Source organism: Paraburkholderia sp. MM6662-R1 (genome assembly GCF_050436245.1).
Taxonomy (GTDB): domain Bacteria; phylum Pseudomonadota; class Gammaproteobacteria; order Burkholderiales; family Burkholderiaceae; genus Paraburkholderia; species Paraburkholderia tuberum.
In genome coordinates, this window is sequence record NZ_JBNDLV010000002.1 from 114,603 (window position 1) to 227,629 (window position 113,027).

Consider the following 113,027-nt stretch of genomic DNA (forward strand, 5'->3'; position numbering starts at 1 on the left):
GGGAGTGGCGGCAGTTCGCCATAGATGCCCGCAATGATGTACTGATCGGTCGGCGAGACCGGCACGGCTTCCATGTCGATAATCCACTCATCGGCTGCCAATGGGCCGAATTCTGGCTGCTCGACCAGCTTGATCACGTTTTTGGGGTCGCCGTAAGCGGTGAGTTGAAGTGCTTTCACCGGAAAATTCCTTTCATGTAGTGGCGCGCCATGAGCGCTGTCGCTGAAGGTGTCGCGTCGGAAGCGCGCGGGGGCGCCTCCGAACGCTTCGGGCTAGTGGCCGGCAGTGCGACCGCCGTCGACATAGTGGATTTCGCCAGTGACGTAGTCGGCATCTTCGAGGTAGTTCATCGCGCGAACGACGTCTTCGATCTTGCCGTTACGGTTCAAAGGAGAGAACGACTTCAGGTCCTCCGGATTTGATCCATCGTGAAGCGGCGTGATCACGATGCCGAGCGAGATTCCGTTCACGCGGATGTTGCTCGAGGCCAACTCCATGGCCAGACCACGCGTAGCAGCAACGCAGGCACCCTTTGAGAGTGAAGCAACAACCGCCGGAACTGTTTGCAGGGCATGCTCGACGAGGCTGGTCGAAATCTGGACGATATGGCCACCTCCTTGCTTCTTCATCGCCGGGACTGCAGCTTGCGTTGCGAAAAACACGCTGTCGAGATTAGTCCGCATTACTTCGCGGTAAGTCTCTTCCGAGATATCTTCGATTCTTCCCGGACGCCAGATTCCTGCGTTGTTGATTAAGGTATCCACGCGACCGAAGCGGTCGAGCGCGGTATGGATGACTTTCCGTGCAATTTCAGGATTGCCGATATCACCAGGGACGGTGATGTAGTCAGGATCATTCGATTCGGCTATGGTGCGTGCATTCCCAACGACTCGCCACCACACGCTCGCGATAAGCGTTCACAAACGCCGCACCGATCCCGTGGGATGATCCCGTCACAACTACAACTTTCTGGATATCACTCATAGTTCTTTATTCCTCAGGTTGGTTGAAGCGGACTTGCCCACAGAGCCGCCCGCCACAAGCGCAAAGCTAAGCGGCTGTCGCAGCAGCCTTCATCTTGTTCACAGCTTCCTCAGTCGTCCAGAGACCGTTCGCCATGAAGCGCCAATTGACCATGGCAGCCACATAGCCGTCGCCTTCCTCGTTCTTCGGTCCCGCTACCGCGTCCCGTACCATTGCAACCTCGAAACCAGCTTCGATGAGGTCACGCATGTGAGATTCCAGGCAGATATTCGCCGCCGGGCCAGCCATGATGACTTTCTCCACTTTGCGCATCCGGAGCTGCTTGACCATGTCATTCGCCATCGTTCCAAAGTGCTTGTGCGGTGATGTGTTGCAGGTGTGTCCGTCCATCAGATACTTCTTGAACGGCTCGTAATAGTCCGCCCGCGAGTGAGCAAAGCCCTCCAGGTCCACCGGGTCCTTGCGCCCGCAGAAACCAATCCCTCCGAGGTAATGCGCGATAGCGCCACCGGGAACCACCCATTGAAGATCTGTTGGGTAGTACCAGTGGGGGGAGTGAAGGATGTAGTAGCCCAACTCTTGTGCAGTTTTGAGAAGCTGTTCCGTGTGTGAGATCACGTTCCGTTCTTTCAGCGAGTCCGCGATCAGCTCGTAGTAGGTCCCGGTCTTTTCTTCAAAAAACTCGTTTTGCATGTCGACCAGCACGAGCGCCGTGCGCTTGTGGTCAAGTTCCATCTCGGGGTTGCGATGCGTGAACAACATATCTGAGCCTCCCTAATGGGGTCATAGCGCCTTAGTATTCAGGCATACCAATTAAGTATTGCAGATTCCAAAGGGGAACACTCTGACAAAAACAGGGCAGATTCTGCCGCCCAACCAAGACTGCCGGAGCAGTCGAAGCGCTCCGCGACGACCACGATCTAGTCTGGAACCGAAGTCGAGGTTCATCTTCAGCTTTTATGCGCTAGTGAAGGAAGTACCTCGTTCAATTGACCGCTTTGGAATCTCAAAGTGGCAGAGTTCGCACTCTATTTGTCAGATCAAATTGATCGGCATTTCAACCAGTTGTGAAGATGCTGGCCGGGAAGCGCTTTACCAGTTCTGCCATTCGCCACAATTCGATCGGGAACTCCTCGTCTGTCTCAAAATGAGCAGCAATAACGTGACCGATGAGGAAAACAACAGCGCAAGCCGTTTGCGGTAGCTCAGGGCAGGAGGCCGGAGCACAGTAGCGCAATCTCCATCGAATGGCCGGACTCGGCAGTGCTCCGGTCATTCGAAGCTGCATGGTCGGTGTCTCTTGATGGCCGCGTGCTGCCTCATGCAGTTAGCATGCAATGCCTGAACCATCGGGAGGCTTCGATCGGTAGCACGCGACCCTGAGCGGCCCTATGCGGCGCCGAAAGGTCTACGTCTCTTGAAAAACTGGAGCGGCCGTTCGGTGCGACGGGATTGCGGACCGGTCGTCGGCATCAGATGGTCGGGAATCGAGGGTTTCGGGGTACGCAGATGGCATCACCAGGGCTGCGGCTGAGCAGTTCTATTCGTTTCGCATGTAAGCAATCCTCCACATACGCCGTGTTATCCACCTGGGATTTGGCATCGCGACAAAGGCCTTGGAAATTATGAGAAGCGCAGTAGACTCTAAATGGAATCAGGCACAGCGAAGCCAGAACAGCATTGCTGTTTGAGTCGAGATGTCGCCTCGGTTACTCCGCCAAATGCATCAGCGTTGTTGCATTAATCAGGCGTAGAGACAACATGCCCTCTGTGATGCCGATCTCAGGCGATACGGACGGACTGCGGGCGTTCGATGGCCGCCATGCGGTTGAGCACGCCTGCACGAATCGAGACTTCGGTTGCCTGGGAGCCAATCTCGCGAGCCCACAGGCAGGAGCCCGTGAGGATCTTGAGCCGGTACATCAGGGCCTCTGCCAGCGAGCGACGATGGTAGCCACTCGCCTGCTTCCATTCACGTCTGCTGCTTGCCGCGATCGCGTCGATGGCAGCATTGCGCCAGGCCGCGCCGGGCGTGCTCGCTGGCCACGGCGTCGCGCCCTCACGTGGCGGAATCGAAGGGACCGCTGCGCGCGCAGCAATTCGCGCATGGCATACCTTGGTGTCGTAGGCGCCGTCGCCGCCGATGGTATCGATTGCCACATCAGCAGGAATCTGGTCGAGCAAATCGGGCAGAACTTCGCCATCGCCTTCGTCTTGATGGGTCATAAGCGCGGCGCAGATCTGGCCCGTGTTCGCATCCATCGCCAAGTGCACCTTGCGCCACGTGCGACGTTTGGACCAGCCGTGCTTGCGTACCTTCCACTCGCCTTCGCCGTAGACCTTCAGGCCGGTGCTGTCGACCACCAGGTGCAAGGGCTCGTTGGCGCGCCGCGTTGGCAGTACAACCTTCAGTGTCTGTGCGCGGCGGCTCAAGGTCGTGTAGTTCGGCACCGGCAAGCCCGGGTAGGCGAGTTTGCGCAGACTGAGCACGAAGCCCTGCACAGCGCGCAGCGGCAGATGAAAAACCTGCTTGAGGCCGAGCAGCATCTGGATCGCCGCATCGCTGTAGATGCGCGGTCGGCCGCGCCTGGTCAAGCCAGCTTCGGATAGCTGCGTCAGTACGCTTTCACCAATCCACATGGTCACATCGCCTCTCGCAATCAAGCCCGCGTTGTATTCACGCCAGTTCTTGACGCGGTATGCACCTTTGGGCTCGCTTGCCTTGCGTTCGTCCTTGCGCATCTTCTTGGCGAAAAAATCGAGAATCTACGCAGTTCGAAGTGAAGTTAACATCCTGGTCAACCCGAGCGTTGCGCGTAAACGTCACTGCCAAGCGCCGTGATTTTTGCAACAACGCCAATGCATCACGCGATTTTGTCGTCGATGTGGTTATGTGGCAAATGACCAGCTCTGCCGATCCTATGAGCCAGCAGGGAAATTCCACGAGACATACCGCCTCGGGGATGGCATTAACCGACACGGGCTCCAGCAATTGGCCCGAAGCCGGAGAAGATAACCTCCACGGAGTATGTGATGGCAATCAAACCACATTGGCGAACGCCACTTTTCATGATTCTGCTTTCGCTTTCCATGATGGGCAATGTCGCGCGCGCGGAAGGCATTCCAATTGTCACCGGCCAACAATGGATGGCGTCGTCGGAGGCGGAGAAGAAAGCGTATCTCGTGGGTATCGCCAACCTGTTGGACGTCGAACGCGCCTATGGCGGTGCTACGTCGAACCGCAACGACATCCCACAGCGATTTGGCAAAGGCATGCAGGGCCAGACGCTCGACAGCGTACGTCAGGGGCTGGATAACTACTACGCAGCCAATCCAACGATGGTCCAGCATCCGGTGATTGAGACCCTCTGGTTTCAGATGGTCGTGCCCGGGCTGAACAAGAACCAGTAAGGAAGACGGTCATGAAGCGACTTGGATGGTTCGTTAGCATCGGTACCCTGGTCGCCGCGATCGGCTGCACGGACATGACTCCGCGGCAGCAGGGCACGGTGAGCGGCGGGGCGATAGGGGCGGCGGGCGGCGCGGGTATCGCGGCAATCGCAGGCGGTGATGCGTGGACCGGTGCGATTATCGGCGGCGCGGCGGGTGCTGTGGCCGGCAATATGCGGGGTGGTCATCAATAGGCCTGCCTGTACAGGTTGTTGACCAGGTGAAGGCGAATCATGCCGGCGGAGAGCTGGAGCAGCGTAGCGTGAATATCGAGCCAACGTTCGCGGTGACAACCAGAGGAAGAGGCACCGATATGAGCGATGGTGACGGATTCAAGGAGTTGTACGTGCGCGCGGCGAAGAGGAACTCCATCTCCGCGGTGCCGTCGCTCACTTCACGGATTGAGCCTCGTAATCCGTTGGCCGTGTACGCCAAGCCCGGCCATCAATCCTTGCTGACCAAAGATAAATGCGTAGACGTCAGCCTGCAGTGTTGTGGTGTTCATCGATCTGGCTGCGCCCGCATCCACGACTACAACGGTCGGGCCTACGCCAACGGCCCAACCACTACTATCGAAGGGTTGGCGCGCGGCTGCGTCGGTCATCAGAAACAACGCCTCCGAGAGCGTCTGCGCACCAGCCTGCAGGCCCCACGAAACCCCAGTGTTTCTGAAGTAGCCTAGGACTTTGCCGTCGGAACCGAACAGTACGCCTCTTCCGCCTTGCGCGCCGACCCCGAGGCCCGCCCTGACGATGTTCGGAAACACGAGAACTGCCTTCGCCCGATCATGAAGGTCCCTGGCTCTGGGCGCCGTGTCAAACAGTTGCTGCAGCGCCGCGCGCGCTTGCGCCTCCAGTTCTGGATCACCCGTTCCTGGCGACGAAGTCCCTTGCGTTGAACAGGCTGCCGTGAGCAGCAAAAGCGGGACCACGAGAAAAAGCCACAGACACTTGCTCATGACACGCGCTCCATGCGAAAGGCGACCTGGCGATATGAAACGAACTCCCGCATCGGGATCTTCTCCGACCATATGAATAGTGGCACCTGCTTGCCGTCAAGACAACTGGACCTTGGTCTCATAGCGACGTGGCAGGCCCCCGGCAGCCATCCCGGTCCCGCAATCCTGCGGAGTCGGCTTGCTCGCCGCGCGACGAGCTTTTCGTCAAGGCGTGCGTTCCGCAATCGACAAGCGCTACGTGGTCCGCTGACCGGACGAAGGTCCGGACAATGACTTGACGGGCATGTTTTGGACCTGACGGTCCGGTATCCGTAAAGGAGCCGCCCCTCGAATGTCGGTGCGAGAGCGCGGGCCAATGACCGTAGATGGCCGGCGACCGCTCGCTAACCGGCCTGACAATCTACACCTCCGTCTGCTCGGCGATTTCGAGTGCATCATCTACCTCGATGCCGAGGTATCGCACTGTACTTTCAAGTTTCGTGTGGCCGAGTAACAACTGGACAGCCCTGAGGTTCTTAGTGCGACGATAGATCAACGACGCCTTGGTCCGCCGCATCGTGTGGGTGCCGTAGGCCGTGTCGTCAAGGCCGATTGACGCGATCCATCGATGAACCAGCCGGGCATATTGCCGTGTCGACAAGTGCGGAGAGCCGTGAATTCTGCTCGGGAACAGGAAGTCGGTTCCGTGCAGCTCCGCATGCCTTATCCATGCTGCCACACTCTCACGAGTCTGTTCGGTAATCTCGAACTGAACCGGCCGTTGCGTCTTCTGCTGCATGATCATCGCGCGGCTGGCAACGTGCTCCCCGTGACAAACATCGCGAACGCGCAGCTTCGTCAAATCACAAGCGCGAAGCTTGCTGTCGATGCCGAGATTGAACATTGCCAGATCTCGCACGCGGGACGAGAGCTGCAGCCGCACGCGTATCGCCCAGATTTCCTTCAGCTTCAGCGGTGGCTTCTGACCGGTTAATCTCCCTTTGTTCCACGGGACCCGCGTCGGGACCGAGTCGTTTGATGTGCTCATGACAATCTCCTTTCAGTTGAAGGAGATCCAGTTTGCGTCTGGCGCAATGGGCGCTACCCGACCCACAACTGCCCTTCGATCCCACGTACCCTTAACGGCGGCTTCCAAGGGTACAACGGCCGTTTGAGCAATTATGTCAGCCGGAGGGTCCTCGGCCGTATGGAAAGCTTCGCATGATGCCGAGCAGCTGCCGACCGTCGCCATCCTCTCCCCCAAGCGACGCGCGTTTCGGGATCTTTGCCGTGATAAGCGCGGGAAAAGTGACGGCTTCACGAGAGATGCCCGCGCGGCCGCCTGCCGGCGCCCGTCGACCAACCAATTCCGCCATCTGACACATCGGCGCAATTCAGTAGTAAGCTTGGGCGTCAGCCGATTGGAGTCCAACGTCGTGGCACTACCCCTGATCGTGGAATGCGGCGACGGCGCCGCTCAGGCAACCGACCTTTGCTCTTGGCTTCATGATGGTCGCCTCGCCGGCGTCCAGAAAGTCAGTCAGCAAGAGGAGCCCGCAAAGTCCGGAGAGCAGGGGCCGTTGCTGCTGCCCTTGCTGACCGTTATTCTCGCTTCGCCAGCCGTCGTCGCGGTGGTTAAAAGCGTGCACCGGTATATTCAGGCGCGCACGCCACAGACGACGATTACGCTCAAGCAGGGATCAAAATCCCTGACCATTGTTTGCGTAAACCCGCCGCCGATTGCCGAGCTCGTTGAACAGGCAAAAACGCTGTTTGAAGAGTGAATCATGAAGTACCCGCCCGATCTCTCGTACGAGTCAGAGTCGCGTGTGATCTTCATTGGCACCACCAGGTGCCACGAGGATATGGAACGGTTGCCGCCGCTCCCCCAGGTCGAAAACAATATCGCCGATCTACGCAAACTGTTCGGCCATCCCCACGTCGTTGGCCTGCCGCCCGCTTGTATCACCACTCTGATCGACGTCGAAGAGGCGGGCACTGTGGTTCGATCGGTAGCGAGGTACGCCCTCGAAGCAACGGATACACTGCTTATTTACTATTCCGGACATGGTCTTTATGGGGACAGGAAGTGCCCCCTTTATCTCGCTGCCGGGACAACTACTAGCGACATGAAGCGGTCAAGCGCTATCCGGGTTACCGATATAAAAGATGCGATGCGGGACTCTCCCGCACGTAAGCGAATCCTTATTTTGGATTGCTGCTATGCCGGCCGCGCACTCGATGGTGAAATGAGCGGCGGCGATGACGTCGGTGATGCAATAGATATAAGCGGCACCTATGGAATCGGCGCCGTACCCGGTGATTACAAAGCGCTGGCGCCGCCAGGCGAAAGGCTCACATCATTTACCAAGGCGCTCGTAAACGTACTCGATGGTGGAATTGCCACAGCCGGAGCAGTGCTCACGGTCGATCAGGTATTCCAGGCGGTTAAGCGACAGGTCGGCAGAGAAAGTGATATGCCCCTTCCGCAGAGGAATAATTCGAATGACGGCGGCCTGTTTAAAATTGCCCGAAACCGCGCATTGGAGTCGCCGCGGGAAGATGTTTTGAGCGAGCCAATTTTTTGGCGTGCGATGTTCAGGAAGAGACAGGTCTTCTTGGTGGGCCACATCGCCGTCCGGGTCTTCCTGACGGATGCGCAAGGAAAGGTCATGAAGACAATTGGCCCGGAAGACTCGTTTACCCGATTGGTTATCGAACTCCAAAACATATTGCCGTATCGGGTAGAGGTCATGGCCGATGCGACATGCGAAGCATTGTCTCAAGTTGGAGGCGAATCGTTTCATTACCAACAAGTAATCGACCTTGCACCGGCCAGCACCCAAATCAGCGAGAGCCCCGTGCGCCTCCGTCCGGGGAGCCTGAGTGTTGTTGGGAAACTGACGCTGGCCACCCGCACCTCGCGAATGACGTCATGGCGGCAAGAGCCTAAGGCAGTCGCTTTCAGCGTTCAGGTACGGAATACCTCGTAACGATCGGCTTGATAACGTCCCGCGTCTGAAGGACTTAAGGCCGCGGGCGTTGCGCAAATCCAGTTGCGGCTTCCACCAGAGAGCGAGTGTTCACGTTTATGAAACAACGCTGTCACTGTTCCGGACTACGAGACGAAGCCTGGCTCCCGTTCGCCCTGAGGTAGACACCTGAATGTTTCGCTCATGCGCGTACCTGTGTCATACCGAAAGCATGACGTTAAGCGCAACACTGTAAGAAACGATGGTCGCTGTATCGCGCGGAGCAGACGCTCTATTGGCCGCGTGACGGACAATGTGAAGGCCAGCAATTGGCCGACTGCTGCCCGACGCGGTCGGCTGAACACGACCCGTTACAGACATTGTTCCCCTCAGTCTGATCGCTGAAAAGGGGTCATTCAAATTAACCAGATTGCCTGTCAACTCAGTCGTTGCGCGCGTGCTTAGACCGCCGTGAGACGGCCGTTCCGCCCCGCCCTTTGCAAACCCGCCTCACCCGGCGACCAACGCCCTAAGGATCTCGCGCACCCAGCGATGGCCGGTGTGTCCGTGACTGCGCTCATGCCACAGCATGCCCACCTCGAAGCCCGGAACGGAAATCGGGCATTCTACGATCCGCAATGCATCGGTGTGATCGCGCACAAGCCGTTGCGGCACTAGAGCAACGAGGTCGGAGCGGGACACGATATCCAGCACAAACAGGAAGGAGGCCGCGGACAGCACCACGTTGCGCCGAAGGCCTAGGGCCGCCAACGCGTCGTCCACGGGCGTGACGAAGTCGCCGCCGCGTAGCGACACGATGACATGCTCAAGCTGCGCGAACTGCAAAACCGTGAGCTTTCGTCGCAGCTTGGGATGGTCGCGGCGGCCTATCATCACGTAGCGTTCGTTAAACAGGTGGCGGCTGCGCAGGCCAGTCGGGGCGTCACTGGGCGTCATAAACGCGAGGTCGACCTCGCCGTGAGCCATTTGCGTTGGCAGTTGCGGAACGTCCAGCATACGCAACGCTATCCGCACACCAGGCGCCTGTTGTCGAAGCTCCAGGAGTAGCGGCTGCACAAGCGCAGCCTGTAGATAGTCGGTGCAGGCGATAGCCATAGTTAGTTGCGCCCGCGCGGGATCGAAATGGCCATGCTGGATCACCGTTGCACGCAATTGATCAAGCGCATTGCACAAGGGCGCCAGCAGTTCGTCGGCTTTCGCCGTGGGAGTCATGCCGCGTTGCGCCGGGATCAGCAACGGGTCACCAAACAGGTCGCGCAAGCGTGCGAGCTGCGCACTTACCGCTGGTTGGCTAAGGTGTAGGCGGCGGGCAGCGCGCGTCACGTTTTGCTCTGCGAGCAAGGCTTCGAGGGTGACCAACAGGTTCAGGTCTATGCGTTTGGTATCCATGGCATGGATAGTAGAGCAAGAGATTGACGATTTCACTCTATAGCATTTTTTGTCCAGACTGCACATGTCGGCGCGCGTGTTGCGTGCCTGTATGGAGAGTCTCATGACGCCTTTTGCACCATTGCCCTTGATCACCGTCGCTGGCGCCTCCAGCAAGCAAGGCCGCAGCGTGGCCTGCGCCCTGCTGGATAGCGGTCGCTACCGCGTGCGCGCTCTCGCACGAAGTGCAGATAGCGCACCCATGCGCGAACTGGCCCAGCGCGGCGCCGAGATCGTCATCGCGCCGTTGGAGGCGGGTCGCCAAGCCGAGCTTGCCGCGGCTATGCGCGGCTCGTACGGTGCCTTCCTGATGACACCGCCAATAGCGCCCGTGCCGCCGCCGGGCCGCCCCGAATTGGCGCTGGGGCTCGAGTTGGCTGATGCGGCGCTCGCCGCGGGCGTGGAGCATATTGTCTGGAGCAGCCTCGAAAACGTTGAGGCTCGCACGGGGGGCACCCTGTGGGCGCCACACTTCACCGAAAAGGCCTTGGTGGAGGCATACTTGCGCACGCTGCCGCTGCGCAGCTCCTTCATCCAGCTCGCTTTTTTCTACAGCAACTTCCTTGAGTACTACGTACCACGGCCGGAAACCGACGACAGCCTCAGCTTCGCCGTCTATCTGCCGCCAGATACGCCCGTGCCATTTGTCGATCCGCTGACCGCAACCGGTCCCGCGGTTCTGGCGCAATTTGACGAGCCGGAGTCTTATTCCGGCCAAACCCTGCCGGTGATCGGTGAGGTCCTGACCGCGCGCGAGATTGTGGACACCTTCGTCCGCGTAACAGGCCGGCGTGCGCACTACGCCTCAGCGTATACGCGCGAGGAATTACTACGTCACTTTCCCGCGTTCGGTGCCGATGAGTGGCTGGTGCGCGAACTTGTGGGAATGGTTACCTATGCGGTCGAATACGGGTACTACGCGCCAGAACGAGACTTGACGTGGAGCCGGCGAAACGATCCCGACGCACTGACATGGGAAGGTTTTCTGCGGCGCAGTGGTTGGCGTGGAGAACTCACCAGCTTCCGGGTTGCAACGGGTTTATAGACGATTACGCACGCGGTCGACTAAAAGGCCGTCTGGCTCGGAGGGCTTATCAACATACGCCCTTCCGAGGTAAAGCTCGACCGGTATTTCTTATCGCAAAAAATGCTCCACGGCTCCGGCGGCGAAATGGGCCGCGGTGCAGGAAGTTGACATCTGGCCGGCGTCCTTCCGGGTTCCTGTAAAGCGAGCAGGAACCCCGAAAGCGGTCAACTATGACCGACCGCTGTTGGCCCAGACTGTGTCAAAACGCCATTTTGACAGGTTAAAATGGCTCATCCGATAGCGGAGGATGGGCGAGATGAAGCGGTTCGTTCAAGGCGACAGTCGTACACAAAGCTTTCTCCTCCCTGAAGCACTTGACGACTACGTGACGGACACCAATCCCGTGCGTGTAGTCGATGTTTTTGTAGATGAGCTTGATCTTCAGAAGCTTGGGTTTGAAGGTGTTGAGCCAGCGCTGACAGGGCGGCCTTCGTATCATCCGGAGGTGATGCTCAAGATCTACATCTACGGTTACTTGAACCGTATTCAATCCAGCCGTCGCCTTGAACGCGAGGCTCAGCGCAACGTCGAACTGATGTGGCTCACGGGCCGCTTGGCGCCGGACTTCAAGACCATTGCGCGGTTCCGTAAAGACAACGGCAAAGCAATCCGCAGCGTCTGTCGTCAGTTCGTCATGCTATGCCAGCGTCTGGACCTTTTCGCTGAAGCGTTCGTTGCGATCGACGGCAGCAAGTTCAAGGCGGTGAACCATCGTGATCGCAACTTCACAAGCGCCAAGCTCGAACGACGCATGCGCGACATCGAGTCAAGTATCGCTCGCTATCTCGAGGCGATGGACACAGCCGATCGTCAGGAGCCTGCAATCGCGAAGGCCAGAACAGAGCGACTGCAAGACAAGATCGCGGCCTTGAAGGAACAGATGCGAAGCCTCAAGGAAATCGAGGTTAAACTGAACGAAGCACCGGACCGACAGGTGTCGCTCACGGATCCCGATGCCCGTTCGATGAAGACACGAGGAACGGGAGTCGTCGGCTACAACGTCCAGACGGCGGTTGACACGAAGCACCATCTGATCGTCGCGCACGTCGTTACGAATGATGGCATTGATCGTGATCAGTTGACGTCGATGGCGAAGCTGGCGCGTGAGGAGATGGCCGTCGACAAGCTCACCGCAGTTGCGGATCGCGGCTACTACAAGAGCGAGGAGCTACTCGCATGTCATGAGGCTGGAATAAGCGTGTTTGTTCCGAAGACGGTGACATCGAGCGCAACGGCTCATGGCCGCTTCGGCAAGGAAGATTTCATTTACAACGCAAAGATGAACGAATATCGGTGCCCAGCAGGCGAGCGGCTCATCTGGCGATTCTCGACCGTTGAGCGCGGCCTGAAGATCAGTAAGTATTGGAGTTCGAATTGCCAGCAATGTTCGCTAAAAGGGGACTGCACGCCGGGTCCTCAACGTCGCGTGACCCGCTGGGAACACGAAGCTGTTCTTGATGAGATGCAGGCGCGACTTGATCATGCGCCTGAGATGATGCGCATCCGGCGACAGACTGTCGAGCACCCGTTCGGCACGATCAAGGCATGGATGGGCGCCACTCATTTCCTGACACGGACCATCGGGCGGGTGAGTACGGAGATGAGCTTGCACGTGCTGGCGTACAACATGAAGCGGGTGATCAAGCTACTCGGTTCAGAAGCGGTTATGAAGGCGATGCGGGCATGATGCCCGTACGGGGCTGTTGAGCCTTTGCGATATGTTCGACTGTGATTTGCGTTCAGATTGCTGCAAACGACAAGCCGCGACGTGCGCCGGAACAGGTTTCGTCAATTCCCAGTGGCCACGCGTTTTGACACAGTCTGGGCCGACTACTGCCTGTCGGCAAGTTGGCACCCGAGAAAACCCGTAGAGAACGATCTTTTTTGGCCCGACGGTGCGAGAGATGCACGGATTGGAGTCGGCCCTGTCAGCTAGATAAGGGACGGTTGATCGCCCTGGTCCGGGGCAGGCGCGGTCCGTGCGCGTGGCGGAAGCGGGTATGGCTCCGCCTTCAAGGCATCGGCTGTCAGCAACCGCAGGAAAGATCTGGCTTCGTCAGTGCTTCGGCACGAAAGCCAGTCGACGTGCTCGGATTGCGGAAGCACGACGACGCCGCGCTTCTCGACGCCGGGCTTGTGAAATCGCTTCATCAACGGATGCTCGTCGGCATTGACAGTCAACATGGTCATGGACAAGCGCTGCGAGCCGTCCAGGTTGTCCCACGCGCGCCATAGGCCCGCTATGGCACATGCGCTGCCGTCAGCCAGCCCGATGCGCCAACGTACAGCCTTCCCAGTCTCATACGATGGCTCATAGAACCTGTGACACGGGATAAGGGCGAGTTGCAGCCGGTTCCACGCTCCGCTGAAGCTGCGCTTCTGACCAACAGTCTCGGCCCGCGCGTTCATCGTGTCAAAGACCTTCACCCCGGGCGGAATCCGCTCGCGTGGGACCATTCCAAAGGTTGCAGCGTCGGTCGATAGCTGACCGTCGATGTGGCGGAAAATCGGGGCAGCGTAATCCTTGTAGATCTCGCGGCGGTATTCAAATGAGGGTTTGGGGAACAGGCTGAACGCTTCGAATTCCATCTGTCCGGGCGCTTCGTAGCTGGTACACATGACCTTTTCCTCCGTCAGTCGATGGGAGCAGGAATGGGGGAGCGCTCGGGTCCTTGCAGGAAGGCGAGCAGGCGCCGCTCGGCACCCTCGTACTGATGCAGCGGGGCGGTGCGTAGCTGGGCGTCGTGCAGGGCGAGAAGCGCGGTGAACGTGGAAACGCAGTCTTCGTCGAGTAACCAGCCGTCCTGCCTACCGCTCTCGTGCGCTTTCATCAACGTGATTTCTCCGACACACTCAGCGGCCTTGAACAGTTCGACGGGTTCGCCGCCATACCCGGCGCACTGAAGAAACCACGCCATGTAAGTCGCCCGGGTAAGTTCGTTGACGATGCGACCATTGCCGTGGCCGCGACGCCAGCAGTCCAGCGCGACGTGATAGGACAGTGACCGCTCGCGCGCCAGTGCGGCGCTCATCGGCAACAGCTTCGTTTTGGTAAGTGGCCTGCGCGCCATCTTTTTCTCGCCTGCGCGCTTCCGGCTTGACGCCATCTTGTCCATCGCTCCGTTGGATCGCCCGCCATCATTGAACGGGCTTCACGAAATGGTAACAGCATGGGGCATGGTGCCCCGGCGGACTACCGGCTATCCGCTACTGCATTCGCGGGCGGCGCAATCGCAAAGGCCGCACGGGCTTTGCCCGCCATCCAGCCGGGCGCGCGTCCACGTCCACTCCAGGTGGCTCCGCTGGACGGGTCTCTGTACTTCGGCTCCTGAGCGCCGGTCTGCCTGACCCTGGGTCGACGACGGCCCGGCGCCTCCTGAAGGTCGTGCAGCGGGATATGCCACTCCTCCATCCTGGCCTGGATCTCGCGAATGGCTCCGGCCTTTTCCTTGGCGAGCGCAATGTCGATTTCGCGGTCTAGCGTCGCGAGCTCTGTCTTGAGCTTAAGGTAAGTCGACATGTAATTCTCCTATGCTTTCGTGTGCAGGCGGTGCTGGGCCTGAGCCGCGTCGAGGCTATCGAAGTTGCCCCGGTGGTCGCGACCCTCCCACAGCATGAAGCGCGGTACGCCAGCGACGACGTATCGCCCGATGGTCCAGCCGCTAGGGTGCGACCAGCCATAGGGCGAATCCTGCTTCCATTCGGTCTGTGAGGCTACATCAGACATGGGGTGTCTCGTGGACTGAGCGCGTTGACTGGCTAATTTATCCGCGAGTCGCGAGAGCGCGCTCGATCTTCTTGTCAGTCTTGTACTGGCTCAACGCATAGACCGACCAGATCGCGGCCGGAATCCAGCCGATCAGCGTGAACTGCAGCAGCAGGCAGATGATTCCTGCAAAGGGACGTCCGATCGTGAAAAACTGAAGCCATGGGAAAACGATGGCAAGCAACAAACGCATAATGATCCTTTGTGGTTGAGAGTCGTCAAGAAAGGCGCCAGCGACTGGCTGGCGATTGGGGCGGGTTTTCGCCGCAATCTGGTTATGAAAAGTTCGCGCGTCAACTCAGGGCATCGCGCCTTCGTCATCGCGCATGCAACGGAAATAACGGGGGTCATTTTTTTCAAGACGTTCCAGTTTCCCTGTGGCCGCAAGCACGGCCTGCAATGGCACCTGATGCATTATCCGGTCGTACTCGTTGACGATCGCTATCAGGTCGTCGCTCAATACGGCGGGTACGGTCCATTGCTCCCGGTCCTTGCCTCCTTCGATCAGATGTACGACCTGCCGGCCTGTTTCGCGGATCATGTCCAACGGCAAGGCGGCGCGCCCTTCGGCCGTCAGCATTTCCGTGAGCAGCACCACCGACTGCAGGTTAAGCAGCGCTGTCTCGTCGTTGTGACCAGAGCGGATCGCTTCAAGGCCAACGCGGATATGCAGGACGATCCGGTCTGCCTCGGCGCGTGCGAGCGGTGACGTTAGTAGCCGTTTCTTTGTGGCCTGCTCCGCGCTTGCATTGGCCAGCTTTCTGCGTTTCTTTGATACAGGCATTGATGTCTTGCGTGAAATTGCTAGATGCTGTTTTCGCATGTGCCCGCTGCCGGAACCGGCGAGGCAAGCGTTGCGATAAGCGTATAGCCCGGGTACTGCCGACGCGTGGTTTGCGAGAAAGCCGACACCGCTGCTTCGCTATCGTCCGCCGTGACGATGCCGTGAACCGGCTTGATCACGTCCGATGTGCCGTCCTGCCGCAATACACCGGAGACGATGAAGCGCGTCGGCTGATGAACTTTCCAGCCGATGTGTGCGCCTCGTTCGGTTGCCACGGCGGGTGCGGATGCTGCAAGGCCGGTAACGGCAATGGCGAGCGCGGGTATGAGCGCCTTGAGAGCGGCGACCTTTTCACGTAAGGCTGTGCTCAGCGGAACTTCCGATTTTTTAGAGTGTGGTGCCATAAATTCCTCAGTGAGTCCGGTTGATTTTATGGCTCACAGAGCATTGTCAAGTGCTGGCGCGTTGCGCGAGTCAGGCATAAAGACCCGGCGCATAATGGGCGGTGGCCCGACACGGCTTCGAGATTGAAATACATCGGTCGGCCGAAAGGTTGCAGCTTTCTCACTAACGGCACGACGTCGAGAAACTTTAAAGTAGCGCGCCAGGAATCGTCTAGTCCGGCCGCCCGTTAGCGGGGTGGTGGGCTTCGGTACAGAACGTGCTGTGCGACTATTGCCGAATGTCAGCCAGCGCACCTGCGCGTTCCAATCAACCGCCCGGGTTTCAGGAGACACGATGACGCGCGAACAATTTGTCAGCCAGCTTGGAATGATGCTCCGTGACGTGCCGGTGGGCACAGCAGCGGACCTAAGCGACTGTATGGTCGCGTACTGGGACGGGGACGCCGTCGTTTTTGCCTTCCTGTGTGAGCGTGGGACTGGAGCTATCGACGAAGAATTCGACATGGAAGACTACGTGTGGGAGGAATGGCAGCCAACGTTTGAAAACTGGCTTTCTGCTCCCGCGCTCAGCATCCGTCCCGAACTTATCGAGTGGCTCAGAGACGCGCCACCGCGCGAGGCGGGCGTGTGACATGGGGCGCTGGAGCCGGCTCCTCAGCCTTCTCAGCCCGCTTGACGGTCTTGCGCGGCTTGGCGGGGAGTTCCGCGACGGGCGCCGCTGGCCGCGCACGCGAAGGCGCGGGGGTGCGTTTCGCGTTCCATGCAACTGGCCCGCGAGCAGTGGAAGCGACACAGGCTATAACTCCGCAGGGGACGCGTGCATTGCGGCCCGTGGCAGAATGATTGTCCCCGCATCTCAACGGAGACTGCCATGTCGATTCTGGTAGGGACCGCCTCGTGGACTGATAAAACGCTGATCGAGTCGGGCGCCTTCTACCCTCCCGACTGCAGCAGCGCAGAGGCGCGCCTGCGGTACTACGCCAGCGTGTTCCCGCTGGTCGAAGTCGATTCTTCGTACTATGCGATGCCGAGCGCTGCCAACAGCGCCTTGTGGGTCGAGAGGACGCCAGCCAAATTCGTTTTCGACGTAAAGGCCTTTCGCCTGTTCACCGGCCACCAGACCGAGCCGCGATTTTTCCCGAAGGACCTGCAGGCCGACTTGCCAAGCACCGGCAAGAAGAACCTGTACTACAAGGACATTCCGGCGCCGGTGGTCGAGGAACTGTGGGCGCGCTTCTTCGAGGCGCTGCGGCCGCTGCATCAGGCTGGCAAGCTGGGTTCAGTGCTTTTCCAGTTCCCTCACTGGATCACCGCCGTACCGAAGGCCAGGGAGCATGTTGAACATTGTGCCGAACGCATGCACCCGTTCCTCACCGCGTTTGAATTCCGGCACGAGAGTTGGTTCAGCGAAAGGCACCGTGAGTCGACGCTGGCTATGGAGCGGGAACGTGGAATTGTGCACGTTATTGTCGATGCGCCAGAAGGGGTGACGAAGCGCGCACACACCGTCTGGGAGGCGACCTCGCCGGAGCTCGCGATCGTGCGGCTGCATGGCCGCAACGCTGACACCTGGACCGGCGCAGAGTCGGCGGCCGACCGGTTCAACTATGAGTACTCCGAGGACGAGCTGCGCGCCCTCGCGCCGGGCATCCAGGCAATCGCGAAGAACGTCGGGCGCACGCACGTCTTGTTCAACAACTGTTATAGGGATGTCGCACAGCGCAACGCGGGAATGATGACGCGGCTGCTCAACGCCGAGCGGATTGGTTAGATCCTTTGTACGGCAGACCGACCTGATGTCAAGGAGGGGTCGCCGCGAGTCCCGAAGGTTCAACCCGCAAGGTTGGGGCTCCCTATCAGTGAACCTGTCGCCAGGCGCGGTCAATGGCGGCGAAGACGATCGGCAGGAAGTCATGGCCTTCAAACGACGCAGGCCGGTCGTCGTTTGGGTATGACAGGACGGCGGGCGCGCAGATCATCTGTAGCAGCCGGTCGCTGAACTGTCCGTTGGAAGAGATTTCAGCCAGCACTTCCTCCTCCATCTGATGAAGCAGCTTCCAGGTCAGAACACCCTTGGAGCGGTGTCGCGCAACAACGCGCGGCACGACTTCCTCAGCGGCGGCCTGGGCATCAAACAGGATGTTGTAGTTGGGCATCGACAGTACTCCTCGTTGAATTCAGTGAAAATTGCGGCTCGCTGTCGGTAGCTCGCCAAGCAGGTGCGACACGTCGACGAGCCGCAGCGCGACCAGATGCTTCACATCGCCTTCGCGCTGCCATACCCCATAAACAGCCAGAAGCGACGAGCTCAACGCCTCGCGCCGTTGCCGCTCGAGGACCGACTGCCAGACGATGACATTGACCGACCCGGTCTCGTCCTCCAGCGTCATGAACATCACGCCGTTTGCGGTACCGGGGCGCTGCCGCACGGTCACGATCCCGCAGCCACGCGCGAGCTGCCCATTGCGATAGCACATCAGCGCTTCGGCGGGCATCAGCCGCATGGCCAGCAGTTTTTCCCGTAAGAGCGCGAGCGGGTGTCGGCCGAGCGTCAGGCCGGTCGAGCGGTAGTCCGCGATCAGGTCCTGGCCTTCCGTTGGGGCGGCAAGCGCTGGCGCTTCTTCCTCGCGCGAGGTGGCTCGCAACAGATCCTTGTCCGGCACCGCGGCGACCGCTGCCCATAGCGCCTGGCGCCGGTCGCCGGCGAGAGGCTTCAGAGCATTGGCGGCCGCGAGTACCTGAAGGTCGTGGCGATCCAGTTGCGCGCGGTTCGCGAGATCCGCGACGTCGCGGAACTGCCTGACTGCGCGGGCCGCTTCGATGCGCCGGGCGGTTTCCTCGCGCATGCCGCGGGCGACGGACATGCCCAGGCGGACGGGCGCCATACTGCCATCGCCTTCCATCGTTGAATCCCAGCCACTGATGGTCACATCAACGGGAAGTACGCCCACGCCGTGACGCTTCGCGTCCTGCACAAGCTGCGAGGGCGAATAGAAGCCCATCGGCTGGCTGTTGAGCATCGCGCACAGGAACGCGGTGGGTTCGTGGCGTTTGAGCCAGCAGCTTGCGTAGACCAGCAGCGCGAAGCTTGCCGCGTGGCTCTCGGGGAAGCCGTATTCGCCAAAGCCCTGGATCTGCGCAAAAATCGACTCTGCGAACTCCCGGTCGTAGCCGCGCTGCAGCATGCCTTCAACGATGCGATCGTGGTAGTGCTGCAGTCCGCCCTTGCGTTTCCATGCGGCCATCGCGCGGCGTAGCTGATCCGCCTCGCCGGCGCTGAAGCCTGCCGCGAGCATCGCGACCTGCATCACCTGCTCCTGGAAGATCGGCACGCCAAGCGTGCGCTTCAGTGCCTGCTCGACGTCGGGGCTAGGGTAGGAGACCGGCTCGATGCCTTGCCGCCGGCGCAGGTATGGATGAACCATCCCGCCCTGAACCGGGCCCGGCCGCACGATCGCGACCTCAATCACGAGGTCGTAGAATTCGCGCGGTTTCAGCCGCGGCAGCATGCTCATCTGCGCGCGGGACTCGATCTGGAACACGCCGACGGTGTCGGCCGCGCAGATCATGTCATACGTGGCTTCGTCTTCGGGTGGGATGTCTTGCATCTCGAACGGCTCGCCTCGCTGTTGTGACACAAGGTCGAGCGTGCGGCGAATCGCCGACAGCATGCCGAGTGCGAGCACGTCGATTTTCAGGAGGCCGAGCGCTTCCAGATCGTCCTTGTCCCACTGGATGACGGTGCGATCCGGCATGGACGCGTTCTCCACCGGCACCAGTCGGGACAGCTTGCCACGCGCGATCACGAAGCCGCCGGTGTGCTGTGACAGGTGGCGCGGAAAACCGAGTAGCTGAGCCGCGAGCGTGGCCCACTGCTGGATCATTGGCGTCTCGGGGTCGAGCCCGCTGTCCACGAATCGACGGATCAGGTCCGCACTCGAGTCGAACCAGTGATGCTCTTTCGCCACCCGATCGACAATGACCGGGTCGATGCCAAGTGCCTTGCCGGAATCGCGGATCGCCGAGCGCGGGCGGTACGTCGTCACGGCGGCCGCAAGTGCCGCGCGTGTGCGGGAGTACTTCCGGTAGATGTACTGGATAACCTCTTCCCGGCGCTGGTGCTCAAAGTCCACGTCGATGTCTGGGGGTTCCCCGCGTTCCTTCGAGATAAACCGCTCGAACAGCATGCTGCTGCGTGCCGGGTCGACCTCGGTCACACCCAGGCAATAGCACACGGCTGAATTCGCCGCGGAGCCGCGACCCTGACAGAGGATGCCCTCGTTGCGCGCGAAGCGAACGATGTCGTAGACCGTAAGGAAATACGGCTCGTACTTCAGGTCTGCGATCAGCGACAGTTCGTGCTCGATCTGCACCTGAACGTTGTGCGGGATACCGCGCGGATATCGTCGTTGCGCGCCCAGATAGGTTTCGCCGCGCAGGTACGCGGTGGGCGTGGTGCCCGGTGGCACGAGTTCATCCGGGTACTCGTAGCGCAGCTCGTCCAGCATGAAAGAACAGTGCGAGGCGATGTTCAGCGTTTGCGCCAATGCCTCCACCGAATAGACGTTGGCCAGACGCAGCCGCGAGCGCAGATGCTGTTCCGCATTCGGCGCGAGCTCAAAGCCGCATTCCGTAACGGGCCGGTTCAGGCGTATCGCAGTGAGCGTGTCCTGCAACGGCTTGCGCGATCTCACATGCATGAGCACCTGCCCGGTCGCAACTACGTTCAGGCCGTGCCGTTCCGCTACATCGAGCACAACATTGCGATGCACGTCATCAAGCGCGCGGGCGTGCAAGGTCAGGCCCATCCAGCAGCGGGTCTCTCCAAACGTGCGCGCTGCCCATTCGGCCTGTGCGTCAACACGCGCCTCTTTTGCCGGAAAGTCCGGCGTCAGGATAATCAGGCAGTCGGGCAGCGCGCGCAGGTGGGCGCACGGCGGATCGGGATGATCGAGGTCATGCGGATAGAGAAGGTAGCTGCCCTTGGCCGTGCGGGTGCGCGCAAGTGTGATGAGTTCCGACAGGTTGCCGTATCCGTCGCGGTTCTGCGCAATCGCCGTGAAGGCGAGCGCCGGCGAGCCGTCAGCATTCGTCAACCGGAAGTGCGCGCCGATCAGCAGCTTGATGCCTGCTTCCTTCGCCGCGACGTGTGCGCGCACGATCCCGGCGAGCGAGCACTCGTCGGTAATGGCGATCGCCTCATAGCCCAGTTGCGCCGCGCGTGCAGCAAGCTCCTCCGCGTGCGACGCGCCCTGCAGGAACGTGAAGTTGGAGGCGCACTGCAACTCGGCATAGCCGGGCAGGCCGAAAGAACCCGGCGCCATGGCTTACCCGAAAAGTCCGTGCAGATACCAGCGCGGCTCGTCGTCATCGACGGCGCCGATCCGCTCGCGAAAGATCCAGTAGCAGATGTGATCGTCGGCTTCCGCAACGAAATAATCGCGTGTCACCGGCTCGCCCTGAAACCAGCCTGCCTCGACGCGCTCGCCGGACGAGACGGTGCGTAGCGGGCTTCCGTAAAACGGCCTTTCCCCACGCATCAGCAGCTTGATCGGCGCTTCGAGCAGCCACGTGGGGCGCGGCGTGTCCGTCGCCGGCGCGACGTACTTCGTCTTGTCCGTTACGGACACCCAGCGCGCGGCAACCTCGGGCCGATGGTCAGCGACCGGCGCGGGCCGCAGCACGTTTTCCGCGCCCAGCCGCGCTACCAGCAGTTCGAGCAGGCGAGCGTGGTCGGACGCGGTGCCGCCAGGCTCGGGAAACAGCGAGTCCGATGCGGCCTCGGCCTCCCTGACCTCCTGCACAACCAGTTGCAGCGCAATGACAGCGGCCGCCAGTTCGACCCGCGTGAGCCGTTCTTTCAGCAAACGCACAAGGTGATCCTCCCGCCACGTCGGCTCGGCGAGCGACACTTCGATCGCGGTCGGCGCAATCGCGTCCCGTCCCCGTTCATGCTCGAGCAGCAGGACAACGCGTGTCACGGCAAGCTGCTTTTGCGACAGCCAGCCGGTCAACTGCACAACGAGCCGGCGCGCCGCAAAGAGACAGGCTTCCGCGTGCTCGATGCGATCCGGCAGTTCCACGCGGGCGTGGAAGGTCGGCGGCGTCTCAAACCATTCATACACTTCAGGTGCATCTCCACTGGCGCGGTCGAGCAGATCGAGCAATGCTGTTCCGCAGCGCTTCTTGAGTCCAGCGCGCGGCAGGCGCATGAGTTGTCCTACCGTCTCGCATCCGATGCCGGTCAGCCAGTCCAGATGGCGACGCGCGGGCCCAGGCAGACTCACCGGCAGGGCGGCCAGGACCCGTGCGAGAGAGTCGTGAGAAAGGGTTGCGCCGCCGCGATAGCGCGCAAGCAGCCATGCCGCCTGCCCCGTCGGAGCCACGCTGATGATGGCTGTCACGCCGATGGCGTCTGCGACGCGGCGCGCCATGCGACGTAGCGACCGGATGCCGCCGAAAAGCCGCAGGCTTGCCGACACGTCGACCAGCACCGTGCTTTCTTCCGCGATGATGACCTGCGGTGACAGGTTCAGCAGACCTGTGGCGACCTCGCGCACCGCGTTGACTTCCGCCGCGCTGTCGCGTTCCTGCATCTGGGTGGCCGAGGCGAGCGTCAGCACACCACCCCGGCGCATGCCGATGCACACGCCTGCGGCGCGCGCAGCCGTATCCGCGGCAATGACGCGCTCCTTTTCGAGCACAGCAAGGCCTTTGGATGCGTCGAGCGCTTTATGCGACCACTTCGGCCGGAACACTTCGAGGCACAACAACGGGAGATGGACGCCTATCCACAGTTGCATTGCGTTTTACGTTCAGAATCGGAGAGGGCGTCAATGCCACGAACAGCGGTTCGTCGCGCGCAGGGCCGCGGCGTTTTAGGAACTGGATATCAACACCGTCCTTCGCGGCGCGGATCGCAAGCCTCAATGGTGCGGGCGATGCATCGCGCGTCGTTGCGAGTGGCCGCACCATGAAAAAGAGCGACTCGGACGCCTGAGCGGCCAGGTGCAACCGGCGCAACGACTCGGGCCGTACATGGTTCTGCCAGAAAAGCAGCGCGCCGCATGTGCCGGCTCGCAAAATCTGCTCCGCAGCCCATAGTGCGTCGGCCGTTCTCGGCGCCTTCACCGTCATGAGGTTCGTCGCATCAAGTCCCCACCAGGCGAAAGCGGTCGGCTGAAGATCGTGGTGCGGCTGAAGCATGACGACGGGCTTCGATGTGAGCTGCTCGAATGCAGGACGAAGGAGGCGCAGTTCGCCACAACCGTTCTGCTGTACAAGCAGATCGGTCAGTGCGCCGCGGGGCCATCCGCCGCCCGGCAGTTCCTGGGCGAGATTTGCGTCGCCACATTCAACGACGCGTGATCGGGCGCGCGCAAGCTGGTTGCCTCGCCATAAATCGGGATGGATCGTTTCGGGCAGCATAACCGCGCTCATGGGCCCCTCCAGAAAATACTGTATAAAAACACAGTATAGCCTGGAGGCTCGCAAAATCGTGGGCTTCGTAGAAGGCTGTGACGCCGGATGTCGGGAGGCGAGGCGTGGGCACGTGCATTGCTGCACCGCACCGCACATTGAAACGAAAACACGACGTCTTAAACCGGCGCCTGACAGTGCATCACCACAAGTTAGAAAGCGAGCTAAAGCACCTGGAAATGGTTCTGCCTCACGGCCGGCCGACGCCCATTCCCGCATTCCTACTGGAAAGACCGGGTCACCGCACTTGCGTCCTTCGACTCAAATCGCGTCTATCGCTCCCGCGTTGAACGCATGAAGAATATTCTCGCGCAGATTGAAAAGCCCGCATGCCCGCCAACGTCTACGTCACCGGCATCGCCTGTCAGCTGCATTCCGTCCGCGTGCTATTACTGACGGCGATGCGGCGTTCCTTGGTCCCAAGCCGGGAGAGCAGTTTTTCAGGCCGCGAGCGCAGTGACGGTTCACAACTCCGTCTGCCCCGTCATCGCGAGCTGGCGATGCAGACAGGCTCGCATGTCGTACGCTGCTTCGGCGGCCGTCGTGGCGTAGCCCTCGCTGATGATGACCGTTTCGGCCCTGACCTCCAGCAACTCGCCGGCGGCATCGCGCGGGCGCCTGATGACTGTTCTGGAGAGCCGCCAGACCCACTCATCGAGCCCAATCTTGTCGGGGGACGGGTACATGGCGCCGAACATGTCGCCGAGGGTGAAGGTGAACACGTCGCCGTTGGCCACCGCGAACTGCAGTGGGGTATCGCTGGATGTCAATTCCTGCCCTCGTTGAAGGTTAATCGCGCGCTTCGCGGCCGGCAATTCTCGCGCAAATCGAGCCGGTTCGCCCGTTCTCGCATTTGATCGGCGCGGCGAAGCGCATCCAACGGTCTGCCGTGGGCAACGTCAAGCCGCCAAACGACCTTACGGCTCGTCCTCATCGTCGGTCAGCGCCGGGATGCGCGGCCACGGCCACGGGTAGAGCGCCCAATGCGGCGGCTCATCCATCACCTGAAAGCCATACTCATGCGGCGTGTCAAAGATGTCGCCGAACATCTCGTCCAGCTCCTGCTGCATGCACTCAAGGTCGCCCAATGCTCATGTAGCGCCATTCCTTGCAGAACCGCTGCTCCCCGGCGATCACTTTTCGGGCCGGGAGGTCGATGAGTATCCGATGTGACATGTACGGCTGGCTCGCCCACAGGGACCCCCAGCGACCGACGGCATACCGGCGAAGCGTCGCACTCATCGAAGCATCCCCGCGATGCCGGCGCTGACAGGCTTGCCGCCCTCGCGATCGACGTAGAAGGCGACCGAACCGCCGACGACGTCCAGCGAGCGGATATGAATTGGCTGATCAGCCGTGGGCGCCCGCCGCTTCTCTGGATTGCCGGGCCGCGCCAGATCCAGCGCGTTGAAGATGATGGGGTACTCGGTCATCTGCGCATCAACCTGAACGACCAGCCGGAGGCAGTCGTGGCGCACGCCGACCAGTTCTGCATCAATGATCCGGTTCAGCACGACGTCGAGCTCGGTGTCGATGTCGGTGGACTGTGGTTGCGTGGGCGCGTTGGCTACAAGATGAACGATCGCGCGAACCAGCCTGGAATGCTTCGTCAGCACTATGCGGTATCGCGTGACGCGTGGCTCCCGGCTTTGCGCCGGGTAGATGATGTCCTTGAACGCACTTTTATAGATCATGGCTGAGCCCGGGAAGTGTGGCCGTACCCCGCGTACGGTTCACACACCAGGCTACGCGGCGGTGACCGAAGTCAAGGAAGCCCCTGGCACGGATGGACTTACGCGGCGCTTCCAGCCTCACCCTTTGGATGCTGACCGTCCAACTCACCGGCGTTGTAAATCGTCTCGCGCAATCGCGTAGCTGTCCTGTGACTGGACAGGCCCATCAGGTTACTCACCTGTTCGTTGGTCTTCCCTTCCATCAGATGCCTGCGACCGTACGTGTTACGCAGCAACCGGGGGCTCTCGTCAGCGGCCGCAGCGCCGGCAGCGCGTAACGCACTCCGGACGCACTGCCCAAGCGTGACGGGCTTCATGGGCTTTCCGTCTGCGGTTGCCATGAAAAGGAGGGTGTCCGACGCCGGCATCGCTGCACGCGCTGTCGCGTACTTCCGCACGATCTCAAGCGCGAACGCGTCGACGGGCACGCGGCGCGCGATGCGCGGCCCGCGCTTTCTGACGAAGACGCTGACTCTTGATCCTCCTGTGTCGAGATCGTCCACGCTCAGCGCGCTGAGTTCGGCCGCCGTGATGCCGGTGCCGAGCAGGAGCGCCACGATCGCCCGATTACGCAGTTCCTTGAACGACTCAAACGTCACAGTGCGGCAGACGTCCTGAAGCCGCGCGTCTTCGTCCGGCCAGAGAAAGACGGGCACCGGCTCGTCGTCCGGCCAATGTTCACGAGGCAGGAGAGAGGCGGCGGGGTTGTCGGTGCGCAGACCGAGCAAAGCGAGGTGGCGCGAGAGCCGGTCCATCAGTTTCAGATAGCGCAGGCGCGTCGATGTACCCGGCTCGCAGTCGCGAGCGAGGTCAGCAAAGAAGCCGTCGATGTGGTCAGTGCCGAAGTCCGTCACCGTAATGCCGCGGCCCTCGAGATATCGATGGAAGCGGGCAAACATCGAGCGGTGCTGAACGATGGAGCGCTCTGCAAACGCGCGCCTGTCTGCACCGGTCGCCTCAGCGCGTTGCCATTCGGCATAAGCCGTTTGAGGGTCCGACAGCCAGAGTTCGGAATCCATAAATGTATATACTGAAAGTGCGCTTACCCCAATCATAGCGAGGCTCGCGCTTCGCCATAACCCTGCCAACAGAAGGAAGGGGTGCCTGAGAGGTCGAGGGAAGGGCGGGGTGTCGGTTCATCGGTAGGGCGGTGGGGCGCGGCGGAAGGTCTTACGCCTATCGTACCTATCGCCGACCCATGTCAAGGCGCGGCGAATGTCAACGAGACGGGGAGTCTCATGACCGAGCTATCGCACCAGTGTCGAACGCTGCTTTACCGGATGATGTGGCAGACGCCCGATGGCGTCGTTGACGCGTTTGCGCTCTGCGCCACGCGGGAAGAGGCGAAGCGGCTTTTCTACTCCGCGATATCGCTACTGTCAGGTATTCACCAGGACGAACTCGAACTGTTTAACCTCGAGTCGTTCGACGATCTCGTGAACGCTGGCGTCAGCAATGATGAGGACGTGCGCATATTCGAGACGCAGTGGAACGGCGCGCATGTCGTCGGGTGGACGACAAGGCCACTCTTTCTGATGCCTGATCCGACGTTGCTCGCCAGATGGGCAAACCTGCGCGCGGATCTCGCTGCGGCACAGGTCAATTCGGTCATCTCGCGCGTCAGCGGGCGCGGATACTGATCGATAAAAAACGCAGCGGACGCGTCAGCCGCCGAAGAGATCGGGCGTCGAGCCGGCCTGCAGCAACTCAGGCACTTTGCCCTGACGGATCTTCGCGACAGTCGCCTCTGGTAGCCACGCTTCTTCCATCGCGCCGATGCCTTGCTCGATGATCTGCTGCAGAAAGAACGACTGTTTCCGTCCGGTTGTCTCCGCGAGCAGCCGCAGTCGGTGCTCGATCTGCGGATCGATGCGGACGGCCACCACTTTCAGCTTGTTGTCGGCACTTCTTTTCATTCAGGCTCCCGCCATTTCCAACGACAGTGCGCTCGCAACTAAACTTTTTTCGGAGCGACCTTCCATCCGTCGTCGGTCAGGATCAAAAACGTCTCGCCGTTGAACTGGTTGTTCGTTGTTGCCGCCAGTTCGATGTGACCGACCAGAACCGATTCGTCATCCCAGGCCGGCCGGTCAAGGAGCTGTGCCACGTAATGCACATACACCTGATCCCCCGCCTTCGCCTTTACGCCCGCTGAAGGCGCGTCAATGTCCATCAGTTTCGCTTTTCCGCCGCAGAACCGGTTGCCGAGGCCCGACACTACACCTCTCGACGCCTTCTTTCCGGTGTCCGTCAGCGTGTACCGGGCACCAGGCAGGCTTTGACCGAAGTCACGCACCGTCGCCGGCTCCTTCGCCAGCAGCCCCACCTTCACAAGCTGGTCTGCCTGCTGCTGCTGCCAGGCGCGAACGTTCGCATATTCAAACGGTGCAGGCGCCGCGCTCCAGACGCAGACAGCGTCCGTGGCATCGAGGTACTGTTGCACAGCCTTCGCATAGTTTTCTTTTGTCGTAGCCGACTTGCTGTCACACGCGACGAGGATGATGGTCAGCAGCATGGCGGCAGAGACCCGCGCAATTTCCGACGATTTCATTGTGCCGTTTTCTAAAGATGGGGTTGACAAGAGCGCGCGCCACGATCAGTCCACGTCGGGCAGCATGCTCCGCTGTTCAGGCGCCCCGTTGGAAGCCTTCGCGCGGCGGTGAGGCGACGCGCGCTGTGCGACTCTCGCGATGCCAATAGTCCCGACATCGAAGCCGATTTCTCCGGCGGCTCTCACCGCCGCATCGAGCGTCTTGAACTGGCGGACCTTGCGGGTGTCGAGCTCGCGAGCGGTGCGCAACTGGATCTGCATCTGCCTGCCCTGACGACCAACGACAAGCAGGGTGAGCACCCATAGATCGCCACCGACGTTCCTGACGAGAAAATCGTCCACCATCCCGGCGCGGAAAAACGCTTTTGCCTGAGCCGGCGTCCACGTCTCGAATTCCTGCTCGAACAATTCGCCTGATGCCGCCATGCAATCGTCTCCGTCGATCGAGGCGGCAGTGTACCAGGACGTTTCTGGAAAATGTCGGACCGCAATGTAAAAATGTTGCGCGAGCCCCGCCGCACGCTTGCAGAGAGGGGCACCAACTAGTCCGGCAAGTTCCCGGGCACATGGCCAACGTCTAAAATAGCACGCACGTTCTATTCAGGTCCCCCTCGCGTGCGGCTACCGTTTCCCCGGGGAAACGCAATGATGAAACCGGCCACCTATGTCACAGTGTGACATGTTGCGCCTTGGCGGCCGGCGCGACGGGCCGCCGTCTCCTGGCCGCGGTAACACAGGGTTGTGCCGGTTTTTCCGAGGAAGTTCGGCGCTACGCGGGTTACACTAGAAAGGAGCGCCAAAAGGTTTCTCTCTCGTAACAAGCTCGATTTTCGAGCGCATTACGAGATACGGAAGCATGGAACCCAAACACGCCAAGACCCTCACACCGGCGAAATTCCGCCACCTCCTGCGCGTCACCGAAGCGACCAGTCGCGTTCCTGAACGCGACACCCTGATTCTCTTGCTTGGCATCACATGCGGTATGCGCGTGACCGAGGTTGCGCGTCTAGAAGTGCATCATGTGCTCTCAAAGTCAGGCACGAGAAAGGAAGAAATCGCCTTGCCCGGTTCGATCACCAAAGGCTGCCGGCCGCGCTGCGTGTTTCTCTCGCACGCGAAGACCGTCGAGGCATTCGAACGCTACGTCGAGTGGCGATATCGCCGTGGACATGGTGTGTCGCTGGATCGTCGCGAGTACCGTGGCCTGATGCCGCGCACGAGGTTGATCCTCACGCAAAAGGGTGGCGCGTTCGAGCTGAGCGTGAAGCGGCGCCTCGATTCCGAGGGCGAATCGATCGAGTATCTGGCAGCCGATAGCCTCCAGAGCTACGTGACCAGCTTGTATCGTGCCGCAGGGCTCAGGGCCGGTTACAGCAGCCACACTGGCAGACGGACGTTCGCTAGCCGCCTGATGGCGAACGGGCACTCGCTCGAAACGGTGCAAATTCTTTTGGGCCACGCGCATCTCGATCACGTCTCCCCATATTTGGACGTGTCCAAACGCGATCAGCGCGAGGCTGTCGCCGCGATTGATCTCGGCGAGTGACGCATGACCATCCGGGTGTAGTCAGTCGTGTGGCACTCCCGCTGGTGCTCTTGCTTTTCCATACTCCTTACTTTAAAGTAAGGAGTATGGAGGTGTCACCATGACAGCAGCAACTCTCACTTCAAAGGGCCAGGTCACTATCCCGGTGGACGTCCGTAACCAGCTTGGCTTGCAGTCCGGCGACCGGATCGAATTCAGCTTCAACGAGGCGACGGGCCGGTATGAGGTCTATCCGGCCACGCGGTCGCTTGCGTCCCTCAAAGGCGTCGTGAAGAAGCCGGCGAAACCAGTGTCGATCGAGGACATGAACCGGGCGATAGCCGAGCAGGGGGCATCCGCGCGATGATCGGACTGGATACGAACGTGCTGGTCCGCTATTTCGCGCAGGACGACGCCGTGCAATCGAAGAAAGCGACGGCGCTGATGGATTCCCTGTCGGCAGAACGACCGGGCTACGTTTCGCAGGTCGCGCTGGTCGAGGTCGTGTGGGTGCTAGGGCGGTGCTACGGTGTCGAGCGCGAGCAGATGAAGGACATTGTCGACTCGATGATCGGCACCAAGGAACTGGTCGTTGAAGGTGCAGACACGGTGCGCAAGGCACTTCGCGTTTTCGCCGCATCCACGAAGGCGGATTTCGCGGACTGCCTGATCGAGCGTTCGGGACACGTCGCAGAGTGCGAGTATACGGCCACTTTCGACGTGGCGGCCTCGAAGGTGGTCGGGATGCAGTTGATCAAGTAATGACGGCGCCGGCCGATAACAGGAAAGCGGACAGAGGTTAATCCGTGCGCTCGCCGCAGGGGGACGAAACCGCTCGCGCGGTAATGGGGCTCCGATTGAGCTCGGGTGGCAGGTGAGAGGAAACCGGCTCTGTTTCCATGTTGGGTACGAGGCAATCCGCCTCGTTCCTCAACAGGAGCAGAGCCATGACTCACACCAGCCAGGATATCAGTCCGCTGCGCCAGCGCCTGATCGACGACATGCGCATGCGCAAGCTCGCACCGAAGACGCAAGCCGGTTATGTCCGCGTGGTCCGTCAGTTCGCCGCTTTTCTCGGGCGCCGGCCCGACACCGCCACGGTCGAGGACCTGCGGCGCTACCAGCTGCATCTGATCGACCACGGCATCTCGCCCGTGTCGCTGAATGCCGCCATCACCGGACTGAAGTTCTTCTTCGACATCACGCTCAACCAGCCCCAGCTGATGGCGAGGATGCAGCCGGTGCGCGTGCCCCGCACGCTACCGGTCGTGCTCAGCCCTGACGAAGTGGCCCGGCTGATCGCCGCCGCCGGCAACCTGAAGCATCAGACGGCGCTGTCAGTCGCCTACGGTGCCGGGCTGCGTGCCAGCGAAGTGGTGGCACTGAAGGTCGGAGACGTCGACAGCCACCGCATGACGCTGCGCATCGAGCAGGGCAAGGGCCGCCGCGACCGCTACGCCATGCTCTCGCCGGTCCTGCTCGAGCGCCTGCGTGTCTGGTGGCGGGTGGCCCACGCGCAGGGCCGCATGCTCGAGGGCGGATGGCTGTTTCCCGGCCTCAATCCGGTGGACCCACTGAGCACGCGGCAACTGAACCGCGCCATCCATGCCGCCGCAGAAGAGGCACACCTCGGCAAGCGCGTATCCATGCATACGCTGCGCCATAGTTTCGCGACTCACCTGCTGGAACAGAAGGAGGATATCCGCGTGATCCAGGTCCTGCTCGGGCACCGGCAGCTTGAGACCACCTCACTCTATACCCAGGTGGCCACCGACCTGCTGCGCAAGGTGATCAGCCCGCTGGACCGCCTGCCTGCCGGGTAGGCCAGCACCGCGCGGAGCGTCCCGTGCTCGAGGTCGCGGACATCTTCCGCGTCCACGGGCCAGCGTGGCGACAGACTGTACGGCTGAGCCTGGGACAGCTGAAGGTCATGTCGGCCATCGAACAGTGCCGCACCGCGGCGCTGGGTGGACATGTGTTGCGCTGTTCCGGCTGCGCAAAGCTGGAGATCTCCTATGACTCGTGTCGCAACCGGCATTGCCCAAAGTGCCAGGCGAGCGCCGCACACCGGTGGCTCGAGGCACGTCAGGCCGACCTGCTGCCCGTCGAGTATTACCACGTGGTCTTCACGCTGCCCGCCACGATCAGCGCGATCGCCTGGTACAACAAGGCGGTACTCTACGGCCTGCTGTTCGATGTTGCCGCCGAGACCCTGCGTACCATCGCCGCCGATCCGAAGCATCTGGGCGCGCAGATTGGCGCGACGCTGGTGCTCCATACGTGGGGCTCGTCACTCACACACCATCCCCACGTCCACGGCATCGTCCCCGGTGGAGGCCTGTCACCCGACGGTGAGCGATGGGTCGCCTGCCGGCCCGGTTTCTTCCTGCCGGTGCGTGTGCTCTCGCGGCTGTTCCGGCGCCGTTTCCTGGAAGAACTCGCAGCAGTGTATCGTCGTGGCCAGTTGCGGTTCTTCGGCGAGTACGCCGCGCTCGCCGACCCCGCTGTCTTCGCCCGGTGGCTCGCGCCGCTACGCGCCTGTGAATGGGTCGTGTATGCGAAGCGCCCGTTCGCGGGACCCGAGGCGGTGCTCGCCTACCTGTCACGCTACACGCATCGCGTGGCCATCTCCAACCAGCGGCTCGTTGCGCTCGATGAGCGCGGCGTCACCTTCCGCTGGAAGGACTATCGCGCGAAGGGGCGCACCCGCTACAAGACCATGACCCTGGGCCCTCACGAGTTCATGCGCCGCTTTCTGCTGCATGTGCTGCCCGGCGGCTTCCACCGCATCCGCCACTATGGCCTGCTGGCCAATCCCGTGCGCCGGGAGAATCTCGCGAAGGTGCGTGGGCTGTTGCACGTCGTGCCCGCAGCCAGCACGCAACCCGACGACACCGGTCCCGCTCTGCGTCCTGCCTTCATCTGCCGGCACTGCGGCGCGCCGATGATCGTCATCGAGGTCCTCCAGCGCAGCGCACCGATCCGCGCACCACCCGTACAGCGAGCCGCAGCATGAGCACAGGTGTTTCGAGACGTTCAAGGCGATCGTCGGCTCTCCGGCAACGGGACCCGATAGCGGACGCTTGCGTCTCTTACACGGACCACGCGGCTGTGCGCCCGGCCTCCCGTCACCAACGCGCGCCGGACAGCCTCCCCAACGTGCATCCCGTCGACATCAACCCGCTTTGCCCCAGCGCCGCGTCAGTCCAACACCGCACGCGACCTCTTCAATCCCCATAGCGCTAAAGGTTCCGGCCGCGCCGGAACACTCCGCGGTTTCCTCCCTCGGGGTTTGTACGACGCCTGCCCGCATGCGCCTGTGGCGTGCGCTCATATCCGTGGGTCAAGGGCAGGCATCCTACAAACCTAAACAGAAGCAGCCTGGCGCGAACAGAGAGGGCACGGCCTCTTTCGAAGGAAAACAGGACGAAGGCCATGAACTCGCCGAATCGCTTAAGTATCGCCGCATGCTTGGCGTTCGCGGCGATACAACCGGTGTCCGCCTCGCCGACAGGCGAGGAACTTCTGCGCGCATGCAATGCGGTCGTGAAGCAACTGGATGGGGCTGAGCTTTCTCAGGAGGATATGGCGAGCGGGCTGTGGTGTACAGGGTATCTTTCCGGTTTTGTCGATGCGGTCGCCCTAACTCCGCCGGTTGTATTGGGACAGCGCGCCGTCTGTTTGCCGACCGATGGCGTTTCGGGCGGCCAGCTTGCCCGAATCGTGACGAAATGGCTACGCGAGCACCCGGAACACCTTCACGAGAGCGGGCGAACGGAAACGCTGCTTGCTCTCTCGTGGGCGTTTCCCTGTCAGTAAGAAACCAACGGAAAACACAGACATGGTTATCGCTCGATTGAAGGCACTGGAGCCGTCAGAAAAGCTGTTTTACGGCATCGCAGCCGCGCTGCTGGTCGTGGGCGTGTGTCTGTATCTGCTGACGCATCAAAAGACAGTCGATCTGGCCGCAGGGGCGGCGACGTGCTCGGTGGATGCCGGCCACACGAAGGCGAACGCCGATGGCTCCGTTACGATCCTCAAAGGCGCGATCGTCGAGTGCGACCGCGACGTGCCCGCCGCATCGTCGGCGCGATTCACGCTTAAACAGCCGAGTTGAGCGCGAACACACTGGAAAACAATATGGCTACTGATGGGAATAATGGCAGGCCGACGAATAACCGCCGTCCGGGCGCGGGCCGTTCCCCCCGCCCCATTTTGCCGTTCTGGATCGGGGCGGTCCTCACACTTCTGGCGCCGCCATCGATTGTGCTGAGCACTGCGAACACGCAAGCCGCGTGGATTACCGCAGTGTGCTGTCTGGCCTTTACGTTACTGACCAGGGCAGAGGACCTTGCTGAACTTTCATTGGGCCCGCTTAAGGCAAAGATGCGAGAACAGGTTCGCGAAGCTGCCGCCACAGTTGCCGAACTCAAGGCGGTCGCCGCGTCCGCCGCGGCTGCGAACCTGACCATTCTAATGTCCGGGAACTTCATGGGCGGCGCAAGTCTGCGAAGCCGTTTGGAGTTGTTTGACCGGATCGTATCGTCGCTTCGTGAGGTTGGCTTTACTGAGGATGAACTGCACGCGATCACCTCTGATTGGCGAAAAGGAATGGGGCTCATCTACCACCGAGCAATCAGCACCTGTGTGCTTGGTCGCACAAGCGCCAGCGACCACTCTAATGCCGCATCGCCGGAGCAACGTCGGATCGCAGACGCGTTCCAAGAGCTTTGCATATTCGAACGTTGGGAAGTGCCGAGCCCCGAGGAAATGAGACGATTCCTGGCAGAGCGCCGAGTCATCGGCGACGCGGTTAATGCTTGGATCGACGACTATCGGCACTATCTCGACACGGGTGAGATAAGACGCAGAGATGTGTTCGTCCTTCAGTGACGGTCACGAATAGGAAAACGCCATGATCGCACTTACCGATTTGATTGCAGCGCAGTCGGACGAAACCTACGAAGAACTGCGCAAGCAGTTTCGCGAGGAGCGGGCGATCGCCAAGACCGATGCAGATGTTCTCACCGACGAGCTGCGCAAGTGCACCGATCCGTCCGGCCATCCGCTGCTGCGTGCCGACGAATACGCTGACCTCGCGGCAGGCCACCAGCGGGTCCGGAAGCTTAACTAACGCAACGGAAAATTCACGGCTACTCTTGAAATAACCGCATACGAGGGCATCCCCGGTGATGTTGTCAACATCGACATCCATATCTACCATAGCATCAGGAGTTCACGATGAGATCCGCCTTGCTGGCTCTTTGTACCCTCTGGCTATTTTCTACATCAGCGGATGCGGCGTCTATTCACATGGTTTGGAGAGGCACCTGTACGCGTCCGGGCAAGCCTGACGCGAATGGTGTTGTTTTGACGGTGGATTACGTGCTACCGAAAGGACCATCCACGGGAACGTTGGGCGCCCATGATCCAGACAGCGGGGAGTTAGTCACAAATGCTTTGTCACGCGTCATTTTGGGAACAGATAACGTTTTGACGTTTGATGCCCCAGGAATCTTTCGGAAGCAAGACGTCACCCGACACTACGTCGCGATCACGAACGACAAAGGTGTGACCATGCACGGTGCTTTGTCGCAGGACGGCACGCAAGAACCGGCGGAATGTCACTTTAACCGTGACCAGCTTATTCTGGTTCCTTAGGCGCGATATAGCTAGGAGTTGGCCGACTCGAAACGGCCACTCCAACGCCTGAATTGAAACGGAAAACGGCATGCTAGAACACCGCACACTTTTGAGCTTGGCCTGCGATCTCGTATTCCTTTGGGGATGGTTCGCTGTCTACGAGCGTGTCGTACCGAATAGCGGTGTACGTCGGATCGCGGGCATCGCTGGCTGGCTCTCGGCGTTGGTCGGATATGTCGAACTGAGCGCGAGCATTTTCACCCGATGGGAAGCGTCTTACCATTTCGACGCGTGGGCGATGCCGCTCGATCTGTTCGAGAAGTTCGGCGTGCTCGCCGTCATCGCTGCCACCGCGCTCATGGTTATCGCGAATCGTGGAAATGGACGCCATGCGGCCACGGTCAATTGACGGCCAAACTCAACGGAAAACGGGAAAAATCCCGCTGCCGTTCATCGTATGCCAACGATGCAGCGAACGGCAACGGGTAGCAGGCAGCAGGGGAATGCGCCGGCCGAAAGGATCATGATGCAACTGCGGCCCACGACCTTCAATCCGATAATTCGGAAAACAATGGACAGCACGACGAACACACCCGCGCTCGATCTGACAGCGGGCCTCACCGACAAGCAGTTGGCGCTGCATCCTATTTGTGGAGCATGCGGCTGGCGGAAGGGGGTATCGACTCTTGGAGCGGCGGCGCTTGCAAGTGCGGCCACAGCGCACCGACGTTTCGTGATTTACTCAAGACGCAATGATCGCTGACGACAAGGAAAACAGGGAAATCCCCTCATGACGCCAATTGATTTGCTGATTACGAAGCATGGCTATGCCTTGCAGTGCTGGTACGACCGCTATGGTCGCGGTGTTTGGGCGTTGATCGGGCCTGTTTCCGCACACCTCGACGTGATTCGAGATACCACGGAAGGCGGCGACGCCGAGAGCGTATCGATCGGCGAATATTTCGGTGACGCTGGCGCTTGGTTGCCTGTCGTCACCGCGTCGACCTGGACGGCGGCTATCCAAGCACTGGATCAAAAACTGTCTGGCGTGCCTGAAGACCAGTTGGGGCGCGATACTGAGTGGGGCGACGCGGTATTCCGCGCATTTGAGCGCGTGGTTGAGATTGGTCCAGGAAACTTGGGCTTGAACGATGACGCGCGCGACGATGAAGCCCTGCGCGCACCTCAAGTCGCATAAAGCTCGAACCTGTCGGAAAACTGAATCGTGACCAAACGAGTCGTGCATCAGATCATGATAGGCGGTCAGTCGGGCGATTCCGGATCGCTGCTGGAGAAGCTGAACGCGGACGAGCGCAGGGCGCTAACCGAATGGTCCGGTGCGCAGCCTCGCAGGAACGGCGCTGTCGATCTTATGCGCTGGCCTGGTTGGAACGACGCGGCACTGCGAATACAATCGGACACGCAGACGGCGTGGGGGCAGGCGCTCGACGTAATCGACCGCGTGAAGTCACGCGGTCATGAATGACCCGGAAAACTGCCACCCCTCAAGGGTGTACCTCATGCTGAAACGTCTCGTGAAGTTCCTTGGTGAGAGGAAATTTGCCATCCAGCAGGTGAAAGTCGTATCCGTTGGAATCGAACATGGCAAGAGTGTCGGCACCGTGATTGGTTCGCACACAATGGCGATGCGCTTGGAAGACGCGCCTTTCACGCCAAACCAAGGGGCGCCGCTGTGCGGGTACATCTACGGCTTTGCAGACGTTGTTTGTCAGCACGTGGGGTTGGAGCGCGGCGGCCTCGCTTCGGTAAATGCGGCGATTACAGCAGTGAACATGGCTGTCCCCAACGAAAAGGCACGCCAGATGATCGAACTGTTCTTCGTGAATGGCGAGCAAAAATCGGAATTCGAGCGCGGCATGCAGTTGGGAGCAGCCGGTGCAAACGGCTTCTTGAACAAGGAGCGTTGGTCCGACGGACTTCGAGCCGTAGTGCGGCCCCTTGTTGGCGAACGCTGAATCGAAAACTATCGGAAAACTATGAACCAGCAAATCAAAACGTCGGTGGTGCCAGAAGAGGGAGACTATCAAGTCCGGCACGAAAATGGGTCGATTTTCGACAACTTCCCATCTGCCGACGATGCGGAGGCTGAGGCGATCGCGGCCGCCGGCAAGATTGGCGGTGCGTCGATCTGGCGCTTCGATGGGATCGATAAGGAATGGCAGCGCGTTCTATGAGCGGGACGGAAATTGGCACATGGAGATCAAGTGGCGGCATTGCGCGTCGTATAACGACGCCAGAGACTACTCCGGAGTAATTTACCTTCACGAGTGGATGGTAAGCCTTTCTACTGGGGTAAGGCGCACAACAGCTTCTTCGGCGGTCACAAGCGGACACGGAACGGCCTAACAGCGACAGGGCGATACGCGAATGGCTACCGCCACTGGATAGAGGGGTGCTTGCGGCACGGAGCGCGTCTCTATATCGGTGTTCTAGACAGGGATATCATCGAACGTATCGATGAAATTGAGCAACACCTTGTTTCGACTTACCCGAGCGAAATGAACCGCAGGGTGACGTCTGGCAATTGCGTTGTGCTTGTGCACACAGGAGACGTACCACTCTGCCTCGGGCACGTCGACCCGCGCTCTTAACAGGAAAACGACTGTGACAATGATCGATGAGGCGCGTCGCTATCGCGAGCAGGAAGCGCTTGTTGGCAAAGGCGGCGTCGTGGTGTTTTTCCAAGGTGACGTTCAAGGCTGGGTGAACCAACTGCGCAACCCTGAGCATTGGCAACCCGGCTGCATCGCGGTCGATGAGCAAGGTCGCATGTGGACGACTATCGCGGGTAGCGAGCGCGACGGCGCGCTGATGTGGCTCGCGAATCACGAACTGTAGGAAAACATCATGACGCCCTTCCACACAGCATACTGTTGGCGGCAGGAAAATGGATACGTCGGTCGCGGTGGTGTCGTCGTGCTCTTCGACGGCCAGGTGCAGAGTTGGGTGAACAAGCTCCGCAATCCCGAGCACTGGCAACCGGGGTGCATCGCGGTCGATGAGGACGGCCACATGTGGACGACCATCGCAGGCAATGAGCGTGACGGCGCGCTGATGTGGCTCGCCAGTGACGAACTATAGGAAAACACCCGGCGCGAGCGGCGCGCCCCGCATCGGCCGGTTGCCAGCCTGAGGATGCACTGTGACGAACGAAGAAGCGCTAACAATGTTGATCGACGGCGCGCTCGCGGCGATCGATGGCAAGCAGAAAATCGATCGTGCCGTCGAATTCTTGCAGCGGCAGCTCGCTACCGAGCGGTTCAACACAGATCGCGCGGTCGAAGTGTTCAAGGTCGCCGTAGACAATGCAGTCTGGGATGTGATTAGGAATTTGCCAGCGCGAGCGGCTATGCGTCGCGATTACATCAAGAGCGGTCTTGGAAAGGCGTACGCGCTGAAGCTGACAAAGGAGTTCAAGGAGCAAACAGGCGCAAAGGATCAACGCCCGGCCCGGAAGTATCTTAGATTTCTTCTCGGTGCATAAGTGGTTCGGCCTGGTCGGCTGGACGCTCTCAATCAACCGAAAGCGCCCCGGACTACCCGGCGCAACGGGCGTGGCGCGATCGCGGCGAGAACGGTATCGCTCCGTAGGAAAACGGGGAACAGCTGGCCGGCGCTGGCGTTGAGGAAACTGGAACTATGGACACTAAAGGCTATATCGAGTTGATCGCCGCAGCGACAATCCCGCTGGGATTTGCGTTGGTGATGTGGCATCGTTTCGTTGCGAACAAAGCGATTGGCGCACGCGTCATACAGTTGGTCGCCGTGGTGATGTTGATCCCAGTAATATTGATTCTGGCACTCGAAAGAATCCTTGACGGTGCGACGCTCGGCACGTTGATCGGCGGTATCGTCGGCTATCTGCTCTCCGGCATCTCGGAATTTGATCGTAGCCGTAACAACGAAGGGCAGTAGAGAGAAGTCGTAAAAGCCGCGTGCGCGGCGCAATGTACAAAAGGACGCAGAATGATTATCAGGATTGAGGTTTCAGACGCAGACCTTGAAGCGATGGAATGTGATTCCCTCGAAGAGTTCGAGGAACAGATTCGCAATCAACTCGATAACGGCGTCGTAACAAGCGACGGCGGCGCTGGAGCCGACTGGATGGCTGAGTACGATCTCGAGATTATCAAGGTCGATTGAGACCCATCGGAAAACGCGATGCAAATCACGCTCGACACGGCTAAGACGATCTATCGCAACGCAATCGATCCGCGCACAAGCGACGGCGAAGGCGCGGCATGGTGGGATGAGGTTGCAGATGAAGTCTGCGCTGTAATCGCAGCACGCTCGTTGCGCGAGGCGGCCGCAGTGATCGAATGGTGGCATCACGACTGGACAGAGGTATCCGACGCGCCGCGCGATGCGGCTAAACGGATTCGAGAGGCCGGCCGAGCGCTGCGCCGCGACGCATAGGAAGTCTGACGTGACAATGATCGATGAGGCGCGTCGCTATCGCGAGCAGGAAGCTCTTGTTGGCAAGGGTGGCGTCGTAGTTTTGTTTCAAGGTGAGGTTCAAGGCTGGGTGAACCAACTGCGCAACCCCGAGCATTGGCAACCCGGCTGCGTAGCGGTCGATGGGCAAGGTCGCATGTGGACGACTATCGCCGGCAGCGAACGCAACGGCGCGCTGACGTGGCTCGCGAGTCACGAACTGTAGGAAAACGACGGCAAGCCGTCTTGGGAGAGCGACAATGAAGACAGTGCTGTGAACGAACAATAGAGTCCGACACAAAACAATAGACTCTGACACGAGACAATAGTGTTCGACACAACCAGGCGGCGTCTTGCATCCGACGGCGAACGCGGCCGTCGTCTGTCACGACGGTGGGATAATCGACGCAAAATCATACTTGTCAGGCGCATACATGCCCCATCCTGATGCTGTTGGCTATCTTTCTGACCTCGCCAAGGAAATCAAAGTCGCATGGTTTGACATGATCTGCGACCTCGCGGCGGGCGGTGGCGCCGACCTGACTGATCAAGACGTCGATGTCCTGTTCGCCATTTTCATCGGGAAAGCGAGCTACGTGCATCCCGTCGGGGCGCCCAGCGGGGCGACAGATCCCTCAGCGAGCGGTCCAGCAGACTTCCTCGAAATGCTCGCCGAATTTTCGAACTTTAAGCTGATCGGCGACGCCCTCCGTTTGGATCTCAAGAAACGTATCACGCTCGTTTTCGGAGCGAACGGAAGCGGCAAGTCTAGCCTTTGCGAAAGCCTGCGAGTACTCGCAAGCCCCGAGGCGCCGACCCGACCGCTCCAAAACGTCCGGAGCGATAGCAAAAATGCTTCAACCTTCAAATTCAAGTTCCGCAGCGATGCAAGCGCCATCAAGTGGCTGCCAACAGTCGGGTACGGGGCGAGGCAGGCAACGGTCAAGTATTTCGATACGGCAATCGCCGCCAAGAACATCAAGAGGGCCGTCGATCCTAGCCGCGTAATCGAAGTGGCACCCTTCAAGTTGTACGTCTTTGAACGAACAGCAGCTCTTACGAGCCGCTTCCGGCAACTACTACAGGAGCGTCAACGCGACAACTCCGAGGCCCTCGCCGAGGCCCTAGAAACCATTCGTGGCGTCTTTACGGATTTCGAGGGTCGTCCACTTGCCACCGTCAACGAGAAAACGCTCGGCCTTCTTGGCGGGGCGATTAAGACAGGCGAAGCATTTGTGGCTGCGGATGATTTGGCGGCCAAACGCGCAGCGGCAGCCGAAATGGAGAAGGCGACGTCTGAAGACGGGTTGAAACTGCTGAAGTCCGAGGAGCGTGAACTGTCGACTCTTTTAGATTCACTCTCCGCGCTCACAACGCTCGCGACTGCCCTCAGGCAGCTCGATCCGTTGACCAAAGCGAAGACCGTTGCGGCGAAGCAGCAGGCGCAAGGGGTCCTCGCCGGCGCCTTGGTCCCCGCTGGGGCCACGCTGGATGCGGTCATTGCCCTTGCCAAGGCTGCGGCCCCCCTCTGTCATCTCGACGCGGCGATGGGAGAGTCGTGCCCTCTGTGCAGGCGCGACCTCGGCGATGCTGAGGCCCGCTTGTTCAAGCAATATAGCGATCTGGTCATTGGCGAACTCGAGCGCGATATCGCAGCGCTGAAGGCGGATCTCTCGAAAGCAGAGAGCTTGGTGGAGCGGATTGGCCAAACGGCGTTTGCGGAATGGGAAAAGAACGTCACTATTGCGCCTGAATTCCTTACCGATGCCATCCGCCTCAGCGGCGACATCATTGGCGGCAGCAGCATGACTGGCGGCGTAGCACCCTCCGCACTGATAGCGCTGGACGACATAGCCACGCTTATCGCCAGCGGGAACCAAGTGCTGGACGCCAAGACGAAGGCAATCGAAGCTGCCGCCGGCGGTCGGAATGAGCTTTTGGCCAAGTTAGCCGCTCTGAAGAAAGAAATCGAGCCGCTGGCTTACGCCGAGGCCATCCAGAAATCCTCGACACACATCGAGGACACTCGCAGGCTCGCCGAGCGTTCGGCTTTCTTCGCAACCGAACTGGCCACTTTTCAGGCGTTGCTCAAACGAATCACCAATGCCTCCAAAAAAGCTCACGAGGATCTGGTCGTAGCGGACTTCGAGGCACGCCTGAACGCCGAATATCAAAGCCTTACCGAACGTGACATGACCACCTTCGGCGTTACGCTCACACGCAGAGGTGCTGACGCGTCGGTAACCGTGTTGCCCCAAGTCGGCGGAAAAGATATAGAGGGCGTCCTGAGCGAAGGCGAGCAACGTGTCCATGCGCTGGCACTGTTCTTCGCGGAACTGGAGACTTGCCCGCAGTCGGTCATCGTGTTCGACGATCCGGCATCGAGTTTCGACTACAACTTCATCGGGAACTACTGCGTGCGCCTTCGCGATTTCGCCAAGGCGCATCCAGAGCGGCAGATTGTTGTGCTAACGCACAACTGGGAATTCTTCGTCCATCTGCAGACCATGCTGAACACAGCCAAGCTGAGCAACGACATGTCAGTTCAGGTTCTTGAAAACTGCGCTACGGTTGACGAATACAGCGAGGACGTAACGGTACTCAAGACGGAAATCGAAGCCATCTTGTCCAAGGTCGGTGAGCCCTCACGATTCGAGAAGGAAGGAATGGCGGGTAACATGCGTATTCTCATCGAGGCCATTGTCAATACCCACGTCTTCGCAAAGCAGCGGCATCAATACAAGCAGAAGAGCCAGCCGGTCTCTAATTTCGACGATTACACGAAGCTCGTGCCACTGTTGCCCGCCGAGGCGGTAGCGTTGCGCGACCTGTATGCGAAGCTGAGCGTCAGCGAACATCACGACCCGAGGAACGCCTATGTCAATACGGACAAGGCGACGTTCCATTCGCGCTATGACGAAATCAACTCCATCGAAGCGGCCATTGTCGCTCGCAAGTAGATGCTGGAGTTGTCGGCAAATCGTATGGGTTGTGCCGTCAAAATTGGTTACCGACGAGTTTGGCCAAACAGTAGACGTCCGGCTTTACCAGCCGGTATGACCGAAGAGGGACGGCCCGAAAATTTGTGTCGAACTTTGTTGTTGCAAGATCTCTGATTCGATCAAGTTTCGTAGTGTTTGTGTCAAACTCTATTTCGTTGGGGCGCAATCGCGTGCCTCGCTAGACATCGGATTTCATTGGGTACGTTGGGCGTTGTTGCAAAACCCGAGGCGCTTCGCGAGGGCTTGACGTTTACGCGCAACGATCGGGTTATCCAGGATGTTAACTTCGCATCGAACTGCGTAGATTCTCGATTTTTTCCCCGAGAAGATGCGCAAGGACGAACGCAAAGCAAGTGAGCCCAAAGGGGTGTACCGCGTCAGGAACTGGCGGGAATACAACGCCGGTTTGATCGCGAGAGGTGACGTGACCATGTGGATCGACGAAAGCGTACTGGTTCAGGTTTCCGGGGCTGGCCCGGCCAGGTGCGGTCGGCCGCGTGTCTACAGCGATGCAGTGATCCAGATGCTTCTCGGGCTCAAACAGGTTTTTCATCTGCCGCTGCGCGCTCTGCAAGGCTTCGCGCTCAGTCTGCACAAACTCGCCTACCCGGGCTTGCCGGTGCCGAACTACACGACCCTGAGCCGTCGCGCACAGACCCTGAAGGTCGTACTGCCAACGCAGCGCCCCGATGAACCCTTGCACCTGGTGATCGACAGTACTGGCCTGAAGGTGTACGGCGAGGGTGAGTGGAAAGTGCGCAAGCACGGCTATTCGAAACGCCGGACATGGCGAAAGGTCCATCTTGCGATGGACACGAACACCGGCCAGATCTGTGCTGCGCTGATGACCCATCAGGACGAAGGTGATGGCGAAGTGTTGCCGGATCTGCTCGACCAGATTCCGGCTGATGTGGTGATCGATACCATCGGCGGCGATGGTGCCTACGACACCAGGCCGTGCCACGCGCAGATTGCCGCGCGTAGCGCGACCCCATCGATTCCGCCGCGCGAGGGAGCGAAGCCCTGGCCAGATAGCACGCCCGGCGCCGCCTGGCGCAATGCAGCTATCGACGCTATCGGGAGAAGCAGTAGGCGCGAATGGAAACTGGCGACTGGCTACCACCGACGCTCGCTTGCCGAGACCTTGATGTACCGGCTCAAGGTACTCACGGGTGCCTGCCTGTGGGCTCGTGAAACTGGATCGCAGGCGACCGAAGTATCGATTCGTGCGGGCGTGCTCAACCGCATGACGGCACTCGCGCGCCCGCAGTCCGTCCGCATTGCCTGAGATCGAAGACATGGAAGTCATTTCGTTCTTACGCTATTTATGCAACAAGGCCGGTACGTTGTGTCAAAGTCTATTGTTCGTTCACACGAGATGTTGGATCGACATTGCCACCACAATCAACGACGTTGATGTAACAGGTTCGTATAGCCTCGACAACGACGGCTGGATGACAGTGAGGATGAACGGAGGTGCGCCAAAGCTCGCTCACGGCGGTCCTGCCGCCGAAGGCGTTGCTCGGATGATTCTCCGCGAGTTGTATGGCGAAGCTAATCGGGCGACAGAATAGGAGAGCCGGGGACATGATGCGGGTGTATCGAATAGCAGATCAAGGCACAATGCGAAAGTCGGTAACGAAGGTGCTCCTATCGAGCACAGTCCTTGTCGTCTCGTCCTTGACGCTTGCAGGCCAACAGACACTGCCGCAGTTCGATTCATCCACTGAACGTATCAAAACTGCGAGCGCTCAGCAGGACCAGCAGAGTCGCTTGGTCGTTGTTTTCGGGACCGCTTTTTTTTACAACGATTCCGGAGACATGTTCACCAACCGCCATGTCATAGACAACTGCGATCCGAAAACGATAAAGGTCAGGATAGAGAACGGCAGGCTTCTTCCTGCGAACGTTATTGCAAAAAGTGATCGGTACGACTTGGCAGCGCTCTCCACAAAGTATCACACAGACGTCTTCGGCGCGATCAGAGTCACGGGGGACGGGCACACCTTGATCCCGGACGGAATCGAAGACATTTTCTCAGCAGGATTTTCGTCGCCACTCGAACGAGAGTTTAAGATCACCGCGACGTGGGGACAGATCGAGCCTTGGTTGAAGCCAAACGAGCCCCCGTACCTGCAGCGGATGAGGATGGATGCATATCCCGGTGCGTCGGGGTCTGCGGTGCTCGACTATGCTGGCCTTGTTGTCGGCATCCTATTCGCCGGATCTAAAACTATGGTCGCCGATCCGGAAAAGCTGCGAAGCATCGGATACGGCGACAGATGGATTTATCTGTACGATAGCAACGCCATCGTTTCATTCGCGAATGAACGGAAGCTCCGACTTAGCGCATGGAGTCACTGGCAAAGACAAGATCCGGGTTTCATTATGAGCCATGCGAAAGCGATTTCCGGACTTGTCATATGCGAAGGACACGAAAGCGGTCGCTCGGTCGACGATCGGGCGACCGACCAATGAAGATTGAAGACAGCGGAAAACGTGTGTATGACCTCTACAAAGGAAGCGGCGCGGTCGGACGACGATGAGCGCACGACGGCAACCGGTTTGGCACGCTACGCCTACGAATACATCGACGCGGCGCGACTTGTCGACACGCACCACGGCAAGAGACCGGGATTTGAGTTTGTATCGCCCATACCAGCATATTTTCTTGCGGCGCATGGTATCGAGCTGACACTAAAAGCCTATCTTCGGCATAGGGGCATTGGCGTTCGAGACCTTTCGAGACGGTACGGGCATGATCTGCACGCGTGCTATCGCAAAGCGAAGGAACTCCGCCTCCTAGATCACTTCGCGGAGGATGAGAGGGATACACGGGCGTTGGGGATGTTAGTCGAACTCAATCGAGGGCACGAACTGAGATATATCCGGACGGGGTACAAACAGTTTCCCTCGTGGGCAATCGTCGAGGCGCTTGCAGTCCGACTACACCAAGCGGTCGCCCCGATCGTCGGCTATCACTCGTTCACGGTGCGCTTCGGCGACTACAAGTGAACGACAAGCAACACCAAGGAAAAGCGAATGCAGGGCGAAAAGTTATCGGTGATCCTCGGTGCTTGGGGCGCAGTCCTTTCAACTTTGCTTGCTGGCATCAAGCTATGGGAGATCTGGAGAGACCGGCATCGAATCGAGATCGGCTATAACTTTACGACCGATGAGAGCATCGGCAACAGTATTTCAATTCGAAACCTCTCTGGCCGCGCTTTCATACTTTCCTATTGGGAATTGTTATATGGCACCGGGTGTTGGCCGGTCAGAAAGTTCACCGAGTTGCGGTCGCCAGATTTCGACGTGAGGGACACAAGAATTGAACCATACTCAACTTACACGTTGTGCTTTTGCGACCAAGACTATTTCGGTTCGAGCCCGAAATCCCTGAAAGGCAGAAAAATTTACATTCGGATGCACGTTGCCGGCCGCAGACCAATGGTGAGGCTCGTGTACCCCACGGACAGGTAGGAAAACGCACGATGCGGGACTTCCTTGAAAAGTGTTTGGTCTTCGGCGGAATCGCGCTCGCCTTCTGGCTCCTGACTTTCGACCGACGCAGCCCGAAGCAAAGACGCAAAGAGGACGCGCGACAGCGCGCCTACGACGACGAACGGCGACGCAACGATGACGCAGCCGCGGCTTATCAGGCACAGCATAACCGCCACGATCACCACCGATAGGAAAACGCCGGACGCCCGACCTTTGCCGCTAGCGGCGGCAACCGTGAGTCGTCCGACTCAGTAGCAGCTACACCGAAGGGCTAGAAATGAAAGAGATCGTATTTGTCGTGTTGTCTGCACTTGCCGCTATCGCCGCTCACGCGGAGACGGTTACAGCAAACTCGTCCGCTTCCGCTCACCTAGGATCATCGATGCATCAACAGGCGGCCGAGAAGGTTTATGGCAATCTCCAAAGCAACAGCCTGAAGCCAATCGAACAAGTGAACAGTTCCGCGGACTCGAGGGCGCATCAGGACCCGCTGACGCGTCAACAAGCGATCGAGAAAGTCTATGGGAACCTCCATAGCAACAGTCTAAAGCCAATCAGCCGGTGAAAGTTGGCTGTGACCAGTAGCGTGCCAAAAAGAGCAGGAAAACGCGCTGTGATTTTCGCGGCCGCGAAACAAGGAAACGGTGGGCCGATGCTGATGGCGTCGCCGCCGCCCACACCGTTGAAGGAATAAGGCGAAAATCGTGCAGGAAAACCCGTTCTATGAAGACGCATCTTACGAAACTGTCCGTGATGCGCTCCTGGCTTCCGAGCGAAAGCTTACTGACATTTTCGCACTCCCATCCAACACCACCCTAACCTACGCAAGCCTTTACGGAATGGGCGTTGGTCGGCGCGCCTTGGCTCTGTCATCCGGTTTTCGTGCGATGGTCGAACAACGCAACTCACTTTGCGCCATGCCGATGGTCCGGATGCAACTCGATACCGCCATTCGTTTCTACGCCGGTTTCTTCGTCAGCGACCATCAGCAGTTCTGTCGGGACGTTTTACAGGGGAAGCAAATCGACAAGATGAAGAGCGATGAAGGCGAACAGATGCGCGACCGCTATCTTGTCGAGCGACTCGCAAGGCGCAACCCTTGGATGAAGGACGTATACAAAGCCAGTTCAGGCTACATTCATTTTTCACATCGCCATATCCAGGAAGCCTTCCGAAGCGGCGATGGACCAAATGTCCAGATGGTTATCGGGCCGACCGATTTCGACAGAGAACCGGAGCATTTCCGGGAACCGATGCGTTGCATGCATCACCTGAATCTGATTATAGAATTCGCCTTGCAGGACTGGTTCAAACGGATGTGCGACCCGAACGGTGTCACCGTCTCGGCAAAGGAGCTATGGACAGAGCCTGACGATGAGGCTTCAGACTGAAGCATTGGCCACGCTAGGAACAGCAGCCGTTTAGGCAGAGTGATCGATCGGCAGGGGCTTCAATGGGGTGGCGCATGGGGTTCAGGGCAGTGGCGCTCATTGCTCGCATCATTGCAATCGCATCGGTTTCTCGACAGGCGGTCCCGCGCGGCTGACCATGTGACGAAGCAACACAATTGATCGGAAAACGGAGCGGGTGATGAGACTATCGTGGCGTACAGGCGTGCTTGTGATCGGGTGTCAGGGCGTGCTTGCTGCGCCCGCATCGGCGCAATGGAACGGTCATCTCGCCACGCTCAGCGAGGCGCAACTCGTTTGCCGCAACTTCGATAGTTCGTCGTGCATTCCGTTTCTGGCAGAAGCCGTAGCAGTCAGCGATGTCCTCACATCTCAAGCCGATGTTCATGGCGACCGAAGCAGCGTGTACCTGCCGGGCCCAAACGGGTCGAGTGTGAAGTGTGGCGACGGTTTCTCCCTTACTGATTTGAACGGCGAAGCGCTTACCCATGCGGCGTTGACTCGCGACCCAGCTGTGAATTTCTATTGGAGTAACGCGGTATTTGTCGCGGCATTGGACTTGTGTCGGAGACCGGCACGTTAGAGCGATGGGATCGGTTTGGCGGCAACGCAGGCCGCTTGATTCAACGGAAAATATGAGCCAAGATCAAGACGCGGGCCAACTGCCCGGATGGACATTGCTGCTGCCGCTGGCCGGGTGCTTTGCTGCTTTAGCGATTTTGTGGGCGTGCCGAGACGTGGGCTTGTCGTGGTGGATCGGCGTGTCGGCCGCTATTCCAGTGGTCGTCGGCGGAGTCCTTTTGGAGCGCGCAATCGAGCGCAAGTACCTGCCGTCGCGGCGTCGAAGCTGACAACGCAAAACGGGGAAGACGCTATGGAGCGAGCGATGCCCGACAACAAACTGACAATCGCAGTTCAGCGTTCCCATACTTGGATGGTTGCGTGCGCCGACCTCGTCGACGGCGTTGTGTTCAACACGACGCTGCGCGCGCGCGTGGCCGTCGCGCTTCATCATCTCTGCATTGAGCACCATCAAGCCGGACATGTTTTGGTAGATAACGACGTCCGGGGTTCAGCATTCGCATTGTACCGGCCGCAGTTTGAAGCGTACGTACGGGCAAACTGGTACTACGACTGCGCGACCGACGCAGAGCTCGAGAAGTTTGTTCAGGGTGGCGAGCCACCTAAGATGCACGATCTCGCGAACGACCTTGAGGGAGCACTGGGCCAACCAGGTGAAATCATCCGTCGTGTCAAGGATCAAGCGTGGCGCTCCATGTGTGCCTTTACACACGGAGGGGCAGTGCAGGTCAAGGCGCGTGCTGTTAAGGACGAGATCCGGCAGAGCTTCACAGACGGGCATGTGAGCCAGTTGATCGATTCAATGGCGGTGCTTTCATATCTCGGCGCCCTTGGCATTGCCAAGGTGGCTGATGACGGACAGTTAGCACAGCGATTGAATGAACGGCACCAAGAGATCTATGCGGCCTTGTATGACCGCACTTGATGCCGGAGTTGGTGTAGGCGTAGCGGTGATAGAAAAACCGAGCAAGGAGTAAATCATGGCGATCATCAATGTGCGTGTGCGACGCGGCCCCTTCTCCGGGAAGGCCGAAGACGGTTCGCGGCTCAACATTGTCGCGGGCGTCTATCAAGCCGATCACGCGGGCGATTCGCTCGTGTTCGCCGGTGCCGACAAGCGCACCGGCGGAACCATCACCGTCGATCTTCGCGATTACCCTGAGATCGGCTCATTCCCGGATTCGATCGAACCGAATTCGCAGATCGAGCTGGCGTAACCACGGAAAATACGGCCATGACGGTCACGTTGCACTGTGCTTCTTGTGGACGTCTCGATGGACCCCGGCCGGAAGGGGCGGAATCGGTCGTTGCCGCTGACGGAAAGCGATATTGTTCGTGGTGCGCCGCAGTCCATCAAATCCCGTCTGGTCACCCATACGTTGAAATTCCCAGTCCGGGGCACATGATCGACAGCGATTTTGACGATCCGCTGATGGCATGGAACGACTGCTACGAAACAAAGCCGAAGAAGCGGATATTAAAACGGGCCGCGAAAATAGAGATTAAACGAGCTTGGGCAAACTGGAACGGCGACAAGACGGCTACAGGGGCTGAGTTAAAGTTCTATTCATGGCTTTGGCGGCACCGCCCATACTTCCTCACGTATCGCAAGAATTGTGATCGCTGGCAAGACGTGAAAATTTGGATCATTCAGTACGAGGATGAATGTGCTGCACGGCGCGGTTCACTGCGCTGGGAAAAGCATGGAGCCGGCATGAAGGGAAAGAGCACTTTTTCGCAAGCCGACGCGGCGCGCATTCGGGATCTGTTGCGTCAGGTGCGCACGGCTGCTACCGATGAGCAGAAGAAGTTCCGCGACCGCCTTCGAATCGATGTCGGCTTCTACATCTCCGACTTTACCAAGTCGAACGTCGGTTTCACGGCGGAGGACTTCGACGGCCTGGTGGAGCGAGGGACGATCAAAATCGTATGACACGGAAAACAGATGGGCATGCCGAGATTGAGGGCGTACGCGGTGGAGTTGCACGGGTTACACGTCCTCACGGTCGCGGCGCGCAGCAAGAAAGCGGCGGCAGATTTGCTCGGGACAACGCCGTACATGATGATGCAATGGGAAGGCGGCATGAACGAGTCGGACGAGGCGATTGCTTTGGCTGAGCCTGAGCAACCGTTCCGCAAGCGGCTGACTGGCGACCATACGTGGCAACGAATCGAAGCAGTCAAACGCAACGCTTAACACAACGGAAAACGCCGGCGCGGCCGGCACGAGGACAAGTAAATGGACCACGGGGATTTCGTATTCGACGCCGGAATCGCGGCTGGGTGCAACGGTAACGCGTCAGGCGACAAACCTTATATCCGGTGGTTTTGCCGGGAGGCAGTTGCTCGTGCAGAGCATGCGGCGGCGCAAATTCGCAATGTCGCGACCTTGCGAGAGTGGGGCGACATCGAGACGGTCAAATGGCGTCTGGAGTCATCGTGGGCGTTGCTGAGGGCGCTGCAAGACACCCTCTCCGAGCTGGCTTGCGCCGCGCGGCTTAAGCCTGACGTTAGCGCTCCATTTTCTGAGGCTGCGGAGCGCGTTTCCAGCGAATTCAGCCGCGTTGAGCGCGATTATGCGCGCGCGAGTGCGTGGTTTAACGCAAGGACGTAAGGGAAAGCGGGGAAAAGAACATGAGAGCAACGATCGCGCTCGGGCGCATCGACGATGGCATTGGGGAAACATTGCGTGGCGAGATCCGCACGCTGGTTGATGCGAAATACCTGGTCGACGCACTCGCGCACGAACGGGCCGGGCAACGTCTGACCGGCGCCTTTCATGACGGCCCGAGGGGGCCGCGGCACGGAGGCGAGATCTTTCGCGCCATCCTTCCGTTCGCGGGCATCGAGCACGACGGCGAGGCATTCAGTGCACTCGTGCCGACGGCGCAGACCATCGGAGCCAGTTGGCGGTGGCACACAGGATCAGTTTCGGAGAACGAGCGTGAAGACCTCCTCGCGTTTTTCCAGTCGCCGGAACGCGCGACGCCGCGCGCACGGGAGCGTGCCGAGTACTTCTGGATCAAGCCGCTGGGCCTCTTTCTCGCCGACGAAGGCAAGAACCGCGTGGGCTTCCTGCGGGACATGAAGGTCGATTGGATTCCGGCGCGCGTGTTTCCATGCGGCTACGTTGCGCCCGAACGGCTGACGCTCTATAGGCTTGGTCCGCTCGAGCGGCCGTCCTGGTGGGCGGTGCTCGATGGGACATGGCTTGAGCCCCTGATGCATCCTGCCTGGGCGCTGCCGATACTGCGGGCCTACGGTGTACGCGAAACATCCGACTGGCCAACCGCCTTTCCGTCGATCCAGGTCACCAGGGCCGCGCTGCGGGAGCGCTCGCCTGACCAGGTTTCGTCCTTCATGCCGGCGCTCAATCTTCAGTTGGTACTCGAGAAGCACGCCTACCAGAATGAAGTGATTTCCAGCAGCCTGTTTGGCATCGACGGAATCACGGTGCAGTGGCGTTTCGTGGTCGGGATGATGGTCTGCAGCATCGCTGCGGTGGTGTTGATAGGCGCCGTGCCGTCCACGTGGGACAGCTTCCGTATCGCCGCAAGCATGGCGGCTGGCGCCGGAATCGGCCCGATGCTCGCGTCCATGCTAAGTATCTGGAAGCTGCCGCGCCAGGTGGTGGATCCCTTCGCGGTCCACCGGAAATTCGGCCCCCTGGAGCGTGTGCAGAGGCGGCGGACGCACAGCGCGTGAGAGTGCCGCAGATGTTGAATTTTCAGATGCAGGCATCTGGACGATGGGCGGGTGGTGCTCGACACAGAGTGCCAGTTTCAGCCCCTCTAACGACTCGGAAAACGGGACCAGAAAAATGAAAAGCCCGATACTCGCGTCACTGTTGCTAGCGATGAGTGCCCTGATCAGTGGCTGCGTGACGGGGCAAAAGATGAGCGACATCCACGAGGGCATGACGAAAAGTGAAGTCGAGGCAGTCCTCGGAAACGCCGACGGATATCAACGCAGTGGCCAGTATGAGGCACTGCGTTACACCGACCGCCTGATTAGCGGGTGGTCATGGAACCGCGCGGACTACACGGTCGTGTTGCAAAACGGCCGTGTCACCGAATATGGCCCCGCTCAGGTCCGGCAGGAAGGGGCAGGCGTCCTGGTGCTCGTCCCGGTCAGATAGGAAAACTGCCATGAAGCGAGTCGAATACGGGTATGAACAAGGTCCGGTCTTATGCGCTGCAGAGGATAAGTGCTTACCTTGTTCATCCCCAACAACGGCCGAATTGAACGTCACATAAAAAAAGCCGCTCATTGCGAGCGGCTTTCCTTGAACGGGCCCGGTTACAAAGGGCAACTTCACGAGGCTGCCTTCACGCCTCGCTTGACGCCCACACGCAGTTTTCCTCGATAGGTCACCGTTGCCGGCTTGCGCGTCTTCCCCTCTGTCACCGCGGCGTCAACGCGTTCGAACAGACGTACCGCGCCCTGCTTTTGCAGCGCTACGACAAGCGGGTAACGCTTTCTACTGACGTTGGTAGCCATAAAAGCCTCCTGAATCGGGGTCGGGCCGGGTCACGCATTCAAAGGTCACGCCGAATCGGCCTCGGATGAAACTCCTTGACATCCTATCATACAGGGTCGCCAGTCCTTCGTTTTCAGGCAGATAGAAGTACTGTTGCACCTGCCCCTCATCGCCAGCATGCTGGACCATCGCGGCCGCAAGCACTTCGAGAAACTGCCAGATCTGCCTCGGGTCGCGCAACGGCCACGATTCAGGTTCAAACATGTTGCCGGGCTCCGCTTCGGACCGCATGAACTTCACAAGTCGCGAAGCTGGATTGGGGACAAATCCGTTGTTCCAAGCGTCCGCATAGGTCTGGACGTCCAGAGCGTCACCGCCAGACGCAATCAGCACATCAACGAAAAACACCAGATAGCAATATCCGGCAAATACCATTCCGATAACCTCGATTCCCGGCTCAAGCTGCTCAGTTGCCGTCAGCTGGATGGCATCCTCGTCATACGGGACGTCGGGAAAAAGTTGCTGTAGCAACGCTGGTGTTATATAGCCGTGCAAATACGACTCCGTTTTTTCATGGGCGGTTCCATTGTAAAGGTCTGCGGCAAAAGGCAAGCCCCGGCTTGGCGATGCACGCATCGGGATGGAAGATGAGCTACCTGACAGATGCCGCATCTCCGAACTCGCAAAACGTACAGTCGACGCGCCGCGGCTACCGCGAGGTCAGCTCACTGACATCCTTCGGCCGCAGCCGCCTTCTGTACGCCCCAGATGCCGCCTATGAGGTGTTGGCTTCCGTTGGCAACGACAACCTTGTTCCACATGCCGCCGGCCTTGTCGCCGAAAAATCGCCCGCCAAACTGGGCACCGGTCGCGACTGCGCCACTCGTCGACAAAGTACCGTCACCGTTGACCACCCCACCAATGGCGAACGTGCCACCGGTGATCTGTGATTGGGCCTGCCCCGTCAGCGTGCCATCGGCGGCGACCGCCACCTGAACATAGCCGTGATCGTCGGCGCCGTCATATTTTCCGTCGTACTGACCCGCGATCGCGCACGAGACAGGGGCCGCATGAGCCGCAGTGACCACCAGCCCCGTCATAACCAGTGCTCCCCAGATTGCTCGCTTCACCATTTCCTTTCTCCGTATGTGGCGGCAGTCCCATGACTGCACCGAGAGTTATCGTCATAAACGGCGCTAGATGTAGAGCTGGGAGACAACTTTTTTGAAGTAGGCAGGTACCGAGTCGGAATGTCCTGAAACGAAGGGTCGGATAGCCACAACTATCCGACCCTTTGGCGTTGGATTTCTTAGCGACAAAGAGGCGCTGATCCGCGAAAAAGTAGGGTCCGATTGATAATCTTAATTATGTCAAATTAAACGAGGAATCCTTTAAAATTGTTAGAACAGCATTCGTTTACATGATTTCGTCCAGCAGCTTGGGCGAGCGATAATCACGCCGACGATTTCAGCCGGTACCAAGAGCAGCCATCCGAACCGAGTTCCATGTCCGCTTCGCCGCGATGCAGGAGGTAGTTCAGGTGCGCGATGCTTTCACCAGTGGCCATGCCGAGCAAGTCTGGCTCAGATCCTATCGGGCGGGAGAAAAGCTCTGCGAACACATCGACCGCGCGCTTCGGCTGTGTCAGCGCATCCCTTAGCCGATCCAGCGCTGCATGCTGACTGTGGGTCAAGTATTCCAGGCGGGCGTGAAGTCCTCGGAAAGGCTCATTGTGTGCCGGTAGGACGAGCACATCATCTGGAATGATCTGCCTGAGCTTTTCAAGCGACGCTAACCAATCCGCCATAGGATCGGCGTCCGGCTCGGTCGGAAAAACAGATACGTTTGACGAGATCCGCGGCAAAACCTGGTCCCCCGAGATTAATAGCTTCAACTCGGCGCAGTAGAAGCAGGCGTGTTCCGGCGAGTGCCCGTTTCCAGTCACCACTCGCCAACGATGCGCCCCGATGTCAAGCAACTCGCCATCTTGCAGCCGGCGGTAGCTATCAGGTAGCGCATGAACAAACTTTCCAAAGCCGCCGAAGCGGGCACGATAGGACTCGATTGCGTCCTCGTCCCAGCCCGCTCGCTGGTAGAAGCGCACGCCGTCCTCCGGTGCTTCACGCCCAGTGTCCGCGGCCAGAACCCGGCACATCAAATATTCCAGCCTCGTCATCCAAAGACTGCAAGCAAACTTGCGCGTGAGCCAGCCTGCCATGCCGGTATGATCTGGATGCATGTGCGTCACAAAGAGGCGTGTCAGTCGGCTCTGAGCCAGAGCGCCGTCCTTGGCAAATAAGCTGCGCCAGGCTGCAGCGGTGTCGCTGGTCTGCAGGCCGGCGTCCACCCCAGCCCATCCGTCGCCGTCGCGTAACGCCCACAGATTGATGTGATTGAGCACGAGCGGCATTGGCATGCGCAACCACAGTACTCCCGGCGCGATCTCTTTGGCCATGGCCGGTGCCGGCGCTTCTCCACAAGGGTAATCGAGCATCGGCTTGCCCTCAGGAGGGGTGATGAGAGTTTCGTCGCTCATAGGTGACCAGATCCTTCCGTCGAGCCTAACGTATTCGGGTTCAACATTTTGCTCCCCATTGCTGCGCAGATGTTCCTTCGGGCAAAGGCCGCTTCCTACATATTTGGATAATTCGGGCCGCCGCCTTCCGGCGTGACCCAGAGGATGTTTTGCGTCGGATCCTTGATGTCGCAGGTCTTGCAATGCACGCAGTTTGTGCGTTGATGATGAGGCGCTCGCCGCCGTCATCGTTTATCACGAACTCGTACATGGCGGCCTGACAGTAACGGGACTCCGGGCCGGCGTATGTCTGCCAGTTCACGCTCACCGGCACCGACGGATCTTTCAGCGTTAGGTGAGCTGGCTGGTTCTCTTCGTGATTCGTGTTCGAGATAAACACCGACGACAGCCGATCGAACGTGAGCTTGCCGTCGGGTTTCGGATAGACAATCGGCTTGCATTGCGAGGCGGGCTTGAGCATTTCGTGGTCCCAGTGCCGGTGATGGAGCGTCCAAGGCACGTTGCCGCCGAGCAACTTCTGCTCGATGCCGACCATCAGCGTGCCGAGATACAGGCCCTTGCTCATCCACTGCTTGAAATTGCGTGCGCGCTTGAGTTCTTCATGCAGCCACGAGGTCTTGAATGACTCGGGGTACGCGCTCAATTCGTCGCTTTGACGGCTTGCCTGCACGGCGTCGAACGCAGCTTCGGCCGCGAGCATGCCGGTCTTGATTGCGGCGTGGCTGCCCTTGATGCGAGAGGCGTTAAGAAAGCCATCATCGTCGCCGACGAGTGCGCCGCCCGGAAATACGAGCTTCGGCAATGACATCAGGCCGCCCGCCGTGATCGCGCGCGCGCCGTATGACACGCGCTTGCCACCCTCAAGGAACCTACGGGTCTCGGGGTGCGTCTTGTAGCGCTGGAACTCCTCGAACGGCGACAGGTAGGGGTTCGCATAGCCTAAGCCGACGACGAAGCCGACCGCGACCTGATTGTTGTCGAGGTGATAGAGGAACGAGCCGCCATACGTTTGCCGATCGAGCGGCCAGCCTGCGGTGTGGATTACGAGGCCGGGATGGTGCTTGGTCGGATCGATTTCCCAGAGTTCCTTGATGCCGATGCCGTACACCTGCGGATCCGCGTCCTTGTTCAGCTTGAACCGGTCATTGAGCTGACGGCCCAAGTGCCCGCGCGCGCCTTCGCAAAAGAGCGTGTACTTCGCGTGCAACTCCATGCCCAGCTGGAAGTTCTCGTTGGGCTGGCCATCGCGGCCGACGCCTAGGTTGCCAGTGGCAACGCCCAAGACCCGCCCGTCGTCTTGGTAAAGCACGTCCGCGGCCGAGAAGCCCGGGAAAATCTCGACGCTGAGCGCTTCGGCCTGCTGGCCCAGCCAGCGCGTCACGTTGCCGAGGCTTATGACGTAATTGCCGTGGTTCTTAAAGTTATCGGGCAATGCCCAATTGGGCGTCTTGAACGCATCCTTTTCGGTCAGGAAGAGGAAGCGGTCCTCGCTAACTTCCACCGTGAGCGGCGCACCTTTTTCCTTCCAGTCGGGAATGAGCTCGTTGAGGGCGCGAGGATCCATGACGGCGCCCGATAGAATATGCGCGCCGATCTCCGAACCTTTCTCGAGCACGCACACGCCGATGTCCGCGCCAATTTCCTGTGCGAGCAGCTTGAGCCGGATGGCTGCCGACAGGCCGGCGGGCCCGCCGCCGACGATCACGACGTCGTAATTCATCGACTCGCGACACAAACCGGAATCACCGAAATCATTCATCGCCCTTCCCAAATTCGATCCTGAGAAGCCAGCCGACATTTAAAATATTTACTCAAAACGAAAGTTAAAGGCTAAGAAATTCGAGTGCGAACGTCGAAATTCAAAATGACATCACATTTACAGTAAGCCTAGTTCGAACACAAAACAGCGGACTCCGCCTTAATACCCGCACCTGACCAGCGGAGCGTTATAAACAATCTGCAAAGCAAACAACTTCCAGCGATTTTCCCCGACACGCGCCGTGACGACGCGCCCCTGCCAGCCTAGTCGAGGCGGCCGTACCGGACCCCGAGTTGAATCCGGCTGAAGCAAGCAGCAGCAAATTACGACGTCGGACAGGCCGGTTGCAGGAGTAGCCGACACATCGGTCATAACGTGTCGGCCAAGACCGCGAAGACTCCGGCTAAAAATCAGACCGGACTCGATTGCCCGCTCAGTGGTCCGCCGCCAGCAGCCCACGTCCGATCACCTGCGCCTGGATCTCGGCAGCGCCTTCGAAGATATTGAGAATTCGGGCGTCAACGAGTATGCGGCTTATCTCAAATTCTTGCGCATACCCATTCCCTCCGTGAATCTGCACCGCCACATCCGCGTTGCTCCATGCGACTCGCGCGGCAAGCAGCTTTGCCATGCCTGCCTCGATGTCGCACCGATGTCCCTTCTCCTTCTCCGTCGCCGCGAAGTAGGTCAGTTGACTCGCCATCAGGACATCCGCGATCATCATCGCGAGCTTGTCGCTCACGCGTGGAAACTCGATGATCGGGCGACCAAACTGAAGTCGATCCTGCGCGTATTGAAAAGCAAGTTCGAACGCCCTTTTAGCGACGCCGATCGCCCGAGCGGCTGTTTGTATCCGGGCGCCTTCGAACGTTCGCATTAGCTGACGGAATCCTTGTCCCTCCCGGCCGCCGAGCAACGCGTCGCCGTTCACCCTGAACCCGTCAAAAGCAATCTCGTATTCCTTCATGCCGCGATAGCCAAGAACGGGAATGTCGCCACCGCTCATCCCGTCGGCCGGGAACGGCTCATCCTCGGAACCTCGCGGCTTGGATGCCAGGAACATGCTGAGCCCGTTATGCCCCGTGTTGCCCTCTTCCGTTCTTGCGAGAAGCGTCATCAGGTCGCTGCGCGCGCCGTGTGTAATCCACGTCTTGTTACCGTCTACGCGCCACGCCCCATCGGACGTCCGCACTGCGCGCGTGCGCAGGGACGCCAGGTCCGACCCCGTGTCCGGCTCCGTGAAAACGGCTGTGGGCAGAACTTCGCCGGAAGCCAGCTTGGGCAACCAGTAGGCCTTTTGCTCCGGCGTTCCATCGTTCGAGATCAGTTCTCCGGCGATTTCTGACCTTGTGCCAAGCGATCCAGCTGAAATCCACGCTCTGCTCAACTCCTCCGTCACGATGCACATCGCCCGCTTGCCGAGTCCCAAGCCACCGAACTCCGTCGGGATGCAGACGCCGAATACCCCCAGTTCCGCAAGCTTGCCGACAAGCGCGTCGGGAATGAGCGCATCGGTCAGGTGCCAACCCTGAGCGTGCGGAAGAATTTCGCTGTCCGAAAAACGCCGGAAATGCTGGCGAATGAGATCCAATTCCTCGTCGAATGCGGTCTCGCTAACGGCCTCGCCACGACGGTACAGATCGATCAGCGACTTGCGGGATTCTGGCGATCCCCCAACATCGAATAACCAACGGACATCCTCGGCTGCACGGAGCGTCTCCGCGGCTTTGTCCATTCCAAGCTCGATAGGCCGAAAAATCTCGTTCTGAGACATCGGAATACCCGACGACAATTGCGCAGCGTATTCAGATAGTCCGATGCACAACGCCAGACATTCAACCTCGTTGAGCCGTCCGGCTTCATTGAGGTCCCTGGCCCAGTTTGCGGCTGCCTCGATCGATCTGACCGTGGTTATGATCCAGGCCAAGCCATGCAGAACACGTTGGTGGTTGTGCAAGCGCGCGTTGTCGATCTTACGATCGATGCAGCATAGTTCCTGCGTCGCTGTTACAGCGGCAGCGGCGTAGTTCTGCACCGCGAGCACGATTCCAGGCAAACGCACAGTAAGAGAAGACAAGCTAATCAAAGTGATATCTCCTGTTGATTTTCTTCAGCCGACTACACCCGATACGATCCCGGCGTCATGCAACGCCCCTACGTCCGTCTTATCGAGCTGGAGAATGTTCTGTAAAACCCAATCGGTATCTGCACCCAGTCGAGGCGCGGCTTGCACGGGCAGTCGCTGCTTGCCTTGAAACGTTGCAGCCGAGCCGGGCGTGGGGTAACGCTTGCCGCTCGGGTGAGTGAGCGTTTCAAAGAGCGGACCAGATGTGGAAAAGCGCGGCTCATCGCGGATCGCCTCGGAGAGCGTCCGGTACACGGACCAACATGCGCCTTTGGAAGCGAACCGCCGCTCCAACTCAGCGAGAGCGATTGAACGGATCGCACGCTCCACGATGCCGAACAGCTCGTTGCGATGCTGGAACCGGAGCCCTTCGTCCGATACGAATGACGCGCCTAGCGACCTCTCGATCGACGACACGTCAGAGCCCAATTCGAGCGCATCAACAAGGCCTTGCCATTGGCGACTTGTAATCGCGACTACCATCACGCGTCGTCCGTCCGACGTCGTGAAGTCGCGTCCGAACGCGCCATAAAGCGCGTTTCCGATCCGCGGGCGCTCGCCGCCCATCAAGACTTCCGCGATCTGTCCCATGTGTCCGAGCGATGCGATCGCAACGTCCGACAGCGGCACCGTCACCTCGCCACCTTCTCCCGTTTCGCGCCGATGCCGCTCCGCGGCCAATAGGGAAAAGGCAGCGTATGCGCCCGCCAGCAGGTCCCACGCGGGCAGTACATGATTGACTGGATCGCTTCCGTTCTTGTCGGATCCCGTCATGAATGGAATGCCTATTGCGGCATTCACCGTATAGTCGACGGCCGGGGCGCCATCGGACCAACCGGCGATTCGTACCGTAATGAGGTCCGAGCGGCGTACCTTCAGCTTGTCATGCGCCAGCAATCCGCCCTGCGGGAAGTTTGTGACGAACAGACCGGCATTCGGGCCGGAAGCAGTGATGATTTCGACTGCCAGACGCCGCCCCTCCTCGCGCGAGAAGTCGATGGCGATCGACCGTTTTCCCTTATTCAATCCTTCCCAGTACAGGCTATCGCCCGCATCGGTTACAGGCCACCGACCGAAGTCGGGGCCGCCTCCAATTGGGTCGATGCGAATCACCTGCGCACCGAACTGCTGGAGATGGAGCGAGCACGACGGCCCCGCGATGAATGACGCGCATTCAACGACGCGCAGGCCCTTCAGCAATTCGTACATAATAGATTCCCACATCCTGATTGAACCGCCACGCGCCATTGCGGCTCGTTGCGAAAGAGCGATAATGACTTACCGACAATTCAAAGCCGGTGCTGCCTCTCTCAGCAAACCGGTCAGTCGACTCAGATCACCCGCCACATCCAGCGAGAACACCGAGTCAATCACCTTGTCTTGCCAATCGGTCGCGCCGATATGCGACGTCAGTGCCCGGAACTTGGAGATCATCTGGGCACGATCCAGCGGATAGTCCGTTGTGCCCAGTGAATCCGGACGCATATATCTGATGTTTCGTCCATCGGTCAACCGGACGCATACTGCGCCGGGGAAGCGGTCTGGCAGATACTTATCCAGATCTGGATCGGCATGAGCGCTTATCCGGTCCATCAGGGACGTCATATCCTGCCGCCTCGCTGCCTTTTCGCTGAAGGATCTCGGGTCGCGCGGATCGAGCAGGAGCGTCGCCGCCACCGCGTAGGGCAGCGAGTACTGCGCAGCCATCACCGACTGGGGTCGATACTGCAGACGACCGTCGAGCGCGATGGCCGGCGCAGAAACCTCGATCGACTCGACCTGTTCGACCGAAAACGGCGTCTGTTGTCGACATGTCAGCAAAGCGTCAATGATGGAATGGAAGTGTCTGCAACATGCGTACAACTTGATGCTGATCTGTTCGACCACCCACTCGTCGCCCAGCCCATCAGTGAGCGCGCGCGGATCACCCCCTCCGCCGAACACCTGCATGAAGCCGAACCGACCATCGATAGAACCGCGCGGCCCGGTGAAACCGGATCCAGCCAGCTCGGCCATCAAGATTCCGTTCATTGCAGGCAAGCCGCCATGCAATCGCTTTACCATGTTTCCTTGAGGGTCCTCGGCGAATTGCATGACGCCGGATGCTGCCGACGCCGCCAATCCAAAAGCCGATTCCCACTTCGGCGGGTCCATGCGCATCAGGTGCGCGCAGCTCGCCGCCGCGCCAAACACACCTGCCGCTGCAGTGGGGTGAACACCGCGCCCAACCGCTCCACGCGCCGCCGAGCCGACTCGACCCTGAGCCTCGTATCCGACGATCAATGCATTCAAGAATTCGCTGCCCGAGTTGCCCTGTGCCTCGGCAACGGCGAGCGCTGCGGAGATGACCACGGCACCCGGATGGCTGAAAGAACGGTTATGCGTGTCGTCGAGCTCAATGCCGTGAGCTGCCGTGCCATTGACGAGCGCAGCATAGCTGCGATCGCTCTTCTGCACACTGCCAAACACCGTGCTCTCCGGTCGACCGCCTCTGCTTGCGACCCGACTCCGAACGATCCTGGTCCACGGCAGATCCGCGCTATGCAGCGCCACGCCGAGATGATCAAGCACCAGTTCCTTGGCGCGCTCCACGACGGATGAAGGTATGACATCAAACTTGACGTCCGCAAGGAAAGCGATCAGCTCGGATGTTCGGCTTTGAGTCGCGTCGGAATTCATGCTTTTCCCTGACAATTCGAAAGTGGGGGCTTCGCTGGCAGTTGGATGGGCGCCATGCAGATCCGACGCATTCAACTGCGAATGAGCTTCCTGTGCGGCAAGTCGCATTGGCTAAAGCAACGCCGCATACATGCGGCTTGCTTCAGGATGCCGCGACGGCGCGATAAGCCTGGACGCCAGTCAATTCGCGACCCTCGATAAGCGTAAGGATCTGATTCGTGCCGTCCGGAATCGGCAGCATTCGAACGTCGCGGAACAGCTGCTCCAATCCCATCTCGCAACTGATGCCCATTGCACCATGCACTTCCATCGCCAGGGAGACCGCTCGCATACAGGCGGCCAACGAATATCGCTTGGCCATCGCCGAAAGATGAACCGCCTGCTGTTCTCCTGAGTCGATCGCGGAAAGCGCGTGGTAGCACAAGAGCCTGCTGGTCGTCACGGCAGTCGCAATGTCGGCGAGCATCTCCTGAACCAGCTGAAACGACGCAATGGGCTGGCCGAACTGCTTCCGGTCGCCCGCGTACACCAACGCAGCGTCCAGAGCACGCTGCCCCATGTGTACGGCGCACAGTCCCAGAATGGGCCGATTGGCCAGCCACGTCTTGTTCAGAACACGTGCCGCGTCGCCGACCGACCCAAGCTGATTTTGCTTCGGAACGCTACATCCATCGAACAGTACCTCGCCGAGATGACCCTGTCGCAGGCCGAGCACCGGAATTTCACGCGTCTCGAACGGCGATTGCGCCCGATCCACGACGATGCGCGTCGTACCCGGACGGCCGTGCGCATCGGTGCCGTACACCGCCGTGACGTTGATCAGATCGCAGATACTGGCATTGGTGATCCACATCTTTCGACCGGTGAGGGTGAAGGACTCGGGACCGTCATCTTGCAACCGTGTCTTGACGCCACGCGAGTCCGATCCAACGTCCGGCTCGGTCGTGCCCGTGCAACTGATGCGCTTGCCGGAAATCAGATCAGGAAGAAACCGCTCGCGCTGTTCCGGGGTGCTGTCCAGGCTGATCCGGGTAGCCGTGACTTCCTGCCCCAACACGGCGATTGCCACGACAGGCGGGAGCTGCTCCATCATAAGCCCGTACGTCACGGTCGGCAGCTCCGCGCCCCCGGCGCTTTCGGCGACACGCGCACTCGTAAGCCCCTGTTGCGCGCACAACTGCATAATGCGCAACATCTCCTCCTTCGGCAGCGGCTTGTCAGCGCTCCGCGCCTTCAGGGTCGGATCGATATCGCGCTCCACCATTCGGCGGATCGCGTCCTGGATGAGTTTCTGCTCGCTTGTAAGCTGGAACATATGTCGGCCTCAGGTGCTGGATTTCTTGACTTGCCGAAAATTCGGCTTCCGCTTCTCGCGGAACGCATTCCCCCCTTCCTTCGCTTCTGCCGTTCCGTAGTAAAGCGCGACACCTTGAAACCCGAGGTGCGCAATGCCTCGAATGTTTTCCGTGTCGGCGTTGAAAGAACGCTTCGCTAGCGCAATCGCAGTCGGACTGCACTGCACCACGTCTTCGCACCACCGCTGCACTTCTTCATCGAGCTGATCGTCGGGCACGACCTTGTTCACCAATCCCATTGCATAAGCCTCCTGGGCGGTGTAACGCCGGCACAGATACCAAAATTCGCGCGCGCGCTTTTCGCCGATGATCCGGGCGAGATAGGCGGTACCGAAGCCGGGGTCGACCGATCCCACCTTGGGTCCAACCTGCCCGAACTGAGCCGACTCGGCCGCCAGCGTCAAATCGCAGATCGTGGCAAGCACGTTGCCGCCGCCGATCGCATAGCCCCTGACTTTCGCGATCACCGGTTTGGGCACGTCGCGAATCGCCGAATGAAGCTCCTCGATCGGCACCCCAATCGTTCCCCGCCCGCGGCGCTCCGACTTCTTCTCGGTGGTATCGCCGCCCACACCGAAGGCTCTACCGTTACCAGTCAGCACGATCACGCCAATGTCGTCATTCCAGCCCGCACGGTGCAGCGCATGTGTGACTTCCTCGTATGTGATCGTACGAAACGCGTTCAGCTTCTCGGGGCGGTTGAAGGTAATTGTCGCTATACCATCCGACTCTTCGTACAAAACGTCCTGATAAGTTCGTTCTTCCATGCTTGCTTCTCCTAACGTCATTCGTGTTGCGGTCTTCTGCGCAGTAAATGCGCATGCCCCGCCCGGTACTCCTGCCATCCGCAGCAATCGCGCGAGAGAATCTGTGCACAATTTTTCATGCAACTAGCAGGCAACTTATAGCGCCATAAAATCGATAATCTTTTCCGGCCTAGGTTCGACCCCGTCGTTCGCTCGTTAAAGAACCTGACCGAGCATCCGAACGTATTGCGCATGCCTGTTCGCGACGCGCTCGAACGTCTCCGACAGGAAACCCTAGTCACCAGACTGCGTTGACGCGAACGACTTCGTGCATATCGCTGATGCACGTCACACGCTGCTCGAAACGTCGAAGGCGTGATATTCATTGCGCAGCCGAAGCTCTTCAAGGCATCACAAAACCGCCGTTGACGCTAAGCACTTGTCCTGTCACCCATGACGCGCGATCACTAATCAGATAAGCGATCGCCGACGCAATATCCTCGGGCTCGCCAAGTCGCCCGGTCGGATAAAGTTTCTGGACCGCTTTTACCCGGCGAGCGTATTTTTCGTCGCCCATCTGCTCTTTCAGACTTCGTTCCCGCTCGACTCTCATCGGCGTATTAGTAGATCCCGGCGACACGACGTTAAGGGTCACGCCGTTGCCCCCCACTTCCTGGGCAACCGATTTGATCAGAGCGATCACGCCGGCCTTCGCGGCGGCGTAATAAGACAAGCGGGCCTGGCCGATGCGCGCCGAATCGGACGCGAGACACACCACCCGACCGTAGCCCCGCTCCACCATACCTGGCAGTACCGCATGCAGACACAGCATGGCGCCATGAAGGCAGACGTCCATCACGCGGCTCCAGTCGGCCTCTGTCGACTCTATGAACAGTTTGTCATCCAGAACCGCTGCGCTGTTGATAAATGCATCCACGCCACCGAACCGCTGCTTGGCGATTTCGATCATCATGCGCACATCAGCTTCTTTCGAAATGTTCACCCCGATACCGACGGCCTTCGTGTCGCCGCTCAGACGTGCCGCCGCCTGTTCCGCCGCCGCCGCGTTAATGTCTGCGATCAGCAACGACATTCCTTCGTTGGCGAGTGTCTGCGCCACCGCAAAGCCGATACCACTAGCGCCGCCTGTAATGAGCGCAACCTTACCTTTCAACTGAAGATCCATTTTAAGTTCCACCTAATCGAGAATAAAATCGTACGGACCAGTGACGCGTCACCTACAAGATCGAGGCGCGATCGCCATTGAGAACACCCATCGGTCGACTCGCTTTCGCGGGCATTGCCGACAAACGGAATGGCGACCCGAGCAGCGGGAAAACTTTCCCATCCTCCAGCCGGCATTCGGTCCACAATCCGCGTGCCAGAGTCTGCTCGTGTGCGACCAACTCGCCCACCGTGTTGATCGCCGTCGCACTGATGCCGTGTTCTTCCAGTACAGCCTGGTACTGCGCGCGAGTTAACTTTTCTCCGGCGACCGCAGTGGCCCGTTCGAAGTCTTCCGCCGAAGCGTCGGCATAAACGTAACCATCCGAACATCTGATGGTGGCACCCGATACCGCTGGCGTTGCGCCATTCCACCGCGTCTGCGTCAGCCACGCTGCGACGTCGTGCATGGCAAGGTCGATAGTCTGCCCCTCGCCCGTTCGCTCGCGATGCTCGAGCGCAGCGAGAATCGCCACGACGGCAAGTTGCCCGCCCATCACGTCGGCGCTCGAGGGCCCAGACTTCAATGGCATGCCGCCCGCGCGAATGACGTCCATCATTCCGGACATCGCTTGCACGACGCTGTCGAAGGCCGGACGACCTGCATACGCACTGTCGTGTCCGAAACCCGACACAGCACAATAGATGAGCTTCGGATTTGTCTCGTGCATCGAGACGGGCGTGAAACCAAGCTTCGCCAGCACGCCAGGCTTCAGGTTCTCGATCAGTACGTCTGTCGACTCGAGCAGATGTCGAAGCGCAGCCGCATCCTCTGGTTGCCGTAGGTCGAGCGCCAAGCTTTTTTTGTCGGCGTTCGAGTACGAAAAAAAGACACTTTGTCCGTGAAGCAGAGGCGGCCAGTTGCGAACGGCCTCTCCGCCAGGCGGCTCGATCTTGGTCACCTCGGCGCCAAGGTTCGCCAGATAGCGCGCAGCAAGCGGCGCAGTCGTATAGTGGCCGATCTCGAGTATGCGGATGCCGCTGAGGGGTAGGCCCGCGCGCTCGCGACCGGACGCATCATGAAGCGGTTGGGTTTCCGATATCCAGCGCTCGGCCCATTCGCGGTCCGCGTCGCGCGACGGCACGGAAGCTGGCGCGATCCCCGGTGTTCTGCTCATGCGCAACGGAGACGCAGGTAGGAAGACCGAGGCGTTCGTTTCGGGATCGGAAACGTTCACCTTCATCGAGCGATAGTCCAGGTTTCGCTCGCGCGGATATCCGTCGATTTCCACGATCGGCCCGCACGCAATGCTTGCGGCACCCAGCATTTCGACGCATTCAGCCGTAGTCCGCCCTCCCACCCATGCTTGCACCGCACTATCGACACCATCGTTGTTTGCAACGCGGTCCGTCAGGCGACTGTAGCGCGGATCGCTCGCCAGCTCCGGGCGGCAGATGGCGTCGCACATTCGCTGCCACTGCAGGTCGCTACCGGCGCAGATGAGCACCCACCCGTCGACGGCATGGTAGACATTCCATGGCGATGCCATCGAATGACGATTGCCGACGCGCTTCGCAGTGCCATTCGCGCCGATCAGCACATTTGGAAGAAAGGTCGACATCGCCTGGAAGGCACAGTCGTACAATGCCACGTCAATTTTCTGCCCATGCGCCGCGCGTTTCCGAACCCGCAGTGCCGCCAGCACGGCGCTCGCGGCGATTGCGCCGGCCATGAACTCCAGCAATGGCAGGTTGATCGGCACCGGCGCCCCATCGGCAAGTCCCGTCACCTCCATGACGCCAGAGATTCCCTGCACCAGTCGATCGCTCCACCCTCGCCCTGCATACGGTCCATTCTTTCCAAAGGCGGTTAAATCGCATCGAATCTGCGATGCAGGCCGACAGGGAAGCGAACCATCGCCGTCAAGATCGAGGTCGCTGGATGAGAGCACCACGTCCGCGCGTTGCGCAAGACGTGCAACAAGCGCCGACCCCGCCGACTGTTGAACATCGCTTACAATGCTGCGCTTGCCAGCTGCCATCATGGCTCGGTATCGCGTCTTCGTTTCTTCTATCGGGGCACGCGTCGACTCCTCGACGAAAATTACTTCGGCGCCTAGCTGCGCCAGCAACGAGCCGCACACCGATGCACCGATGCGCTGCCCGAGTTCAAGAACCGTCAGCCCCGCCAGGGGGGACGATTGCGACACGGCAGATGACGCAGAAGTTGAGCTGGCTTTCATAGTGCCTCTCTCTTAACGCCCCTTGAAATGGGCTTGGCGTTTTTCGAGGAACGCCCCAATGCCCTCGTTCTTGTCTTCCGTCCCGTAGACAGCCGTGACGAGGAAGCGCTCGAATTCAACCGCCGACGTCTGATCCATCTGCACGCCAACGCGGACCGCGCGCTTCGCATAGTCGAGCGACAGCGGGGCGCGCTGCTCGTAGACGCGGATCATCTCCTTTGCATGGGCTAGCGCTTCGCCGGCCGGCACGAGACGCTCAAGAATTCCACACCGGTACGCCTCCTGTGCATTGAACGGCTCTGCCGAGAACAGGATGTCCAGCGCTTTCCCCACGCCAACCAACCGCGGCAGCCGCTGCGTTCCGCCGGCACCCGGAACCGTGCCGATTTTCGATGAGGTCAGGGCGAACGTCGAACCGTGAGCGCCAACCCGGATATCGCACGCCAGTACAAACTCGAAGCCGCCGGTCATGCAGTAACCTTCGATCGCCGCGATCACAGGCTTGGTGAGCGTCTCGACAGCGTTGTTAATGCGCTCCCAATGCTTCATATACTCGACGCCGTCACGCGTGGACTTGATTGCCATCGCTTCGTTGAGGTCAGCGCCAGCCGAAAAGAACGAGGTGCCACCCGTGACGATCACGCCGCGTACGCGATCGTCGGCTTCTGCTGCGTGGCACGCGTCGACGATTTCGCTCATCATCAATTTGCTGAAGGCATTGCGCTTACCAGGACGGTTGAGCGTGATTACGAGGGCGGAGCCGTCGACCTCCGTGAGAATCGTTTCAAATTTCATGGTTTATGTCCGGAAAGTAGGTCCCAAAAAAACGCAAGCGTTTAACGCTAGCCACACAAAAACTCGCTGATCACCTTGTTCGTTTCCGACGGCTGTTCAAACTGCACCCAATGGCCTCCACCCGGAATTTCCCGTGACTCGAGGTTCGGCTTCGCCCGGCGGCATGCCTCAAGTCGCGCCTCAGCGCTGGGATACGGTGTCGGATCTTTGTCGCCGTAAGCGATCAGCACGGGGCATTGAATCCGCTTCAGAATGGTCGGAAGATCATTTGAGTGACTGAATTCTTGATTGTCGAAACGTGAGTGCTGCAGATTCCATTGCTGGACTTCGAGTGCCTCTTCGTCGACCGACGCTGGGTCGTGCAGCATCATTGCCAGCAGATTGTGGCGCAGGTATGCGCGCAATCCCTCTTCGGTCAGAGGAAAGGCAGACCTCGGACGACGACCAAGCGGTCGAAGTTCCGGCTTCGGGAAACCGCTCGGCGCGAGAAGCACGGTCCGCCGGGCGCGGTTTCCGAGCTTGGCTGCGACAGCCGCCCCGATCAGGCCGCCAAACGAGAACGCTGCGACGTCGATCTCTGCCGAATCGGCGCTTGCCTCGAGCACTGCAGCTACAACCATATTGACGTACTCGCCGAACGAGAGGTTGGCGGAGACAGACAGAGACTCACCATATCCCGGCAAGTCAACGGCGATAACGCGATTCGACTGAGCCAGCGCTTCAATATTTCGGCACCAATGCAGCCACGAACCCGAACTTCCGTGAACCAACAGGAGCGGTCGCCCGCGCCCAACTGTCTTGTACACAATGCCGTTCGAAGCCTGAAGGCGCTTCATGCCTGCGATGGATGGAAGCAAGGAATTCATCATCATGCGTGCGGAAGATCCAGTGGTTTGCCCAGGTAGGCCTCGATAACGTTCTCGTCATGTATGACGTCATGCGGTCGCCCGCGCGTCAGTTCTCGACCGAAGTTCACGACGTACACGTAGTCCGACAATTCGATCAAGGCCTGTACCACGTGCTCGATCATCAAAATCGACGTCCCACCTTGATGAATCCCGGACAATACCTGCTTGATGTCCTCGATTTCCGAGTGGTTGAGACCGCCCATCACCTCATCGAGCAAAAGGAGTCGCGGCTGCGTAGCGAGGGCGCGGGCAAATTCCAGCTTCTTCTTCGCTCCGAGCGTAAGCTCGCCAGCCGACTGCGAAGCCTGGCGATCCAAACCCACCAGACGCAACGGCTCCATGCAGAACTCGCGCACCTGCTTGAGCGGCCAGTGCTGGTCTGGCTTGCTGAATAGCGCGCCGGCAATGACGTTGTCGAGAACCGACATTTCGTTGAACGGCTGCACCACCTGGAACGTACGCGCAATGCCGGTGCGGGCGACCCTGTAGGGGGCGAGTCCATCGATCGGCTTACCCTCGAACACGATCGATCCGGAGCTCGGCTTCAGGTAACCGGTAATCAGGTTCAGCAGCGTGGTTTTCCCGGCGCCGTTCGCCCCCAATATGCCGACGAATTGGCCTTTCTCCACCGTCAGCGACAGATCGTCGATCGCGAGGAGACCACCGAAGCTCTTTGACAGGTGTTCAACTTGCAGCATGCACCCTCCCCGAGCCGGACGAATGTTCACTGGCCAAAGCAGACTGTGTGTCGCGCGCCAAGAATGCCTCCTGCACCAGCTTCGAACCGCGAAGCTCTTCGGCTGAGCCGCTCAGCGCGATTCGCCCGTTGTTCAACACATATCCTCGATGGGCGACCGATAACGCGGCCTGCGCGTTCTGCTCCACGAACAGGATGCTGAGACCTTGCTGCGCAGCTTTCAGAATCGCCTCGTACACGTGCAGGATCATCTTGGGCGCCAATCCGAGCGACGGCTCGTCAAGAATCAGCAAGTGCGGCCGTCCCATCAGAGCGCGCCCAATCGCCAGCATCTGCTGCTGGCCACCGGAAAGCAGACCGGCCTTATGGTTACGATGCGTCGCCAGAACCGGAAAGAGATCCAGTACGCGCGTCAATGTGCTTGCGCGCTCGCCGCGCGCGTGCCGGCAGTAACCGCCGAGCAGCAGGTTCTCCATCACGCTCAGATCCGGGAAGACCTGTCGCCCCTCCGGCGCAAGGCAGATCCCTAGTTCGACGCGCTTATGGGTCGGCATTTCGTTGATGCGCGAACCCAAGAAGCGCACGTCGCCATCAAGCGCACGCAGCAAGCCGGAGAGCACGCGGGTCGTCGTCGTCTTGCCGGCGCCATTGGCACCGAGCAGACACACGATTTCGCCTTTCGCGATTTCGAGCGTAACGTCTTGTAGAACGACCGATTCGCCGTATCCCGCTCGCAAATCTTTGACGCTTAGCAACTCGCTCATTTTGCGTCTCCGGATATTGCTTCGACTCTTCGCATCGCATTCGCCTTCCGTCGGCAACGTTTCGCGGTCCAATCCATAATCGCACCGCGAAAGCCTTGGGGGAGATACATCACGCACAACACCAACGCCAGGCCGTACACCAATTGCGTCATGCCCACATTGCCAGCAAGCCAAAGACGGGTGCTTTCGCCAAGCGCGGTAGTGAACAAGGTGCCCAGGATGGGTCCCGAAAGGGTGTAAAGACCTCCGAGAATCGGCGCGATCTGCGCAATGAGCGTCGTTTGAAGCGCAAATGCGATAGCCGGATCGAGATAGCCGCTGTACCACATGCTCGCTGCGCCGGCGAACGACGCCATGCCTGCGCTCAAAGTTACGATCAACACGCGATAGCTAAGCGGACGAATGCCCAGCATCTGCGCTGCGCCCTCGTTCGCCCGCATCGCTCGTAGCGCATACTGATATCGACTCGTGCTGATCATCCACGACACCAAGACTGCAATCAGCGCTCCCAGACTCCCGACAACACAAACGTAGACCATAGGCGGCGCGAGTTTCGCGTCCATATACTGGCCTTGCGCTCCACCGGTGAAGTCGGGCAGCATCAGCGCCAACACGCGAAGGCCTTCAGCCAGCGCGAGTGTGCCGATTGCGAAATAGATGCCCTTCAATCTTCCGGTTACGAGCGCAAGGACGGCGCCCAGAATGCCCCCCATGATCGTCGAGCAGAGCAACGAGAATCCGAGATTCAGCCCGAGCCCGTTGGCGACGAGCGTTGCCGTATACGCCCCGACGCCCCAAAAGGCAGCGTGACCCAGGGAGATCAAGCCTGCACCCGCCATCATGTTCCAACTGACCGCGATGATCGCCAGCAGGCAGGTCCGAAACAGGAGATCCGTGACATACGGCGAGCCCACAAAGGGAACCGCAAGAACGGCAAGCGCGGCTAGCGGTGCAACGATTCGTGTCTGTATCTGCATGGTCGTAGGCTCAATGAGAAGCGTATCCGAACAGACCGCTTGGACGTACCAGCAAAATCGTAAAGATGAGCATGAATGCCACCCCCTCCGACCAGCCGGCCCCTTCAGGTACAAAGTAGGAACATGCACTCTCCGCGAGGGCCAGGATGAATGCACCGAGCGTCATCCCTCCGACACTGCCCATCCCGCCAAGAATGACGATGGCGACAGCCTTCACGAGCATGGGAAAGCCCATGAACGGCGTTACCGTTACGATGAAGCTCATGACGACGCCGGTCGCCGCCCCAAGCGCACAGCTGATCGCGAATGAAAGGGCGTAAGCTGCCTTGACGTCGATACCCATGAGCGCCGCAGCGTCGCTATTTTGCGCAACCGCCCGCACTGCGCGTCCTCTCGCGGACCATTTGAGCCACGCCATCAAACCGCCAATCAGGACTACCGCAACGATGCCGCCGAACAATCTGTTATATGGCACATATACGCTGCCCAGGTTGAAAGCGCTGCTGGCATAGGCTGGCGTCGTCGAGCGTTCGTCGCCCGACCAGAGGATGACGGCCAGGTTTTCCAAAACCAGCCCGACGCCGAACGTCAACAGGATCTGGTTGATCTGCGGCGCTTTCAAAACGCGCGCAATGCTCAGTTCAAACGTCAAAACGCCGACCACCACGACCAGGGCGATCGCAAGCGGCATCGCGGCAAGCGGGTCGAAACCCCACAGATGGAACATCCAGAAAGCCGCATAGGCGCCCAACATGATGAACTCCCCATGCGCGAAGTTGATGATCCGGGTCACGCCGTACGACAGCGAGAAGCCGATTGCCATCAAGGCATACAGGCCACCCAGTAAAATGCCGTCGATAATGAATTGTACGAAAAGCGTCATGCCGATTCCTTCCACTTCAGATAGAGTTCTTCGCGATCCACGGCAGCAACCGGCTCCGATCAATCCACCATCAGAGTCGATTACGTGTCGCCCGGCTTAATTGCATGGTTGCAGTTTCGCCTTCGCAATCTCAGTCGGATAGAAAACAGCCGACTCGAAACCCTTTGTTCCTTTCACGCGCTGAAACAAGACGACCTTCGAGAATGCCTGGTGCGGCGTGATGTCGCTCTGGGAGAACTTGCTGCTTGACCCGAGGGGGGTCTTGTAGTCTTGCTTGCTGAGCCAGTCGGTCACTGCGTCGCGGTTGACCGATTTCGTAGCATCGACCGCCAGCAGCGCCAGCATCGTCGACACGTAGTAGCCCACGTCAAGAAAGCCCGGTTCGCGCTTGTATCGCGCGCGGAATGCCGCTTCCCACGTGTTCGAATCGGGAAAGAGCTTCGGTTCGCGAGGATCGCCCGGGAGGCCCAGGCCAGGCGTCCACGTCGTGACACCGATCCAGCAGTTCTGCGCGTCGCCTACGGCGTTTTGCCATTCGGGCAACTGCGGAGCAGCCGTACTAATTTGATATTTGATCCCGGCCTTCGCAATGTTCAGCTGTTTGGTGAACTGAATCACATCGGTCGTCTGCATCAGCACATAGACCACGTCTGGATGCGTCGCTCTCATCTTCACGATCGCCGAATTGAACTCGCTCGCGCCTTCTCGTACCAGTTGGCTGTCGACAACTTCGAATCCCGCCTGCTTCATGTACTTTTGCGCCGGACCGATCTGAGAGCGTCCGTACGCCCCGTCGCTATAAACGAATGCCACGCGCTTTTTCGGGCCGATAGACTGCAGAAGTGCCTGGGCACTATTCTTGTGATAGTCGTACGCCCATGCGAACGTATGGAAGAAGTACCGGTCGGCGCCTACCTCTTCTTCCGTCTTGCTTCCGGAACTCCCCGGAAGAATCCAGACCGGGCGATCGCCTGCCCGTTTCCATGGCGGAACCGCGGCAGCAGCAATGTCCGACCCGTCGGGTCCGATGATGATGTTGACGCGCCTGCTTTGGATCAGATCATTCATGGTGGACACCGTCAGCGCATTGTCCGATTGTGTATCCACCATGAACAGTTCGATCGGATGACCTGCTGCCGTCTCTCCTTTGGTCGCCTTCCAGACCTCGATCGCAAATTCGATACCGCGCTTCGCCTGCGCGCCGAAGGCTACGTATCGGCCAGACAGCGAGGTCGGCGCACCGATCTTGAGCGCTTCCTGGCCATGCCCGGCCATTGACCACATGGCCGCCGCTAAGGCAATGGTTGCGCGACGACAAGCAAACTTGACCATCTCGTCTCCTAATTCATCTATTAATTTTCGATTGAAATCTGTTTTAAAACACGCCTGTATTACGGTTCCGCATGCAAACGACCACCCATTTTTTGATGCATCGAATCTGGCTTTTTAGCTTCGCCGTTCAAACCCGAACTTGACCTCGATGCCGGCAAGTACTGCGTCATTCCCAGCCTGACCCGATCCGGCGTATCCAAAAGCGCTTGTGCAATCAACCGGCGATGCTCGTATGTCGTTCCGGCACGCAGCCCCCAGGAGGCCACCTTCCGGTACCAGAGGTTGATATCGAACTCCTCAATAAAGCCGATTCCGCCGTGCATCTGTTGCGCCGATCGACATACGAACAGGCACTTCTCGTTCGCAAAGGACTTCGCTTGCGCGACTTCGACCCTCGCGGGCAGGTTCTGGCTAATCCGCCACACTGCTTCCCGGCTCAGAAGTTGCGCCCCGTCAACCGCGTTCAGCATATCGGCCGCAAGGTGCTGGATAGCTTGAAACGAGCCGATAGACTGCCCGAATGCTTCGCGCTGCGACACGTATGCAGCAGCCAATTCCAGTGCCTTGCGGGCCGCGCCTTGCATCTGGCAAGCCATCAGAACCGCCGCGTAGTCCATCAGGTCTTTCACTGCGGCCGCGCTTCGGATAATCGAGTCTTGAGACACGCGAACGCGATTGAACGCTACAGCACATTCCTGATCTTTCGCGAGCGGCTGGAGCTGGTGCACGGCGACGCCGTCGGCCGCGCTATCGACCAGCGCCAGCGCCAGCGCATCGGGGCCAACCTGTCCCGCCCATCGAAACGCGACCAGGCAGTGCGACGCGTGTTGAAAGTCGGCGACGAACAGCTTTTTCCCCGAGAGCACGATACCGTCACCGTCGAGATCGCCGGTCAGTTCGATCGCATTCTCGCTCCAGCGACCGCCCGACTCCTGCAAGGCAAAGCTCAACACCGCATCGCCTTCGACAACTTCCGACAAAAGCGCTTTTTGCGACTCGGTACCGTGCTTTGCAATCACGGTCGCCGGCACAAGCGTTGAATGCACCGGCAGCGGAGCGATATGGCGCCCCATCTCTTCCAATAGAAGGGCAAGATAGGTTACAGGCAACCCTTGCCCGCCGTGTTCCTCGGGCAGCGACAAGCCCAGCCAGCCTAACGCGGCGAGCTGCTTCCACAGGCCTCTGGAAAACCCTTCCTCGTTCTTCTCGGACTCGCGGACCAATGCGGGCGTGCATTCCGCCTCGAGGAACGTTCGGGCGGTTTCCTGAACAAGTGTTTCCTGTTCGTTCAACAAGACATCCATCTTCGCTTCTCCAGTCTGTGCATTAGACGCTTGCAACATCGCGACGAGGCTTGGCCGCACTCGGCGGCTTCGGCATTCCCAAACCCTTGCGGGCAATCTGATCGCGCATGACTTGCACACTGCCGTGGTTTACCGTCGACTGGAAGGCGCCCTGAAGATTGTGAGCGTAGACGCCCGATTCAATCGCTTCCGGCGAACTGCTGAGTTGCTCCGCGTAGGGGCCGAGAATCTGGCTGATCGCTTCGGTCGCGCGCACGCCGTGCTCCGGTCCCGTAACCTTTTCCGCCGCGCCTTCAGAGACAAACTTTCCGCCCCGGCTCGAGATCGAGATACTGCGCATTGTCATCAGCCGGCACATTTGCGCCTCGGTCCACAAATCGGCGATCTTGTCGCGTACCGCAGGATCGTTCCGCAGTCCGGCCACCCGGTCGTCGCCGCTCTTCAGCAGGTTCACGATGTCCTCGGTTCGCCGCACTGACATCAGGTAACGCCACGCGCCCACTCGATCCAGGTTAAGGCCGCGCTGCGTGACGCTCCATCCATCGCCTTCCTCGCCCAGCAAGCATGACGCCGGCACTTCCACATCGTCGAAGAACACCTCGTTGGTGCGAGATTCACCGTAAGTCGTGTTCGGCGGCGCTTTCGGATCGTTTTGAATCGTCCATAACGGTCGAACGGTAATTCCCGGGGTATTCATCGGCACCAGAAAAACCGAAAGCCCCGCCTGTCGCCTGGAATCCGGATTGGTTCGTGCAAGCAAAAAGATATGCGTCGCGTTCTGCGCGTTAGTCGTGTATATCTTCTGGCCATTGATCACGTACTTGTCGCCTTTGCGTATCGCCCGGCAACGCAACGCCGCCAGGTCAGTCCCGCAATGCGGCTCACTGTAGCCTTGGCAGAACGTGATCTGCAGTTGTGATGCGGCGGGGAGATATTCGCGCTTTTGTTGTTCGGTGCCTGACGCCAGAATCGCTGGCCCCCCGGTGCCACCGCCGCCTACGCGCATATCGCATGCGCGCACGAACTCTTCTTCCACGATGTACTGCGTGACAGTGGCGCCCCCCTGACCGCCGTATTCTTTCGGCCAGCTGATTGCGAGCCATCCGCGGCGATATATCTCTTCCTGCAGCGCACGAAGCTGAGGCCCCTTGCCCATACCGGCATGCGCGTCAGCGAGTTCCTTCCTCACCTCGTCGGTGATGTGTTCGGCGATAAAGGCCTGCACGCTGGCGCGCATTGCCTCTTCGTCGTCGGTAAAAACGAAGTCCACGTTCCGTCTCCCTAACTCGTATTCGTGCCCGTTACAAACTGATCGCACCTTGATGGGTCAGGTCCTCGACCTCATCTTCGGTGTAGTTGAGCCCCCTCAGAATTTCGCAGGTGTCCTGGCCGATCACCGGGCGTCCCGGCCACCGCACTTCCCCGGGCGCACGCCGGAATCGAGGCACGACACCCTGCATGCGCACCTTGCCCAGCACCGGATCGGCGAGCTCCACCAACGTGCCGCGAGCGGCGACATGCTTGTCCGCGAACAACTGCTCGATGTCGTAAACGGGGCCGGCCACCACCCCCGCCTTTTCGAAGACATCCAACCCCTCGGCCTGCGTATGCTGGCGCACCCAGTCGGCAACCGCGCCGTCGCACTCCTCGAGTTTCTGCATGCGCTGCGGATTGGTCTGCAGGTCGGAGCGATCGGCAAGATCGGATCTTCCGATAGCGTTAAAGAGTCGGCGCGCTCCCGAGTTTGCCGCCGCGGACACCGCGATCCAGCGATGGTCGCTCGTTTCGTACGTGTTCCGTGGCGTGCTCCAGGTCGAGCGGTTGCCGCGCCGCATGCCGATCACGCCCAGCTGATCGTAGTCGATGGCCATCGCGCCGAGCAGCGACAGCAACGGCTCATACAGGCTGATCTCGATCTCGTCGCCGATGCCGCCGTTCTTGCCCCGGTTAACGATCGCTGCCAGGATCGACATTGCGCCACACATGGCCGCCACCCCGTCAGCCAGCGGGTAAGCCGGCAACGTAGGCGGACCGTCGGGTTCGCCGGTAGTGTGCGCGAAGCCGCTGAAGCCCTCGGCAAGCGTTCCCATACCGGGGCGGGTGCTATATGGCCCGGTTTGGCCGAATCCACTAATGTGCAGCATCACGAGGCCCCGATTGGTCGCGGACAGCGTTTCGTAGTCCAAGCCCCAACTCGCCAGCTTGCCCGGGCGGAAATTCTCGATGAAAACGTCCGCAGTGGCAGCCAGTCGACGCACGATCTCGGCGCCGCCGGGCGTGCGGATATCCGCAGCCAGCAGCCGCTTCCCGCGGTTCGTGACCCGCCACCATAAAGGCTCCCCGTCCTTGAACCGACCCATACGACGGACTTCATCACCTTTCGGCGGTTCAAGCTTGATGACATCGGCGCCCATGTCGGCAAGATAAGCAGACGCCATCGGGCCGGCGAACAGCATACCGACTTCGATTACCTTTATTCCCGCAAGGGGACCGCGTACATCGGCGCGGCTGTTGTTCAGAGATGAGCTCATGAGAGTATTTTTCGCATCAATTTGTGGGCTGGAAGATTCAGAAAGTCCTTACTCGTCAGCTTCGACAAAAGCAGCCCCAATCCTGTCAAGGGTATCCAGCCGCTTGAGCCGGACATACAGTCCTAGTGCCGTAGTCTCGTCAAGGGTCCGGCTCGTGCAGTCCAGGAACTTGCTTCGGACCTCTTCGTCTGAAAGCGGCGCACCCGCCGCCCCTCGGGCAAGGGCTACCGGTTCGCTTTCGATCGTCCGCCCGTCGCGCAGAACGACTGCGACCTGATCGAACGGCGCATACCCGCTCGACGGGTCCTCGCAGGGGTCGTATACCGTACGCACGCGCTCCATCATTGCCTGGATGTCCTTTCTCAACACGACTGCGTTATCCAGCTCGCTCAAGCCGACGCGTCCGACGATCAACGCGCACGACAAAACAAATTCGATGCTGAACTTCGCCTCGAGCCCGGTCTTCGGGCGAGCGTTGCGCAGCACCATCGCATTGCGACGGCTCATCGAAACGACGATCTCCTCGACATCGTCGGGCGCGAATTCCGGATGCATTTCCCGCAGGCTCAACATCGCGTCGATCGGTCGATGCGAACAGTAGCAGGTCGGATACTTTTTAATATGCAATCCTATCGACGCGCTCGCCCAGTTCTTGCCGACTTCGCATGGGCTGACGCGGTCTACCTGTCCGGATGGCGAGACCGCCGTCAGAAATCCTTGCGCGTGCTCCAACGCGTCGCTGGACGCCGTCATCCCGTTCTGAGCGAGTCGCGCTGCAAGCACACCGGCATGTGCCGCGCGGCCCGCGTGAAACGGTTTGGCCATCGTGCCGAAGTTCGCGGTGATGCCTGCGCTCTGCGACGCGCCCAGCGCGAGAGCATTCACCACCTGGTCGACGTCGAGGCGGCGAAGATAGGCACATGCGGCCGCGGCCGCAATTGCGCCGATGATTCCCGTCGGATGCCACCCTTTAAGGTGATGCTGGCCCGCCTCGCGACGCTTGATCTCGGCCCATACCTCGAATCCCGCGACATAGGCGCAAATCATGTCGCGTCCCGACGATCCCAAATGTTCGCCCTCGGCCACGATGGCCGGCACCATCACCGCGCTGGGGTGCGCCGACAAGGCCGTATCATCGAAATCGAGCGCATGCGTCGCGACGGCGTTTATCCACGCCGCTTCCGGCGCGCGCACGCGTTGCGGTCCGCAGAACAGCGAAGCGTCGCCGGCAGACGGCTCGAGCGTATTTATGAGGACGGTTACACAAGGCTCGTCCTTGCCAGCCAGCATCACGCCCGTCGCGTCAAGGAACGCCAGCTTGGCAGTGGCAACCGCTTCAGCCGGCAACGCATCGAAAGACAGCGTAGCCACAAACGCTGCGAGATCGCGGGTCAGCGGCGTACTCATGCGACCTCCTGTGGCGCGACGAACGGATATGGCACGGGTGCGCCATCCCGGTACGGCAGCGCGACTACAGCGGTTCCTGGCGTGGAGTCTTTCCCGTCGTCGTTCCGAATGCCAATTTCGAGACGAACCAGGCCGAAGTGCGGCGTGCGCTCTGTGTTCGTGACTTTCGCATACGCATAGAGCGACTCCCCCACCAGGTTCTTGGCCCTGAACTGGAATGAGACCCTCCAGACCCAGCCATCTGGCTCCGCCCAGTCGCGTAGCAGCTGCACGAGGAACTGCTGCTTCAGCGATCCGTTGATCAGTACGTCGGGCAGCTTGTCGTGCTCGATGGCGAAGGTTCTGTCGTAATGGATTCGATGCCAGTTTTCCATCGATGCTGACCACCGCATGAGATGAACGGGCCCAAGCGGGCCCTTCACCAGCGGTCCCACTTCTGCTCCAACCCGGATATCTTCGAATTTCACATGCGGCTCCAGATATAGGTTCGTCGGATGCGCAGCAACAGCTCCGAATCGAGCGTGCGATATTCGCCTTCAAGAATCACGAGTACCATCGGGCCCTTCCGACCCACCTTCTCGTATATGTCCGCGTACCGAGACTGCATGGACACTTGCTCGCCATGACGCGCATAGCGATATAGCTCGACCTCCGCGCCGCCATTAAGAACCGAATGTTCACGAAGCGGCTCGATGGGTGGAAGGCCCGCGGTGCCTGCTGCCGCATTTCCGTCCCAGTCCGGGTCGTCAGCATGAATCTGCACCGGGTCGGGCACGCCAAGCGGTCTTCGAAACATCAGCGCCGGATAGAGGGGCGGCGCAACAGGAGCGCGGTAGCGACTGTCTGCGCCGGCCGGTCCGTAGATCGCGCGCTCGTCCATCGTCGCCTGAGCGAAGCGGCGGACGGCTCCTCCCTCGACCGCGTCGCACGCGACCACGACGTCACTCTTCATGCCGATATACGGCGTCAGCGATTCCGTCAATGTGCTCATGCGGCCGCCCGATTTGCTTGCCGATACTTATGCAGGCTGCCGCCGGTTTTGACGCTACCCGGCAACGGATGCCCGACAATATCTTCTGCGAGACCGGCCACTTCGATCAGTCGATCCAGATCCACGTCGGTGGAGATCCCCATCTCCTCACACATGAAGACAAGGTCCTCCGTGCAAACGTTGCCTGCCGCTCCTTTATGTCCGGCAAAGGGGCAACCACCGAGCCCGGCTACGGCGGCATCAAAAATATCGACGCCCATCTGCAGCCCTGCGTATGCGTTCGCGATGCCCATGCCTCGGGTGTCGTGCAGGTGTAACGACAGTCGCAGATCCGGATACTTCGCACGCACTTCGCCGATCACGCGCCGAATCGACGCCGGCGTGGCCCATGCCATGGTGTCCGCGAGACTCACGTAGTCCAACTTCACCTCCGCCTCTGCCGCCAGATCGAGGAGCCGACCGACGTATTCAACCACGCTGGAAACCGGGATATCGCCGTCGAAATTGCAACCGAACGCCGCCATTAAGCCTCCGCGCCGGACCACCACATTGTTTCGCTTGTACATTTCCAATATCGAGCGCTGGGCCTCGACATTTTCCTCGTGCGTTCTCTTCTGATTGCGCATCAGGAAGCCGGCGGACGGACAGAGGCTGACCGTGCCGGAGATATCGAGGTTGGGGGCCTGAAGCGCGCGCTGCAGCCCCTTCTCGTTAAGCCACAGAGCGGTATAGGCGACGCCAGGCCGACGACGAATTCCCGCCACGACCGCGTCAGCGTCGGCCATGCCAGGCACGTTCGCGGGCGGCACAAATGAAACCGTCTGAATCTGCCGCAAGCCTGTGGTGGCGAGCGCTTCGATCAACTCGATCTTGCGCTCCGTAGCGATGGTCCCACGCTCGGTCTGAAAGCCCTCTCGCGGGCCTTCTTCATTGATAGTGACACTCTTCGGTAAATCAGACATTTACGATCTTCTCCTGGTAAGCGCGCGACTCAATCACCCTGCACGCAAGCCGTGCTTGTAGTCCCTGTTTCGAACGTATCCAGCACGACGGTTTATGCATGCGGCGTTGGCGCGTTGTGTCTCACATCGCCTGCTTCACGCGAACGCGGCAGTCGTTATCGCTTCCTGATCAGCACCGTGACGTTCATGGAAGCTTCCCGCGGGCGACGTCGCATCCAATCGCCCGCAGTACCGCATGCGCGGCTTGCGATGGCCGCTGTCGCGCGCGAGATCCTCCATGCGGCGATCCAACCAACTCCACGCCCCCATATTCGCCGGTTCCTCCTGAACCCAGATCAGATCCGCGTCCGGATAGGCGCGGAATTCATTGCTGATGGCAGATTCGGGAAGTGGGTAAAGCTGCTCCAACCGAACAACAAGCGTGTTGTTCGCGGCGAGTTGCTTGCGCTTCTCTTCGAGCGCATACGCAATCTTCCCGGTGCAGAAAAGCACGCGTTCAATCTTGGTTTCCGCATCGACCGGCGGGCTGACGATCACCGGTTGGAATCCATCCGCAGAAGAGAAATCTTCGATACGCGAGACTGCCGCGGGCAAACGCAACAGGGTCTTGGGCGAGAAAATCACAAGCGGCTTGCGCTGCAAATCATGGGCCTGCTGCCGCAGCAGGTGGAAATAGTTTGCTGGCGTGGTCGGCACCACAACGCGAATATTGTCGAGCGCCGTCAGCTGCAAAAATCGTTCTAGGCGGGCCGATGAATGCTCCGGACCCTGTCCTTCAAGGCCATGCGGGAGCAGCATGATCAGGGAGGACGTCTGCCGCCATTTCTCTTCGCCACTTGCAATGAACTGGTCTACGACGATTTGCGCGCCATTCGCGAAGTCGCCGAACTGTGCTTCCCAGATGGTCAACGCTGGCCGCCGACCCAGGCTGTAACCGTATTCGAACCCCAGCACCGCGTACTCGGACAGCGGACTGTTCAGCACGTTAAAGGGCGCTTGCCCGGGCGCCAAATGTTGAAGACTGATATGACGTGCGCCGTTCTCGACGTCAGTAAGTGCAAAGTGACGGTGCGAGAATGCGCCTCTTACGACGTCCTGCCCGCTAAGACGAACCGGTATGTTTTCCAGCAGCAAACTGCCCAACGCCAAGGCCTCGCCCGTGGCCCACTGCAGGCCGCCGGTTGTTTCGCCCCGCTGCTTGACCAGTCGTTGCAGCTTTGCATCCACTTTTACATGCTGTGGAATTTGAGCGACTTCATCGAGAAGCCGTCGCAACACCTCCTGCTTCACGACAGGCACTCGCCGTGGCGCCGCGACGTCCGTTTCGAGCTCCGGTTGCCACATCGGCATTGCCGCATACCCGCGTTCGAGCGAGAAACGGTAGCGCGCGCTGATATCATCCGCTTCGGCTTGCGACAGCTGTCCCGCCTCGATCAACCTGGTCTCAACGCGCTTGCGCGCACCGTTCATGGCGTCGATCTGCCGGTAGAGACGCGGCTGAGTAAAGCGCGGCTCGTCCATCTCGTTGTGACCGTTCCGACGATAGCAGACAAGGTCGATCACACAATCGCGTTCTTGCGAATTTCGAAAATCGATTGCCAGATCGGCCGCGCGCACGATCGCGCCAGCGTCATCGGCGTTAGCGTGAAGAATCAGGCTGTCGATCGCCTTCCATGGACCCGTGCAGTAGCGGGAGGTACGCCCCTCGTTCGGCTCGGTCGTAAAGCCCAGTTGGTTATTGACGACGACATGCACGGTGCCGCCGGTGCAGTATCCGGCCGGCTTCCCCAATTGCAGCAGTTCGGCCACGACGCCCTGCCCGACAACAGCGGCGTCGGTATGCACGATGATGCCGAGCACACGCTTTCGCTCTTCATCGGGTTGCTCGTCTTGCAGCGCACGTACCCGGCCTACGACCACTGGATCAACCGCTTCAAGATGAGAAGGGTTCGGCAACAGCGATACGTTGAGTCCTGTCTCGCGCAACACCGTGTCAAGACCAAAGTGATACGCGACGTCCGCGCTCTCGGCCGAGTCGGCGCCAAATGGATGCGCGCCCTTGAACTGCGCCATCAGCGCGTCCAGCGGCTTGGCCAGAACGTTGGCCAGCACGTTCAAGCGGCCTCGATGCATCGTGCCGATCACGACGTGGCAAATGCCTTCGTCGGCGGCCTTTTTCAACAACAGGTCGAGAAGCGGCACGAGCGCTGTTGCGCCTTCCGCGCCAAACCGCTTCTTTCCGGGAAATTTCTTGCCCAGAAACCGTTCGAACTCTTCCGCTTGCACGAGCTTTTCATGCACACGGCGCAGCGTCGGTCCGTTCGGCGGCGCTGCGTTCTCGAACGCTTCCTGAATCCACTGGCGAACGCCTTCGTCGTCAATGTGAGCCGACTCGACGCTCAGAGCGCCGCAGTATTGTTCGTAAAGCGCCGATGCCGACGGAGGCATTTCCAGCGCGGCGACCGTGGCCTTTTCCCGCAGCGTTGCGAGCGCCCTCTCTTCGGGCGCCGACAGCGGATTCGTTGCAGCCATTTGATGCCCGAAACGACGCAAGACATCGGCAATCCACCGTGCGTCGGCATCGCCCGGCCCGCCCACTCCGGCCAGCTCGTCCGCCAACCGGAATACGGACGCCCAGCTGGGATCGACCGACTCCGGATCGGCCTGGTAACGATCGTAGACGTCCTCTAGGAACGGCACCGCAGCAGCAGTCAACGCGGAAGACGGTATGATTGGCATGTCTGGTCGCTCGATAAGTCACGTAGCTAGATTAATTTAGAAGCGGCCCAATTGGACGCACCGTTCGGTCTTTCAGCTATGTCGGCTGTGCATATCTGCCGCGGGCCGACGAGCCTTCTCTGGTTATTACTATGGATCTTGAACAGCTGCGCTACTTTAAGCAGGCAGCAGAAATGGGCAGCGTGACCCGCGCGGCCGTCAAATTGGGCGTTTCGCAACCGGCTGTGAGCCGGCAGATAGCCAGCCTGGAGGCGGAGCTACGCACACGGCTCTTTTATCGCAACGGAAGGGGAATGGCCCTGACAGACGCTGGGCGCACTTTCTATCTGACCGTCAAACCGTTGCTCGAGGAGCTCAATGAGGTAAAAGACCAGCTTCTGCAGCAGTCGGAGGCGCCGGCAGGCTCCGTGCTTGTGGGTATGCCGTTTTCTCTCATGGGTACGATAGGGGCTTCTTGCGCTCAGCATTTCCTGAGCTTTTATCCCAACGCGTCGTTGCACCTGTATGAGGGATCGAGCGGGTTGCTGCTTGAACGACTGCAAACCGGTCTGATCAGCGCCGCGGTCCTATACGACACTCGGCGCGGCCCGAACATGCTAGTGACGCCGCTGCTTGTTGAGCAGCTCTATCTGGTCACCTCCTGGTCTGCCGCCCAGGACGATGCGAGCGAGGTATCGATCACCGAACTTGCCCGACAAAAGTTCATTCTGCCCGGCAAGCAAAGCGGACTACGCCGGGCCGTTGACGCCGCCTTCAAGGAGCACGGCATCAACGCTAACGTTTTAATGGACATGCATTCCGTTACTGTAGTGAAGCATCTGGTGGAGCGGGGTGTCGGAAGTAGCATTCTTCCATTTGGCGCGGTGCACCGTGAGGTAGCAGACCGGTATCTATCGGTCAGACCCATACCACTCGAATTGATGCACGCGAGGCTCGTCACGGCAACTGCAACGGGCCAGCCAATTACACAAGCAATGCAGGCATTTCTCACACTCCTTGCCAGCGAGGTGCAGCGGTGCGTTTCCTCTGGAATCCTGCGCGGAAGTGTCGCGGATTCAACGTTTTTATAGAGAAATCCCCACGCAGTCGGCTAGGCATGTTGAAAGGAGATATGACATCGTTAGATCACTCGAAGATCTTTTGGATCGGAAAGTGGCGCTTGAATATGCAGTTGCGACAGTGTTCGATCTGACTGATGGCGTAGAAGCGGGTGTATTTTGATGCGCGCGCGATTTTTTGGCCGAGAACTCCGGTCCAGCAGCAGCGTCCAGTACTCGTTGCGAATGTGGACATAGTAGTGAGTGAAGCGGCTGCACTGCGGCGCCAGGAGGCGGTGACTGGGGTCACAGGTCGCGTGCAGCGAAACGGGCCCGGTGCGCCGGTTCAGTACCTTCGTGCAGACCAACTCGCCGCCAGACTGATCGCCGGCGGAAATCCGCTGCCGGTGCAGATCGAAGTAACCGAAACCAGCTACGCGATCGCTTGGCAAGCGATACTGCCGAATCGAGGGTCGAATGTTCATCTATGAAGACACCGGCTCGCACCGTCTGGCCGCCATCCAAGGCTACCCGGTGCAGCGAGTCCTCCGCGCGATCGACGAAGCGAATCGCGACTAGCTGCATCAATAACGGTGAGCGTTTCTCAACTTACGCGATCAAGGGCGAGCGCGGGAGTGGGATGATCTCGCTTAGCGGCTCTGCCGCCCGACGTGATGACGCCGACAGGGCGACGTTACACGAGGGCCATGTCGAGCGCACGCAACATGAGTTCGGTGCACAGGTGATTCAATGCGGATCAGCCGACGATACGATGGCTGAAGACGTCGAGCACCATCGCGAGATACGGCAATCCTTCGGCGCGCGACACATACGTCGCGTCCGCTAGCCAGCGTCGATTGGGCGCGTCCGCCACGAAGTGCCGCTGCACGGGGTCCGACGCGGGCCGCGCCTCGGGATAGCGCCGTGTGGTGCTGATCAGCCGCCGCCGGCTCATGGCGCATAAGCCCGCCAAGCGCAACAGGCGAGCAAACCCGCTTACGCCCAACATGCACGCCTTGCTCGGTGCGTTCGACATGAATGCGCCGCATGCCGTAGGTTCCACGAGAGCCCGCGTGAATCGCGTGGATGCGCGCGAGCAGATTAGATCGTCGAACGCACGTTTCGATGGCCTGCGCTCAAGCCACGCATAAAGGCCGCTGGCGGAGACGCCCAGCAGCCGAGCCATGGTTGCAATAGGCCGGTGGCCTCGTTCGCCCTCGTGAACTCGATCCCTTGTCGGGCACCGTTCCGGTCTCATATGGAAACCAGGCCGCGGCTTTTGAGAGGATCTAGCGCTCAACCTTGAGCTGACCACTCTCTCTCGACGGAACCGCGTGAACTCTTCGCGTTGACGGCCGCGCGGGTCACGCTGCCCATTCCTGGAAGAGTTATGCAAAAACCAACATAGCTGAAAGACGGAATCGCACGACCGGTAGGTCAGTGTCCAAGTTATTCTAGCTGCGTGCCTTACCAATCCGTAGCAGACATGCCAATCATACCGTCTTCCGCGTTGAATGCCACCTACGTGCCGTTTCTTGAGGATGTCTACGATCGTTATCAGACCGATCCTGACTCGGTGGATCCCAGCTGGGCGTTTCCGACGAACGATGGATTGCCGACGCATTGCGTCGGTACGGGCATCAAATTGCGAAAACAAGTCCCTTGCTGGCGCCCGAAGATGGAGCGCTCGCAACGCTGCGGGAGAGGGCCACGTCGCCGCTCTGGAAGTGCCTCCGGAGGCATCGCTACTTTACGAACAGTACTGCGGCGCGTTGAGCGTCGAGTCGGCTCACGTTGACGATGAAAGCGTACGCGCGTGTAGCTGGGAGGAAATCAAAGTTGTTGGACCCGGTCCGGCAACTTACCGAGAAAGGAGAAATCATATCTTGCGTCGGGAAATCACTGCGGCAACTGGTGGAGCAGTGGCTCGCCCCCGTATCGTCCGAGGGATTGCGAGTCATCGAGATGAGGAACAGGCCATCAACGCACGACGCTATGTGCGCATTGAGGCTATGCGGGCGACGGGTCCAATCTCTCTGGCCTTCTTTCGCCATGCGGACGGCAGGTGGAGCATATTTCCGCCTAATCGAGAAACGCTCACCATGCAGTGCTACCGGCTCGCAGAGTAAGGAAAGCCAGACGGCCGTCGGATACCGTACGTCCACGCGGCGTTCGTCCAAACCGCCGGTGAATCAAATGGGCAAGGTAATCAGAGATGTGAGACAAAAAGTAGCGTTTGACATAGGAGAATCAGTTTGAAAGTCATTGTTCCAGTGAAGCGCGTTGTTGACCATAACGTCAAGGTCCGCACGAAATCGGACGGTACGGGCGTCGATATCGCGAACGTGAAAATGTCGATGAACCCGTTCGACGAAATCGCGGTTGAAGAAGCCGTGCGTCTGAAGGAAGCGGGCGTCGCGACCGAAGTGATCGCCGTGTCGGCCGGTGTGGCGCAGGCGCAGGAAACGCTGCGCACCGCGCTCGCCATCGGCGCGGATCGCGCGATCCTGATCGAATCGAACGAAGACCTGCAGCCGCTCGCAGTCGCGAAGCTGCTCAAGGCGCTCGTCGACAGGGAGCAGCCGCAACTGGTGATCCTCGGCAAGCAGGCGATCGACGACGACTCCAATCAGACCGGCCAGATGCTCGCCGCGCTCGCGAATCTGCCGCAGGCGACGTTCGCGTCGAAGGTCGTCGTGGCGGACGGCAAGGCGACGGTGTCGCGCGAAGTCGATGGCGGCGCGGAAACCTTGTCGCTGAAGCTGCCCGCCGTGATCACGACGGACCTGCGCCTGAACGAGCCGCGCTACGTCACGCTGCCCAACATCATGAAGGCGAAGAAGAAACCCCTCGAAACGATCAAGCCCGAAGACCTCGGCGTGGATGTCGCGCCGCGTCTGAATACGCTGAAGGTAGCCGAGCCGCCGAAGCGCAGCGCCGGCGCGAAGGTGCCAGACGTGAAGACGCTGGTCGACAAGCTGAAGACCGAAGCCAAGGTGCTCTGAGAAACCTGGAGATAAAAGCGATGACAAATTTGATTATTGCAGAGCACGACAACTCGTCGATCAGGGCCGCGACGCTGAACACAGTGGCCGCAGCGCAGAAGATCGGCGGTGACATCCACTTGCTGGTGGCCGGTCACAATGCGCAGGCTGCGGCGGATGCGGCAGCGAAGATCGCGGGTGTGTCGAAGGTGTTGCTCGCCGACGCGCCGCAACTCGAAGCAGGCCTCGCGGAAAACGTCACAGCGACGGTGCTGAACATCGCGAAAGACTACTCGCACATCCTCGCTCCTGCGACCGCTTACGGCAAGAACATCACGCCGCGCATCGCCGCGAAGCTCGACGTCGCGCAGATCAGCGACATCACAGCCGTCGACAGCGCGGACACCTTCGAGCGTCCGATCTACGCGGGCAACGTGACCGCGACGGTGCAATCGGCCGATCCGGTCAAGGTCATCACGGTGCGTGCAACGGGCTTCGATCCGGTCGCAGCCGTTGGCGGGAGCGCACCGATTGAAAAGATCGACGCGGCAGCCGACGCGGGCATCTCGCAGTTCGTGGGCCGTGAAATGACGAAGCTGGACCGTCCGGAACTGACGAGCGCGAAGATTATCGTCTCGGGCGGCCGGGGCCTGGGCAGCGGAGAGAACTATACGAAGGTGCTGGAGCCGCTGGCGGACACGCTCGGCGCAGCACTAGGCGCCTCGCGCGCGGCAGTCGACGCAGGCTTCGTACCGAACGACTATCAGGTCGGCCAGACCGGCAAGATCGTGGCGCCGCATCTGTATGTAGCGGTCGGCATTTCAGGTGCGATCCAGCATCTCGCCGGCATGAAGGACAGCAAGGTAATTGTCGCGATCAACAAGGATCCCGAGGCACCGATATTTGGCGTAGCAGACTACGGCCTCGAGGGCGATCTCTTCGAACTCGTTCCGGAGTTGATCGCAGCGCTGTGATGATGCGAGCAACTCGCGGGGGCAGCCAGTACCGTTACATGGCTGCAAAACCTCCGTCGCTCGACGGTTCGCGCTCACCCTGCGGGCGCGGAGTCGGGAGCGGACCTGGTTCTATAAGGAAGCTTTGGTGCTTGCGCCGTTGCACGGAATAGTTGATCGCCTTGAATCGACATGTCAATGCAGCAGTGTGAGGATACTGGCCAACGTCGAGGCCAGAGTGCAAGGAAAACGAATGGCAAAGGTTTTTCAGGAGTAGATCGGGCGCAAGTGCGATGCGTGGGACAGGATAGCGAGTGCGCCGATGCGGGGCTTGGCTGCGACGCTTGGACACCCGCCGCGCGAATGATTCCCGGCGATCCCGTCCCATTGCTGGCGCATTGGCTTTATTTTCTGGACTTTGTTCGAAATGGTGAACTCGGCGACGATGGTCACCCCGAGCGAGGTGGCTTCCTTCCCGCCGTTACGCTGGCTCGCCGGATGTGGGCTGGCAGCCGTGTGCGTTTCTTCGAGCCAATGCGAATTGGCGACAAAGTGGGCCGCGTTAGCACCATCGTCGATATCGAGTCAAAGTCTGGGCGTACGGCGGACCTGGTATTCGTGACGCTCGAGCACGAAGTCATACGCGATGATGGCACGGTGCTCATACGCGAGCAGCAGGACATCGTCTATCGGGATGCACCGGCTCCGGGCGTTCAGCGTGCGGCCTCCCCGGCGTCAGCAGCGCCTGTCGAACCCGCGATTGAAGTTGAGCCTCCACCAACGTGGCGGCGTGAGGTGATGCCCGCATCGTCGTTGCTTTTCCGGTATTCCGCGCTCACCTTTAATAGTCACCGGATTCACTACGATCGCGACTATGCGAGACATGTTGAAGGCTATCCAGGGCTCGTTGTTCATGGCCCTCTTCAGGCGACACTGATGCTGGACCAGGTGGCGCGCGTGGCGCCCGGCGATTGAGTTTACGTCTTTCAGTTTTCGGGGACGTGCACCGCTTTTTGACGATGCACCGCTCTTCGTATGTGGCGAGCCCGCGGCGGATGGACGTTCCGTTACGCTCGCGACGCGGGGACCGGGTGGCGCTGGGGGCATGGATGGCGTGGCCGCGCTGGAAACTCCTTTGACAGGTCTTGCGAAGACTTGATACATTTTGTTTTGCTGTGTTGTGTAGATTCCGCGGATCTAAACCGGCCTCACAAATCTCAGTGACCACACTCAACGGCACGTGCATCGACGCAATTCACCCTCGATGTCTATCCGGCCAATCACGCGCGCAGAGTTTCTACGTCACGTTGCATGGTTGGGCCACTCCTCTTAATGCTCGCTGATTGGTGCTTCTCGATCCATGACAACTCGGCATCAAGACCGGGATTCGCTTTCAAGCCCGCGTTGCAGTGCACGTCGATCAAGTATCCGAAGCCGGACAGCAAGTTGACGTTCGATCGGATTTCGTCGGTGTTCATCTCGAACACGAATCACGAAGAAAACCAGCCGGCGCATCTGACGCTGAATGACCCGTCGGTGCCGATCAACAACTAAGCGGCGCTATCGGCGGCATGGCGCCGCCGCAGGTTCAAGCGAATTGTTCAAAGGTGATTACTCACCATCTCGTCATCGCTCAGTACGCCGCCGCGCTCGCTTGCGACTGACGGAGTGTGCCTCTGCCTAATCAACAGAATGGCCAATGCCGCCACCAGCCCTGGCGCTCCAATCGCCCAGAAGCATTGCTGGAGCGACTGTCCCGGACTCACCAAAGCACCGATCGCGATCGGCGAGAGAATGGCGCCGCCACGTCCTACGCCGAGCATCCATCCGACCCCCGTCGTGCGAATTCCGATCGGATAAAACTGCCCCGCATACGCGTTCGTGAGATTCTGCGTGCCGATTGTCGCAGCGCCCGACAGGCAAACCAGCACGTAGAGCAACATGACAGGCAGAGCGCCATGACCCAAAAGGGTGATCGATACCGCCGCCAATAAGTACATCCCCGTCAGGACATACCTAATGTTGAGCCGGTCCGCCAGCCAGCCGCTTACGATGGCCCCGAGCATGCCGCCGAAATTCATCACGAGGACGAAGGTCAATGCGGACGCGCTGCTGTGACCCGCCCTGGCCATCAGCGTCGTGAGCCACGAGCTGAGCGCGTAGACCATGAATAAGCAGATGAAGCATGACAGCCAGAACATCAGCGTGCTCAAGCATCTGCCTCGCGCGAACAGTTGCCGGATCGGCATGCCGCAGCGCACATCAGGGGCAGTGAACACGAGCATGTCATCGTCGCTCGGTCGGTAGGACGGACTGATGTCACTGGCTAAACGCTTGAGTTCGGCGTGACGGCCATGGCGGACAAGAAACGGCAGGGATTCCGGCGTTGATTTCCAGATTAGCGGAATCAGAAGCACCGGCGCCGCTGCGGCGATGAACACGGATCGCCACCCATAGCTTTCAATCAAGCTCCGACCGAGCGCAGCGGCCAGCATCCCGCCAACGGAAAAGCCGCTGAAAACCAGCGTCACCAAGATGTTGCGTACCCGCTGCGGCGCATATTCGGTCATCAGCGCGACGACGTTGGGCATGGCGCCGCCCAAGCCCAACCCGGCGAAAAGACGGGCTACGCCGAACAGCACCGGATCCTTGCAAAGCCCTGCGGCGGCGGTGAACAGGCTAAAAAGCGCGACGCAAATCGCGAGAATCCATCGCCTGCCGATGCGGTCGGCCATGGTGCCCAGCAAGACATTCCCCAGCATCATGCCTACCAGCGCGGAACTGACCAGAAAGCCCGCGCTGGTCGAACTGATCACCATCTCCTTCATGGTCCACGGCAACGCCATCCCTGCGACGACCAGGTCATAGCCGTCGAACATCATGATCAACGCACACACGATCAGCGCGCGGTAATGAAAGGCGTTCAGTCTGGCTTCATTCGCCATTGCGTGAATATCGATCTGACGCACGGTCTCCTCCGGATTGTATGAAGTGTGAAAGTCGCGGTGGCCGCCTTCGGGCTTCAACTCTCCGTGCTTGAGACACGTCGCACGTCGACCATCGGAATGTAGACCGTGCCATCCATGATCTTGCGCGCTGTGCGTGCGAACCCGAGCCTGTCGAATCGAACCCCTTCGGGAGCTGCCGATGGCGAGACCTCGACGCACACGTCCATGACGCCGTTCGGGTGCCCGATGCGCAGCGTCGAGCGCGTTCGTGATTCGGCGTTCAGCACTCCATGAACGACAGACCCTTCGATTCGCGACGCGGACGCAATGCACATCGATCCCGTTCCCGCCATCGCTTCATGCAGGCGATTCATGAATATCAGCCTTGCAAGTAGATCGCAGTGTTTTTCGTCCGTGCGGCCACCGGAGTACGTCGCATAACTTGCCGGCGGCGCGACAAAGACGACGAATGGCAGCAACGGGGTCTGCGCGTCGACTGCCTTCCAATCGTTCGCAAAATCGAGACGCACCGCTGCTTTGCCTCGAATCTCGCGCATCAGCTTGACCAGCGCCACGTTCGTGTTGAAATCATCCGGAAGCTCATCGCCTCGCAGGCCGAGATCGCAGGCCTGCACGAATACGCAGGTATTGGCCACGTCGACGATCGATACGTTGATCGTACGGCCGTCCTCCAGGTTCATTATCTCTGTCGGCTTCCCAGTCGGCAGCACCTTGCCGGTTTTGGCGCCAACGCTGTCGCTGTAGTCCATGAAGATTTCCGCACCCGTACCTGGCACGCCGGCGATGGCGAAAGGACCGCCGACGACCGCGCGCCCTTTACGCACGGGAACAGAGGCGATCAAGATTTTGCCCGTGTTCGTGTTGTGGATCCGGACTTCCGTCATTGGCTCGACTGCACGCACAAGACCCGCGTCGATGGCGAACGGACCGACGCCGGCGGAGATATTCCCGCAGTTACCGCTGTAATCGATCACGTCCCGATCGATCTCCGCCTGCGCGAACGTGTAGTCCACGTCTGCGTCCTCGCGCGTGCTGCGGCCGACGATTGCGATCTTGGATGTGATCAGATGCGTACCGCCGAGACCGTCGATCTGCATGATGTCGGGCGTGCCCATCGCGCGCTTCAGTATCACGTCGCGCAACGCACCGGCCGGCGGCAAATCGTGTTCGAGAAAGTACAAACCCTTGCTTGAACCGCCACGCAGGATCGAGACTCGAATCCCCAGTTGCTCATCACAAATATCCGAACTCATCACTTTTCATCCTCCGTTGTCTTGGCAAGCCGCCATTGGAAAATCGTCTGTCACGTCATTCACAGCGCCAATCAATTGCTCATTCGGCATTCCCTTCTTCGCGCACGTCCCAAGGCATTACGAAGCCGCCGTTGACGCTCAGGAGCTGACGCGATCGCTGACCAGAAAGGCGATCGCCGACGCGATCTCGTCCGGCTCGCCGAGCCGGCCCGTCGGATACTTCTTCCACACCGTCTTCGCACGCCGCGCGTACTTCTCCTCGCCCATCTGCTCCCGGAGGCTATGCTCGCGCTTCACGTGCATCGGCGTGTTGGTCGCACCAGACGACACGACGTTGAGCGTAACGCCCTGGCCACCGATCTCCTGAGCCACCGATTTGACCGTCGCAATCACGCAGGCCTTGGCCGCTGCATAGTAGGACAACCGCGCATGCCCCTTGCACGCGGAATCAGACGCCAGGCACACCACCCGGCCGAAGCCGCACTCCACCATGCCTAGCAGCACGGCATGCAAGCACAGCATCGCGCCGTGCAGGCAGACATCCATCACGCGGCGACAGTCGTGCGTCGTCGATTCCAAGAAAAGCTTGTGCTCCAGCACCGCCGCGCTGTTGGGGCGTACCGGCACGCCTTCGGCAGCAAGCTAGCGAACGCCAGCGCCTCGCCGATTGCCCAGCGCAAACCGCCGGTCGTGAAGCCCAACTGATTATTGACGACGATGTGCACCGGTCCGTCGGTGGAGAAACCCGCCGGCATACACAGTTGCAACAGCTCGGCCACGACACCCTGCCCTGCCGCAGCGCCTGTGAGTCCGGCGCAGGGGCCGTCTCGGCGGCTTCCTGGATCCACGCGACGACATCATCGTTGTCCACGTGCGCCGACTCAATGCTCAGCGTGTCGCAGCAGCGCGCGCGCAGCGTGGAGGCCGAAAGCGGCACGTCCGCTGCCAGCATCGCCTTTTCGCGCAGCGTCGCGAGCGCCGCCTCCGGCGGTGCGGCCAGCGGATTGTAGGCCGCCATGCGATGGCCGGCTCGCCTCAGTATGTCGACAATCCACCGTGCGTCCGCGCTGCCGGGCGCCGCCGTGCCCGCGAGTTCGTCGACGAGCCGGAACACATGGGCCCAGCTCGGGTCGACGGATTCGGGATCGGCCTGGTACCGACTATAGACATCCTCTAGAAACGGCACCGCGGCAGCGGCCAGCGCGGAAGAAGGTAGCATTGCAGGCATTCCGTATTAGGTTTTGGATGCAAAATCAGGTTAATCTAAAATCTCACCGGTCAGGCACCCGAATTGGTCTTTCAGCTATGTCGATCGCGCATACCTCCCTGTCTGACGCGTCGGCCGAAGCGCCTGCCTACGAACCCATGGACGTTGGAACAGCTGCCCCATTTCCGTCGCGAAGTCCAGTGCAAAGATGAAGCGCGACGGAGTGCCGCCATCGCAACGGAATTCGAAACCGTCCGGAGCACTAGCGGACATTGCTGGTTCCCGCCGCGACCTTGCCGTCATGTCGCCGGGAGGACGGGCTATGGAGAGGACCGCGTTCACCAATCGCTTTTTCATGGGCATTGAAGGTCAGCCGGAAGGGATCTAACCGGTTTCCGATCTCGCGGCGGTGACCTTTAGAGTCACCCTACTTGCCGACATCTTCATTGCACCGCATACGTGCGGCCGGAAACAGGTTCGTGCGCCGGTGCAGTTACTTGCCACGCCTGCGCAGTTACTTACCAAGGAGATCACCGAAGTTTAAGCATGTTTGTCATGCTAGTTTAGTTGGGGTGCTGCGATCCCGGACTCGCAGTTTCCGCCGATCACCGATGCCCGCAAACTTCATTCGGCGGCCTCCACCTCGTCAACGAGCGGGAACCACCCTTTTGTCGCCTTGATCACGCCCCAGAGCTTGTCCGGGATCGCCAGCTGCGGCACGAGTGGAGGATTCAGCACCGTGGCAATCTCCGCCAGATGGCTTTCTCTGGCGAACTCGACCCAATTCGGATTCAACACCAGGCCCTGTCCGATAGCGACCAGCGACAGGCCCGTCGCCAAAGCCATTTGGGCCTGCTCCGATGTCCTAATCTGGCCCGCCGCGATCAGGGGAACGCGGCCCGCGACATGCTCGGCGATCAGCTCGGCGGTTGTGCGCTCACCGGTATGGTCCTGCGGTTTGGCGTTCGGAATGTCGAAAAGCGAGGCATGGATGTAATCGATGCCGGCCTCAATCAGACGGTCAATCAGCATGTAAGCGTCGCCGATTCGCAGCGCCCCTTCACCCGGCTCTTCGGGCGAAATGCGGTAACCGAGCACGAAAGGCCGCGTCGCATGCTCGGCGATCGCGCGCTGCACCTCGCGCCCCACTGCGAGCGGAAACCGCATGCGATTTTCAAGCGAGCCGCCCACTCGTCATTGCGCTGGTTAAAGAGCGGCGAGAAGAAGTTCTGGATGAGGAATCCATGGGCACCATGCAGTTCAACACCTTCGAAGCCCGCCTCGATGGCGCGGCGCGTGGTTTCGCGAAGGCGCGAACAATCTCGTTGATTTCCCCTCGCGTGAGCGCATGGCTGGTCACTTCGCCATCATTGAACGGTCCCACAGGCGCTTTCAACGCGCTGGCGCCGACGATCCGCCCATCCGGCACCAGGCTCGATACGGCCTTATTCCCCGCATGAAAGATCTGCAGGACGGCCGACGCGCCGCAGATCCTCGCTGCCTCCCCAAGACGGCGAAGACTTGGGATGAACCGGTCATCGTAGGCGGCGAATTCATCGGTAAAGCCAACGCCGTTGACCGTAACATGCGTGCAACCGGTCAGCAGCATGCCGACGCCCGTGGAGCGCGCGCGATAGTAGGCCACCTCCTGATCGGAAACAGTGCCGTCCGCATTTGAGGACCAGGTCGTCATCGGCGCCATGACGGCACGGGTACGAAGAGTCAGGCCTTTCCTGAAGGCAAAGGGCTGGAATAGCGAGGATGTCATTTGTGTATAAAAAGTGCCGTTTGCTTAGCGATGCAGCGCCCGGTGACGCTGTCAAAAAATGGTTCAGTTGACGGATGCCAGATCGCCGGCTGAACGCCCTTTGAACTGCGCAATGAATTCCGGCTTGAGCTGGTTGTTGAAGGCATTGACAACACCACACGCTTACCGTCGAAACGGTTGTGCGCGACGAAATTCCAGATCGGCGGCTGCGGGGTTGGAGAGCTAAATGGGCGAACCGATAGAGAGCGTATCGAGTTTGCTCAGATCGATGAGGCGGTCCGAGATGGCATTGTCTTCACCGTGGGTATCTTGTATGCCTTCACACCTCCCGGGGCCGAGCCGTAGCCGCGCACTCCGAGAGCGAACAGCCGCGCATTCAGCCACCGCACCATGTGGTGGTCGGCCAACGCTGTATTGCCCGACCACGGAAAGAACACAACCGCCGTCCCATGCGGTCCTGGCTGCGCAGTCGCGGGTGAGGTTCACATTCCGCGCCTTGTGCGCCTGGTGGCTTTCTATCCAGGTGACATTCACAGGAGCGACGGCTGCTACGATGACGGCGAGCGTCAGAGCACCACCAATCCAGTGGGAGCGAAGTTGACAATGGCACAGCCATGAACCGGTGACCTCACACGAAGTAGGGCTTGTCGCCATCCGTGTTCGGCTTGCTGATACCGACGTTTCCGCAGCGATGAAGGTCTGGCGAGCGGATGATCTTCACGATCAGATCGGCGACACTCCTGCGCGATACGACGGTTCCCTTGAACGGCTCATGCCGCTGCGTCAGCTCGTAGTCCGCCTCGTCCAGGTCGGTCAACCAGGCGGGACGAACGATGGTGTAATCCAGTCCCGAGGCCTCGATGGCATCGGCGGCGCGGGGATAAGGCTTCAAGTCCTCGCCGATGGTGGCGTTATTCCATTCGCCAAATTTGCCTAGAACCTCGGCATAAATGCCAAGCGACAGCACAAAGACCAGCCTCTCGATACCAGACTCCTTCATCCCCGCGATGATCGCCGCTGCCTGGGTGTCGATATCGCCAGCCAGATTGGCATAGACGATGTCCTTGCCGGCCATGGCCGCTTTCAGTTTCGCGGTATCGAGCACATCGCCTTCAATGATGCGGGGGGTTCCTCGGCGACCTTCACCGACGAGCCTCGCACGGTCTCGTAGATCAGAGCCACGCCGCGCGCGGCAACAATTCCTCGATCACGCGCAGGCTGAGAGGAAATGCAAGTACGCGCACACCGCATAGGTGATCACGTCCGACGGCATTGGGTAATCGTCATGGACGATGGCACTGGTGGCAGGTGCGTTGCGTCGCACAGCGGTTCGGCTCCTTCATGAGATTGCCGCCGCATTCGAACGACCTTAAGCATCGGGGCGTCCCCGCCACGCTGCGCATATGCGACGTCCCCATGTAACGGTGCCAATCAGCGACCGCGACCTTTTGAGGACAGACTCCGAGTGTCAACGTACGGAACGATCTGAAGCGGTGAATTGACGCTGCGATTTTCAAACGGCTTTAATGCCTACCCAAGACGATATGAATTGAGAGGGAGACGGCAGTCATTTGCGAAATCCGTTCCGCACCGGGTTCGAGATCACCTCGGCGCCTCGCGCAGCGGCTCGAACAAGCTGGTGCGTCGATCAGCATCGACATAACGACATGCCGCGCGCACATGCATCGGATTGCGATTCGTTCCTCGACGCGGACGATCTGGAATTGACGACCCAGAAAGACGGATGGGATGGGACTTAGGGTAAACGCTTCGCATAACTAGTAAATTCTGGAGGAGACAAACATTATGAAAGCGCTTCTGAAAAAGGCAAAGAGGCGAGTGCTACTTCGTCGCGCTCGGGGGAGCACGGCGTTTCTCGCAACCCTACCGGCCTTATTGATCTTTCTCGACCACCCGTATGACGCACACGCCGCGGACACGGCTGTGACCGCGGTGTCCGCATCGGATACGGCTCCGGTGTCAGCCTCCGCTTCGGACGCGACGACTTCGACTTCGACCTCGGCTGCGACTGCGGGTGCGGCGACGAGCCAGACGCCGGCCACGACCGGCTCGATGTTCGCCGGCCTCGCCGGCCTGCGGAACAACCTGACACTCGGCGGTTTCGTGCGCACGTGGGCGTCGCTCAATCTGCAGAACCACCCGGAAACGCCGACCAACTCCGCCGGCGATCTGCAGATGCTGCGTAGCTCGCTCGAGCTCGATGCCGGCCTGAAGACCGGCCCGTTCAAGTGGACGGCGATCGGCCGCTTCGACCGCGAAGTCCTGACGTCGTACCAGAAGGAGTTGCAGGAGCTTGCGCGTCAGCACACACCTGGCGGCCCGGGCAGCAGCCTGCTTTCGCAGTACGATCAGAACGAGCTCCGTGAATTCTACGTCGACACGGACATCGGCGACCGTGTACATCTGCGTTTGGGCAAGCAGCAGATCGTCTGGGGTGAAACGGACTTCTTTCACCCGACCGATCTGATTCAAGGCTACGACTATCGGTGGCGCTCGTTCCTCGAGCCCGAAAGCGACGAGCTGAGAAAGCCGCTAATCATGGCGAACGCGAACATCAGCGTGCCCGAGGCCAACGGCGACCTGCAACTCGTGATTCGGCCGGGCCTCGATCGCAAACGCGACATCGGCAATTCCTACGATCTCTATGGCGGCCGCTGGATGCCGCAGCCATTCAAGGGCGTCGATTTCCTGTCCGGCATAACGTTCTACGATTACGACCATCCGTACGGCAAAGCCAGCTCGGTGACGGGCGGCGCCCGCTGGACCGGCATGGCGGGCCCGCTGAATTACGCGTTCTCGTATTTGCGCACGTTCACGCCGGATCCCGTGCTGAATCCGGCCGCCAATCCGATCGGCAAGGCGCCCTCGGGCGCGCTTGGCGACTGGTTCTTCCCGACGATCAACGTGTTCGACGCGAGCGTCAACGGCGAGATCCCAGGCATCGGCACGATCGCGAACTTCGAAATCGCGTATCAGCCGAACCGCTACTTCAACACCGGCACCAATCTACCGGTCGGTACCCAAGGCACCGGGCCAGTTGTCAGAAAGGACGTCGTTCTGACGACGATTCGTCTCGATCAGAAACTGAGCCTCCAATCGCTGCTCGGAACGAACGCACCGTCACTGCTTTCGTTCCAGATGTTCGACACGTGGATCCAGCACTTCAGGTCGAGCGACAACATCGTCGCGCAGGTCGGCTGGAGCGCGCCGGCGAAGCGGCACGACACGATCCTGACTTCGTTCATCACGCTGAACTACATGAGCAGCCGCCTGAATCCGCAACTCGCGGGTGGCGTCGACGTCAGTACCGGCGATGCGTTCGTGATCCCGAGCGTTGCGTTCCAGTACGGCAATCACTGGCGCTTCCTCGTCGAGGCCGACATATTTCTCGCGAAGCATCCGCGCAGCTCGCCCGCTCAGCCCGGCCAGAGCACCTACGCGCTGGCCGGATTCGCGAACAACGACCAGTTGATGTTCCGAGCAACGTACCAGTTCTAACCTACCCGAACAAAATCGGAGACGAATCATCATGAAGAAATCCATTAAACGGCCGATGACTTCCTGTATCGCCGCACTGATCGCCACGACGTTCGTCGCGACGGGCTCGTCGGCGCTCGCGGCCGAGTTGCCGGCGGGCACGGTCATCAGCAAGGCAAACCTCGATCAGATCAAGAACGACACGTTCGAAGGCCACACAATCGAGAGCCTGCTCACTGAGCGGATGGCCTGGGAAATTCGCAACTCGAACGTCAAAATTCCGCTGGCGAAACAGGACACGTCAGTCGATCCGACTTGGACGGAAGCGACGCAAAAATATTCCGGCAGCGTCAAATACGATCCGAAGACTCGCACGGTCACCGGCTACAAGGCGGGCGCGCCGTTCCCGACGATCAGCGAAAGCGATCCGGATGCCGGCGAAAAGGTCATGTGGGATTACTACTATGGCTCGCCAGTCTATCCGCGCGACTTCTACGCGCACACCGTGTTCGTAACGTTCAACTCCGGCGGCTACGAGGCGTCGCAGGACTGGGTGTTCGACCGCCTGCGTAATCGCGGCCGCCTGGGCGGCGCACCGACGGTCGACAACGACGACTGGATCACGAAGACGATCTTCGTCGCGACGTCGCCGCAAGACATCAAGGGCACCGGCACGTTCACGACGCGCTACGACGTTAACGGCAAGCTCGAAGACCAGTTCGTGTACATCAAGTCGGCACGCCGCGTGCGCCGCCTGTCCGGCAACGCGTGGATGGATCCCGTCGGCGGCTTCGACTTCCTCGACGACGACATCTACGTGTACAACGCACGCCCGTCGCAATACGTGAGCAACAAGCTAATCGGCAAGCGCTGGATTCTCGCTAGCCTCGATACGAAGCTCAAACGCGATTCGTCGAAGTCGGGGACGGCAGGCGAGTTTCCGAGCATCGACTCGAAGGAAGCGCCGTACTGGAACGTCATCACACCCATGACACCGCGCGAAGTCTACGTGGTCGAAGCGACTCCGCCGGTCGAGCACCCGTACGGCAAGAAGGTGGTGTACGTCGACGCGCAGCTGTTTCTCGCGTATCGCGGTGAAGTGTACGACAAGAAGGGCGAACCGTGGCGCACCTTCACGCAGCGCGAAGGGGTGGTGGTCGGCAAGTCGGGCATCAAGTACTTCTCGCCGCCAATCGGCACTTTCGTCGACTACAAGGCGCATCACGCGACCGACTACTTCATCGTAGATCCGGTGTTTGATCGCGATCGCGGCGAAAGCGATTACACGCCCAACGTGCTGGAGTCCTACCAGTAACGCCGGGAATCTGGAATCACCGTTGTTATCCGGAGCAAGTGAATGATGGTTATGCGACGTTTGTATCGTCTCGCCGGTTCGGCCTCACCGTTCGTCATCATCGGAGGGCTGTTCTACGCGGGGTTCTTCATCAAGCCCGAGCCGAAGGGCGACGCCGTCACACGGCCCGCCTTCGAACGAAGCGACCGCCTATACGGGACCGCGGTTCAACCCGACGGCAAGATCTGGCTCGTGGGTAACAACGGGAAGATTCTCGACAGCACGGATGCCGCCCACACCTGGCAATACGCGACCGACCCGGTACGCGTCGCGCTGCAGGACGTGGCGGCATGGGATGACCGGCGCGCGATCGCCGTCGGCGACGACGGCATCGCACTGATCACCGACGACGGCGGCAAGTCGTGGAAGCCCGTCAATACGCCGAAATCCAAGATCGCCAACAAGCTGATGCGGGTCAAGACCGAGCCCGACGGGCACGCGATCGCCGTCGGCGAGGGCGGAGTCATCGTGATGTCGAGCGACTACGGCCAGCACTGGGTCGCGGTGCGGCCGGAAGAGGACGAGGCCTGGAACGACGTTGACTTGCGGGACGGGCACGGCTGGATTGTCGGGGAACGCGGTCGCATCCTGCTGTCGAGCGACAACGGCCGGTCGTGGCGCGAGGTCACGAGTCCGCTCAAGAGCAGCCTGATGTCCGTGTCGTTCAAGGATCAGACCGACGGAGTGGCCGTCGGTCTGAACGGCGTGATTCTCGCGTCTCACGACGGCGGCCAGACGTGGCGGCAAAAGCCGTTCCAGTCGCCCGATCAAGCCGAAGCCGGCGGATCGACGCGGACGCCGGACGGATCGACGACGCTTTACGAGCGCGGCAGGACGGAGCATCTGCTGTGCGTGGTCTGGGACGGCAAGCGGTGGATCGCGGCCGGCACGAAAGGCGTCATTGCGGTCGGCGATGCCGATGGCGACCACTGGCGCGGGACGCGCCTGACGCCCGACGACCGACACTGGTATACGGCAATCGTGCCCTATCGCGGCCGGTATCTGCTATCCGGCAGTCGCTTCGTTTCGTTCCCGATGAACGGTCTGAAATCTGTGGCCGTGTCCGATAAAGCTGGAGAGCATGCATGAAAGACGAAGCCTTTTCCAAGCTAGAGAGGTTTGTGGCGTTCTGTCTGCGCCGCCGCCTCGCGGTGACCGTTCTCTATGTGGTCCTGACGACGCTGATGGCGCTCTTTGCGTCTCGGATCGAGATCAGGACCGTCTTCGACGATCTGCTGCCGCGCGCGCACGAATACGTGAAGGTGCACGAGCGTTTCAAGGAGCAGTTCGGCGGATCGAACGTCGTCAGCATCATGGTCGAGACCGACCACGGCACTATCTTTCAGAAGAACGTGCTCGACAAGATCAAGAAGATCACGACGGATCTGGCGCTCGTGCATGGCGTCAATCCGATGCAGATCATCTCGATCGCGTCGCCGAAGCTCAAGGCGATCCGCGGCTCGACCGACTCGATCGAATCGAAGCCCGTGATGTTCCCGGACGTGCCGCAGACGCAGGCGGCCCTCGACGAGTTGAAGGCATCCGTCCTCAACAATCCGCTCGTCTACGGCACATACGTTTCCCAGGATCTGAAGGCCGCGCTGATCACCGTCGACTTCTACGAGAGCGAACTCGACTACAAGCAGATCTACGATCAGCTATACAAGCTGACGAACTCGTTGCACGCCGGCGGCGTCAAGGTGAGCCTCGTCGGCGAGCCGATCCTGTTCGGCTGGGTCACGCACTACGTGCCGGAGACGCTGAAGATCTTCCTGATGACGATCGCATTCCTCGCCACGCTGCTGTTCGTCATCATGCGGACGTGGCGCGGCACGATACTGCCGTTGCTGGCCGGCACGACGAGCGCAATCTGGGCGCTCGGCTCGGCAACGCTGTTCGGCTTCAACTTCGATCCGCTCGTGATCGTGATCGCGTTCCTGATCACCGCGCGCTCGATCTCGCATTCCGTTCAACTCGTTTCGAGATTCGGTGACGAAGTCGCGTCCGGCATCGACTCGAGCCAGGCGGCCGCACACTCTGCGATGTTGCAGCTCTTCAAGCCCGGCATGCTCGGCGTGATAGCGGATGCGGGCTGCATGATCGTCGTCGTGCTCACGCCGATTCCGCTGATGCAGAAGATAGCGGTCGTCGGCACGATCTGGGTCCTCACGATTGCGATCACCGCGTGCCTGATGACGCCGATCCTACTATCGTGGGTTCGTAAGCCGCAAGGTCACGTTCATCCGTTCGACGTGCTGCCGCTGTTCGATCGCGTGCTCGATCTGTGCGTGTCGGTCGCTACGTCGAAACTTCGCTACGGGATTATCGGCCTGGCCGCGATCGTCTTCGTGGTGTCGGGCGTCTATGCGTTCAATCTGCATGTAGGCGATGCGGACGCCGGCTCGCCGATCCTGTGGCAGAACTCACGCTATAACGTCGACTCGACCGCGATCAACGGAAAGTTCCAAGGCACCGATCGCATGTACGCTGTGTTCGACGGCGACCGCCCGGACGCAATCAAGGAGCCCTCGGTTCTGCGGAGCATGGAGGCGATGCAGCGCTACATGGGCGCGCAGCCGGAGATCGGCGGCAGCCTGTCGATCGCTGACGTGCTGCCGGCCGTGAAACAGATCCTGCACGAGGACAGCCCGCGCTATCACGAACTCGGCAAGACCCGCGACGAGGACGGAGAGCTGATCTATATGTGGGGCCCCGATTCCGGAGAAGCAGGACGCTACATGGATCCGCAGGCGCGCAACGGGTCGGTCACGTTCTACTTCAAGGATCATCGCGGCAATACGATCCGGACCGCCATGCAACGCCTGAAGGAATTCATCGCGGATAATCCGGTGCAGCACGGCAAGTATCTGCTGGCCGGCGGGATAATCGGCGTCACTGCCGCGGTGAACGAAGTGATTCTGTCCGGCCAGATCGAAAGCGTCGCGCTCGCGCTGCTCTGGCTAGTGATCTGCTGCACGGTCGCATATCGCACGCCGCGTGCCGGGATCTTCTTCATGATCCCCGTGATGCTGTCGAACACGGTAACGTTCAGCTTCATGGCATGGAAAGGCATCGGCATGACGCTCAGCACGCTGCCGGTCGCCGCGCTCGGGATCGGCCTCGGCGTCGACTACGCGTTCTATGTGGTCGACGGAATCCGCGAGGAATTGCATCATCACAACGACCTGAAGCGTGCGATCGAGCACGCGATCCGCACGGCGGGCAAAGGCGTGCTGATTACCGCGCTGACGCTGACGGCCGCGGTCGGACTCTGGTCGATGTCGTCCCTGCGCTTCCAGGCCGAGATGAGCCTGCTGATGGGAATCTGGCTGTTCGTGTCGGCGTTCAGTGCGCTGTTCATCATGCCGGCGCTCGTCTACGTGTTCAGGCCTGAATTCGTCGTCGGCAAACCGGAGACCGGGACAGAGACGGAAGGGCGCGGCACCGACGTGGACGACCGGATGCTAGGCCGGGCAAAACTGAAACGCGTGTAAGCGCGTTGGTCGCGGCGTAGTCCATGCGGTTACGGCCCGGGACGCGTCCGCACCCAATCCTCGCGCGCGTGATTCGCACCGCTGCCCGTGCTTCAAGGCCGTGCCCGACGGTAGCTTGCCAAGCGTCATCGGTAAGCCGAAACGGTAAGTTTCAGTTTCGCTACTGACCACTGTCCCCGCCCACCTGCTCTTATGGCTTGCGCGTGCCGGACGCTTCTGCAACATTGCAAGCGCAACGAGACCTCCGCTGCCGCCAGCGGAATGTCGTCAAGGTATGGCGGGCTCGTTAAGTTCAGTAGGACTTGGGCAAACCCAGCACTTTTTCGGCTATAAAGCACATGATCATTTGGGGACTCACGGGCGCCAGCCGAGGGATTATGCACTCCCGAAGGTATCGCTCGACATGGTATTCCTTCGCATACCCCATTCCGCCCAACGTAGCGATCGCTGTCTGGCAGGACTGGAACGCCGCCTCAGCAGCGAGATATTTGGCGCTGTTCGCCTCCGCACCGCAGGGCTTCCCTGCGTCGTACAGGGTCGCGGCCTTCAACACCATCAGGTTGGCCGCCTCCAGTTGCATCCACGCTTGTGCAAGGGGATGCTGAATTGCCTGGTTTTGCCCGATTGGACGACCGAATACAACACGCTCCTTTGCGTACTGAGTAGCGCGCCGCAACGCTGCTTGCCCTAGACCAATGGCTTCTGCTGCAATCAGGATGCGTTCGGGGTTGAGCCCGTGCAGCAAGTATTTGAAGCCTTGTCCCTCGATGCCGATCAAGTCCGCCTTCGGAACCCGCAATCCGTCGATGAACAACATATTGGAATCGACGGCCTTGCGGCCCATCTTTTCGATTTCCCGAACCTCCACACGACTGCGGTCGAGGTCGGTGTAAAAGAGACTCAACCCGTCAGTCGGTTTCGCGAGCTGATCGAGCGGGGTCGTACGCGCAATGATCAACATCTTGTTAGCCACCTGGGCGGTCGAAATCCAGATCTTTCTTCCCGTGATGACGTAGTGATCGCCGTCTCGCACTGCTTGAGTCTTCAGGTGGGTTGTATCAAGTCCGGCGTCCGGTTCTGTCACTGCGAAACAGGCTTTGTCCTCTCCTTTAATGAGCGGAGACAGGAATCTTTGTTTCTGCTCGTCGGTTCCGAACACCTGCACCGGGTTGAGACCAAAAATATTGATGTGTACGGCCGAAGCTCCCGATAGGCCCGCCCCCGACGCGCTAATAGTTCGCATCATTACGGCCGCTTCCGTCATGCCCAGTCCCGCACCGCCGTAGTCGGGGGACATGGCAATGCCGAGCCAACCGTTTTCCGCCAGCGTTCGGTAAAACTCATGAGGGAAGCCGCCGTTGCGATCGCGCTCCAGCCAGTATTCATCGTCGAATTCCTCACAGATCTTTTCGATCGATGACTGAATTGACAACTGATCTTCGTTAAGATCGAAGTTCATAAACTAAAACTCCTTGGATCGTGTCGTGGCCGTTCACGTGCGGCCCGCTTGAAATGTCATTCGTTATCTGGACGGCAACCAGTCTGCGTCAGCGCACACCACTGACAGGTCGATTGTGCGGAGCGTCAGTCGCGTTGATATTCTCGTCTGCGAAAGTTCGTGGTCGCTGGTGTGCGACATCGATTTGCTGCCCTGAGCAGGCGGCGAGGAGCCTTTCTGCGAGCCTCATGTGCGGTCGGTCCAGCATCTGCCCGTCTAGCGTTGCAACGCCGCTTCCATCATTGAATGCACTGATGACTCGGTGTGCCCACCGGAGCTCTTCGTCGGACGGCGTGAACACGTCATTGATCGGGAAGACCTGAGAAGGATGAATGGCGGCCTTCGCTGCAAATCCGTCTTGCTTGGCTTCCAGCGCCTCGCTTTCGACGACCCGCAAATCCGCAATCTCCGCTGAGATTGCATCGATTGCTGGTACGCCCGCGTTCGCCGCCGCGATCAGGCAGAGCGATCGCGCATGCGCAATCGCCCCTGTCCAGCGCCCGCTCGATTTTCGGCGCGTCGCGCCTATGTCGGCCGAGAGATCCTCGGCCCCCCACATCAGGCCCATGAGTCGGGGCGACGCGTTCTTGTAGGACCCCAATTCAAAGAGTGATGAAGCGGTCTCCGTGACGATGGGGAGAATCCTTGTCGGTGATCCCGTCCGGCTATTGACCGCATCAAAGACGTCCAGGTAGCAGCTAAGACATCGAACGTCCTCACCGCTTATGGACTTCGGCAGGACGATACCATCGGGCCGATGCTGCATGACCGCTGCGAGGTCATTCACTGTCATGCCCGAAGTCAGATCGTTAACCCGAACATACACGTGCTTGTCGATTCGCCCCCGGTGCTGCAAAAGAAATCTGTGCAGGCAAGACCTTGCCTCGGCCTTCCTGCTAGTGGCAACAGAATCTTCCAGGTCGAAAATCAACGCGTCGGACGCGCTTGCGAGAGATTTTTCGAGTTTTCGTTCGCTGTCGGCCGGGACAAACATGAATGAGCGAATCATTCCGCTTTCCTTCGCATCATCGCAGTGCGAACGCATCGACACACTGCGTCCCCTGTCTGTTTGAGCGCCACATGCTCGAACTCGACCAGTCCGGCGTTGGGCCGGGATTTACTTTCGCGCGTATCGAGCACAGTGGTCCGTGCCCGGATTGTGTCGCCGTGAAATACCGGATTTGGAAACGTCACCTCGCGCATTCCCAGATTGCCAACGGTCGTTCCGATCGTCGTGTCGTTGACCGTCATGCCAATGAGCAGCCCCAGTGTAAAAAGGCTGTTGACCAAGGGCTTACCGAACTCTGTCTTCGCCGCGAAGTCTGAATCGATGTGTAGCGGTTGGACGTTTAGCGTCAGACAACTGAAAAGAACGTTGTCCATTTCGGTCACGGTGCGAGACCACGCATGCTCGAACACCCGGCCGACTTCGAACTCTTCATAAAACAAACCTGCCATCACCCGATCCCCAGGTTGCTCGGCCTCTTCGAAAAAGCGAGGCAGCACGAGAAAACTCTTGATCCGACGCGTCTCGCGCCCCGGAAGGCCCCGGAACCCATTAATGGCCGGAAACACGCGCGCGAGGCACTCGTCCCTGCTTCGCTTCTCACCGATCGCCTACAAATGGTGCATTTGCGTCACGGTTCTTACAAACGGATAGCCTCTTGCTGTTCAGAACAGCGTACCAATGCACTACGGCTGAGTCCAGAATCTCGCAGCGATTTTCAGGCCAAGGTGCTTGTCATCTATCGCAAAAATCCGGCCAACCCGCGCGTCGCCCATGCGCAGCTTTCGCTCCAACCACCCGCGAAAAAGAAGATGCCGGCCGCGCATCGCCCGCATCATAAGCGAGCTCGTCCGACGTCATTATTGCGCCGCAATAATCTGCCGCAACCGGAAGTTGCGCGCGCATCGCAATTTTGCCCAGCCGAAGCGGCAGCCTCCGCCGCTATCGACGTCCGTCAGCGATATCGCGGCAGCGATACGGCGCGAGGCTCGGACAGGGCCGCACGAATGCGACAAGGAGCGTCTGACGCGCAAGCATTCGTGTCAGGACGCGCGCACGTCTAAAGACGAACCCCACCATTTGTCATGCTTCAAGCGATGTCCCTGCCCGATGCGTCGTCTGGACTGCCCGCGCCGCCTACGGCGGCTCGGCTTATAGGGAGAGTCCCCGTTGACAAGGAGCGGTGATGAAGGTCTGCTGTCGAAATGAAATGCAAGTCGGAGCGGGAACGTTTCCATTCGTGACTGCGCTTCATCGACAAGGAATCTCTTCAATATGGACATCCAGGCTGGATGATGGACGACTTCACGCGGATCCAAACGTTTATCAAAGTGGTCGAAGCCGGCAGTTTTTCGGCGGCCGCCCGTTGCACCGACTCCTCCATCAGTGCTGTCGCAAGACAAGTGCAGTCGCTTGAAGAAGAGCTTTGCATACGGCTTCTTAACCGCAGCACACGCAGTTTGTCGCTGACCGAGCCCGGCAGAATATTCTTTGAGCGCGTTCGAACCATCTCGAAAGACCTGAGCAACGCGAAATCAGAAGCTACGTCTTTCCAGGAAAGCGTCAAGGGAGTCCTCAGAGTATCCTTGAGAGTCTCAACGGGCACCACGATTATCGTTCCCGCCCTCCCCCGTCTTGTCGATCAGTACCCGGAGTTGGGTTTCGATATCTCGTTGACGGATGAGCGACCCGATCTTGTAGCAAACAATATAGACGTCGCTGTCTGGATGGGCCATATACCGGACACGGAAATTGTCGCGAGGCGCCTGACTCGTAGTGAACGGATCGTCTGTGCCTCGCCCAGCTACTTTGAGCGCCACGGCGTTCCCACGACACCAGAAGACCTGCGCCATCATAATTGCTTGCTCTACGCAGCGCGCTCTTACGGCAACATATGGGAGTTCACAAAGGACGACACGCGGGAAGATATCGAGGTCAACGGCAATCTTCGATCGGACAATGGTCTGGTGCTGATTTCCGCGGCTATAGCAGGCATCGGCATCCTCGTAGCGCAGGAATGGACGGTTCGGCTTCCAGTATCTCGAGGTGAACTTGCCAGGATGATGGGCGATTATACCGTGCGACCAAGAGCAGAGGATTCCGAATTGTACGTCGTATATCCGAACAGCCGCGGTCTTTCACGCAAGGTTCGGATCTTTGTCGACTTTCTTGTCCATCTGTTCAAAGGGGCGGATTCTTTAGCCGAAGCTCCTCGCTTGTTGGCCGACGGTCCGCCAACCTGAGTCGATAGCGAATCCAAATAGTTACTCATCCGCAAGCGTATTGATCTGAGAAGCACCTCTGCAACGGGTAACAAAGCGAACCTCCTATCAGCCGGCCGACTCCATCGCCCTTGGGGAATGCTTGCAGCCCAGAAACGCCCATCTCCAGATTTCGGTTCATTCTTCACGTCCGCGGCGCCCTCCCCCAGCCTTGCCCTTACTGTAGCGCCTTTTCGCCGTGATCAGGTGGTATCTTCCAAGAATTGCTAACCGCGAAAGGTTCCAGCAGTTGGCTCGCCGTTGGCCAACACGGCGCGCGGTCAGAAAACCTTGTTTCCATCGCAAAATCGCGTAGTTGGCCTTCCATGGCGACGAAAAGGGTTCTACCCGACGAGCGAGAACACCGTCTTTTAGCGAGGCTTGCCATCACTGGATCGCGCTGGCGAGAACGATATTCCGGCCGACACTTCGATTCCTGATAAGAACCTTGCCGCATAGCGCAAAGGCCAATCGTCGATCATCTAGTAAGCTTGTCAGTACCGGCTTGGACAATAACTCACCGCTGAAAGTTCAGGTGATTGCATCGGCGGAACGGATGCAGTTAATCGACTTGCGGAGAGAGCCTTCTGCCAAAGAGAGCGTTCCGTTGCGTATTGTCTCGTTGCCGTCCAATTAAGGATATCAAAATGATTTGGAGACAACGTCCAGCTGCACCTGCTGGCGACACAGCGACGTCCCTCGCAATGGACCGCTTGCATCTCCCCATGCGCGGTTGGAATCCGCACTTTTGCCGGCCTTTTCGCGTCGCTCATTCTTCCTCGATTCGACTGTCTGCGTCCGCGCAGCACTCTTCTCTCTCCTCTGTCTACTCCGTAACGATAGGGAGATCGCGTCAAACCTATAAGTCAATGGAGATCAAGCATGAAAAAACGTCTTGCTGCGGGAGTATTGCTGGGTATGACAAGCAGTATTGCGTTGGCGCAAAGCAGCGTAACCCTCTACGGACTTATCGACGAGGGTTTTAACTTCAACAGCAATTCGGACGGGAAGCGTCAATACTATCTGTCGAGCGGCGAGTTGCAGGGATCCCGCTTCGGACTGCGTGGAAAAGAAGACCTTGGCGGCGGCATCTCGGCGATCTTCGTCGTGGAAAACGGGTATGACGTCAACACTGGCAAACTTGGACAAGGGGGCCTTATGTTCGGTCGACAAGCCTATGTAGGCTTGTCGAGCCCATACGGCACATTGACGGCTGGCCGCCAATATGATTCAGTCGTGGATTACGTCGGCCCCCTGGGCGCAGCTGAGCAATGGGGTGGTTCGTTCCTCGCGCACCCGGGCGATACCGATAACTTCAACAACACCAATCGAACAAACAACGCCATCAAATACACGAGCGACAGCTTTGGTGGCCTCAGGTTCGGTGGTATGTATGCAGTCGGAGGTGTAGCTGGCAACGTTAGTCGCAATCAGATCTGGTCTCTCGGAGCCGGGTATTCAAACGGGCCATTGCAACTTGGCGTTGGATATCTCAACGTGCGCAATCCGAACACATCGTTCTATGGCGCTGGCGGTACAGTCGCAGCGACCGTTGGAGGTGTACCCGGTTCGAATTTCGGGTCATCGCCTGTTATTTCCGCGTATGCGTCGGCGCACACACAGCAAGTCATTGCCGCAGGGGCGGCATACACGCTGGGAGCAGCAACCATTGGAGCCACATATTCAAACGCAAAGTACATGTCACTCGGGGATAAATCATCAGGTCCCGTTCCGGCAAGCGGTATCAGTGGCACCGCCACCTTCAATAATGCCGAACTGAGCTTCAAATACCAAATCACGCCTGCATTGCTGGCTGGCGCATCTTACGTTTACTCGCGGAATAGTGGCGCCAACGGTGCAGATCATGCGACATACAACCAGGGTGGGCTCGGCATTGACTACTTCCTCTCTAAGCGGACGGACGTATACGCTCTGGCGATATATCAAAAGGCGAGCGGCACCGATTCCACAGGAAAGAGCGCTGTTGCGTCGATTAATACCGTCACACCTTCTACGTCCAATCATCAGGCGGTAATTCGAGTCGCGATTCGGCACAAGTTCTAACAACGAGGGGCTAATATTCGGACAGAAGGTTCGCGCGCCTGGGCGACGCGGTCGATTAGCTTCTTCACCCCATAGGCGGCTTTGCATCGATGACAAAGAACCTTGTCGGCTCATGGACGGTCCACCCCGACAGCAGGCGCCTAAAATCGAAGCGTGGTTGTTGTCTTAAGCCGCAGAAGCGCAGCGGTCTCTTAACAGCTAACGTCTTCTCCCGAAATATTTCAGTGAAATCGACTTCTTTCCATATGAAAGGACGGAATACCAATGACTAGTGTGTATGTGGTGGGCGTCGGAATGACGAACCTTGGGAAGTTCGTGGACAAGTCGGTCAAAGATCTCGTTCGCGAAGCGGTCAATTTAGCACTGCGGGACGCCCAGTTGGAACTCGCAGACGTGCAGGGCGCGTGGTTTACCAACGCTCGTCAAGGTCAAATGGAGGGACAAAATTCTATCCGTGGCCAATGCGCCTTGAAGGCTATTGGAGTCCAAACCATTCCCATTATCAATGTGGAGAACGCATGTGCCAGCGGGAGCACGGCTTTCAACCAAGCCATGATGAGCATCTTGGCCGGCCAGCATGACGTCGTGCTCGCTGTGGGTGCGGATAAGCTCTTTTATCCCGACAAAAAGGAAGCAATGTTCAAGGCGTTCAATGGCGGAACGGATGTTCATCTCGTCAACGAGACGTTTGAGCGCCTGGCAAATCTCGGCAAGTCGGCTGTGCCGCCCGGGGTGGAAGACGACATGCGAATCGGCGCACCCGGACGCAGCTTTTTTATGGATATTTACGCCGGCCTGACGCGTCAGCACATGGCAAAATTCGGTACCACTGCTGAGCAGATCGCCGCAATCGCTGCCAAAAATCACCGCCACTCGGTTCATAATCCGCGCGCTCAGTATCGCAAGCCTATGACAACCGAGGAGGTTCTGAACGATGCTCCTGTCGTGTGGCCCCTCACGCGCTCAATGTGCTCACCCATTAGCGACGGCGCCGCCGCCACTGTGCTGGTTAGTGAAAAGGCGCTGAAGCAACTCGGTTCACGCCGCGCGGTCAAGGTGGCGGCTTCTGTAATCGTAAGCAGCTCGGATCGTGATCCGGACGATTATGAACGCCACTCGGGACTGATCGCCGCACGCAAAGCTTATGAGCAAGCCAGTGTAGGCCCGGAAGACATGAGCCTTGCCGAATTACATGATGCAACGGCGTTTGCCGAGGTGTTGCAATCCGAAAACCTGGGGTTTTGCGCCCGTGGCGAAGGTGGACCGCTGGGCCTTTCCGGTCAAACCTCACTGGGTGGCCGAATCCCGATCAATGTATCAGGTGGCCTCATCTCGAAGGGACATCCCATTGGTGGTACCGGGCTGGTGATGATCCACGACGTAGTGACACAACTTCGGGGTGAAGCGGGATCCGGGCAGGTGGCAGGCGCTCGCTTCGGCATCATCGAAAATGGGGGGGGATTGCTTGGCGTCGAAGATGCCGCCACGGCTGTTCACGTGCTCGGGCCTCTGATCAAGTAGCCAGCTCCGCGACCTGATATCGCTCCATTCGTCTAAGACCTAGTGACCCGTGCCACGAAAATTGGCGCGGTCAACCCACATGATATGTTGGTGTAAGCACGATTTTGCGGCCGACCCTCAAGCCCGCCGTACCTGCCATGCGTGGAGTCCGGCTCCAGTACAGCGGCTGCTCTGGCAGCCACCTCTTCTGGCTGGAACAATTCGATCAAGAAGTCGATAAAAATCCTTACCTTCCGTGGAAGACCCCGATCAGTTGGACAAACAGCATACAACTCCGAGTCTGCAGCGCGCGGACTGACGACATAATCATCCAACACCCGCGTCAGCTGACCGCCTAATATTTGGCGGCCGGACCATCCACTCGTGGACCATGGCAATGTCGGCGCCCGCCAACGCGGCGGAGAGTTAAGACCAGGCCATTGTCGGACCGCAGGTTCCCGTGGACAGCAACTTTCTGTCGTGCACCATCCTTCGAAAATCTCCATACATGGCCGTACGATCGCGCCGCATAGAGCAGGCAGACATGATCCCGTAGGTCGTCAGGTGTCTTCTGAGCGCCTCGTCGCCTAAACTATTCTGGGGAGCCGCAAACAATGCGGCGGTTCGGACTAATAGGCCTGGCGACCAGCTCCGTATCGGGTATGTCGCCCGCCCAGATGGCCACCTCGTTATTGTTCGAAACGAGGTCTACCCGCTCGTCAGTCACCGAAATGTCAAAGCCCAAGTCCGGGTATCGCAGGAGCAGGCGAGGGAGTGCCGGTATGATGATCGTTGTGCCGGTCGCGACGCGCAATGATACCCGCGCCACCCCCTTTGCACTTTCCCGGAATGAAGCCGCCTCCGATTTGGCATTGCTAGCTGCCCGGCGATCGTGCTGACGCGGTCATGAAATGTTCGTCCCGGCTCAGTCAACGCCAGACTGGGAGTAGAACGATTCAGAAGCCTGATACCGAGTTCATCTTCGAGAGCACCTTTATAAACGTCTGGATTCGCGTGAACTGGTCCATTGCGAAACTGTTCTCCGGACACGACTATTGGACAGCCGTCATGCGTTGTCACGCGACGGCATA

At 59.6% G+C, this 113,027-nt stretch carries 120 protein-coding genes and 7 pseudogenes (1 of these 127 only partly in view); 62 read left to right on the forward strand and 65 right to left on the reverse strand.

Annotated features, from left to right (window positions below; all coding sequences use genetic code 11):
* From OKW39_RS21545 to OKW39_RS21560, 4 genes and pseudogenes are all read right to left on the reverse strand, one after another.
* A pseudogene (locus OKW39_RS21545) lies at positions 1-179 on the reverse strand (alcohol dehydrogenase catalytic domain-containing protein); its annotated part reaches 103 nt to the left of the window's first position; the annotation flags it as partial.
* Between the two features lie 93 nt (positions 180-272).
* Positions 273-902: an SDR family NAD(P)-dependent oxidoreductase gene (locus OKW39_RS21550; protein WP_429563572.1), complete on the reverse strand. Its 630-nt coding sequence runs from the start codon at positions 900-902 to the stop codon at positions 273-275.
* A 148-nt stretch (positions 903-1,050) separates the two neighbouring features.
* Positions 1,051-1,746, reverse strand: coding sequence for a cysteine hydrolase family protein (locus tag OKW39_RS21555; RefSeq protein WP_184032731.1), 696 nt, complete (start codon positions 1,744-1,746; stop codon positions 1,051-1,053).
* Positions 1,747-2,766: 1,020 nt separating this feature from the next.
* The gene (locus tag OKW39_RS21560) at positions 2,767-3,726 is read right to left on the reverse strand and encodes an IS5 family transposase (RefSeq protein WP_429563573.1); all 960 of its coding nucleotides are present in this window, start codon (positions 3,724-3,726) and stop codon (positions 2,767-2,769) included.
* Positions 3,727-4,017: 291 nt separating this feature from the next.
* On the opposite strand from OKW39_RS21560, the gene OKW39_RS21565 reads away from it, so the two are divergent.
* Together OKW39_RS21565 and OKW39_RS21570 are read left to right on the forward strand one after the other, a co-directional pair.
* Positions 4,018-4,395, forward strand: a complete 378-nt coding sequence (locus OKW39_RS21565) for a hypothetical protein (RefSeq protein ID WP_429563574.1) — start codon at positions 4,018-4,020, stop codon at positions 4,393-4,395.
* Between the two features lie 11 nt (positions 4,396-4,406).
* Positions 4,407-4,628 (forward strand): YMGG-like glycine zipper-containing protein, encoded by a 222-nt coding sequence (locus OKW39_RS21570; RefSeq protein ID WP_133190412.1) that lies wholly within the window; start codon positions 4,407-4,409, stop codon positions 4,626-4,628.
* A gap of 200 nt (positions 4,629-4,828) precedes the next feature.
* Here OKW39_RS21570 and OKW39_RS21575 read toward each other — a convergent pair whose 3' ends face one another.
* The gene (locus OKW39_RS21575) at positions 4,829-5,392 is read right to left on the reverse strand and encodes a YSC84-related protein (RefSeq protein ID WP_429563575.1); all 564 of its coding nucleotides are present in this window, start codon (positions 5,390-5,392) and stop codon (positions 4,829-4,831) included.
* A gap of 400 nt (positions 5,393-5,792) precedes the next feature.
* The gene (locus tag OKW39_RS21580; protein ID WP_429563576.1) at positions 5,793-6,419 is read right to left on the reverse strand and encodes a tyrosine-type recombinase/integrase; all 627 of its coding nucleotides are present in this window, start codon (positions 6,417-6,419) and stop codon (positions 5,793-5,795) included.
* Between the two features lie 388 nt (positions 6,420-6,807).
* Here OKW39_RS21580 and OKW39_RS21585 point away from each other — a divergent pair, with 388 nt between their 5' ends.
* Both OKW39_RS21585 and OKW39_RS21590 read left to right on the forward strand, forming a co-directional pair.
* Positions 6,808-7,155, forward strand: coding sequence for an effector-associated constant component EACC1 (locus OKW39_RS21585; protein WP_429563577.1), 348 nt, complete (start codon positions 6,808-6,810; stop codon positions 7,153-7,155).
* Positions 7,156-7,158: 3 nt separating this feature from the next.
* Positions 7,159-8,364 (forward strand): caspase family protein, encoded by a 1,206-nt coding sequence (locus OKW39_RS21590; RefSeq protein WP_429563578.1) that lies wholly within the window; start codon positions 7,159-7,161, stop codon positions 8,362-8,364.
* Between the two features lie 489 nt (positions 8,365-8,853).
* On the opposite strand, the gene OKW39_RS21595 is transcribed toward OKW39_RS21590, so the two are convergent.
* The gene (locus tag OKW39_RS21595; RefSeq protein ID WP_187628925.1) at positions 8,854-9,753 is read right to left on the reverse strand and encodes a LysR family transcriptional regulator; all 900 of its coding nucleotides are present in this window, start codon (positions 9,751-9,753) and stop codon (positions 8,854-8,856) included.
* Between the two features lie 103 nt (positions 9,754-9,856).
* On the opposite strand from OKW39_RS21595, the gene OKW39_RS21600 reads away from it, so the two are divergent.
* Together OKW39_RS21600 and OKW39_RS21605 are read left to right on the forward strand one after the other, a co-directional pair.
* Positions 9,857-10,837 (forward strand): NmrA/HSCARG family protein, encoded by a 981-nt coding sequence (locus OKW39_RS21600; protein ID WP_187628926.1) that lies wholly within the window; start codon positions 9,857-9,859, stop codon positions 10,835-10,837.
* A gap of 298 nt (positions 10,838-11,135) precedes the next feature.
* Positions 11,136-12,566, forward strand: a complete 1,431-nt coding sequence (locus OKW39_RS21605) for an IS1182 family transposase (RefSeq protein WP_429563728.1) — start codon at positions 11,136-11,138, stop codon at positions 12,564-12,566.
* 245 nt (positions 12,567-12,811) lie between these two features.
* On the opposite strand, the gene OKW39_RS21610 is transcribed toward OKW39_RS21605, so the two are convergent.
* From OKW39_RS21610 to OKW39_RS21640, 7 genes are all read right to left on the reverse strand, one after another.
* Positions 12,812-13,498: an SOS response-associated peptidase family protein gene (locus OKW39_RS21610; protein ID WP_429563579.1), complete on the reverse strand. Its 687-nt coding sequence runs from the start codon at positions 13,496-13,498 to the stop codon at positions 12,812-12,814.
* A 14-nt stretch (positions 13,499-13,512) separates the two neighbouring features.
* Positions 13,513-13,995: a hypothetical protein gene (locus OKW39_RS21615; protein ID WP_244144998.1), complete on the reverse strand. Its 483-nt coding sequence runs from the start codon at positions 13,993-13,995 to the stop codon at positions 13,513-13,515.
* A gap of 77 nt (positions 13,996-14,072) precedes the next feature.
* A complete protein-coding gene (locus OKW39_RS21620; RefSeq protein WP_090812872.1) occupies positions 14,073-14,399 on the reverse strand; it encodes an H-NS histone family protein in 327 nt (108 codons plus the stop codon).
* A gap of 9 nt (positions 14,400-14,408) precedes the next feature.
* Complete coding sequence (locus tag OKW39_RS21625) at positions 14,409-14,606, reverse strand: hypothetical protein (RefSeq protein WP_090812873.1); 198 nt, start codon at positions 14,604-14,606, stop codon at positions 14,409-14,411.
* 37 nt (positions 14,607-14,643) lie between these two features.
* Positions 14,644-14,838, reverse strand: a complete 195-nt coding sequence (locus OKW39_RS21630) for a YqaE/Pmp3 family membrane protein (protein ID WP_090812874.1) — start codon at positions 14,836-14,838, stop codon at positions 14,644-14,646.
* A 105-nt stretch (positions 14,839-14,943) separates the two neighbouring features.
* The gene (locus tag OKW39_RS21635) at positions 14,944-15,468 is read right to left on the reverse strand and encodes a hypothetical protein (RefSeq protein ID WP_429563580.1); all 525 of its coding nucleotides are present in this window, start codon (positions 15,466-15,468) and stop codon (positions 14,944-14,946) included.
* Positions 15,450-15,704: a hypothetical protein gene (locus tag OKW39_RS21640; protein WP_429563581.1), complete on the reverse strand. Its 255-nt coding sequence runs from the start codon at positions 15,702-15,704 to the stop codon at positions 15,450-15,452. Before OKW39_RS21640 ends, OKW39_RS21635 begins: the two co-directional genes overlap by 19 nt.
* Before the next feature lie 463 nt (positions 15,705-16,167).
* Here OKW39_RS21640 and OKW39_RS21645 point away from each other — a divergent pair, with 463 nt between their 5' ends.
* Both OKW39_RS21645 and OKW39_RS21650 read left to right on the forward strand, forming a co-directional pair.
* On the forward strand, positions 16,168-16,464 hold the full coding sequence (locus tag OKW39_RS21645) for a hypothetical protein (RefSeq protein ID WP_429563582.1): 297 nt from the start codon (positions 16,168-16,170) through the stop codon (positions 16,462-16,464).
* Positions 16,465-16,704: 240 nt separating this feature from the next.
* Complete coding sequence (locus OKW39_RS21650) at positions 16,705-17,604, forward strand: DUF72 domain-containing protein (protein ID WP_429563583.1); 900 nt, start codon at positions 16,705-16,707, stop codon at positions 17,602-17,604.
* A gap of 85 nt (positions 17,605-17,689) precedes the next feature.
* Here the strand turns inward: OKW39_RS21650 and OKW39_RS21655 are convergent, their stop codons facing one another.
* The 8 genes from OKW39_RS21655 to OKW39_RS21690 form a co-directional block, all read right to left on the reverse strand.
* On the reverse strand, positions 17,690-17,989 hold the full coding sequence (locus OKW39_RS21655; RefSeq protein ID WP_429563584.1) for a DUF2471 family protein: 300 nt from the start codon (positions 17,987-17,989) through the stop codon (positions 17,690-17,692).
* 21 nt (positions 17,990-18,010) lie between these two features.
* Positions 18,011-21,157 (reverse strand): error-prone DNA polymerase, encoded by a 3,147-nt coding sequence (locus OKW39_RS21660; protein WP_429563585.1) that lies wholly within the window; start codon positions 21,155-21,157, stop codon positions 18,011-18,013.
* 3 nt (positions 21,158-21,160) lie between these two features.
* Positions 21,161-22,636: a Y-family DNA polymerase gene (locus OKW39_RS21665; protein ID WP_429563586.1), complete on the reverse strand. Its 1,476-nt coding sequence runs from the start codon at positions 22,634-22,636 to the stop codon at positions 21,161-21,163.
* On the reverse strand, positions 22,566-23,273 hold the full coding sequence (gene imuA, locus OKW39_RS21670) for a translesion DNA synthesis-associated protein ImuA (protein ID WP_429563587.1): 708 nt from the start codon (positions 23,271-23,273) through the stop codon (positions 22,566-22,568). The genes OKW39_RS21665 and imuA overlap by 71 nt, the downstream gene beginning before the upstream one ends.
* 503 nt (positions 23,274-23,776) lie before the next feature.
* Entirely contained in the window at positions 23,777-24,082 is a 306-nt protein-coding gene (locus tag OKW39_RS21675; RefSeq protein ID WP_429563588.1) for a hypothetical protein, read from the reverse strand.
* A gap of 147 nt (positions 24,083-24,229) precedes the next feature.
* A complete protein-coding gene (locus OKW39_RS21680; RefSeq protein ID WP_429563589.1) occupies positions 24,230-24,382 on the reverse strand; it encodes a hypothetical protein in 153 nt (50 codons plus the stop codon).
* Between the two features lie 168 nt (positions 24,383-24,550).
* Entirely contained in the window at positions 24,551-24,928 is a 378-nt protein-coding gene (locus OKW39_RS21685) for a hypothetical protein (RefSeq protein ID WP_429563590.1), read from the reverse strand.
* 176 nt (positions 24,929-25,104) lie between these two features.
* The gene (locus tag OKW39_RS21690; protein ID WP_429563591.1) at positions 25,105-26,064 is read right to left on the reverse strand and encodes a tyrosine-type recombinase/integrase; all 960 of its coding nucleotides are present in this window, start codon (positions 26,062-26,064) and stop codon (positions 25,105-25,107) included.
* A 219-nt stretch (positions 26,065-26,283) separates the two neighbouring features.
* Here OKW39_RS21690 and OKW39_RS21695 point away from each other — a divergent pair, with 219 nt between their 5' ends.
* Complete coding sequence (locus OKW39_RS21695) at positions 26,284-26,685, forward strand: hypothetical protein (RefSeq protein WP_429563592.1); 402 nt, start codon at positions 26,284-26,286, stop codon at positions 26,683-26,685.
* Positions 26,686-26,709: 24 nt separating this feature from the next.
* Here OKW39_RS21695 and OKW39_RS21700 read toward each other — a convergent pair whose 3' ends face one another.
* The 3 genes from OKW39_RS21700 to OKW39_RS21710 are packed head-to-tail and all read right to left on the reverse strand — an operon-like array spanning position 26,710 to position 28,004.
* Entirely contained in the window at positions 26,710-26,961 is a 252-nt protein-coding gene (locus OKW39_RS21700; RefSeq protein ID WP_429453799.1) for a hypothetical protein, read from the reverse strand.
* Positions 26,962-26,999: 38 nt separating this feature from the next.
* Positions 27,000-27,596 carry a hypothetical protein gene (locus OKW39_RS21705; protein ID WP_429563593.1) on the reverse strand — a complete coding sequence of 199 codons (597 nt, stop codon included), beginning with the start codon at positions 27,594-27,596 and terminating at the stop codon, positions 27,000-27,002.
* Between the two features lie 45 nt (positions 27,597-27,641).
* A complete protein-coding gene (locus OKW39_RS21710; protein WP_429563594.1) occupies positions 27,642-28,004 on the reverse strand; it encodes a hypothetical protein in 363 nt (120 codons plus the stop codon).
* Between the two features lie 448 nt (positions 28,005-28,452).
* On the opposite strand from OKW39_RS21710, the gene OKW39_RS21715 reads away from it, so the two are divergent.
* From OKW39_RS21715 to OKW39_RS21845, 27 genes are all read left to right on the forward strand, one after another.
* Positions 28,453-29,142, forward strand: a complete 690-nt coding sequence (locus OKW39_RS21715) for a tyrosine-type recombinase/integrase (protein ID WP_429563595.1) — start codon at positions 28,453-28,455, stop codon at positions 29,140-29,142.
* A gap of 100 nt (positions 29,143-29,242) precedes the next feature.
* Positions 29,243-29,488: an AbrB/MazE/SpoVT family DNA-binding domain-containing protein gene (locus OKW39_RS21720; protein WP_102636348.1), complete on the forward strand. Its 246-nt coding sequence runs from the start codon at positions 29,243-29,245 to the stop codon at positions 29,486-29,488.
* Positions 29,485-29,883, forward strand: a complete 399-nt coding sequence (locus OKW39_RS21725; RefSeq protein ID WP_429563596.1) for a PIN domain-containing protein — start codon at positions 29,485-29,487, stop codon at positions 29,881-29,883. Before OKW39_RS21720 ends, OKW39_RS21725 begins: the two co-directional genes overlap by 4 nt.
* A 185-nt stretch (positions 29,884-30,068) precedes the next feature.
* Entirely contained in the window at positions 30,069-30,944 is an 876-nt protein-coding gene (locus OKW39_RS21730; RefSeq protein ID WP_429563597.1) for a tyrosine-type recombinase/integrase, read from the forward strand.
* 23 nt (positions 30,945-30,967) lie between these two features.
* On the forward strand, positions 30,968-32,137 hold the full coding sequence (locus OKW39_RS21735; protein ID WP_429563598.1) for an IS91 family transposase: 1,170 nt from the start codon (positions 30,968-30,970) through the stop codon (positions 32,135-32,137).
* A gap of 419 nt (positions 32,138-32,556) precedes the next feature.
* Positions 32,557-32,940, forward strand: coding sequence for a Rap1a/Tai family immunity protein (locus OKW39_RS21740; protein WP_429563599.1), 384 nt, complete (start codon positions 32,557-32,559; stop codon positions 32,938-32,940).
* A gap of 22 nt (positions 32,941-32,962) precedes the next feature.
* Positions 32,963-33,238: a hypothetical protein gene (locus tag OKW39_RS21745; RefSeq protein WP_429563600.1), complete on the forward strand. Its 276-nt coding sequence runs from the start codon at positions 32,963-32,965 to the stop codon at positions 33,236-33,238.
* A gap of 23 nt (positions 33,239-33,261) precedes the next feature.
* A complete protein-coding gene (locus OKW39_RS21750) occupies positions 33,262-34,014 on the forward strand; it encodes a hypothetical protein (protein ID WP_429563601.1) in 753 nt (250 codons plus the stop codon).
* Positions 34,015-34,036: 22 nt separating this feature from the next.
* On the forward strand, positions 34,037-34,255 hold the full coding sequence (locus tag OKW39_RS21755) for a hypothetical protein (RefSeq protein WP_429563602.1): 219 nt from the start codon (positions 34,037-34,039) through the stop codon (positions 34,253-34,255).
* Positions 34,256-34,362: 107 nt separating this feature from the next.
* Positions 34,363-34,782: a hypothetical protein gene (locus tag OKW39_RS21760; RefSeq protein WP_429563603.1), complete on the forward strand. Its 420-nt coding sequence runs from the start codon at positions 34,363-34,365 to the stop codon at positions 34,780-34,782.
* Between the two features lie 70 nt (positions 34,783-34,852).
* Positions 34,853-35,173, forward strand: coding sequence for a hypothetical protein (locus OKW39_RS21765; RefSeq protein WP_429563604.1), 321 nt, complete (start codon positions 34,853-34,855; stop codon positions 35,171-35,173).
* Positions 35,174-35,554: 381 nt separating this feature from the next.
* The gene (locus OKW39_RS21770; protein WP_429563605.1) at positions 35,555-35,962 is read left to right on the forward strand and encodes a hypothetical protein; all 408 of its coding nucleotides are present in this window, start codon (positions 35,555-35,557) and stop codon (positions 35,960-35,962) included.
* 27 nt (positions 35,963-35,989) lie between these two features.
* On the forward strand, positions 35,990-36,250 hold the full coding sequence (locus tag OKW39_RS21775; RefSeq protein ID WP_429563606.1) for a hypothetical protein: 261 nt from the start codon (positions 35,990-35,992) through the stop codon (positions 36,248-36,250).
* Complete coding sequence (locus tag OKW39_RS21780; RefSeq protein ID WP_429563607.1) at positions 36,243-36,740, forward strand: hypothetical protein; 498 nt, start codon at positions 36,243-36,245, stop codon at positions 36,738-36,740. The genes OKW39_RS21775 and OKW39_RS21780 overlap by 8 nt, the downstream gene beginning before the upstream one ends.
* A 21-nt stretch (positions 36,741-36,761) precedes the next feature.
* A complete protein-coding gene (locus OKW39_RS21785; RefSeq protein ID WP_429563608.1) occupies positions 36,762-36,959 on the forward strand; it encodes a hypothetical protein in 198 nt (65 codons plus the stop codon).
* A 436-nt stretch (positions 36,960-37,395) separates the two neighbouring features.
* On the forward strand, positions 37,396-37,623 hold the full coding sequence (locus tag OKW39_RS21790) for a hypothetical protein (protein WP_429563729.1): 228 nt from the start codon (positions 37,396-37,398) through the stop codon (positions 37,621-37,623).
* 9 nt (positions 37,624-37,632) lie between these two features.
* Positions 37,633-37,866, forward strand: a complete 234-nt coding sequence (locus tag OKW39_RS21795; RefSeq protein ID WP_429563609.1) for a hypothetical protein — start codon at positions 37,633-37,635, stop codon at positions 37,864-37,866.
* Between the two features lie 61 nt (positions 37,867-37,927).
* Positions 37,928-38,269: a hypothetical protein gene (locus OKW39_RS21800; protein ID WP_429563610.1), complete on the forward strand. Its 342-nt coding sequence runs from the start codon at positions 37,928-37,930 to the stop codon at positions 38,267-38,269.
* A gap of 155 nt (positions 38,270-38,424) precedes the next feature.
* Positions 38,425-38,700 carry a hypothetical protein gene (locus OKW39_RS21805; RefSeq protein ID WP_429563611.1) on the forward strand — a complete coding sequence of 92 codons (276 nt, stop codon included), beginning with the start codon at positions 38,425-38,427 and terminating at the stop codon, positions 38,698-38,700.
* A 51-nt stretch (positions 38,701-38,751) separates the two neighbouring features.
* Positions 38,752-38,928: a hypothetical protein gene (locus OKW39_RS21810; RefSeq protein ID WP_429563612.1), complete on the forward strand. Its 177-nt coding sequence runs from the start codon at positions 38,752-38,754 to the stop codon at positions 38,926-38,928.
* Between the two features lie 18 nt (positions 38,929-38,946).
* On the forward strand, positions 38,947-39,201 hold the full coding sequence (locus OKW39_RS21815; protein WP_429563613.1) for a hypothetical protein: 255 nt from the start codon (positions 38,947-38,949) through the stop codon (positions 39,199-39,201).
* Positions 39,202-39,217: 16 nt separating this feature from the next.
* Positions 39,218-39,445, forward strand: coding sequence for a hypothetical protein (locus OKW39_RS21820; RefSeq protein ID WP_429563730.1), 228 nt, complete (start codon positions 39,218-39,220; stop codon positions 39,443-39,445).
* A 208-nt stretch (positions 39,446-39,653) separates the two neighbouring features.
* A complete protein-coding gene (locus OKW39_RS21825; RefSeq protein WP_429563614.1) occupies positions 39,654-42,179 on the forward strand; it encodes an AAA family ATPase in 2,526 nt (841 codons plus the stop codon).
* 370 nt (positions 42,180-42,549) lie between these two features.
* The gene (locus OKW39_RS21830; protein ID WP_429290972.1) at positions 42,550-43,509 is read left to right on the forward strand and encodes an IS5 family transposase; all 960 of its coding nucleotides are present in this window, start codon (positions 42,550-42,552) and stop codon (positions 43,507-43,509) included.
* Positions 43,510-43,519: 10 nt separating this feature from the next.
* Entirely contained in the window at positions 43,520-43,795 is a 276-nt protein-coding gene (locus tag OKW39_RS21835) for a hypothetical protein (RefSeq protein WP_429563615.1), read from the forward strand.
* A gap of 13 nt (positions 43,796-43,808) precedes the next feature.
* Positions 43,809-44,699, forward strand: coding sequence for a S1 family peptidase (locus OKW39_RS21840; RefSeq protein ID WP_429563616.1), 891 nt, complete (start codon positions 43,809-43,811; stop codon positions 44,697-44,699).
* A 27-nt stretch (positions 44,700-44,726) separates the two neighbouring features.
* Positions 44,727-45,236, forward strand: a complete 510-nt coding sequence (locus OKW39_RS21845) for a hypothetical protein (RefSeq protein ID WP_429563617.1) — start codon at positions 44,727-44,729, stop codon at positions 45,234-45,236.
* A 398-nt stretch (positions 45,237-45,634) separates the two neighbouring features.
* Here the strand turns inward: OKW39_RS21845 and OKW39_RS21850 are convergent, their stop codons facing one another.
* Positions 45,635-45,898, reverse strand: a complete 264-nt coding sequence (locus tag OKW39_RS21850; RefSeq protein ID WP_429563618.1) for a hypothetical protein — start codon at positions 45,896-45,898, stop codon at positions 45,635-45,637.
* Positions 45,899-45,999: 101 nt separating this feature from the next.
* On the opposite strand from OKW39_RS21850, the gene OKW39_RS21855 reads away from it, so the two are divergent.
* The 10 genes from OKW39_RS21855 (at position 46,000) to OKW39_RS21900 (ending at position 51,851) form a co-directional block, all read left to right on the forward strand.
* Entirely contained in the window at positions 46,000-46,287 is a 288-nt protein-coding gene (locus OKW39_RS21855; protein WP_429563619.1) for a hypothetical protein, read from the forward strand.
* A gap of 139 nt (positions 46,288-46,426) precedes the next feature.
* Positions 46,427-47,113, forward strand: coding sequence for a hypothetical protein (locus tag OKW39_RS21860; RefSeq protein WP_429563620.1), 687 nt, complete (start codon positions 46,427-46,429; stop codon positions 47,111-47,113).
* 653 nt (positions 47,114-47,766) lie between these two features.
* Complete coding sequence (locus OKW39_RS21865) at positions 47,767-47,982, forward strand: hypothetical protein (RefSeq protein WP_429563621.1); 216 nt, start codon at positions 47,767-47,769, stop codon at positions 47,980-47,982.
* Positions 47,983-48,017: 35 nt separating this feature from the next.
* Entirely contained in the window at positions 48,018-48,638 is a 621-nt protein-coding gene (locus OKW39_RS21870; protein WP_429563622.1) for a DUF6988 family protein, read from the forward strand.
* Between the two features lie 55 nt (positions 48,639-48,693).
* Entirely contained in the window at positions 48,694-48,930 is a 237-nt protein-coding gene (locus OKW39_RS21875; protein ID WP_429563623.1) for a hypothetical protein, read from the forward strand.
* 185 nt (positions 48,931-49,115) lie between these two features.
* Positions 49,116-49,646 carry a hypothetical protein gene (locus tag OKW39_RS21880; protein WP_429563624.1) on the forward strand — a complete coding sequence of 177 codons (531 nt, stop codon included), beginning with the start codon at positions 49,116-49,118 and terminating at the stop codon, positions 49,644-49,646.
* A gap of 12 nt (positions 49,647-49,658) precedes the next feature.
* Positions 49,659-49,910, forward strand: a complete 252-nt coding sequence (locus tag OKW39_RS21885) for a hypothetical protein (protein ID WP_429563625.1) — start codon at positions 49,659-49,661, stop codon at positions 49,908-49,910.
* 42 nt (positions 49,911-49,952) lie between these two features.
* A complete protein-coding gene (locus tag OKW39_RS21890; protein ID WP_429563626.1) occupies positions 49,953-50,327 on the forward strand; it encodes a hypothetical protein in 375 nt (124 codons plus the stop codon).
* Positions 50,328-50,347: 20 nt separating this feature from the next.
* Positions 50,348-51,418 carry a hypothetical protein gene (locus tag OKW39_RS21895; protein ID WP_429563627.1) on the forward strand — a complete coding sequence of 357 codons (1,071 nt, stop codon included), beginning with the start codon at positions 50,348-50,350 and terminating at the stop codon, positions 51,416-51,418.
* Positions 51,419-51,533: 115 nt separating this feature from the next.
* Positions 51,534-51,851: a hypothetical protein gene (locus OKW39_RS21900; RefSeq protein WP_429563628.1), complete on the forward strand. Its 318-nt coding sequence runs from the start codon at positions 51,534-51,536 to the stop codon at positions 51,849-51,851.
* 176 nt (positions 51,852-52,027) lie between these two features.
* On the opposite strand, the gene OKW39_RS21905 is transcribed toward OKW39_RS21900, so the two are convergent.
* From OKW39_RS21905 to OKW39_RS22035, 27 genes and pseudogenes are all read right to left on the reverse strand, one after another.
* Complete coding sequence (locus OKW39_RS21905) at positions 52,028-52,213, reverse strand: hypothetical protein (RefSeq protein ID WP_429563629.1); 186 nt, start codon at positions 52,211-52,213, stop codon at positions 52,028-52,030.
* A complete protein-coding gene (locus tag OKW39_RS21910; RefSeq protein WP_429563630.1) occupies positions 52,194-52,865 on the reverse strand; it encodes a hypothetical protein in 672 nt (223 codons plus the stop codon). The genes OKW39_RS21905 and OKW39_RS21910 overlap by 20 nt, the downstream gene beginning before the upstream one ends.
* 53 nt (positions 52,866-52,918) lie before the next feature.
* Positions 52,919-53,326 carry a hypothetical protein gene (locus OKW39_RS21915; protein ID WP_429563631.1) on the reverse strand — a complete coding sequence of 136 codons (408 nt, stop codon included), beginning with the start codon at positions 53,324-53,326 and terminating at the stop codon, positions 52,919-52,921.
* 320 nt (positions 53,327-53,646) lie between these two features.
* A complete protein-coding gene (locus tag OKW39_RS21920; protein ID WP_429563632.1) occupies positions 53,647-54,729 on the reverse strand; it encodes an MBL fold metallo-hydrolase in 1,083 nt (360 codons plus the stop codon).
* 95 nt (positions 54,730-54,824) lie between these two features.
* Positions 54,825-56,488: pseudogene (locus OKW39_RS21925) on the reverse strand (electron transfer flavoprotein-ubiquinone oxidoreductase).
* 433 nt (positions 56,489-56,921) lie between these two features.
* Positions 56,922-58,574, reverse strand: coding sequence for an acyl-CoA dehydrogenase family protein (locus tag OKW39_RS21930; protein WP_429563633.1), 1,653 nt, complete (start codon positions 58,572-58,574; stop codon positions 56,922-56,924).
* A 24-nt stretch (positions 58,575-58,598) separates the two neighbouring features.
* A complete protein-coding gene (locus OKW39_RS21935) occupies positions 58,599-59,822 on the reverse strand; it encodes a CoA transferase (protein ID WP_429563634.1) in 1,224 nt (407 codons plus the stop codon).
* 69 nt (positions 59,823-59,891) lie between these two features.
* Complete coding sequence (locus OKW39_RS21940) at positions 59,892-61,400, reverse strand: MmgE/PrpD family protein (RefSeq protein ID WP_429563635.1); 1,509 nt, start codon at positions 61,398-61,400, stop codon at positions 59,892-59,894.
* Positions 61,401-61,434: 34 nt separating this feature from the next.
* On the reverse strand, positions 61,435-62,607 hold the full coding sequence (locus OKW39_RS21945) for an acyl-CoA dehydrogenase family protein (protein WP_429563636.1): 1,173 nt from the start codon (positions 62,605-62,607) through the stop codon (positions 61,435-61,437).
* A 9-nt stretch (positions 62,608-62,616) separates the two neighbouring features.
* The gene (locus OKW39_RS21950) at positions 62,617-63,414 is read right to left on the reverse strand and encodes an enoyl-CoA hydratase-related protein (protein WP_429563637.1); all 798 of its coding nucleotides are present in this window, start codon (positions 63,412-63,414) and stop codon (positions 62,617-62,619) included.
* 382 nt (positions 63,415-63,796) lie between these two features.
* Positions 63,797-64,579: an SDR family NAD(P)-dependent oxidoreductase gene (locus OKW39_RS21955; protein ID WP_429563638.1), complete on the reverse strand. Its 783-nt coding sequence runs from the start codon at positions 64,577-64,579 to the stop codon at positions 63,797-63,799.
* 52 nt (positions 64,580-64,631) lie between these two features.
* Positions 64,632-66,800, reverse strand: coding sequence for a CaiB/BaiF CoA transferase family protein (locus OKW39_RS21960; RefSeq protein ID WP_429563639.1), 2,169 nt, complete (start codon positions 66,798-66,800; stop codon positions 64,632-64,634).
* A gap of 12 nt (positions 66,801-66,812) precedes the next feature.
* Positions 66,813-67,595, reverse strand: coding sequence for an enoyl-CoA hydratase/isomerase family protein (locus OKW39_RS21965; protein ID WP_429563640.1), 783 nt, complete (start codon positions 67,593-67,595; stop codon positions 66,813-66,815).
* A 47-nt stretch (positions 67,596-67,642) separates the two neighbouring features.
* Positions 67,643-68,467, reverse strand: a complete 825-nt coding sequence (locus OKW39_RS21970) for an alpha/beta fold hydrolase (protein WP_429563641.1) — start codon at positions 68,465-68,467, stop codon at positions 67,643-67,645.
* Positions 68,464-69,201: an ABC transporter ATP-binding protein gene (locus tag OKW39_RS21975; protein ID WP_429563642.1), complete on the reverse strand. Its 738-nt coding sequence runs from the start codon at positions 69,199-69,201 to the stop codon at positions 68,464-68,466. Before OKW39_RS21975 ends, OKW39_RS21970 begins: the two co-directional genes overlap by 4 nt.
* Complete coding sequence (locus OKW39_RS21980; RefSeq protein WP_429563643.1) at positions 69,188-70,021, reverse strand: ABC transporter ATP-binding protein; 834 nt, start codon at positions 70,019-70,021, stop codon at positions 69,188-69,190. The genes OKW39_RS21975 and OKW39_RS21980 overlap by 14 nt, the downstream gene beginning before the upstream one ends.
* On the reverse strand, positions 69,961-70,941 hold the full coding sequence (locus tag OKW39_RS21985) for a branched-chain amino acid ABC transporter permease (protein WP_429563644.1): 981 nt from the start codon (positions 70,939-70,941) through the stop codon (positions 69,961-69,963). Before OKW39_RS21985 ends, OKW39_RS21980 begins: the two co-directional genes overlap by 61 nt.
* A gap of 10 nt (positions 70,942-70,951) precedes the next feature.
* A complete protein-coding gene (locus tag OKW39_RS21990; protein ID WP_429563645.1) occupies positions 70,952-71,824 on the reverse strand; it encodes a branched-chain amino acid ABC transporter permease in 873 nt (290 codons plus the stop codon).
* 96 nt (positions 71,825-71,920) lie between these two features.
* Positions 71,921-73,156 carry an ABC transporter substrate-binding protein gene (locus OKW39_RS21995; RefSeq protein WP_429563646.1) on the reverse strand — a complete coding sequence of 412 codons (1,236 nt, stop codon included), beginning with the start codon at positions 73,154-73,156 and terminating at the stop codon, positions 71,921-71,923.
* A gap of 59 nt (positions 73,157-73,215) precedes the next feature.
* Positions 73,216-74,460: an acyl-CoA dehydrogenase family protein gene (locus tag OKW39_RS22000; protein WP_429563647.1), complete on the reverse strand. Its 1,245-nt coding sequence runs from the start codon at positions 74,458-74,460 to the stop codon at positions 73,216-73,218.
* Between the two features lie 22 nt (positions 74,461-74,482).
* A complete protein-coding gene (locus OKW39_RS22005; protein ID WP_429563648.1) occupies positions 74,483-75,730 on the reverse strand; it encodes an acyl-CoA dehydrogenase family protein in 1,248 nt (415 codons plus the stop codon).
* A 31-nt stretch (positions 75,731-75,761) separates the two neighbouring features.
* Positions 75,762-76,991: a CaiB/BaiF CoA transferase family protein gene (locus tag OKW39_RS22010; protein ID WP_429563649.1), complete on the reverse strand. Its 1,230-nt coding sequence runs from the start codon at positions 76,989-76,991 to the stop codon at positions 75,762-75,764.
* 48 nt (positions 76,992-77,039) lie between these two features.
* Positions 77,040-78,398, reverse strand: a complete 1,359-nt coding sequence (locus tag OKW39_RS22015) for an MmgE/PrpD family protein (protein ID WP_429563650.1) — start codon at positions 78,396-78,398, stop codon at positions 77,040-77,042.
* On the reverse strand, positions 78,395-78,865 hold the full coding sequence (locus tag OKW39_RS22020) for an acyl dehydratase (RefSeq protein WP_429563651.1): 471 nt from the start codon (positions 78,863-78,865) through the stop codon (positions 78,395-78,397). Before OKW39_RS22020 ends, OKW39_RS22015 begins: the two co-directional genes overlap by 4 nt.
* Complete coding sequence (locus OKW39_RS22025) at positions 78,862-79,389, reverse strand: FAS1-like dehydratase domain-containing protein (protein ID WP_429563652.1); 528 nt, start codon at positions 79,387-79,389, stop codon at positions 78,862-78,864. The genes OKW39_RS22020 and OKW39_RS22025 overlap by 4 nt, the downstream gene beginning before the upstream one ends.
* On the reverse strand, positions 79,386-80,351 hold the full coding sequence (locus tag OKW39_RS22030) for a hydroxymethylglutaryl-CoA lyase (RefSeq protein WP_429563653.1): 966 nt from the start codon (positions 80,349-80,351) through the stop codon (positions 79,386-79,388). The genes OKW39_RS22025 and OKW39_RS22030 overlap by 4 nt, the downstream gene beginning before the upstream one ends.
* Before the next feature lie 135 nt (positions 80,352-80,486).
* Entirely contained in the window at positions 80,487-83,090 is a 2,604-nt protein-coding gene (locus OKW39_RS22035; RefSeq protein ID WP_429563654.1) for a 2-oxoglutarate dehydrogenase E1 component, read from the reverse strand.
* A gap of 131 nt (positions 83,091-83,221) precedes the next feature.
* Between OKW39_RS22035 and OKW39_RS22040 the strand changes: the two genes are divergently transcribed.
* A complete protein-coding gene (locus OKW39_RS22040) occupies positions 83,222-84,160 on the forward strand; it encodes a LysR family transcriptional regulator (protein ID WP_429563655.1) in 939 nt (312 codons plus the stop codon).
* A 50-nt stretch (positions 84,161-84,210) separates the two neighbouring features.
* Here the strand turns inward: OKW39_RS22040 and OKW39_RS22045 are convergent, their stop codons facing one another.
* Positions 84,211-84,612 (reverse strand): hypothetical protein, encoded by a 402-nt coding sequence (locus OKW39_RS22045; protein WP_429563656.1) that lies wholly within the window; start codon positions 84,610-84,612, stop codon positions 84,211-84,213.
* An 89-nt stretch (positions 84,613-84,701) separates the two neighbouring features.
* On the opposite strand from OKW39_RS22045, the pseudogene OKW39_RS22050 reads away from it, so the two are divergent.
* Positions 84,702-84,800, forward strand: a pseudogene (locus tag OKW39_RS22050) (aspartate 1-decarboxylase); the annotation flags it as partial.
* Between the two features lie 84 nt (positions 84,801-84,884).
* Here the strand turns inward: OKW39_RS22050 and OKW39_RS22055 are convergent.
* Positions 84,885-85,163, reverse strand: coding sequence for a hypothetical protein (locus OKW39_RS22055; RefSeq protein ID WP_429563736.1), 279 nt, complete (start codon positions 85,161-85,163; stop codon positions 84,885-84,887).
* Positions 85,164-85,613: 450 nt separating this feature from the next.
* Between OKW39_RS22055 and OKW39_RS22060 the strand changes: the two genes are divergently transcribed.
* The 5 genes and pseudogenes from OKW39_RS22060 to OKW39_RS22080 form a co-directional block, all read left to right on the forward strand.
* Positions 85,614-85,925: a 2-oxoglutarate dehydrogenase E1 subunit family protein gene (locus OKW39_RS22060; protein WP_429563657.1), complete on the forward strand. Its 312-nt coding sequence runs from the start codon at positions 85,614-85,616 to the stop codon at positions 85,923-85,925.
* 457 nt (positions 85,926-86,382) lie between these two features.
* Positions 86,383-87,132 carry an electron transfer flavoprotein subunit beta/FixA family protein gene (locus tag OKW39_RS22065; RefSeq protein ID WP_429563658.1) on the forward strand — a complete coding sequence of 250 codons (750 nt, stop codon included), beginning with the start codon at positions 86,383-86,385 and terminating at the stop codon, positions 87,130-87,132.
* 20 nt (positions 87,133-87,152) lie between these two features.
* Positions 87,153-88,085, forward strand: a complete 933-nt coding sequence (locus tag OKW39_RS22070) for an electron transfer flavoprotein subunit alpha/FixB family protein (RefSeq protein ID WP_429563659.1) — start codon at positions 87,153-87,155, stop codon at positions 88,083-88,085.
* A 342-nt stretch (positions 88,086-88,427) separates the two neighbouring features.
* Positions 88,428-89,039 carry an FAS1-like dehydratase domain-containing protein gene (locus tag OKW39_RS22075; RefSeq protein ID WP_429563660.1) on the forward strand — a complete coding sequence of 204 codons (612 nt, stop codon included), beginning with the start codon at positions 88,428-88,430 and terminating at the stop codon, positions 89,037-89,039.
* A gap of 420 nt (positions 89,040-89,459) precedes the next feature.
* Positions 89,460-89,609 (forward strand): annotated as a pseudogene (locus OKW39_RS22080) (4Fe-4S dicluster domain-containing protein); the annotation flags it as partial.
* Between the two features lie 56 nt (positions 89,610-89,665).
* Here OKW39_RS22080 and OKW39_RS22085 read toward each other — a convergent pair.
* The 3 genes from OKW39_RS22085 to OKW39_RS22095 all read right to left on the reverse strand — a co-directional run bounded on the left by OKW39_RS22085 (position 89,666) and on the right by OKW39_RS22095 (position 92,913).
* The gene (locus tag OKW39_RS22085; RefSeq protein WP_429563661.1) at positions 89,666-91,033 is read right to left on the reverse strand and encodes an MFS transporter; all 1,368 of its coding nucleotides are present in this window, start codon (positions 91,031-91,033) and stop codon (positions 89,666-89,668) included.
* Positions 91,034-91,086: 53 nt separating this feature from the next.
* Positions 91,087-92,286: a 2-methylaconitate cis-trans isomerase PrpF family protein gene (locus tag OKW39_RS22090; protein WP_429563662.1), complete on the reverse strand. Its 1,200-nt coding sequence runs from the start codon at positions 92,284-92,286 to the stop codon at positions 91,087-91,089.
* Between the two features lie 138 nt (positions 92,287-92,424).
* Positions 92,425-92,913 carry an SDR family NAD(P)-dependent oxidoreductase gene (locus OKW39_RS22095; protein WP_429563663.1) on the reverse strand — a complete coding sequence of 163 codons (489 nt, stop codon included), beginning with the start codon at positions 92,911-92,913 and terminating at the stop codon, positions 92,425-92,427.
* A gap of 134 nt (positions 92,914-93,047) precedes the next feature.
* Between OKW39_RS22095 and OKW39_RS22100 the strand changes: the two genes are divergently transcribed.
* Positions 93,048-93,296: a hypothetical protein gene (locus OKW39_RS22100; protein WP_429563737.1), complete on the forward strand. Its 249-nt coding sequence runs from the start codon at positions 93,048-93,050 to the stop codon at positions 93,294-93,296.
* Between the two features lie 107 nt (positions 93,297-93,403).
* Here the strand turns inward: OKW39_RS22100 and OKW39_RS22105 are convergent.
* The 3 pseudogenes from OKW39_RS22105 to OKW39_RS22115 all read right to left on the reverse strand — a co-directional run.
* Positions 93,404-93,514 (reverse strand): annotated as a pseudogene (locus OKW39_RS22105) (2-oxoglutarate dehydrogenase E1 subunit family protein); the annotation flags it as partial.
* Between the two features lie 603 nt (positions 93,515-94,117).
* Positions 94,118-95,261, reverse strand: a pseudogene (locus tag OKW39_RS22110) (NADH-dependent flavin oxidoreductase).
* Positions 95,262-95,889: 628 nt separating this feature from the next.
* Positions 95,890-96,387, reverse strand: a pseudogene (locus OKW39_RS22115) (NAD(P)H-binding protein); the annotation flags it as partial.
* A gap of 851 nt (positions 96,388-97,238) precedes the next feature.
* Here OKW39_RS22115 and OKW39_RS22120 point away from each other — a divergent pair.
* Genes OKW39_RS22120 through OKW39_RS22135 form a run of 4 tightly spaced genes read left to right on the forward strand, consistent with a single transcriptional unit; the run spans position 97,239 to position 103,607 of the window.
* Entirely contained in the window at positions 97,239-98,780 is a 1,542-nt protein-coding gene (locus tag OKW39_RS22120; protein ID WP_429563664.1) for a DUF1302 family protein, read from the forward strand.
* Positions 98,781-98,811: 31 nt separating this feature from the next.
* A complete protein-coding gene (locus OKW39_RS22125) occupies positions 98,812-100,074 on the forward strand; it encodes a DUF1329 domain-containing protein (protein ID WP_429563665.1) in 1,263 nt (420 codons plus the stop codon).
* Between the two features lie 42 nt (positions 100,075-100,116).
* Complete coding sequence (locus OKW39_RS22130) at positions 100,117-101,202, forward strand: YCF48-related protein (RefSeq protein ID WP_429563666.1); 1,086 nt, start codon at positions 100,117-100,119, stop codon at positions 101,200-101,202.
* Entirely contained in the window at positions 101,199-103,607 is a 2,409-nt protein-coding gene (locus tag OKW39_RS22135; RefSeq protein WP_429563667.1) for an efflux RND transporter permease subunit, read from the forward strand. The genes OKW39_RS22130 and OKW39_RS22135 overlap by 4 nt, the downstream gene beginning before the upstream one ends.
* A gap of 292 nt (positions 103,608-103,899) precedes the next feature.
* Here the strand turns inward: OKW39_RS22135 and OKW39_RS22140 are convergent, their stop codons facing one another.
* The 3 genes from OKW39_RS22140 to OKW39_RS22150 form a co-directional block, all read right to left on the reverse strand.
* Complete coding sequence (locus OKW39_RS22140; protein WP_133665295.1) at positions 103,900-105,066, reverse strand: acyl-CoA dehydrogenase family protein; 1,167 nt, start codon at positions 105,064-105,066, stop codon at positions 103,900-103,902.
* Between the two features lie 88 nt (positions 105,067-105,154).
* Positions 105,155-106,114 carry an HpcH/HpaI aldolase/citrate lyase family protein gene (locus OKW39_RS22145; RefSeq protein ID WP_429563668.1) on the reverse strand — a complete coding sequence of 320 codons (960 nt, stop codon included), beginning with the start codon at positions 106,112-106,114 and terminating at the stop codon, positions 105,155-105,157.
* Positions 106,111-106,563: a MaoC family dehydratase gene (locus OKW39_RS22150; protein ID WP_429563731.1), complete on the reverse strand. Its 453-nt coding sequence runs from the start codon at positions 106,561-106,563 to the stop codon at positions 106,111-106,113. The genes OKW39_RS22145 and OKW39_RS22150 overlap by 4 nt, the downstream gene beginning before the upstream one ends.
* On the opposite strand from OKW39_RS22150, the gene OKW39_RS22155 reads away from it, so the two are divergent.
* The 4 genes from OKW39_RS22155 to OKW39_RS22170 all read left to right on the forward strand — a co-directional run bounded on the left by OKW39_RS22155 (position 106,513) and on the right by OKW39_RS22170 (position 111,957).
* Positions 106,513-107,175 (forward strand): hypothetical protein, encoded by a 663-nt coding sequence (locus tag OKW39_RS22155; RefSeq protein ID WP_429563738.1) that lies wholly within the window; start codon positions 106,513-106,515, stop codon positions 107,173-107,175. The genes OKW39_RS22150 and OKW39_RS22155 overlap by 51 nt on opposite strands.
* Positions 107,176-107,403: 228 nt before the next feature.
* On the forward strand, positions 107,404-108,354 hold the full coding sequence (locus OKW39_RS22160; protein ID WP_429563669.1) for a LysR family transcriptional regulator: 951 nt from the start codon (positions 107,404-107,406) through the stop codon (positions 108,352-108,354).
* A 900-nt stretch (positions 108,355-109,254) separates the two neighbouring features.
* Entirely contained in the window at positions 109,255-110,436 is a 1,182-nt protein-coding gene (locus OKW39_RS22165; protein ID WP_429563670.1) for a porin, read from the forward strand.
* A gap of 264 nt (positions 110,437-110,700) precedes the next feature.
* Entirely contained in the window at positions 110,701-111,957 is a 1,257-nt protein-coding gene (locus tag OKW39_RS22170; RefSeq protein WP_429563671.1) for a thiolase family protein, read from the forward strand.
* A 571-nt stretch (positions 111,958-112,528) separates the two neighbouring features.
* Here the strand turns inward: OKW39_RS22170 and OKW39_RS22175 are convergent.
* Positions 112,529-112,765, reverse strand: a complete 237-nt coding sequence (locus tag OKW39_RS22175; protein WP_429563672.1) for a LysR substrate-binding domain-containing protein — start codon at positions 112,763-112,765, stop codon at positions 112,529-112,531.
* Between the last annotated feature and the right edge of the window lie 262 nt (positions 112,766-113,027).

Bases quoted from the DNA above. Each gene is read 5' to 3' on its own strand.
- OKW39_RS21555 (WP_184032731.1), bottom strand. From the start codon at position 1,746: ATGTTGTTCACGCATCGCAACCCCGAGATGGAACTTGACCACAAGCGC.
- OKW39_RS21560 (WP_429563573.1), bottom strand. From the start codon at position 3,726: ATGCGCAAGGACGAACGCAAGGCAAGCGAGCCCAAAGGTGCATACCGC.
- OKW39_RS21565 (WP_429563574.1), top strand. From the start codon at position 4,018: ATGGCAATCAAACCACATTGGCGAACGCCACTTTTCATGATTCTGCTT.
- OKW39_RS21570 (WP_133190412.1), top strand. From the start codon at position 4,407: ATGAAGCGACTTGGATGGTTCGTTAGCATCGGTACCCTGGTCGCCGCG.
- OKW39_RS21575 (WP_429563575.1), bottom strand. From the start codon at position 5,392: ATGAGCAAGTGTCTGTGGCTTTTTCTCGTGGTCCCGCTTTTGCTGCTC.
- OKW39_RS21580 (WP_429563576.1), bottom strand. From the start codon at position 6,419: ATGAGCACATCAAACGACTCGGTCCCGACGCGGGTCCCGTGGAACAAA.
- OKW39_RS21590 (WP_429563578.1), top strand. From the start codon at position 7,159: ATGAAGTACCCGCCCGATCTCTCGTACGAGTCAGAGTCGCGTGTGATC.
- OKW39_RS21595 (WP_187628925.1), bottom strand. From the start codon at position 9,753: ATGGATACCAAACGCATAGACCTGAACCTGTTGGTCACCCTCGAAGCC.
- OKW39_RS21600 (WP_187628926.1), top strand. From the start codon at position 9,857: ATGACGCCTTTTGCACCATTGCCCTTGATCACCGTCGCTGGCGCCTCC.
- OKW39_RS21605 (WP_429563728.1), top strand. From the start codon at position 11,136: ATGAAGCGGTTCGTTCAAGGCGACAGTCGTACACAAAGCTTTCTCCTC.
- OKW39_RS21610 (WP_429563579.1), bottom strand. From the start codon at position 13,498: ATGTGTACCAGCTACGAAGCGCCCGGACAGATGGAATTCGAAGCGTTC.
- OKW39_RS21615 (WP_244144998.1), bottom strand. From the start codon at position 13,995: ATGGACAAGATGGCGTCAAGCCGGAAGCGCGCAGGCGAGAAAAAGATG.
- OKW39_RS21620 (WP_090812872.1), bottom strand. From the start codon at position 14,399: ATGTCGACTTACCTTAAGCTCAAGACAGAGCTCGCGACGCTAGACCGC.
- OKW39_RS21625 (WP_090812873.1), bottom strand. From the start codon at position 14,606: ATGTCTGATGTAGCCTCACAGACCGAATGGAAGCAGGATTCGCCCTAT.
- OKW39_RS21630 (WP_090812874.1), bottom strand. From the start codon at position 14,838: ATGCGTTTGTTGCTTGCCATCGTTTTCCCATGGCTTCAGTTTTTCACG.
- OKW39_RS21635 (WP_429563580.1), bottom strand. From the start codon at position 15,468: ATGCGAAAACAGCATCTAGCAATTTCACGCAAGACATCAATGCCTGTA.
- OKW39_RS21645 (WP_429563582.1), top strand. From the start codon at position 16,168: ATGACGCGCGAACAATTTGTCAGCCAGCTTGGAATGATGCTCCGTGAC.
- OKW39_RS21650 (WP_429563583.1), top strand. From the start codon at position 16,705: ATGTCGATTCTGGTAGGGACCGCCTCGTGGACTGATAAAACGCTGATC.
- OKW39_RS21655 (WP_429563584.1), bottom strand. From the start codon at position 17,989: ATGCCCAACTACAACATCCTGTTTGATGCCCAGGCCGCCGCTGAGGAA.
- OKW39_RS21660 (WP_429563585.1), bottom strand. From the start codon at position 21,157: ATGGCGCCGGGTTCTTTCGGCCTGCCCGGCTATGCCGAGTTGCAGTGC.
- OKW39_RS21665 (WP_429563586.1), bottom strand. From the start codon at position 22,636: ATGCAACTGTGGATAGGCGTCCATCTCCCGTTGTTGTGCCTCGAAGTG.
- imuA (WP_429563587.1), bottom strand. From the start codon at position 23,273: ATGAGCGCGGTTATGCTGCCCGAAACGATCCATCCCGATTTATGGCGA.
- OKW39_RS21680 (WP_429563589.1), bottom strand. From the start codon at position 24,382: ATGCAGCAGGAGCTGGACGAGATGTTCGGCGACATCTTTGACACGCCG.
- OKW39_RS21690 (WP_429563591.1), bottom strand. From the start codon at position 26,064: ATGGATTCCGAACTCTGGCTGTCGGACCCTCAAACGGCTTATGCCGAA.
- OKW39_RS21695 (WP_429563592.1), top strand. From the start codon at position 26,284: ATGACCGAGCTATCGCACCAGTGTCGAACGCTGCTTTACCGGATGATG.
- OKW39_RS21700 (WP_429453799.1), bottom strand. From the start codon at position 26,961: ATGAAAAGAAGTGCCGACAACAAGCTGAAAGTGGTGGCCGTCCGCATC.
- OKW39_RS21705 (WP_429563593.1), bottom strand. From the start codon at position 27,596: ATGAAATCGTCGGAAATTGCGCGGGTCTCTGCCGCCATGCTGCTGACC.
- OKW39_RS21715 (WP_429563595.1), top strand. From the start codon at position 28,453: ATGGAACCCAAACACGCCAAGACCCTCACACCGGCGAAATTCCGCCAC.
- OKW39_RS21720 (WP_102636348.1), top strand. From the start codon at position 29,243: ATGACAGCAGCAACTCTCACTTCAAAGGGCCAGGTCACTATCCCGGTG.
- OKW39_RS21725 (WP_429563596.1), top strand. From the start codon at position 29,485: ATGATCGGACTGGATACGAACGTGCTGGTCCGCTATTTCGCGCAGGAC.
- OKW39_RS21730 (WP_429563597.1), top strand. From the start codon at position 30,069: ATGACTCACACCAGCCAGGATATCAGTCCGCTGCGCCAGCGCCTGATC.
- OKW39_RS21740 (WP_429563599.1), top strand. From the start codon at position 32,557: ATGAACTCGCCGAATCGCTTAAGTATCGCCGCATGCTTGGCGTTCGCG.
- OKW39_RS21745 (WP_429563600.1), top strand. From the start codon at position 32,963: ATGGTTATCGCTCGATTGAAGGCACTGGAGCCGTCAGAAAAGCTGTTT.
- OKW39_RS21750 (WP_429563601.1), top strand. From the start codon at position 33,262: ATGGCTACTGATGGGAATAATGGCAGGCCGACGAATAACCGCCGTCCG.
- OKW39_RS21755 (WP_429563602.1), top strand. From the start codon at position 34,037: ATGATCGCACTTACCGATTTGATTGCAGCGCAGTCGGACGAAACCTAC.
- OKW39_RS21760 (WP_429563603.1), top strand. From the start codon at position 34,363: ATGAGATCCGCCTTGCTGGCTCTTTGTACCCTCTGGCTATTTTCTACA.
- OKW39_RS21765 (WP_429563604.1), top strand. From the start codon at position 34,853: ATGCTAGAACACCGCACACTTTTGAGCTTGGCCTGCGATCTCGTATTC.
- OKW39_RS21770 (WP_429563605.1), top strand. From the start codon at position 35,555: ATGACGCCAATTGATTTGCTGATTACGAAGCATGGCTATGCCTTGCAG.
- OKW39_RS21780 (WP_429563607.1), top strand. From the start codon at position 36,243: ATGAATGACCCGGAAAACTGCCACCCCTCAAGGGTGTACCTCATGCTG.
- OKW39_RS21785 (WP_429563608.1), top strand. From the start codon at position 36,762: ATGAACCAGCAAATCAAAACGTCGGTGGTGCCAGAAGAGGGAGACTAT.
- OKW39_RS21790 (WP_429563729.1), top strand. From the start codon at position 37,396: ATGATCGATGAGGCGCGTCGCTATCGCGAGCAGGAAGCGCTTGTTGGC.
- OKW39_RS21795 (WP_429563609.1), top strand. From the start codon at position 37,633: ATGACGCCCTTCCACACAGCATACTGTTGGCGGCAGGAAAATGGATAC.
- OKW39_RS21805 (WP_429563611.1), top strand. From the start codon at position 38,425: ATGGACACTAAAGGCTATATCGAGTTGATCGCCGCAGCGACAATCCCG.
- OKW39_RS21810 (WP_429563612.1), top strand. From the start codon at position 38,752: ATGATTATCAGGATTGAGGTTTCAGACGCAGACCTTGAAGCGATGGAA.
- OKW39_RS21815 (WP_429563613.1), top strand. From the start codon at position 38,947: ATGCAAATCACGCTCGACACGGCTAAGACGATCTATCGCAACGCAATC.
- OKW39_RS21820 (WP_429563730.1), top strand. From the start codon at position 39,218: ATGATCGATGAGGCGCGTCGCTATCGCGAGCAGGAAGCTCTTGTTGGC.
- OKW39_RS21825 (WP_429563614.1), top strand. From the start codon at position 39,654: ATGCCCCATCCTGATGCTGTTGGCTATCTTTCTGACCTCGCCAAGGAA.
- OKW39_RS21830 (WP_429290972.1), top strand. From the start codon at position 42,550: ATGCGCAAGGACGAACGCAAAGCAAGTGAGCCCAAAGGGGTGTACCGC.
- OKW39_RS21835 (WP_429563615.1), top strand. From the start codon at position 43,520: ATGGAAGTCATTTCGTTCTTACGCTATTTATGCAACAAGGCCGGTACG.
- OKW39_RS21840 (WP_429563616.1), top strand. From the start codon at position 43,809: ATGATGCGGGTGTATCGAATAGCAGATCAAGGCACAATGCGAAAGTCG.
- OKW39_RS21845 (WP_429563617.1), top strand. From the start codon at position 44,727: ATGACCTCTACAAAGGAAGCGGCGCGGTCGGACGACGATGAGCGCACG.
- OKW39_RS21855 (WP_429563619.1), top strand. From the start codon at position 46,000: ATGAAAGAGATCGTATTTGTCGTGTTGTCTGCACTTGCCGCTATCGCC.
- OKW39_RS21865 (WP_429563621.1), top strand. From the start codon at position 47,767: ATGAGCCAAGATCAAGACGCGGGCCAACTGCCCGGATGGACATTGCTG.
- OKW39_RS21870 (WP_429563622.1), top strand. From the start codon at position 48,018: ATGCCCGACAACAAACTGACAATCGCAGTTCAGCGTTCCCATACTTGG.
- OKW39_RS21875 (WP_429563623.1), top strand. From the start codon at position 48,694: ATGGCGATCATCAATGTGCGTGTGCGACGCGGCCCCTTCTCCGGGAAG.
- OKW39_RS21880 (WP_429563624.1), top strand. From the start codon at position 49,116: ATGATCGACAGCGATTTTGACGATCCGCTGATGGCATGGAACGACTGC.
- OKW39_RS21885 (WP_429563625.1), top strand. From the start codon at position 49,659: ATGGGCATGCCGAGATTGAGGGCGTACGCGGTGGAGTTGCACGGGTTA.
- OKW39_RS21890 (WP_429563626.1), top strand. From the start codon at position 49,953: ATGGACCACGGGGATTTCGTATTCGACGCCGGAATCGCGGCTGGGTGC.
- OKW39_RS21895 (WP_429563627.1), top strand. From the start codon at position 50,348: ATGAGAGCAACGATCGCGCTCGGGCGCATCGACGATGGCATTGGGGAA.
- OKW39_RS21900 (WP_429563628.1), top strand. From the start codon at position 51,534: ATGAAAAGCCCGATACTCGCGTCACTGTTGCTAGCGATGAGTGCCCTG.
- OKW39_RS21905 (WP_429563629.1), bottom strand. From the start codon at position 52,213: ATGGCTACCAACGTCAGTAGAAAGCGTTACCCGCTTGTCGTAGCGCTG.
- OKW39_RS21910 (WP_429563630.1), bottom strand. From the start codon at position 52,865: ATGCGGCATCTGTCAGGTAGCTCATCTTCCATCCCGATGCGTGCATCG.
- OKW39_RS21915 (WP_429563631.1), bottom strand. From the start codon at position 53,326: ATGGTGAAGCGAGCAATCTGGGGAGCACTGGTTATGACGGGGCTGGTG.
- OKW39_RS21920 (WP_429563632.1), bottom strand. From the start codon at position 54,729: ATGAGCGACGAAACTCTCATCACCCCTCCTGAGGGCAAGCCGATGCTC.
- OKW39_RS21935 (WP_429563634.1), bottom strand. From the start codon at position 59,822: ATGTACGAATTGCTGAAGGGCCTGCGCGTCGTTGAATGCGCGTCATTC.
- OKW39_RS21940 (WP_429563635.1), bottom strand. From the start codon at position 61,400: ATGCGACTTGCCGCACAGGAAGCTCATTCGCAGTTGAATGCGTCGGAT.
- OKW39_RS21945 (WP_429563636.1), bottom strand. From the start codon at position 62,607: ATGTTCCAGCTTACAAGCGAGCAGAAACTCATCCAGGACGCGATCCGC.
- OKW39_RS21950 (WP_429563637.1), bottom strand. From the start codon at position 63,414: ATGGAAGAACGAACTTATCAGGACGTTTTGTACGAAGAGTCGGATGGT.
- OKW39_RS21955 (WP_429563638.1), bottom strand. From the start codon at position 64,579: ATGGATCTTCAGTTGAAAGGTAAGGTTGCGCTCATTACAGGCGGCGCT.
- OKW39_RS21960 (WP_429563639.1), bottom strand. From the start codon at position 66,800: ATGAAAGCCAGCTCAACTTCTGCGTCATCTGCCGTGTCGCAATCGTCC.
- OKW39_RS21965 (WP_429563640.1), bottom strand. From the start codon at position 67,595: ATGAAATTTGAAACGATTCTCACGGAGGTCGACGGCTCCGCCCTCGTA.
- OKW39_RS21970 (WP_429563641.1), bottom strand. From the start codon at position 68,467: ATGATGATGAATTCCTTGCTTCCATCCATCGCAGGCATGAAGCGCCTT.
- OKW39_RS21975 (WP_429563642.1), bottom strand. From the start codon at position 69,201: ATGCTGCAAGTTGAACACCTGTCAAAGAGCTTCGGTGGTCTCCTCGCG.
- OKW39_RS21985 (WP_429563644.1), bottom strand. From the start codon at position 70,941: ATGCAGATACAGACACGAATCGTTGCACCGCTAGCCGCGCTTGCCGTT.
- OKW39_RS21990 (WP_429563645.1), bottom strand. From the start codon at position 71,824: ATGACGCTTTTCGTACAATTCATTATCGACGGCATTTTACTGGGTGGC.
- OKW39_RS21995 (WP_429563646.1), bottom strand. From the start codon at position 73,156: ATGGTCAAGTTTGCTTGTCGTCGCGCAACCATTGCCTTAGCGGCGGCC.
- OKW39_RS22000 (WP_429563647.1), bottom strand. From the start codon at position 74,460: ATGGATGTCTTGTTGAACGAACAGGAAACACTTGTTCAGGAAACCGCC.
- OKW39_RS22010 (WP_429563649.1), bottom strand. From the start codon at position 76,991: ATGAGCTCATCTCTGAACAACAGCCGCGCCGATGTACGCGGTCCCCTT.
- OKW39_RS22015 (WP_429563650.1), bottom strand. From the start codon at position 78,398: ATGAGTACGCCGCTGACCCGCGATCTCGCAGCGTTTGTGGCTACGCTG.
- OKW39_RS22025 (WP_429563652.1), bottom strand. From the start codon at position 79,389: ATGAGCACATTGACGGAATCGCTGACGCCGTATATCGGCATGAAGAGT.
- OKW39_RS22030 (WP_429563653.1), bottom strand. From the start codon at position 80,351: ATGTCTGATTTACCGAAGAGTGTCACTATCAATGAAGAAGGCCCGCGA.
- OKW39_RS22035 (WP_429563654.1), bottom strand. From the start codon at position 83,090: ATGCCAATCATACCGTCTTCCGCGTTGACTGCTGCTGCGGTGCCGTTC.
- OKW39_RS22040 (WP_429563655.1), top strand. From the start codon at position 83,222: ATGGATCTTGAACAGCTGCGCTACTTTAAGCAGGCAGCAGAAATGGGC.
- OKW39_RS22045 (WP_429563656.1), bottom strand. From the start codon at position 84,612: ATGAACATTCGACCCTCGATTCGGCAGTATCGCTTGCCAAGCGATCGC.
- OKW39_RS22055 (WP_429563736.1), bottom strand. From the start codon at position 85,163: ATGTCGAACGCACCGAGCAAGGCGTGCATGTTGGGCGTAAGCGGGTTT.
- OKW39_RS22060 (WP_429563657.1), top strand. From the start codon at position 85,614: ATGCCAATCATACCGTCTTCCGCGTTGAATGCCACCTACGTGCCGTTT.
- OKW39_RS22070 (WP_429563659.1), top strand. From the start codon at position 87,153: ATGACAAATTTGATTATTGCAGAGCACGACAACTCGTCGATCAGGGCC.
- OKW39_RS22075 (WP_429563660.1), top strand. From the start codon at position 88,428: ATGATTCCCGGCGATCCCGTCCCATTGCTGGCGCATTGGCTTTATTTT.
- OKW39_RS22090 (WP_429563662.1), bottom strand. From the start codon at position 92,286: ATGAGTTCGGATATTTGTGATGAGCAACTGGGGATTCGAGTCTCGATC.
- OKW39_RS22125 (WP_429563665.1), top strand. From the start codon at position 98,812: ATGAAGAAATCCATTAAACGGCCGATGACTTCCTGTATCGCCGCACTG.
- OKW39_RS22130 (WP_429563666.1), top strand. From the start codon at position 100,117: ATGATGGTTATGCGACGTTTGTATCGTCTCGCCGGTTCGGCCTCACCG.
- OKW39_RS22135 (WP_429563667.1), top strand. From the start codon at position 101,199: ATGAAAGACGAAGCCTTTTCCAAGCTAGAGAGGTTTGTGGCGTTCTGT.
- OKW39_RS22140 (WP_133665295.1), bottom strand. From the start codon at position 105,066: ATGAACTTCGATCTTAACGAAGATCAGTTGTCAATTCAGTCATCGATC.
- OKW39_RS22145 (WP_429563668.1), bottom strand. From the start codon at position 106,114: ATGATTCGCTCATTCATGTTTGTCCCGGCCGACAGCGAACGAAAACTC.
- OKW39_RS22155 (WP_429563738.1), top strand. From the start codon at position 106,513: ATGCTCGAACACCCGGCCGACTTCGAACTCTTCATAAAACAAACCTGC.
- OKW39_RS22150 (WP_429563731.1), bottom strand. From the start codon at position 106,563: ATGGCAGGTTTGTTTTATGAAGAGTTCGAAGTCGGCCGGGTGTTCGAG.
- OKW39_RS22160 (WP_429563669.1), top strand. From the start codon at position 107,404: ATGATGGACGACTTCACGCGGATCCAAACGTTTATCAAAGTGGTCGAA.
- OKW39_RS22165 (WP_429563670.1), top strand. From the start codon at position 109,255: ATGAAAAAACGTCTTGCTGCGGGAGTATTGCTGGGTATGACAAGCAGT.
- OKW39_RS22170 (WP_429563671.1), top strand. From the start codon at position 110,701: ATGACTAGTGTGTATGTGGTGGGCGTCGGAATGACGAACCTTGGGAAG.